At 52.1% G+C, this 115343-nt stretch carries 89 protein-coding genes (1 of these 89 only partly in view); 25 read left to right on the top strand and 64 right to left on the bottom strand.

Going from position 1 to position 115343, the window contains the following annotated elements; all coding sequences use genetic code 11:
* Nucleotides 1-152: 152 nt before the first annotated feature.
* The 8 genes from ACAN54_RS16180 to ACAN54_RS16145 all read right to left on the bottom strand — a co-directional run bounded on the left by ACAN54_RS16180 (nt 153) and on the right by ACAN54_RS16145 (nt 9312).
* Nucleotides 153-1628: a phytoene desaturase family protein gene (locus tag ACAN54_RS16180; protein ID WP_379157077.1), complete on the bottom strand. Its 1476-nt coding sequence runs from the start codon at nt 1626-1628 to the stop codon at nt 153-155.
* Entirely contained in the window at nt 1625-2782 is a 1158-nt protein-coding gene (locus tag ACAN54_RS16175) for a glycosyltransferase family 2 protein (protein ID WP_379157074.1), read from the bottom strand. The genes ACAN54_RS16180 and ACAN54_RS16175 overlap by 4 nt, the downstream gene beginning before the upstream one ends.
* Nucleotides 2779-3516, bottom strand: coding sequence for a lysophospholipid acyltransferase family protein (locus ACAN54_RS16170; RefSeq protein WP_379157071.1), 738 nt, complete (start codon nt 3514-3516; stop codon nt 2779-2781). Before ACAN54_RS16170 ends, ACAN54_RS16175 begins: the two co-directional genes overlap by 4 nt.
* Nucleotides 3485-4270 (bottom strand): carotenoid biosynthesis protein, encoded by a 786-nt coding sequence (locus tag ACAN54_RS16165; protein ID WP_379157067.1) that lies wholly within the window; start codon nt 4268-4270, stop codon nt 3485-3487. Before ACAN54_RS16165 ends, ACAN54_RS16170 begins: the two co-directional genes overlap by 32 nt.
* Nucleotides 4270-5130 carry a phytoene/squalene synthase family protein gene (locus ACAN54_RS16160; RefSeq protein WP_379157064.1) on the bottom strand — a complete coding sequence of 287 codons (861 nt, stop codon included), beginning with the start codon at nt 5128-5130 and terminating at the stop codon, nt 4270-4272. The genes ACAN54_RS16165 and ACAN54_RS16160 overlap by 1 nt, the downstream gene beginning before the upstream one ends.
* Nucleotides 5123-6643, bottom strand: coding sequence for a phytoene desaturase family protein (locus ACAN54_RS16155; RefSeq protein ID WP_379157061.1), 1521 nt, complete (start codon nt 6641-6643; stop codon nt 5123-5125). Before ACAN54_RS16155 ends, ACAN54_RS16160 begins: the two co-directional genes overlap by 8 nt.
* Entirely contained in the window at nt 6640-8187 is a 1548-nt protein-coding gene (locus ACAN54_RS16150) for a phytoene desaturase family protein (RefSeq protein WP_379157058.1), read from the bottom strand. Before ACAN54_RS16150 ends, ACAN54_RS16155 begins: the two co-directional genes overlap by 4 nt.
* A gap of 207 nt (nt 8188-8394) precedes the next feature.
* A complete protein-coding gene (locus ACAN54_RS16145) occupies nt 8395-9312 on the bottom strand; it encodes a MerR family transcriptional regulator (RefSeq protein ID WP_379157055.1) in 918 nt (305 codons plus the stop codon).
* Between the two features lie 210 nt (nt 9313-9522).
* Here ACAN54_RS16145 and ACAN54_RS16140 point away from each other — a divergent pair, with 210 nt between their 5' ends.
* Nucleotides 9523-11067, top strand: coding sequence for a phospholipase D family protein (locus ACAN54_RS16140; protein ID WP_379157052.1), 1545 nt, complete (start codon nt 9523-9525; stop codon nt 11065-11067).
* Between the two features lie 144 nt (nt 11068-11211).
* On the opposite strand, the gene cls is transcribed toward ACAN54_RS16140, so the two are convergent.
* Complete coding sequence (gene cls, locus ACAN54_RS16135; RefSeq protein ID WP_379157049.1) at nt 11212-12720, bottom strand: cardiolipin synthase; 1509 nt, start codon at nt 12718-12720, stop codon at nt 11212-11214.
* 235 nt (nt 12721-12955) lie between these two features.
* Here cls and ACAN54_RS16130 point away from each other — a divergent pair, with 235 nt between their 5' ends.
* Nucleotides 12956-13873, top strand: coding sequence for a TetR/AcrR family transcriptional regulator (locus tag ACAN54_RS16130; protein ID WP_379157046.1), 918 nt, complete (start codon nt 12956-12958; stop codon nt 13871-13873).
* A 111-nt stretch (nt 13874-13984) separates the two neighbouring features.
* Entirely contained in the window at nt 13985-17146 is a 3162-nt protein-coding gene (locus ACAN54_RS16125) for an efflux RND transporter permease subunit (protein ID WP_379157042.1), read from the top strand.
* Nucleotides 17147-17299: 153 nt separating this feature from the next.
* On the opposite strand, the gene ACAN54_RS16120 is transcribed toward ACAN54_RS16125, so the two are convergent.
* Nucleotides 17300-17995: a TorD/DmsD family molecular chaperone gene (locus ACAN54_RS16120; RefSeq protein WP_379157039.1), complete on the bottom strand. Its 696-nt coding sequence runs from the start codon at nt 17993-17995 to the stop codon at nt 17300-17302.
* 390 nt (nt 17996-18385) lie between these two features.
* On the opposite strand from ACAN54_RS16120, the gene moaA reads away from it, so the two are divergent.
* Complete coding sequence (moaA, locus tag ACAN54_RS16115) at nt 18386-19387, top strand: GTP 3',8-cyclase MoaA (RefSeq protein ID WP_379157036.1); 1002 nt, start codon at nt 18386-18388, stop codon at nt 19385-19387.
* Between the two features lie 85 nt (nt 19388-19472).
* Here moaA and ACAN54_RS16110 read toward each other — a convergent pair whose 3' ends face one another.
* From ACAN54_RS16110 to ACAN54_RS16100, 3 genes are all read right to left on the bottom strand, one after another.
* Nucleotides 19473-20774 (bottom strand): helix-turn-helix domain-containing protein, encoded by a 1302-nt coding sequence (locus ACAN54_RS16110; RefSeq protein ID WP_379157033.1) that lies wholly within the window; start codon nt 20772-20774, stop codon nt 19473-19475.
* A gap of 97 nt (nt 20775-20871) precedes the next feature.
* Nucleotides 20872-21051: an aspartyl-phosphate phosphatase Spo0E family protein gene (locus tag ACAN54_RS16105; RefSeq protein WP_379157030.1), complete on the bottom strand. Its 180-nt coding sequence runs from the start codon at nt 21049-21051 to the stop codon at nt 20872-20874.
* Nucleotides 21052-21648: 597 nt separating this feature from the next.
* On the bottom strand, nt 21649-25365 hold the full coding sequence (locus tag ACAN54_RS16100) for an immunoglobulin-like domain-containing protein (protein WP_379157027.1): 3717 nt from the start codon (nt 25363-25365) through the stop codon (nt 21649-21651).
* Nucleotides 25366-25573: 208 nt separating this feature from the next.
* Here ACAN54_RS16100 and ACAN54_RS16095 point away from each other — a divergent pair, with 208 nt between their 5' ends.
* Entirely contained in the window at nt 25574-26851 is a 1278-nt protein-coding gene (locus tag ACAN54_RS16095) for a BaiN/RdsA family NAD(P)/FAD-dependent oxidoreductase (protein WP_379157024.1), read from the top strand.
* Nucleotides 26852-26972: 121 nt separating this feature from the next.
* Here ACAN54_RS16095 and ACAN54_RS16090 read toward each other — a convergent pair whose 3' ends face one another.
* The 4 genes from ACAN54_RS16090 to mobA all read right to left on the bottom strand — a co-directional run bounded on the left by ACAN54_RS16090 (nt 26973) and on the right by mobA (nt 31216).
* Nucleotides 26973-28019 (bottom strand): sensor histidine kinase, encoded by a 1047-nt coding sequence (locus ACAN54_RS16090; RefSeq protein ID WP_379157021.1) that lies wholly within the window; start codon nt 28017-28019, stop codon nt 26973-26975.
* On the bottom strand, nt 28016-28696 hold the full coding sequence (locus ACAN54_RS16085; protein ID WP_379157018.1) for a response regulator transcription factor: 681 nt from the start codon (nt 28694-28696) through the stop codon (nt 28016-28018). The genes ACAN54_RS16090 and ACAN54_RS16085 overlap by 4 nt, the downstream gene beginning before the upstream one ends.
* Nucleotides 28626-30491 (bottom strand): ABC transporter ATP-binding protein, encoded by a 1866-nt coding sequence (locus tag ACAN54_RS16080; protein ID WP_379157015.1) that lies wholly within the window; start codon nt 30489-30491, stop codon nt 28626-28628. Before ACAN54_RS16080 ends, ACAN54_RS16085 begins: the two co-directional genes overlap by 71 nt.
* 104 nt (nt 30492-30595) lie before the next feature.
* The gene (gene mobA, locus ACAN54_RS16075; RefSeq protein ID WP_379157012.1) at nt 30596-31216 is read right to left on the bottom strand and encodes a molybdenum cofactor guanylyltransferase; all 621 of its coding nucleotides are present in this window, start codon (nt 31214-31216) and stop codon (nt 30596-30598) included.
* A 248-nt stretch (nt 31217-31464) separates the two neighbouring features.
* Between mobA and ACAN54_RS16070 the strand changes: the two genes are divergently transcribed.
* Nucleotides 31465-32685, top strand: a complete 1221-nt coding sequence (locus ACAN54_RS16070; protein ID WP_379157009.1) for an MFS transporter — start codon at nt 31465-31467, stop codon at nt 32683-32685.
* A 159-nt stretch (nt 32686-32844) separates the two neighbouring features.
* On the opposite strand, the gene ACAN54_RS16065 is transcribed toward ACAN54_RS16070, so the two are convergent.
* On the bottom strand, nt 32845-34545 hold the full coding sequence (locus tag ACAN54_RS16065; RefSeq protein ID WP_379157006.1) for a glutamine--tRNA ligase/YqeY domain fusion protein: 1701 nt from the start codon (nt 34543-34545) through the stop codon (nt 32845-32847).
* A 228-nt stretch (nt 34546-34773) separates the two neighbouring features.
* Between ACAN54_RS16065 and ACAN54_RS16060 the strand changes: the two genes are divergently transcribed.
* Together ACAN54_RS16060 and ACAN54_RS16055 are read left to right on the top strand one after the other, a co-directional pair.
* The gene (locus ACAN54_RS16060) at nt 34774-35019 is read left to right on the top strand and encodes a DUF2164 domain-containing protein (protein ID WP_379157003.1); all 246 of its coding nucleotides are present in this window, start codon (nt 34774-34776) and stop codon (nt 35017-35019) included.
* 27 nt (nt 35020-35046) lie between these two features.
* On the top strand, nt 35047-35595 hold the full coding sequence (locus ACAN54_RS16055) for a GNAT family N-acetyltransferase (RefSeq protein WP_379157000.1): 549 nt from the start codon (nt 35047-35049) through the stop codon (nt 35593-35595).
* Between the two features lie 123 nt (nt 35596-35718).
* Here the strand turns inward: ACAN54_RS16055 and ACAN54_RS16050 are convergent, their stop codons facing one another.
* The 5 genes from ACAN54_RS16050 to ACAN54_RS16030 all read right to left on the bottom strand — a co-directional run bounded on the left by ACAN54_RS16050 (nt 35719) and on the right by ACAN54_RS16030 (nt 41499).
* Nucleotides 35719-36363, bottom strand: a complete 645-nt coding sequence (locus ACAN54_RS16050; protein ID WP_379156997.1) for an MOSC domain-containing protein — start codon at nt 36361-36363, stop codon at nt 35719-35721.
* Complete coding sequence (locus ACAN54_RS16045; protein ID WP_379156994.1) at nt 36344-36874, bottom strand: GNAT family N-acetyltransferase; 531 nt, start codon at nt 36872-36874, stop codon at nt 36344-36346. The genes ACAN54_RS16050 and ACAN54_RS16045 overlap by 20 nt, the downstream gene beginning before the upstream one ends.
* 77 nt (nt 36875-36951) lie before the next feature.
* Complete coding sequence (locus ACAN54_RS16040; protein WP_379156991.1) at nt 36952-38163, bottom strand: MFS transporter; 1212 nt, start codon at nt 38161-38163, stop codon at nt 36952-36954.
* A gap of 128 nt (nt 38164-38291) precedes the next feature.
* Nucleotides 38292-40388: a molybdopterin-containing oxidoreductase family protein gene (locus ACAN54_RS16035; protein WP_379156988.1), complete on the bottom strand. Its 2097-nt coding sequence runs from the start codon at nt 40386-40388 to the stop codon at nt 38292-38294.
* A gap of 283 nt (nt 40389-40671) precedes the next feature.
* Nucleotides 40672-41499, bottom strand: coding sequence for a formate/nitrite transporter family protein (locus tag ACAN54_RS16030; protein ID WP_379156985.1), 828 nt, complete (start codon nt 41497-41499; stop codon nt 40672-40674).
* 288 nt (nt 41500-41787) lie between these two features.
* Between ACAN54_RS16030 and ACAN54_RS16025 the strand changes: the two genes are divergently transcribed.
* Nucleotides 41788-44277 carry an S-layer homology domain-containing protein gene (locus tag ACAN54_RS16025; protein ID WP_379156982.1) on the top strand — a complete coding sequence of 830 codons (2490 nt, stop codon included), beginning with the start codon at nt 41788-41790 and terminating at the stop codon, nt 44275-44277.
* Nucleotides 44278-44355: 78 nt separating this feature from the next.
* Here the strand turns inward: ACAN54_RS16025 and ACAN54_RS16020 are convergent, their stop codons facing one another.
* The 13 genes from ACAN54_RS16020 to ACAN54_RS15960 form a co-directional block, all read right to left on the bottom strand.
* Nucleotides 44356-45720 carry an FAD-dependent oxidoreductase gene (locus ACAN54_RS16020; protein ID WP_379156979.1) on the bottom strand — a complete coding sequence of 455 codons (1365 nt, stop codon included), beginning with the start codon at nt 45718-45720 and terminating at the stop codon, nt 44356-44358.
* Nucleotides 45721-46061: 341 nt separating this feature from the next.
* Nucleotides 46062-47702 carry a formate--tetrahydrofolate ligase gene (locus tag ACAN54_RS16015; RefSeq protein ID WP_379156976.1) on the bottom strand — a complete coding sequence of 547 codons (1641 nt, stop codon included), beginning with the start codon at nt 47700-47702 and terminating at the stop codon, nt 46062-46064.
* A 195-nt stretch (nt 47703-47897) separates the two neighbouring features.
* Entirely contained in the window at nt 47898-48374 is a 477-nt protein-coding gene (locus ACAN54_RS16010; protein WP_379156973.1) for a glutathione peroxidase, read from the bottom strand.
* A gap of 133 nt (nt 48375-48507) precedes the next feature.
* Nucleotides 48508-49515, bottom strand: coding sequence for an LLM class flavin-dependent oxidoreductase (locus ACAN54_RS16005; protein WP_379156970.1), 1008 nt, complete (start codon nt 49513-49515; stop codon nt 48508-48510).
* 176 nt (nt 49516-49691) lie between these two features.
* Nucleotides 49692-50027 carry a DUF3243 domain-containing protein gene (locus ACAN54_RS16000; protein ID WP_379156967.1) on the bottom strand — a complete coding sequence of 112 codons (336 nt, stop codon included), beginning with the start codon at nt 50025-50027 and terminating at the stop codon, nt 49692-49694.
* 235 nt (nt 50028-50262) lie between these two features.
* Entirely contained in the window at nt 50263-51234 is a 972-nt protein-coding gene (locus ACAN54_RS15995; protein ID WP_379156964.1) for a M15 family metallopeptidase, read from the bottom strand.
* Between the two features lie 218 nt (nt 51235-51452).
* Complete coding sequence (locus tag ACAN54_RS15990) at nt 51453-53381, bottom strand: DEAD/DEAH box helicase (RefSeq protein ID WP_379156961.1); 1929 nt, start codon at nt 53379-53381, stop codon at nt 51453-51455.
* 500 nt (nt 53382-53881) lie between these two features.
* Nucleotides 53882-55552, bottom strand: a complete 1671-nt coding sequence (locus ACAN54_RS15985) for an ABC1 kinase family protein (RefSeq protein ID WP_379156958.1) — start codon at nt 55550-55552, stop codon at nt 53882-53884.
* Nucleotides 55553-55900, bottom strand: coding sequence for a phasin family protein (locus tag ACAN54_RS15980; protein ID WP_379156955.1), 348 nt, complete (start codon nt 55898-55900; stop codon nt 55553-55555). It lies immediately after the preceding gene.
* A gap of 67 nt (nt 55901-55967) precedes the next feature.
* On the bottom strand, nt 55968-56630 hold the full coding sequence (locus ACAN54_RS15975) for a ThuA domain-containing protein (protein WP_379156952.1): 663 nt from the start codon (nt 56628-56630) through the stop codon (nt 55968-55970).
* 43 nt (nt 56631-56673) lie between these two features.
* Complete coding sequence (locus ACAN54_RS15970) at nt 56674-57486, bottom strand: uroporphyrinogen-III synthase (protein WP_379156949.1); 813 nt, start codon at nt 57484-57486, stop codon at nt 56674-56676.
* 90 nt (nt 57487-57576) lie between these two features.
* The gene (locus ACAN54_RS15965) at nt 57577-59568 is read right to left on the bottom strand and encodes a methyl-accepting chemotaxis protein (RefSeq protein WP_379156945.1); all 1992 of its coding nucleotides are present in this window, start codon (nt 59566-59568) and stop codon (nt 57577-57579) included.
* Nucleotides 59569-59802: 234 nt separating this feature from the next.
* The gene (locus tag ACAN54_RS15960) at nt 59803-60204 is read right to left on the bottom strand and encodes a Fur family transcriptional regulator (protein WP_379156942.1); all 402 of its coding nucleotides are present in this window, start codon (nt 60202-60204) and stop codon (nt 59803-59805) included.
* A gap of 204 nt (nt 60205-60408) precedes the next feature.
* On the opposite strand from ACAN54_RS15960, the gene ACAN54_RS15955 reads away from it, so the two are divergent.
* From ACAN54_RS15955 to ACAN54_RS15945, 3 genes are all read left to right on the top strand, one after another.
* Complete coding sequence (locus tag ACAN54_RS15955) at nt 60409-61965, top strand: FAD-dependent oxidoreductase (RefSeq protein ID WP_379156939.1); 1557 nt, start codon at nt 60409-60411, stop codon at nt 61963-61965.
* Between the two features lie 115 nt (nt 61966-62080).
* Nucleotides 62081-62800: a 3-ketoacyl-ACP reductase gene (locus tag ACAN54_RS15950; protein ID WP_379156936.1), complete on the top strand. Its 720-nt coding sequence runs from the start codon at nt 62081-62083 to the stop codon at nt 62798-62800.
* 33 nt (nt 62801-62833) lie between these two features.
* Nucleotides 62834-63145 (top strand): antibiotic biosynthesis monooxygenase, encoded by a 312-nt coding sequence (locus tag ACAN54_RS15945; RefSeq protein WP_379156933.1) that lies wholly within the window; start codon nt 62834-62836, stop codon nt 63143-63145.
* A gap of 238 nt (nt 63146-63383) precedes the next feature.
* On the opposite strand, the gene ACAN54_RS15940 is transcribed toward ACAN54_RS15945, so the two are convergent.
* From ACAN54_RS15940 to cidR, 7 genes are all read right to left on the bottom strand, one after another.
* Complete coding sequence (locus ACAN54_RS15940; RefSeq protein WP_379156930.1) at nt 63384-65609, bottom strand: MMPL family transporter; 2226 nt, start codon at nt 65607-65609, stop codon at nt 63384-63386.
* A gap of 302 nt (nt 65610-65911) precedes the next feature.
* On the bottom strand, nt 65912-67831 hold the full coding sequence (locus ACAN54_RS15935) for an ABC transporter ATP-binding protein (RefSeq protein ID WP_379156927.1): 1920 nt from the start codon (nt 67829-67831) through the stop codon (nt 65912-65914).
* The gene (locus ACAN54_RS15930) at nt 67828-69588 is read right to left on the bottom strand and encodes an ABC transporter ATP-binding protein (protein ID WP_379156924.1); all 1761 of its coding nucleotides are present in this window, start codon (nt 69586-69588) and stop codon (nt 67828-67830) included. The genes ACAN54_RS15935 and ACAN54_RS15930 overlap by 4 nt, the downstream gene beginning before the upstream one ends.
* Nucleotides 69581-70018 carry a MarR family winged helix-turn-helix transcriptional regulator gene (locus ACAN54_RS15925; protein ID WP_379156921.1) on the bottom strand — a complete coding sequence of 146 codons (438 nt, stop codon included), beginning with the start codon at nt 70016-70018 and terminating at the stop codon, nt 69581-69583. Before ACAN54_RS15925 ends, ACAN54_RS15930 begins: the two co-directional genes overlap by 8 nt.
* Before the next feature lie 362 nt (nt 70019-70380).
* Nucleotides 70381-71781, bottom strand: coding sequence for a DNA-binding protein (locus ACAN54_RS15920; protein ID WP_379156919.1), 1401 nt, complete (start codon nt 71779-71781; stop codon nt 70381-70383).
* Nucleotides 71782-71916: 135 nt separating this feature from the next.
* On the bottom strand, nt 71917-72201 hold the full coding sequence (locus ACAN54_RS15915; protein WP_379156916.1) for a Spo0E family sporulation regulatory protein-aspartic acid phosphatase: 285 nt from the start codon (nt 72199-72201) through the stop codon (nt 71917-71919).
* A gap of 109 nt (nt 72202-72310) precedes the next feature.
* Nucleotides 72311-73234, bottom strand: a complete 924-nt coding sequence (gene cidR / locus ACAN54_RS15910; protein WP_379156913.1) for a cidABC operon transcriptional activator CidR — start codon at nt 73232-73234, stop codon at nt 72311-72313.
* 154 nt (nt 73235-73388) lie between these two features.
* Between cidR and ACAN54_RS15905 the strand changes: the two genes are divergently transcribed.
* Nucleotides 73389-73760 (top strand): CidA/LrgA family protein, encoded by a 372-nt coding sequence (locus ACAN54_RS15905; protein WP_379156910.1) that lies wholly within the window; start codon nt 73389-73391, stop codon nt 73758-73760.
* Nucleotides 73760-74440 carry a CidB/LrgB family autolysis modulator gene (locus ACAN54_RS15900; protein ID WP_379157526.1) on the top strand — a complete coding sequence of 227 codons (681 nt, stop codon included), beginning with the start codon at nt 73760-73762 and terminating at the stop codon, nt 74438-74440. Before ACAN54_RS15905 ends, ACAN54_RS15900 begins: the two co-directional genes overlap by 1 nt.
* 66 nt (nt 74441-74506) lie before the next feature.
* Here the strand turns inward: ACAN54_RS15900 and ACAN54_RS15895 are convergent, their stop codons facing one another.
* Both ACAN54_RS15895 and ACAN54_RS15890 read right to left on the bottom strand, forming a co-directional pair.
* Nucleotides 74507-75475, bottom strand: coding sequence for a Gfo/Idh/MocA family protein (locus ACAN54_RS15895; protein ID WP_379156907.1), 969 nt, complete (start codon nt 75473-75475; stop codon nt 74507-74509).
* Between the two features lie 52 nt (nt 75476-75527).
* The gene (locus tag ACAN54_RS15890) at nt 75528-77831 is read right to left on the bottom strand and encodes a helicase C-terminal domain-containing protein (protein WP_379156904.1); all 2304 of its coding nucleotides are present in this window, start codon (nt 77829-77831) and stop codon (nt 75528-75530) included.
* 258 nt (nt 77832-78089) lie between these two features.
* Between ACAN54_RS15890 and ACAN54_RS15885 the strand changes: the two genes are divergently transcribed.
* Nucleotides 78090-79976 carry an LTA synthase family protein gene (locus ACAN54_RS15885; RefSeq protein ID WP_379156901.1) on the top strand — a complete coding sequence of 629 codons (1887 nt, stop codon included), beginning with the start codon at nt 78090-78092 and terminating at the stop codon, nt 79974-79976.
* A gap of 111 nt (nt 79977-80087) precedes the next feature.
* Here ACAN54_RS15885 and ACAN54_RS15880 read toward each other — a convergent pair whose 3' ends face one another.
* Nucleotides 80088-80519, bottom strand: coding sequence for a MarR family winged helix-turn-helix transcriptional regulator (locus ACAN54_RS15880; protein WP_379156898.1), 432 nt, complete (start codon nt 80517-80519; stop codon nt 80088-80090).
* Nucleotides 80520-80730: 211 nt separating this feature from the next.
* Between ACAN54_RS15880 and ACAN54_RS15875 the strand changes: the two genes are divergently transcribed.
* Entirely contained in the window at nt 80731-82425 is a 1695-nt protein-coding gene (locus tag ACAN54_RS15875; RefSeq protein WP_379156895.1) for a methyl-accepting chemotaxis protein, read from the top strand.
* A gap of 94 nt (nt 82426-82519) precedes the next feature.
* Here ACAN54_RS15875 and ACAN54_RS15870 read toward each other — a convergent pair whose 3' ends face one another.
* The 7 genes from ACAN54_RS15870 to ACAN54_RS15840 all read right to left on the bottom strand — a co-directional run bounded on the left by ACAN54_RS15870 (nt 82520) and on the right by ACAN54_RS15840 (nt 91149).
* Nucleotides 82520-84529: a bifunctional diguanylate cyclase/phosphodiesterase gene (locus ACAN54_RS15870; protein ID WP_379156892.1), complete on the bottom strand. Its 2010-nt coding sequence runs from the start codon at nt 84527-84529 to the stop codon at nt 82520-82522.
* Between the two features lie 161 nt (nt 84530-84690).
* A complete protein-coding gene (locus ACAN54_RS15865) occupies nt 84691-86346 on the bottom strand; it encodes a hypothetical protein (RefSeq protein ID WP_379156889.1) in 1656 nt (551 codons plus the stop codon).
* A complete protein-coding gene (locus ACAN54_RS15860; protein WP_379156886.1) occupies nt 86339-87139 on the bottom strand; it encodes an ABC transporter ATP-binding protein in 801 nt (266 codons plus the stop codon). The genes ACAN54_RS15865 and ACAN54_RS15860 overlap by 8 nt, the downstream gene beginning before the upstream one ends.
* A gap of 190 nt (nt 87140-87329) precedes the next feature.
* Entirely contained in the window at nt 87330-88343 is a 1014-nt protein-coding gene (locus tag ACAN54_RS15855) for a Gfo/Idh/MocA family protein (protein ID WP_379156883.1), read from the bottom strand.
* Nucleotides 88344-88436: 93 nt separating this feature from the next.
* Nucleotides 88437-89390 carry a 1,4-dihydroxy-2-naphthoate polyprenyltransferase gene (locus ACAN54_RS15850; protein ID WP_379156881.1) on the bottom strand — a complete coding sequence of 318 codons (954 nt, stop codon included), beginning with the start codon at nt 89388-89390 and terminating at the stop codon, nt 88437-88439.
* A gap of 33 nt (nt 89391-89423) precedes the next feature.
* Nucleotides 89424-90194 (bottom strand): DUF6081 family protein, encoded by a 771-nt coding sequence (locus ACAN54_RS15845; RefSeq protein ID WP_379156878.1) that lies wholly within the window; start codon nt 90192-90194, stop codon nt 89424-89426.
* Between the two features lie 37 nt (nt 90195-90231).
* Nucleotides 90232-91149, bottom strand: a complete 918-nt coding sequence (locus ACAN54_RS15840; RefSeq protein ID WP_379156875.1) for a prenyltransferase — start codon at nt 91147-91149, stop codon at nt 90232-90234.
* A 174-nt stretch (nt 91150-91323) separates the two neighbouring features.
* On the opposite strand from ACAN54_RS15840, the gene ACAN54_RS15835 reads away from it, so the two are divergent.
* From ACAN54_RS15835 to ACAN54_RS15805, 7 genes are all read left to right on the top strand, one after another.
* Nucleotides 91324-93720: an EAL domain-containing protein gene (locus tag ACAN54_RS15835; RefSeq protein ID WP_379156872.1), complete on the top strand. Its 2397-nt coding sequence runs from the start codon at nt 91324-91326 to the stop codon at nt 93718-93720.
* Between the two features lie 81 nt (nt 93721-93801).
* Nucleotides 93802-94425, top strand: coding sequence for an acetate uptake transporter (locus tag ACAN54_RS15830; protein WP_379156869.1), 624 nt, complete (start codon nt 93802-93804; stop codon nt 94423-94425).
* Between the two features lie 254 nt (nt 94426-94679).
* Entirely contained in the window at nt 94680-96824 is a 2145-nt protein-coding gene (locus ACAN54_RS15825; RefSeq protein WP_379156866.1) for a bifunctional diguanylate cyclase/phosphodiesterase, read from the top strand.
* Between the two features lie 91 nt (nt 96825-96915).
* Complete coding sequence (locus ACAN54_RS15820; RefSeq protein WP_379156863.1) at nt 96916-97239, top strand: hypothetical protein; 324 nt, start codon at nt 96916-96918, stop codon at nt 97237-97239.
* Between the two features lie 41 nt (nt 97240-97280).
* The gene (locus ACAN54_RS15815; RefSeq protein ID WP_379156859.1) at nt 97281-98162 is read left to right on the top strand and encodes a helix-turn-helix transcriptional regulator; all 882 of its coding nucleotides are present in this window, start codon (nt 97281-97283) and stop codon (nt 98160-98162) included.
* A 129-nt stretch (nt 98163-98291) separates the two neighbouring features.
* Entirely contained in the window at nt 98292-98768 is a 477-nt protein-coding gene (locus tag ACAN54_RS15810) for a DsrE/DsrF/DrsH-like family protein (protein WP_379156856.1), read from the top strand.
* 94 nt (nt 98769-98862) lie between these two features.
* Nucleotides 98863-100374 (top strand): aminotransferase class V-fold PLP-dependent enzyme, encoded by a 1512-nt coding sequence (locus ACAN54_RS15805; RefSeq protein WP_379156853.1) that lies wholly within the window; start codon nt 98863-98865, stop codon nt 100372-100374.
* On the opposite strand, the gene ACAN54_RS15800 is transcribed toward ACAN54_RS15805, so the two are convergent.
* From ACAN54_RS15800 to ACAN54_RS15780, 5 genes are all read right to left on the bottom strand, one after another.
* Nucleotides 100360-101004, bottom strand: a complete 645-nt coding sequence (locus ACAN54_RS15800) for a TVP38/TMEM64 family protein (protein ID WP_379156850.1) — start codon at nt 101002-101004, stop codon at nt 100360-100362. The genes ACAN54_RS15805 and ACAN54_RS15800 overlap by 15 nt on opposite strands.
* Nucleotides 101005-101165: 161 nt before the next feature.
* Nucleotides 101166-101405 (bottom strand): hypothetical protein, encoded by a 240-nt coding sequence (locus ACAN54_RS15795; RefSeq protein ID WP_379156847.1) that lies wholly within the window; start codon nt 101403-101405, stop codon nt 101166-101168.
* The gene (gene hydA / locus ACAN54_RS15790; RefSeq protein WP_379156844.1) at nt 101406-102833 is read right to left on the bottom strand and encodes a dihydropyrimidinase; all 1428 of its coding nucleotides are present in this window, start codon (nt 102831-102833) and stop codon (nt 101406-101408) included.
* Between the two features lie 2 nt (nt 102834-102835).
* On the bottom strand, nt 102836-104125 hold the full coding sequence (gene preA, locus ACAN54_RS15785) for an NAD-dependent dihydropyrimidine dehydrogenase subunit PreA (RefSeq protein WP_379156841.1): 1290 nt from the start codon (nt 104123-104125) through the stop codon (nt 102836-102838).
* Nucleotides 104126-104193: 68 nt separating this feature from the next.
* Nucleotides 104194-105585, bottom strand: coding sequence for an NAD(P)-dependent oxidoreductase (locus ACAN54_RS15780; protein ID WP_379156838.1), 1392 nt, complete (start codon nt 105583-105585; stop codon nt 104194-104196).
* Between the two features lie 331 nt (nt 105586-105916).
* Between ACAN54_RS15780 and ACAN54_RS15775 the strand changes: the two genes are divergently transcribed.
* Entirely contained in the window at nt 105917-107605 is a 1689-nt protein-coding gene (locus ACAN54_RS15775) for a PucR family transcriptional regulator (protein ID WP_379156835.1), read from the top strand.
* Here the strand turns inward: ACAN54_RS15775 and ACAN54_RS15770 are convergent.
* From ACAN54_RS15770 to ACAN54_RS15745, 6 genes are all read right to left on the bottom strand, one after another.
* A complete protein-coding gene (locus ACAN54_RS15770; RefSeq protein ID WP_379156832.1) occupies nt 107571-108938 on the bottom strand; it encodes an aspartate aminotransferase family protein in 1368 nt (455 codons plus the stop codon). The genes ACAN54_RS15775 and ACAN54_RS15770 overlap by 35 nt on opposite strands.
* 34 nt (nt 108939-108972) lie before the next feature.
* Entirely contained in the window at nt 108973-110436 is a 1464-nt protein-coding gene (locus ACAN54_RS15765; protein ID WP_379156829.1) for a CoA-acylating methylmalonate-semialdehyde dehydrogenase, read from the bottom strand.
* Between the two features lie 93 nt (nt 110437-110529).
* Nucleotides 110530-111636: an ABC transporter substrate-binding protein gene (locus ACAN54_RS15760; RefSeq protein ID WP_379156826.1), complete on the bottom strand. Its 1107-nt coding sequence runs from the start codon at nt 111634-111636 to the stop codon at nt 110530-110532.
* 145 nt (nt 111637-111781) lie between these two features.
* A complete protein-coding gene (locus ACAN54_RS15755) occupies nt 111782-112684 on the bottom strand; it encodes an ABC transporter permease (protein WP_379156823.1) in 903 nt (300 codons plus the stop codon).
* Nucleotides 112684-113496: an ABC transporter permease gene (locus ACAN54_RS15750; RefSeq protein ID WP_379156820.1), complete on the bottom strand. Its 813-nt coding sequence runs from the start codon at nt 113494-113496 to the stop codon at nt 112684-112686. Before ACAN54_RS15750 ends, ACAN54_RS15755 begins: the two co-directional genes overlap by 1 nt.
* A gap of 2 nt (nt 113497-113498) precedes the next feature.
* Complete coding sequence (locus ACAN54_RS15745) at nt 113499-114281, bottom strand: ABC transporter ATP-binding protein (protein ID WP_379156817.1); 783 nt, start codon at nt 114279-114281, stop codon at nt 113499-113501.
* Between the two features lie 348 nt (nt 114282-114629).
* Here ACAN54_RS15745 and ACAN54_RS15740 point away from each other — a divergent pair, with 348 nt between their 5' ends.
* Nucleotides 114630-115343, top strand: the beginning of a protein-coding gene (locus ACAN54_RS15740; protein WP_379156814.1) for a histidine kinase N-terminal 7TM domain-containing diguanylate cyclase. It continues 879 nt past the right edge of the window; only the first 714 of its 1593 coding nucleotides appear in the window; the start codon lies at nt 114630-114632; its stop codon lies off the right edge, out of view.

Here is a 115343-nt window from a genome sequence, read left to right as displayed (position 1 = left end):
ATCCCCCGTTTCTAGCGATCTATAATCTGCAGGGAGATACTGTCCCCCATGAGATTTTCCATGTACTGGACGCCTGCCAGCAAGCTTCATTATAGCATATCCCTATTCTACATCCATGCTCGCCTGCTGAATCATTAGCGTAGCACCTTAATCTAAGTATGATCGGCAATGTATTCGCCAACCAGCCTTCCGGATAAGGAGACCACTGGAGTTCCTCCGCCAGGATGCGTTGTGCCGCCTACATACCACAGCCCTTGGATATCCTGGGAGCGGTTCCCCGGACGAAAAAACGTCTGGCGGACGGAATTCGAGGAAATTCCATAGATCGCTCCACGGTGCGCCAGCGTGTCGTCTGCGATATTTTGCGGGGTATAGCGCTTCAGGACTTCAGCCTGAGCAATCCCATCGATGCCATGATCAGCAAGCACTTCAAGCACACGTTCGCCGTAGGATTCGGTATCCCGGCTCCAGTCTGTCGCAGTGCTCAAATATGGCGCATTCGCCAAAATAAACAAATTGCTCCCTCCCTCAGGCGCCATATCCTGTTCGGAATATCCCGAATGACAGATGTAGACTGTGGGCTCCTGCGGGGGCCGCTTGCGAATAAAGATATCCTTGAATTCAGGCTCATACTGTTCCGGAAAAAATACGGTATGATGCAGCAGGCCTGTATATTTGCGCCTGACCCCTGCAAGGGTAACCAGGCCCGATAAAGAAGGCTCATAAGCGGAGATTCTGCGGTCGCTCATTCGCGGCCGGGTCTCCCGGGGAAGCAGCATCCGGTTAATGCTCAGCACATCACCTCCGGCGATAACCGTATGGGCCTGATAGAAGCCTTTTGACGTCTCCACCCCTTCGACCCGGCCGTTCACCACAGAAATCTGTGTTACCTCCGTTCCGGTAATCACCCGCACGCCCAGCCCTTGTGCCAAAGAGACGAGGCCTTCGACCAGCTTATAGGTCCCTCCGCGGACCCCAAAGACCCCTCCCTGACTCTCGACATGTCCAAGCATGGCAAAGATTGCGGGAGACTTGTACGGGGATGAACCCACATAAGTCGCATAACGACCCATCATCGCAAGGGTATGGGGATGCCGGAAATAGCGTTGCAGCAAGGACTGAAGACTAAGAAAAGGCCTCACCCGCAGCAGATCGCGCACCAGAGCCGGAGATATTTTATCTTTCCAGGAGAGCAGCAGCCTGTTCAGGAACTGCTTCTCGCTGAGTCTGTACAGAAGTGCAGCTTCAGCCATGAACGCTGGATAACGCGCAGCGTCCCCGGGACTAAAGGCTGCAAGCTGTGCCTGCATATATTCACTATCCCGGGAGAAGTCCACAACCGTACCATCTGCGAACACATTGCGTGTACGCGGTTCGAGTTCATATAGCTGCACATAATCTTCCATCCTGGCACCCGCCAGTTCGTACAGTGAACGGAACACATGAGGCATTGTAATGGTGCTGGGCCCACGATCAAAGGTATAACCCGCTTCCTCAATACGCTGCAGCTTCCCCCCCGGATGGGCCTGACGTTCCAGTACCGTCACATCCCAGCCTTTGGCAGCCAGGGTGACTGCGGACGACAACCCGCCGAAGCCGGCCCCAATAATCACTGCCTTCTGTTTCATCGGTACCGCCTTCCTTTCCACTCGTAGCCTTGTGAGGAGCGGCTGCCCCTCCAGGAGCCCAGCGCAATCGCAGCCAGACTCAAGATACTGCCCGGCATCCAGAGACAGAGCCAGATGGGCTGTCTGCCTGAAGCATCACTGGTCCTCTTAATTGCAGCACCTGCCAAATAGGACAGAAGAGACCAGAACGCCGCTGTTTCAAGACCGTTAAGTATGCTGTAGACAGCCATTCCTACTGGTACTACATACAGCAGCATATACAAAGCAAGCATGAGCAGCAGGAGTAAGGGATTACGGCCAAGACCGGCATAAATATTCTTACGGTAGCCCTTCCAGACTTCAGCCGCCTGATGATACATCCGCATGTCAGCCACAGCTGTAATATCTACCAGAGCCACTGGCTCCCGTATCTGCTTCACCGCCCGGGCCAAGGCCATATCATCCACAAGCTCCCTGCGGATGGCCTCATGCCCTCCGCAGCGGAGGTAGCTGCCACGGTGGATCAGCATGAAGCCTCCGTGCGCCGCTACGAAGCGTGGATCGTTCGATCCCCGGACGAGAGGAACTGGCAAATGCGAGATAATCGTAAAGCCCATAAGGGGTACAACCAGACGCTCCAGCCAAGTGCCGGTAACCTGCCGGGGAAACCCGGTAATCAGACCCGCACCCTGAATTTGGACAGCAGACACAGCGGCTCTAAGCGCACCCGGCTGCAGTCGCACGTCCGCATCCAGAAACAGGAGCCATTCCCCTGACGCAGCTTCGCTCAGCTGTGCACAAGCATGGGTTTTGCCTACCCAGCCCTCAGGCAGCTCACGGCCTGCGAGTACCCGGACCTGCCCCCGTCCGGCTGCAGCGGCAAGCTTCCCCGTTCCATCGGTGGAACGGTCGTCCAGCACCAGAATCTCAAGCTCCACACCGGCATCCTCACAGGACAGTACGGACGCAAGGCAGGCTGAAATATTAACCGCTTCGTCACGGGCGGGAATCAGGATAGACAGCCGTTTGAGAGGCTGATCGGACACTGACACAGAAGGAGCAGAAGGCTTCTTCCGCTGCCGGTCTCCAAGTATGGGAAGCTGCGCTGCATTCCATAGCGCAAAGATTAACTGCAGCAGCAAAATCGTAAAAAGAAATTGCAGAAAAAAGTTCATCGGCTAACCCTGCCGCGCATAGCATCCAGCCATTCGTTGGTCGATCTTCCCTGCTTCATCAGCGGACGGAACTGCTTGGGCATATGCCCCTTATGTTCAAAAATAAGCTGTCTGTGAGTATCCAGCTGTGTCTGGAGAATCGTTGCCAGCATGCCGGAGATGCGGCTTCGGTCCATATCCGCCCAAGGATGCTTAAGCGGTGCGCCGGCAAGAAGTGTCGCATCCGGCTTGGAATGCCGGAACAAGCCATGAAAGAGAGTGACGGGAACCACGGCAGCCTGCGGGCACATGCGCAAGATCAGTGCTGCCCCTTCCTTTAGGGTAAGCGGAGCACTGCTGAGCGGTAGAATCTCTCCCTCTGGATACATCCACACATTCCCCCCTGCATGAAGCAGACTCGCTGTATATCGTAATGAAGCTCTGAGATCGCCTGTATGGTCACGGTTAATCGAGTAAGCCCCCAGCTTGCGGAAAAAAGCGTACTTGCGGAGCTGCTCCTCTTCCATCATGAAATAGTGGGAGCTGCCTTTCAGCTGTCCTACGGCATGATAGGCCAGCAGGCCATCCCACCAGGAGCTGTGATTCATAATATAGAGAATAGGTCGGCCTGCGGCAGCTTCGGGCTGAAGATCACCGGAGATGCCCAGGAAATGAAAATGCCGGCGAAGCAGATAAAGCGAATTATAGCGGTAGAATAATTGATTAAAGCTTCTGGATTTGGCGGCTTTCAGCATAGCGCAGCCCCCCTTCCGACAACGCGGCTCCTACTCCGGCAATCACTGCACATAACGGCAGCCCTTCACGCAGGCTGATCAATCCGAACAGGATCAGAATCGCCTGATAGAGCCGCGTCCCCCGCCGTGCGGCTGAACGGGATACATGAAGTTTCGGAAGACATAGGGACAGCAGGGCAGAGACGATAAGCCATCCGGCAAAATTGCTCCATGGCACATGATAAAAGTCTCCGCTACCCCCCCATTGCCAGAAATTACGCGCATGCGCGACTGGATCAAGCACCAAATCCAGCAATACGGTCCAAAAGCCGACTTGAACCGCTCTTACAGCCAGCAGCCGATATCCCTTTTGCCCAAAATCATGACTAATCAAAGCCGCATTGCAAATCACAGCGATCCAGGCAAATCCAAGCGTGACAGGTACACCGTAGATCAGCGGTCCGAGCGTATTGGTATATTCGTATTCACCGAACAAGCGCCCGGAGTGGACACCTATCCACTCCACGGTCATTCCACCCGTCCAGATCAGGCCGGCAGAGAGCCATATAGAATGCGCCTTCGGTTCATTCAGAAAAATGACTGACCGGTCGGACAGAAATAATGAGGTTTGTCCCTTTGCCAATAGATCAGCAGCATATAGAGCATACAGGATCAGAAAGATTCCACTGGAAAATTGCAGACTGTCAGGGATACTGAATAGGATGAGCAGCAGGGCACCAACGGCATACCACACCCAAAATACATATTTGATCATTAGTACGCCGCCGCTCTGCCCTTGTCGGCATACCGCGCAGCTGTGCGGTGGAACATTTGAAGCTTCGCCTCATCGCTGACATAGGCTCTGCGGCGGAAGACATCGTAGTCTGCGGCTTTAACATCATCCAGAATTGCTGCATAGAAGGCAGCCGCTAGTTCTACAGCCAACCCGCTTTCGGGCGGGTAGGTATCTACGTTTGCCAAGCCTTTTTCAAACCAGGCCAGTGCCTCTCTTCTTAGCTCATGAATCACAGCCACGAACTGTTCGTTCACCTCTCCGCGTTCCAGTTCCTGCTGCCGGTAACCATTCCTTCTCATAATATCAAGCGGTACATAACGCCTCCCGCGTCTTAAATCCTCGCCGACATCCCGGATAATATTGACAAGCTGCATCCCGATGCCAAGAGAAATTCCTGCGGCCTGTGCTTCTTCATTATGGTCATCCCGCAGGACCGGCAGCAGCATTTCTCCCACTGTGCCTGCTACCAGATAGCAGTAGGTTTCAAGCTGCTCCAGTGTTTCGTAATGAGTGAATGTAAGGTCCCGGGTTTGGCCTTCCATCTGCAGCAGAAACGGTTCCCGTTCCAGTTGCGGAAAGGTATCGAACAGCCATCGCAAAGCCGGCCAGATAAAATGTCCCTCCGCCTGCTCCAGGTTTTTGAAATAAGCGCGGAGCTCATGAATGGTATAAAGGGAGTCATCCGGTTCGTCTACACTGTCATCGATCATCCGGCAGAAAGCATAAATGACATGCACAGCCTCCCGGCGCGGACTGGGCAAGCCGTCAAAGGCCTTGTGAAACGAAGAGGAGCCCTTCTTCATGAGTTCCTCACATTGCTGCATAATTCTTTTATCCATGACCGCTCATCTCCTTCAAAAGTTCATTCACTGCCAGTCTCGCTCCCTGCATTACAATCGGTACCCCGCCACCCGGATGAACCGAGGCACCAGCGGCGTATAAGCCTCGTATCGAGTAGGGCTTCGCCTGCGGCCGGAACACACCGGATTGGCTCAGCACCGGAGCGATGCCAAAGCTTCCGCCGCCGAACATCCCTTCTTGCTCTGCTTGCGCCGGTGTGCGCAGCCTACGCCAGACGATGCTGGCAGACAGCCCCGGAAATCCTCTCTTCTCTGCATCCGCCAGCACCTTGTCAGCCAGCGGTCCGGCAATGCTATTCCAATCCAGCTCAGGCACAGCCGGAACCGGAACCAGGAAATAAAGCACACTCTCTCCCGGAGGTGCTACACTATCATCCAGCGCCACCGGATTGAATACATAATAGGAGGGGTGGTCTGAAATCCTTCCTTTATCGAACAATTCCCGAAGATTGTCATTCAGGCTGTCCGGCAGGAAAAACTGGTGGACCATGGCATCCGGCCAGCGTGTATTCACTCCGGCATAAATCAGCAGACAGCCCGAGGAGGGCTTGAATGCACCGCGGCGGATGGGCTTTGATGTTACCGCAGCAGCCTCTCCAGGAGGATCAGTGCGCCGTCCGGCCTGTTTGAACATCTGCTGCGGGAGCAGCTTTTCCAGATGCGGAAAATCACCGTTGTATAGTACTGCGTCATACTTGATGCTCTGGCCATGAACCATAACTCCCCGGCAGCGTCCGCCGCTTACTTCCAGCGCTTCTACCTCAGTACTCGTATGAATCACCACGCCCCGGCGTTCAAGCTCAAGAGCCATAATCTGCGGAAGCCGTCCATACCCGCCCTTCAGCATCCAGATCCCGAAGGCATGCTCGGCATACGGAAGCATCGTGTATATGCCCGGAGTACGGAAAGGTGCACCACCGATGTAAAGGCTTTGCAGTGAAAAGGCATCCTTAAGCTCTTCACTTTGGAAATACTGCCCGACTGCCGATCTTAGACTTTTATAGGCGCGAAGCCGGCCCATCAAAGACAGATTCCGAGGGCTGAAGAAATCTCTTCGCCGTGCAAACCCCTGCTCCAGAAAGGAGGCCTTGCCCTCAGGATATAGTACTGACATTTCCTTCATAAAACGGGTGAACCCCTTGCCTTCCCCAGGATATTGCCTGTCAATCTCTGCAGCCTGCGCTTCGGTTCCGTCAACCTTGGTCAGGGTGCGCCCGCTCTGGAAGTGGATCTGGTAGAGCGGATCACAGCGCAGCAGCTCCAGGCTTCCTTCCGGCAGACCTGCTTCTTTCATAATGCCGAGCAGCATCTCCGGCAGAAGTACAATTGTCGGGCCCCGGTCAATCCGGTAAGGCCCATTCTCTTCAAAGGCCACCCGCCCGCCCACCTGCGGGCCGCGCTCGTACACTACAACCTCTTGGCCCTGCTGGCTGAGCAGCAGGGCCGCGGTAAGCCCGCCGATCCCGCCGCCGACGACGGCAATCCGGCTCATAGCGGAACCCCCGTTCCGGCAGCGGCCGGAACAAAGGCGCTGCCGCGGGCAGCACGGTCGTGCTCCCGCAGCAGCCGGGCACTGATCTTAGCCGACTCAAAAATCGTCGGCAATCCGCTGCCCGGATGCGTACCGCCGCCGACCAGCCAGATACCGCCCACCTCCTGGAAGGTGTTGTGCGGGCGAAGGTACATCATCTGGCCCAGATTATGGGCCATGTTAAAGGTCGCGCCATTATATACATCCAGCTTATCCTGCCAGTCCTGCGGGGAGAAGAACAGACGCTCCTCTACCCGGCCTGACAAACCCGCGAGCTGAGGGATTTGTTGTAGCTGCTCCATCATTTGAGCCTCTACCGCAGCGCCCTCCTGCGCCCAGTCCACCCCGGCCGTAAGATTGGGAACGGGCATTAGTACATATAATGAAGACTTACCCGCCGGAGCCAAGGTTGGATCGATGACGGACGGGTTGTGAACATATATAGAAGCATCCTTGGACAACCGGCCCAGCTTCGTAATCTCCTCCACATTGCGCCGGTAGTCCTGCGCGAAATGAACGGAGTGATGAGCCAGATCCACTTCCCCGTCCACTCCAAGGTACAGCATCGCTGTGGAGCAGGAATAGCGCTTACGGGCGATTTTGGCGGGTGTATATCTTTTGAGGACTCCGGGTTCGAACAGTTTCGTCATGGCAGAGCCAAAATCAGCCCCGATCACCACATAATCCGCATCCACCCTGTCTCCGCTCTCCAGTTGAAGTCCTGCAGCATGGCCGTTCTTCACGATAATCTGCTTCACACCGGTGGAGGTATGGACACGCCCGCCGTGTTCCTGAACGATGTCTGCCATGGCCTGAAGCACACGGTTAATGCCGCCAATCGGATGATAGAGGCCATAACGGTGCTCCATATACGAGAGAATGGTGAACGTGCCAGGACATTCCCAGGGCGACATCCCAAGATATTTAGCCTGAAAAGTGAAGGCATACCGCAGCCGTTCATCATCAAAATAACGGGACAGCCGGTTATAGACATTGTCCGCGGCGTTCAGCTTGGGCAATGCCCGAAGCACATCCTTTTTGACATAATCACTCAGGGATTGAAATGGCCGTTGCAGCAGGGGGATTACCCTTTCAAGCTTCTCCCCTTCTTCGGACATAAAGCGGCGGTAACCCTCCCCATTCCCCGGAAACAAACGTTCAATCTGCTCTGCCGTATGCTCCTGATTCGTCGAAGGCGTAAAAACGGTATCTCCGAAATGCAGCGAATACAGCGGATCCAGTTCTTTTAAATCTATATAGGAGTGCAACGAACGCCCTGCGGAAGCAAACAGTTCCTCCAGCAAATGCGGCATCATCAAAAAAGTAGCACCACGGTCAAAACGGTACTCCCCGAGCCTCAGTTCTCCCGATCTGCCTCCAACATCATCCTGCTTCTCATACAGATCCACCTCATATCCTTCAGCGGCAAGCAGCATAGCGGCAGCCAGTCCTCCCGGACCTGCTCCGATCACCGCTACCTTGGCCGTTCGTTTTGCTCCGGTCATCTTCTTTTTCCTCCTCAAACAAACCTTATACAATAACTATACATATCTGATACAAATATCATACATACTTTAGACGGGGTTGTAAACACTACATATTTGCTTACCGTTCAAGTGTTGCAGAAGATTGTGGGCAAAGGCGGTGCCAACGCAAAAAAACCCTCCGAATCTCTGCAGATTCGAAAGGGCTCCCTATACCTGTTTTAACTTTTAGCGTCTGATCTCCAGCTTCATAAAAACTTCCTGAAACCACGTCTGCCAGTGCTCCGGCGATTCATTCATGACATATCGCGCCTCAGAGAATGGCGGAGCAGCCTCCTCATATCCCTTGCCACCCACCAGAAACTGAAGATCCGGAAAAGACCCCTTCAGTCGTCTCATCAGATCCTCTGCGGCTGCTACCCGCTCTTGGCCGGTTACCGACAGACAGATCAGCCCGACCCGGCTTTGCTTGTTCAGCATTTCCATAATGCCTTCCTCAGGCGTATTAGCCCCCAAGTAGATCACCTCTACTCCATTCTTACGCAGAAACAGCGCGAACAGCAGTAGTCCGATCTGATGATGTTCCCCGGACGGGCAAAATGCCAGCACCTTCGGATAATGGGCCTGTACAGGAAAGACATGAAAAAACTGATAAAAGCGGTTGGATATCATCTGTGTCATATAATGCTCCTGGGCCACAGTCGCCAGCCCCGCCTCCCAAGCATCGCCAACCCTGACCAGAATGGGTACCAGCACCTGATGAAACATCGCTTCATATCCATAGAGTGAAAAACCAAAATCAATCAGCGCGTTCGCCCGTTCCCCCTGAAATTCAAGCATTGCTGTGTAGATTTGATTTTTCATCTTTTCAAAAGCGTCACCCGGCATCCCCCCGGCCATAGCCGTATGCTCTTCCAGTTGCTTCTCTTTGCTTGCTCTAAGCAGCCGGACCGCGTGTGAGATATTGATTCCCTGCTTCTCGGTCTGCTCTTTCAGCCACCGCAGGTCTTCTATATTCTCCTGGCTGTACAGCCTGTAGCCGGATTCCGTCCGTTCGGGGATCACCGCTTTATATCTGCTCTCCCAGGCTCTCAGCGTAACGGAAGGAATATCCAGCATTTCGACGACCTGTTTGATCGAATACACGTTGCACCCCGCTCTCTTCCCTGACCCTCTAAATATTTGAATGCTCAAACCTTATACAAATTGTTTACACTCATTATACATACGCTACCCGTTTATGTCATCAGGCATTACATCTGCTTCAATTTACCTCTTCAGGTGTTAAATAGTTGAATACTATGCTGGAGCATACTTAGTACACAAGCTTACTCCGCAGCACACCAGGAGGAACCTATGAATTCAGACAACAACACCACTCCGTCCACACCACCGGATTCCACCAATGCCAATGGCCGGGACTTTTCTCCACATCACCACAAACATTCGCCCCGCCGCCGTCGCCGACCATGGATTCTATGGACGCTTGGACTTCTTATCCTCTGGCTGGCAGGAGTGATGATATACCAGACCCACAAACCTCTTCCTGCGGGGATTTCGTATGAGAGCCCCGTCTACAAAGTAGACCATGTGTCATTCTGGCATGACCTTACCTATCCGGACAGCAGCGGGAACAGTCAGCACGAGGAACAGATCTTACCCCGCATCCTGCAGATCATAGATGAATCCAGGGAGTTTCTGGTCATCGATCTGTTCCTGTTCAATAACTATACCCATAAGGATCAGAATTTCCCTGCGGTGAGCCAGGAGCTGGCCGACAAGCTCATCGCACAACAATCAGCCCACCCGGATATGGAGATCGTCTTCATTACGGATGAGGTCAACACCAATTACGGCTCTGCCGCGAATCCACTACTGGAAAAATTGAAAGCTGCCGGAATCAAGGTCATCCTTACTGATGTTGATCCGCTGCGTGATTCGACCCCCGCCTATTCGGCTGTATGGCGCACCTTCTTTCAATGGTTCGGCCAATCCGGTAAAGGCTGGATTCCTAACCTGATGGCAAACGAAGGCCCTGACATCACCGCCCGCTCCTATCTGAAACTGTTGAATGTAAAAGCCAATCACCGCAAGGTGGTGGTCAGCGAGAAGACTGCATTGATCTCTTCGGGTAATGTGCATGATGCCAGCGCCTATCATTCCAACATTGCCTTGGAAGTGCAAGGGCCTATCATCTCCGATATTCTGCATAGCGAGCAGGCGGCAGCCGACCTGTCTAACGCAGGGCCAATTCTCAGCAAAATGCCCGTATTCCCCGAGAAGAGTGCAGCCCGTTCCGGCGGTCCGCTGGAGATACGTTACTTGACCGAGGGCAAGATCTATAAATATGCACTCGAAGGCATCCGTTCTGCCGGCAAGGGCGATATACTCTGGATGGGCATGTTCTATCTGGCGGATGACCGGATTCTGGACGAACTGGTGAAGGCTTCCGCACGCGGAGCAGATATAAGGCTCCTGATGGACCCGAACCAGAATGCCTTCGGACGCGATAAAATCGGCATACCCAACCGGCCGGTCGCCCTGGATCTGAACAAGCGCACTAACGGGAAGATTGCTATCCGCTGGTACAACACAGGTACCGAACAATACCATACCAAGCTGATGTTCATAGCCAAAGCAAGCGGCCAGTCGGTAGTTCTGGGTGGCTCCACCAATTTCACCGCCCGCAACCTGGATGACTTCAATCTAGAGAATAATCTGTGGGTAGGCATGACGAAGGACCAGCCGCTGTATGCCGAAATGGAAAGCTATTTCAACCGGCTGTGGAGCAACGAAGACGCACAGTACAGCCTGCCGCTTGAAGAGTACCAAAGCGATGTGACCTGGCTCAAATACATCCTGTTCCGTATGCAGAAAAACCTGGGCTTCACTACTTTTTAAGTCCAGCAGCAGCATAATCCTCGCTGAGCATACAAAAGACCGCCGGACAACTGCAAGCGCAGCCTAGTCCGGCGGTCTTTTTAGTTAATATGTTGGATAGGCGGATTGCTCTGCCCTATGTGGTAGAGACTGCTTAAGTCCGGTCTACAGCAGCGGAGACATAAGTCTTGCTGCTGATTCCAGCAGCCGTTCCAAGAGCCGCTTGTTCATGAAGGTCTCATGCACAATCTGACGGGTGGACAGCAGGTCGCGTTCGAAATCCGCCACGATACGGGAGACGCTTTCCGTCTGCAGCAGCAGTGCATTGACCTCGAAGTTGAGATGGAAACTGCGCATGTCCATGTTGGCTGTTCCAATCGTGGCAATTTGACCATCCGTGATCAGCAGCTTGGAATGGATGAAGCCCTTCTCATATTCGTAAATCTTCACACCCGATTCCAGCAGCGCCGGAAAGTAGGAATGGGAGGCCAGGAAGGGAATCCACTTGTCCGGTTTGGCCGGGAACAGCAGCCGCACATCAAGCCCGGACATAGCAGCTACCCGTAGTGCCGTTAAGATATCCTCATCCGGGATAAAGTACGGGCTGGCAATCCATACTGATTTTTCCGCCGAGGTAATCATGGAAAAGAAAATATTCTTGAGGGCACGCCGCTCATTGTCCGGACCGCTGGCAATAATCTGCACCGCTCCATCCCCGGTCGTGAACCGCAGCTGCGGAGAGAGGTAGTCCTGCTCCAGGATTTTTTCGCCTGTTGTATGCATCCAGTCCTGCAGAAAAATAATCTGCATCGTCCGCACCGCTTCGCCCCTGATCAGCATATGGGTATCGCGCCAGAAGCCATAGGTCTTACTTCGGCTAAGGTATTCATCCCCCACATTCAACCCGCCCATAAAGCCGACATCTCCGTCAATCACCACGATTTTACGGTGGTTCCGGTAGTTGACCCTACTGGAAAAAAAGGACGTGGAATTACCGTAAGACGCAACCTGAACTCCGGCATCGCTTAATTCCTTAAGGAAGGCACGGGACAGCTGAATACTCCCCACCGCGTCATACATAAATCTGACGGTTACGCCGGCACGGGCTTTTTCAATCAGAATCTGCTGAATCCGCGTCCCGATATGGTCGGCCCGAAAAATATAATATTCCATATGAATGTGATGCTGTGCCTGACGGAGCTCCAGCAGCAGTGTGCCGAAAGTCTCCTCGCCATTGGTCAGAATGCGCGTTTCGGAGTTGAATGAAACCGGTGTCCGCGCGAGCCTCTGTGACAATCCCAGCAGCTTCTGGCGTGACGAATCAAAGATCGACCAGTCCTGATGCATACGCAGGGCGTCATTCTCAATCCGTTCGTAGGCCATCAAGTCCCGTTGGGCCTTTTTATCATATTTGCGCCGCTTGAACACATTCTGTCCGAAGAGAAAATACAAGATGAGTCCCACTACCGGAATCAAGGCCAGCAGCAGAATCCATGACATAGTTGTGGAGGGATTACGGTTCTCCATAAAGATACCGAGCGCGATGGAGATGACGGTCAACGTGGAGAATACGCTGACAATTGTACCGGCGGTATTACCCAGTACACCGAAGCCGAAGTAATAAAATGCCAATAAAGCTGCAATAATGACAAAAGCCTGCAATCCTCTTCTCATAGATAACCTACCTTCTCTGTCTGCCTTTCATCACTAAAATGACACATTTATATATTACATGAAGAACTCATTTCTTCCTACAGGTATTGGCTGCAAAATAGGAATTACAACAATAATGTAACCACTTGTGCGGCTCCTGCGTAGCTACATTTGTATTAGCATCACATATATACTATAATCGTTTTGACCTGGTAGTCAATTTCAGAACTCATTGGTCAGAGAGGAGCTAACATCCTTGTCAGCCGATAAAAATGCTATAAAAAAAGAACAAATTATTAAAACAGCCATGCAGCTATTCGCTGTAAAAGGTTCTTCCTCCACCTCGATGCAGGAGATTGCAGAGTTATGCGGGATATCCAAGGGCAGTCTCTACCTGGTGTTCAAATCTAAGGAAGAGCTGGAACGCAGCATTTATATATATTGCTTCCGTATGATCCACGACCCTCTGCAGCAGGAAGAGGACAGCGCAAGTCCCCCTCGCGAGAAGCTGCGCAACCAGATTGAAATTCTGCTTCTTCATGTGTATGAGCTGAGGGAATTTTTTCAGCGGCAATTTCAGGAACTGGCCGGAAAAGGCATACCGGGTGCGCCTGAATGGCTGCGCAAGATTAACGGCCCCCTGCTGAACTGGTCCCGGAGCAAGCTGGAGATTATGTACGGTAAAGAAATCATTCCTTATACAGGGGAGTTATTCTTACTGGGCCATGGGATTCTCCATTCCTATATCTGGGTTCTTTTCAACCATGAGTCCGCCGTTTCCATTCCGAGACTTGCCGATCATCTGGTGGATCTCTTGGATATTGTGGTCGCCGGTCTGCTCGCTGGACATCATGTTCCCTTGATCGCTCCCGTAGTTCTGGACAGCTGGATAGAGTATCAAGACGGCAGCAGCCCTCACCGAAATCCGCTGCAGCTGATCAAAGAAATGAAGGAGTTGCTCAATTCGGCCCAAGACATGGATCCGCAGAGCGTAGATGAAGCTATGGAATCGATAGCCATTCTGGAAGGTGAGATTCTCATGCCCCACCCCCGCAAAGCCATTCTCCAGGGAATGATGGGCAACCTACAGAGTTGTCCCGCTGTTCAACAGCAATTGGAGGATCTGAGAAAGCAGATTTTGCTTCAATCCCAGAACATATGCAATTTTCACTGAACAAATGGGTAGAGACAGCAGCAGAGAGAGAACAACGGATAGGAGTAACTGATACACATTAATACTGAGGTCTTCCCTACGGAAGGTCCGAGAGGAGCAGAAACGTAACTTATGAAAAGCTTAATTAATTTCTCGCTCAGAAACAAATTCGCCATTTGGCTTCTGACGATCATCATTGTATTCGCAGGTCTGTACAGCGGTCTGACCATGAAGCAGGAGACTCTGCCTAATATCAGTATTCCTTATCTCAGTATTACAACGATTTACCCGGGGGCTGCACCGGAAGGTGTGGTGAACGATGTCAGCAAACCGCTGGAGCAGAAGCTTCGCAATGTGGACGGTGTGAAGACACTGACTTCGAACTCGCTCGAGAATGCCTCCAGTATCACCATTGAATTTGATTACGGAACAAATCTGGATAACGCCACAGCGGCTGTGCGGGAGGCGCTGAATGAAGTCACCCTGCCGGAAAATGTGCAAAAACCGCAGATCTCCCGCTTCAGCCTGAGCTCCCTGCCGGTCATTTCACTCAGCTTGTCCGACAACAGCTCTGAGGATCTGGAAGGACTGACCCGTATCGCCGAGAACGACATCCGTCCAGCTCTGGAAGATATCGAAGGTGTAGCCTCCGTGCAGATTGCCGGACAATATGTGAAGGAAGTTACGCTCAAGTTCAACCAGGACAAGCTGAAGCAATACGGACTAACTGAAGATACGATCAAAGGGATTGTCCAAGGCTCTTCCCTGCGTGTGCCGCTTGGTCTCTTCACCATGGAAGATTCGCAAAAAGCAGTGGTAGTGGACGGGAATGTCACGACCGTTGATGATCTGAAAAATCTGAGTATTCCTGTTGTACCGTCTGGCGCAGCTTCGACTGGTGCAGGCGCAGCTCCAAGTGCTGGTGGAACCGTCCCTTCGGCTGGTGCCGCAGCAGGTACCGGTGCAGCTCCCGGAGCAGTTATGACTGGTCTGCCTACTGTCAAGCTGGGAGAACTGGCTTCTATTGAAGTTGTTGGCAAATCAGAGTCCATCTCCCGCACGAACGGCAAGGAATCCATCGGGATTCAGATTGTTAAAGCTAATGACGCCAATACAGTAGATGTAGTCAACGGCGTCAAGGATAAGACGGAAGAATTGAAGAAGCAGTTCAAGTCGATGAATCTCACCGTACTGCTGGATCAAGGGAAGCCGATTGAGGATTCCGTAAATACGATGCTGTCCAAGGCGGCCTTTGGCGCCCTGTTCGCCGTGCTGATTATCCTGCTGTTCCTGCGGAATATCCGCTCGACGATTATTTCTATCATCTCTATTCCGTTGTCGCTGCTCATTGCGATCCTCTGCCTGCGCCAGATGGACATTACGCTGAATATGATGACGCTTGGAGCGATGACGGTCGCCATAGGACGTGTTGTCGATGACTCGATCGTCGTCATAGAGAATATCTTCCGGCGGCTAACCCTCTCCGGGGAGAAGCTCCGCGGCCGTGAGTTAATAAGCGCGGCGACACGCGAAATGTTCGTGCCGATCATGTCTTCCACCATCGTAACGATCGCTGTATTCCTCCCGCTTGCTTTTGTCAGCGGTATGGTGGGCGAGCTCTTCCTGCCGTTTGCCCTTACGATGGTATTCGCTCTGCTCGCTTCGCTGGTAGTTGCTATTACCCTGGTGCCCGCACTGGCACACACACTATTCCGCAACGGCCTCAAGAAAGGCAAGAACAATCACGGCGCGAAGCCTGACAGAATGGCCGCCGGCTATACGAAGATTCTGAATTGGTCCCTCTCCCATAAGCTGATTACCTTCGGTGTTGCCGTTGTTCTCCTGGTAGGCAGCTTGTTCTTGATCAAACCTATCGGTGTCAGCTTCCTGCCTTCCCAGGAAGAGAAGAACGTTACCCTCACCTTCTCACCAAAAGCAGGACAGACGCTGGAAGACGTCAAGGAGCAAGGACTGAAAGCCGAGAAATATATATTGGCTCAAAAACATCTGGATAAAATGCAGTATTCCATCGGCGGCAGCAGCCCGTTTGGAATGGGCTCCGGGAATTCAGGTCTCTTCTATGTAACTTACGACAGTAATACTCCTGATTTCGATACGGTTAAAGAAAATCTGATTGAAGGTCTGACCAAAGAAGTTCCGAATGGTGTCTGGGGTGATTTGTCCGGGATGTCAGGCGGTGGCCTTGGAGGCAGTACGCTGACCGTGAACATTTTTGGCGACAGTCTGGATCAGCTTAAGCCGGTAGCCGACGAGATTGCCGGTATCGTGAAGGCCGACACTGACAACTTTAAAGACGGGGAGACCAGTCTCTCTGAAGCTTATGATCAATACACTATTGTCGCCGATCAGGCAAAACTTAGTTCGCTAGGCCTTACCGCCGGACAAATTGCTATGAAGCTCAGTCCTGCCGGTACCCGCCCTGTGCTGACAGAGGTAGCAATGGACGGCAAAAACTACAATGTCTACATTGAAACCGACAAAGATACGTATACTAGCATTAAAGAAATGGAAGAAGCTACACTGACTTCCCCGCTGGGTATTACAGTGCCGATTGGTGCGGTAGCCAAGATTGAGAACGGCACCTCGCCGGACTCTATTACCCGGGAAGACGGTAAAATGAAGGTGGATGTTACCGCCGAGATTATCGCGAATGATGTAAACAGCGCTTCTAACAGCGTCAAGGAAAAGATCGATGCCCTCGATCTGCCGGATGGCGTGACCGTCACCTTCGGCGGTGTAACCGAGCAGATTAATGATACGTTCGGACAGCTCGGTATTGCCATGGCAGCCGCTGTTGCCATTGTGTACTTCGTGCTGGTAGTTACGTTTGGCGGCGGTCTGGCACCGTTCGCGATCCTGTTCTCCCTGCCATTCACGATTATCGGTGCACTGGTTGCCCTGCTGCTGGCGGGAGAAACGCTGAACGTCTCTGCACTTATGGGCGCACTGATGCTCATCGGGATCGTCGTCACCAATGCGATTGTCTTGATCGACCGTGTAATTCACAAGGAAAAGGAAGGATTGTCTACGCGTCAAGCCTTGCTTGAAGCCGGATCTACCCGCCTGCGTCCGATTCTAATGACCGCACTCGCTACGATTGGCGCACTGCTGCCGCTCGTATCCGGCCTTGAGAACAGTGCAGGCATCATCTCCAAGGGCCTCGGTGTAACAGTTATCGGCGGTCTTGTCAGCTCCACCCTGCTGACACTGGTCGTTGTGCCGGTCGTGTATGAATTCCTGATGAAATTCCGCAGCAAAAAGGTATATGAATAAGGCTTAACAGATCAGTTACAATGCAAAGAGCACGGCGCCTTCCCTTAAGGAGAGGCGCCGTGCTCTTTATTTGCATGGATATGCTGCATTCCCTCAATAAAAAAAGACCGCCCTGACTCAGGGACGGTCTTATTCCTTGTCCGCAAACACCTTCTAAGCCATCGCCGACGCAGAGCTTTCGAGCGAAGTCTTCCAGGCCCGCAGCATTTGCAGATCCTGCGGCAGAAATTCCTCCAGCATATGGCTAAGGCCAAGATAGAGCGGACTATCTGTGGCTGCATTCAGGCGTTCACAGAACTGCGGTGTCCATCTCAGCAGATGTTCTTCGAGGAACTTCTCCTGGATCTCCAGCAGGTCCAGGGCACTATCAACCGAGAAGCTGTTGTACAGCATACGCTCATGCAGCACGGCCATGAATTCCAGCTCAATAGAGATATGATCATCAGCTTCGCCACCGCATTTCTTGAACACAATACCTGCAGAAGCATACACATCCGACAGCACGTTGCAGAATTCTTCCTCACGACCCAGCCCGGCTGCTTCGCGGGCCACAATTGTGCTGGACTCACGTTCATTCATTAGACGCATGTATTCACGGTTCTCCCGCTCGCAGATTTGCGGGAGCTCTGAAGGCTCCTGACTGCAAAGGTACCGTCTCAGTTCCCGTCCGCCCTCCGTCATCTCTGCTGCAACATTAATCCGGCGGTTGCGGATCCATTGGGCGACCAGAGAAAGACTAGGCTTTCGTCCATAAAAGTCCACTAAAAGTTGATATATTAATCCCCGGCTTTCCAGCCAACGAGTGAATGCCTCCGGTACGACAAGCGATGGAACAGTAGTTATAGTCATTTTGCAAATCCTCCCTATTGGTTTGCCGGGCGCTTATCGCCTATAGCATGCAAGGCGCGCGTTATCCGGTCTCCTGGCTGTGTTCTTCGCAAAAGTGAGTGGAATATGAACTAACAATACTTCCGCATGTAGATTATATCGGAATTGGGAAACGCTTTCCGTGAGCGTTTTATGACCATTCCCTTAAATTGTCGCACTTCTGTCATAATTGGGCTTTGCCATTTAGGCTTCCTCACCTATTATTTAGGTTGACTGTTGCAGTTCATCAACAATCCATTGTCACCCTCTTCCACTGTCCTATGCAGTATGTGCCACAGCCATGGCGCATTGACGGGGACGCCAACAAACTTTAAAATTTAAACTAAAATACAATGCTGAAGGGAGCACCCCATGGAACCGTTGACGGACCCTTTTGGACGATTGCATGATTATATGCGTATTTCGGTTACAGACCGCTGCAACCTGCGCTGTATTTATTGTATGCCTGCGGAAGGAATGCAATTCCAGCCCCAGGAAGAGATTATGAGTTATGAAGAAATTACCGCTGTGGTGGAGGCTCTTGCCCCGCTGGGGTTACGCAAAATCCGGCTTACCGGAGGTGAACCGCTGGTCCGCAAAGATTTGGAAAAGCTGGTCTCCATGATTGCCGCCATCCCGGGCATTGAAGATATATCTCTTACAACCAACGGCCTGATGCTTCCCGCCAAAGCCGCCCTGCTCAAGCAGGCGGGATTGTCACGAGTGAACATTAGCCTGGATTCACTGCAGCAGGACCGTTTCGCCATGATTACACGCGGCGGAGAGGTCGCCAAGGTTCTGAAAGGAATTGAGGCCGCCGAAGCGGCAGGACTCTCCCCGATTAAGCTCAATGTAGTGCTGATGAAAGGCATCAATGATGATGAGATCAAAGATTTCATCTCGCTGACCCTGAACAGCCCTCTCAATGTGCGGTTTATTGAGTATATGCCCATCGGCAGCGCAAGCGATGCCTGGCGTCAGACCTATCTGCCGCTGGAAACGGTAATTGAAGCCTGCAATGAAGCAGGCTGGGCCACAGAAGAAGCGGACATGCCGTCAGGCAATGGTCCTTCTCAGAACCGGCGGATCGTTGGAGCGCGCGGGACTTTTGGATTGATTCACCCGGTAAGCGAACATTTCTGCGACAATTGCAACCGGCTTCGCCTTACAGCTGACGGACACATTAAAGCCTGCCTTTACTGGGCAGACGAGTACAATGTACGCCCTCTGACCGGCGACCCCGCAGCCGTACAGGCCTTATTCCGCAAAGCCCTGGGTAACAAGCCGCATAATCACGAAATGGCGCTCGCCTTGGAACGCAAAACCCAAAGCCACACCCCAACCGCAAGACGCATGTCACAAATCGGCGGGTAGCGGCCAGCAAACATCAAATAACCGGCAGTGTATTCCTTCTCAGGATGACACTGCCGGTTATTCAGTAACGCGATAATTCACCATACTACATGTTTATCTCAAACCCCACCGATATGGTCCCTTTAATCACATTGCGTTCATGATCGACTTCGGCAGCAAAATCCACGCTGTGCATGGAAATGTCATGGCCCCCAAAGCGTCTGCGGGATAAATAATAGGTAGCCAGCTCACTGCGGAACCGTTCATGTTGATCATCAGTAACGTGCTTATCACGCTTAGTAAATATACCTGTGTACCTCCGGTAAGGAATATACGCTGAAAACCGCTTCAGGATGTGGTCAACATCCCAATGAAAGCGGTTTGCTGTCTCTACGATTTTATACAAAGCTGTAAAGATCTCATTCTCTCTTGTCGAAACATAATCAACATACTCCTCTAATACCTCCTGCTGTCCTTCCATCACACGATTTAGATAAGTATTGGCTGTTCCCCACTCCTTGAACTGGGTTACAATCCGATTCACTTCTTCGCCTTTCTCCTGTATCCAGCTCCCATCTGTGTAAAGGGGGACAAGCTCCAGAGCAGCCTTGTAATCTCCCCTCTCCTCGTAGGTGCAGGAACGCATAAGTTGAGCGTATAAAATGTAATAAAATAATGGTTTTTCTGATGTTTTTTTGTGGCTATGCTTATTGTCCGATCGACTGCGCAGCTTATATTGAAGGGAAGCAAGCCGGTGCAATTCCTGTGATAATTCCTCTGCCTTCTCCCAATTATGCAGCGAATAATGCACATTCACCAATTGTTGAATGGCATCCAGCTGATAGGCCTCATCCAGCCGGGTCACATAGTTCTCAAATAAAGTGGCGACTATCAGGTTACGCTGAGGATCATCACCCAAAGCCATTTGGAATAGACGATATTGACAAAGTGCCAGCCGCTCCGAGTGCTGGTATTTCTCGCTGACAGCCACATTCTCAAAGAGAATAGCAGCCGGCTGATGTAATTCCTGCTGGAATAGTTCTTCCGCAAGATCAAACAGCAGAGGTGCATAGAGGAGATTATCTAGCAGACTGCGCGCCAACCGCTCAATACAATCCAGACGACCAAGCTGAGCGGAACGCAGAATAAAAGGCCGAATCCGACGCCACGTAGGTGCCGAATGGTACAGACATTCTTCCACATATTTAGTGAAAAAGTAATCCTCCGCTAATCCCAGTGACCGGGTAATGCGTTCCAGATGGCTCATGGCCATCGATTGCTGACCTTTCATGATACGGCTGAGTGTTCCGGAATGGATCCCGCTGAGTAGAGCGAACCTGTTAATCGACAGGCCCTCCCGGGTTAAGTAGGCCCCTATCTCATCGCGGATTGTGACTGTATGCTCCAAGTCTATACCACCTTTATTTAGAACTATTATTCAACATATCTCCAGGACATCGCATCCCCTAATGACAAGGCCGGCAACTACAAGTAAATCAAATCGCTTAAGCGGGTGAACGGCTCTGTTTCATGTGAATAGAGCTATATTTGTTCAGCAGCTTGTCCAGTTCTACCGATTGCCGTAACACTTCAGGATGGCTAAAACCACCATACTGCATTTGCACCTGATGAAGCTTGCATCTTGCCCGCTCAATACGAATTCTAGTGAATACAGCATTATCCATATCAGTCGCGCCTCCACATGTAATATTTTAGGTAATTATGTAAAATTATTTATCTCCATCAATGTTGCATCGCCTTAATAATTTACCGCGGTGAAGAAGAGTGCTTTGACAAAAAAAACGTCCCCTGAACAGGAACGTCGTTGTTGAAGTATTTAGGTTTGTTCCTTATATTTTTTTATGAAAAAATAATCCTATTGCTACATGCATCATCGAATTTAATGGCATATATAATTCCATAAAATAGTATTTTGTTTTTATATATGTAATTCTATGTGTTAATATTCCATCGGTCAATAGGTCAGTTTAGTATAGAAAGTGAACAAAATAAAATATTTTAAAATTAAGGCAACTCAGTTGCCACTTTACAATGAAACAAGGATCCCCGCGTCAAAATGATCTGCACCATTGTACTCCCACGTACACCGCAATGCCCCAAATCAACAGAGCTGAACCAGTATTCAGCAGCCGGATCCATGGCATGAGTCTGCATTCTGAATATTCATACGAAAAAATCACGAAAACGCCGCCCCCCAAAACAAGGGGGGCGGCGCTATGGTGCTGCATTTTGACTACTTCACTTTGATCAACACTGCCCGATCAGATTGATATTGCTGCAAGCAGCTTAGAGACAGCTGCGGCGGCTTCTGCACGGGTGGCTGTCTTGTCCGGGCGGAAGGTGTTATCTTCGAAGCCCCTCAGAATGCCGGCATCCATTCCGGCCTTCACCGAGGCCTGCGCCCATGCCGGGATTGCTGATTGATCGGCAGGAAGCAGACTGTCTCCAGCAATCGATACTTCTATGGGGCTGGTCTTCAAGGCATTAGAGAGCATCACGGCCATTTCGGCGCGGGTGATCTTCTCCGAACCTCTGAATACGGATTTTCCTCCTGATGCATAACCTTTGAGGATCCCGGATTCTACTGCTGCCGCTACATCACCTGCAGCCCAGGCAGGAATATTGCTCTGGTCAGCGAATTCTGCCGCGCTGCCCGAAGGCTTCAGTCCCAGCGCTCTGGTGATAATCGAAGCGAACTGTGCTCTGGTGACCGGTTCATCCGGTCGGAAGCTCTGGTCCCCGAAACCTTTCATGACACCCATCCCGATCAGGCGGTCCGTATATTCTGTTGCCCAGTGGCTGCTCAAATCTGCGAGCACCAGGGGCTGATAATTCATTACAGCATAGGTCGCGAAGCGTCTGGTATTTGCGGTGATCGTCCCATCCGGGCTTTGGGTACCCCCAACATAAATCCAGTTGCCGCTCTGCTCATTGTAGTAATATACAGCCGGTTTATGGCCGGATGTGATCTGCCCCTGATCATAAGCAAGAGACAATGCCACCGGCTTGCTGAGCTTGCTTTCACCGCTTGCAGCGAAAGCCACCGCTGGGCTCAAGGACTGGAGCTGCCCGCTAGCCGGCGCTTCCTTAGCTGCCAAAGCTTTTAGTGTAAGCGTGGCATTTGCAGATAATGCCCCTGCCGGAACAGAGAAGCTCGCCACACCTTGAAGTAAGCCTGTACCGCCCAGCTGTGCCGGCACCTCAACCTTTACTTCTACAATAGGAGGCTTCTCCACAGTTGTTGCAGGCGGAGTTGCAACCGGACGGATCGGCGTGCTTCCACTGCTTCCAATACCGTCGCCATTGCCATTACCGGTGCTGGAAGATGCTGTGACTACTACCGTCCGAACCACTTCAAGGGCCGCATTACCCGCCAGATCACTGGCATTATAACGAAGCGTATAGATGCCCGGAGTCTGAGTATCTACAGTTCCGGTTACTTTTACCAGCCCCGCAATGCCCAGCTTGTCAGTAATCTCCGTACCCGGATCAACGAAGCCGGCCCCTTGGGTAAGGGTCAGCCTGCTGCTGCCTTTCAGGGAAATCACGGGCGCAGTCCGGTCAATATTTACAGCAAGCGGCAGTGAAGCTGTATTCCCCAATGTATCCACCGCTTGCAGCTCCAGCTGGTGCTTGCCTTCTGCTGTAAGCTTGATCGGCTGGCTTTGCTCATACGGCTGGCCTTCTCCACCATCCAGATGAACCTTAAAGGATACCCTACTGCCTGGCACATACACATTGGCATATACACTTACGGTAACATTTTGATTCGTCCAGGCACCGCTAAGATAGGCATGTCCATCCCCCGTTTGCAGAGTACCGCTGAGCGCGAGCGGAGTCACACTGGCATCACCGCTAAGATGAACTTCGAAAGTCTTTACTTCTGCTGCACTCCCGCGACGGATCGTTGCGGTCAGGGTAAGCTTCGTGTCCAGCTGTGGCCGAAAAGCAAGCTTCCCGTCATGGGTCATCAGCAGCGGACTAGAGCTCTCCCATGTGACACTTGTTCCCTGCTCCCCTGCTGCCGGCAGGTACAGATCGCTTGTCACAGCGCTTGTGTCTCCGAGCGTCAGCTTATCTTTTGCCAGCAGAACCGCTTCAGCATCCGTGTAATCTAGTGCCCGAATGACAAGATCGAACGTCTTGACTGTGCTCTCAGCACCACGGGTAACCGTCGCCGTCAGCAATACTGAAGCATCGGGCTGACCTGCCGCCGGACGGTTAATAAGGCCCTCTCCATTTTCAACGCGCAGTACATTGAGATTGCGGCTCTCCCACTTCACCAGCGCGCCATGCTCTCCCTCAGCAGGAAGCTTCAAATCAGCAGTCACAGCCGATATATTTCCCAGATCCAGTGCCGCTTCGGTATCCTCCACTGCCTGCTTGTCACTATACGGCGCTACATTCACGAAGATCGGATTGGAATAGAACCACAGATCCTGATAGTTGCGCTTGTTGATCTCGGCGAACCGGACTGCGTTGTCCACGGTAAGGTTTTTCGCATCCAGCAGAGGTTCTCCGTTACTTGTCTCACCGGGAACATTGACGCCAAGGTTCGTGCCTCTCAAGCGGTAATACCGGTTCTTGTCCGCCGTGCCAAGCTTGTATGTAATGACGTTATAGCCCTCCGCATCCGTCGTCCAGTCCTTGCTTGTAAAGCGGGCCACAACCTTAGTACTGTCATTCGTCGCTTTGTTATACTCCGGTGTGCCAGGTACAGCCTTGCCGCTTACTTCACCGGAGATCAGATCCACATGATCCACCTGAACGGGATCGCCGTTGTTGTTTTTGCCGGGGCTTTTAAATCGGATCGTCAGCTCCAGGTTATCTCCCTCGGTTATTTCAAGTTCACCGCCGGTTTCTTCCTTCTTCCCGTCTGCAGCCAGTTCGAAATCCAGAGCGTTGATCAGATCGCCGAACACGGAGAATGATTTGCCTGAACGCATGCCGTCAACCACGGCCTGGATATCAGTGCCGTCCACCCACGTATAGTTCCTGGAGTATTCTCCCGGCCAGTAGCCGCTGGAATATTTATTGTCACGGCTTGTTTTGAAATGGAAATCGGAGTTGGCAAAATTCCAGAATCTGCGGCCCTCGCCGAGAAGTGCATCCCAGAAACCTCCAACCTTGGCAACCTTCACATCCGTGCCCCCGTAGACATCAACAGTCTCACCGCGGTCCGGTGCCATCTGATTACCGAGCATCCCTTCCAGTCCGAAAACAACATGCGGATCAATATTGTTGAAGTCACGCACATCAGCAATTTTGATCTCTGCGCTGCTGCCATTTTTCCGTGAAGGGTGGTTAATCAGGAGGTAGCTCTCGGGGTAATGGTCACTCAGCCACTGAATCCCGGTCCGGGTATCCGCTTTGGTGGAATAAGCCCGGCTGTCTGCTGCACTCCACGCTGCCACATCCGCCGCGCTGAACAGCTTCGCATCACGGTTCGTAAATAAATATTCAAATTGGTTAATGGCCTTCAATGCCGCCTCTGAGCCGGGATTGTCCGTAACAAGGCCGACAGCCGCGTGGTCGTACTGTGGCATATCCCATTCAAATCCGGAGAAAATGATCTTACCCGCGTATTTGCCCCCCGCCTGCAGCTGCTTAATAATCGGCGTCTGATAGGCTGCTATGCCTTGGGACATTGGGATCGAACCGCCAGGCAGGGCAATGCCCTCATCATCCCGGTCGGATACACGCAGATGATCTGCCAGAAACAGCCAATCCAGTCCATTCTTATCAAAAGCATTGTCCAGCACATCCTTAAGGGATTCCTGGGCATCATTGGATTCATAGGTATGGGCATGGTATTCGCCTGACATCCATTTCCCTGTACTTGCGGTAGCCGCAGATCCCTGCGGGGTTAAGGCTGCTGCAGACGAACCGTAGGCCGTTGGTATGGCCAAGCTTTGCCATAAAAGTGCCGCAGCTATGGATGTGGACAGACAAAAGCGGATATTCCTTTTCTTCAACATGTGTTCCTCCAATATTCTTAAAATTACGTGCAATCTGTATTAAGAATAGAGGGTGAATGTAAAGTGATGTCGAATTTTGTTGAACACTTTTGTAATCTCAAATCCCGTAAAGATTCACCGGCTCTCAGCACCTCCGGCCTTTTTCGAACTTTCGCTGCAGCGTTTTATGCTATGATGTAAAAAAACAACAGGAAAAGGAAGATGAACCTTGGATTATGAAGTAATTGTCGTCGGCGGGGGGTCGGCGGGACTGATGGCAGCCGCGGCCGCGGCCGAACACGGCGCGCGGGTACTGCTCCTCGAAAAAGGTGACAAACTCGGCCGCAAACTCGGCATTTCGGGGGGCGGACGCTGCAACGTGACCAACAACAAGGAGTATGATGAGCTGATCAAATGGATTCCCGGCAACGGCCGGTTTCTGTATAGCGCGCTGTCACAGTTCGGCAGCCGCGAGATTATCGATTTATTCGAGGGACTCGGTATCCGGCTGAAAGAAGAAGATAACGGGAGAATGTTTCCGGTCAGCGACAAAGCGAAGACTGTGGTCGACACGCTGGTCCGGCGGGTGCGTTCGCTCGGCGTGGAGATCCGCCTGAATACACCGGTAACACGCATACTGTACGAAGATAACCTTTGGACGGCCGGTATACAGCTGCCCTTCGGCGATACGATCAGCGCACCCTGCGTTATCGTAGCCGTCGGCGGCAAATCCGTGCCCAAGACCGGCTCGACCGGGGATGGCTACGGATGGGCGGAACAGGCGGGGCATGTGGTGACGAAGCTTTATCCGACCGAAGTTCCGCTGACCTCCGGCGCGGCCTTTATTCAGAGCAAGGAGCTGCAGGGGCTGTCGCTGCGCGAGATTGAGATGACGGTCTGGAGCGGCAAAGGCAAGAGGCTGGTAACGCATACCGGCGATATGCTGTTCACGCACTTCGGCCTGTCCGGCCCGGCGGCGCTGCGCTGCAGCCAGTACGTGGTCAAAGAACTCGATAAACAGGCCGGCGGTACAGTGCGGGTCACGATCGACCTGATGCCGGACCGCAGTGCGAGCGAGGTGTACCGGGAAACAATGCATCTGACGGCAGCAGACCCGAAGAAGGCGATCAAGAACGTGCTCAAGAGCTTGCTGCCGGAAAAGCTGATCCCGTTGTTACTTGTCCGGGCCGGGCTCGATGAAATGCTGACGCACGACAATATTCCGAAGGCCGGATGGACCGAATTGTCGGAGCTGATCAAGGCGTTTCCGGTTCCGGTAAACGGCACGCTATCGATCGAAGAAGCGTTCGTGACGGGCGGCGGCGTCAGTCTAAAAGAGATCAATCCGCGGACGATGGAATCCCTGATGAAGAAGCGCCTATATTTCTGCGGCGAAATTCTGGACATCCACGGTTACACCGGAGGCTACAATATTACGGCGGCGTTCTCGACCGGCCATGCGGCGGGAACAAGTGCCGCAGAGCAGGCACTGGCGCTGCGGGAGTAGACGGCAGTCAGCCCCGGCGGGTGCGCGGCGCTTCGCTGATTACGTATCGCGAACAGGTCTGCGATCCGCTGAAGATCAAGGACGCACCGGCTCTCCGGCGCTGCGCATGAACGGCAGATTACTATGACTGCATAGGCAAAACCACTACACAAGCCGTCCCCTCCCCGGGACGGCTTGTAATGGTTATGGTGCCACCGTGAAGATCCACGATTTTTTGAACCAGAGACAAACCTAGTCCGCTCCCGCCTCCGCTGGTGCTTCTGGCTTGATCCACCTTATAGAAACGCTCGAAGATGCGCGGCAGCTCCTCTTCGGCAATGCCGATGCCAGTGTCCCGAATCTCTACCTCTACCCGGTCCTCCAGTGCCTTCAGCCGGACAGTGATCAATCCGCCCTGTGGGGTGAATTTGATGCTGTTGTGCAGCAGGTTGGTCCATACCTGGCTCAGAAGATCTTTGACCGTTTCTACAGTGGCTTCCTCCAGCTCTGCCTCGACTTCGATGTCCTTACCCAGCCACTGCGGCTCACAGGCCAGAATCATCTCCTGGAGCTGCTTATCCAGCCGGTAGGCCTTGCGCTCGAACGGAAAGCTCTCCGCTTCGAGTACCGACAGCTTCAACAGATTGTCACTGAGTCCGGAGAGGCGGCTGCCTTCGGCTTCAATAATGTCAAGATAATGTGCCTTGCTCTCTGCACTCAGTTCTTCATCCCTCAGAGCCCGGGCGAAACCGCGGATAGAGGTGAGCGGGGACTGGATCTCATGAGAGACATTCGAGATGAAGTCCTGTCGCATCGTTTCCATCCGGTTCAGTTCGCTGGCCATTTCGTTGATGCCCTCGATAATGCTGCCAAACTGGCCATACTCCCTACTGTTCAGCTCCACATGAAAATCCCCTTTAGCGATTTGTCGGATCGCCGCAAGAATCGGCATAAAAAAAGCCCTTTCCCGTCCCTTCGTGGCAAATGCCACCAATCCCATCAGACCGAACATAATAAGCATCTGCAGGCCCATGATCAGCAGTTGATAGGTGTATGCGGACAACTCCCAGCCGAATTGATGCAGAATCAGTCCCGCCCCGAAATAACCTCCATTCCAGGTGACAAACAGCAGCGACAATAATCCAAGGATCTTTAAAATAATCCTGCAAACTTCCCAAAACCTGCTCATTTGACTTCACTCTCCAGGCGGTAGCCCAGACCACGGACCGTACGGATGGCAAAACCATAATCCTCCTTGGGAAAACGGTCACGTAAGCGGCCCACATGCACATCCAGCGTACGCTCATTTCCATCAAAGTCATAACCCCAGATTTCCTCAATCAGCCGGTCACGCGTCAGTGTCTGCCCCGGATAACTGGCCAGCTTGAACAACAGCTCAAACTCCTTCAGCGGCAGTGTAAAGCTCCCCTGATCCGCGGTTACCTCGTACGTTTTGCGGTTCATGCGCAAAGCGCCGACATTGACGCTCTGCGCGGCAGAAATCTGATATCGTTTGAGCAGCGCCTTAACCCGGGCAATCAGTACCGGAGGCTCGAACGGCTTGACCAGATAATCGTCGGTCCCCAGTTCGAAGCCTTTGACGATCTGCGAGGTTTCCCCTTTGGCCGTCAGCATTAGGATTGGGAATTCATAGCTTCTCCTAAGCTGCCGGCACAGTTCCCAGCCATCCATATTCGGCATCATGACATCAATAACCGCCAGATCCACACTGTTATCCTCAAGGACCTGCAGCGCCTCCATTCCATCAGAAGCACCGTACACCTCTTCCATACCTTCAGCCCTCAAGAAGACTTCCACCAATTCGCGGATGTGCGGATCGTCGTCCACTACCAGAATTTTGGCCATATTCTGCTGAGCCCTCCTCTTCTCCGCCGCCTGGAAGCTCCGGCGTATTCAGCTGCAGCTGCTGGTCGGCGAATTCCCGGTACAGCTCATGCTCTCTAAGCAGCTCCTCATGTGTTCCCCTGCCGGTAATCCGGCCCTTTTCCATAAAAATAATCTGATCTGCATTCACCACAGTGGCCAGCCGGTGGGCAATGACAATCGTCGTCCGCCCCTTCATCAGGTTGGACAAAGCTTTCTGCACCACCGCCTCCGACTGGCTGTCGAGACTGGAGGTAGCTTCGTCGAGCATCAGAATCTTAGGATCGCGCAGCAGCGCCCGGGCAATAGCAATCCGCTGGCGCTGACCTCCGGACAGCTTCACCCCGCGTTCTCCAACATCCGTATCATAACCCTGCGGCAGCTCGCTGATGAAGCCGTCGGCATAGGCCATTGCTGCCGCACGGCGCAGCTCATCCGCGCCAACCTCCCGGTTCAGGCCGTAAGCAAGATTGTCTGCGATTGTGCCTGAGAGCAGTGGACTTTCTTGAGACACATAGCCGATCAGTTTACGCCAGGAACGAAGGGAGAAGGTGGATACCGGCTTCGCTCCCAGCTTAATCACTCCGCTCTGCGGTTCATAGAACCGTTCCAATAGCGAGAAGAGAGTAGTTTTGCCACCACCGCTGGGTCCGACAATCGCCGTCACCTGTCCCGGCAGCATGGAGAAGCTCACTCCGCTGAGCACAGGTTCACCTGTTTGGTAGCCAAAGCTTAATTCATCGATCACGATAGGTTCTTCTGCACCCTTAGCTTCCTCTACCCCCTCATAAATCTCCTCATCAGCCTCCAGAGTCTCAATAATCCGTTCAGAGGCGCCTTTGGCTTTTTGAATCTGGGTGAAGAACTGGGTCAATTGGGTTAGCGGCATCACAATCTGAATCAAATACAGAATGAAGGCGACCAGTTCCCCTGCGGTCAGGACACCTGAAGACACCTGCATTCCGCCGTAACCGATAATCACTACCAGCAGCATCATGAATACGAAGGAGACGAGCGGGCTGATCATGGCACTGATTTTGCCCTCGCGGATCCCGAAGGACAGCAGGTTCATGATTCCGGTACGTCCCGCTTCATATTCTTTTTGTTCCGCTCCTGAGGATTTCACCAGCCGGATCTCTGACAACACAACGCTCAGTGTAGCGGTAAAGGAGGCTGTTTCGTCCTGGGTTCCCTTGGATATTTTGTACATCTGCCGTCCCAGCGGAACCAGAATCAGCGCGGACAACGGGAGTACTGTGAACAACACCAGTGTCATTTGCCAGTTCAGATAGAGCAGTACGACGATCGAGCCGACAATGGAGATCACCCCGGTGAACAGACTCGCCAAATGCTCCGAAATCAGCGACTTAATGATCCCGGTGTCGTTCGTCATCCGGCTGACACTTTCTCCGGTACGGTTATCGTTATAGTAGGCTACCGGAAGCACAAGAAACTTGCGCCACAGCCGATCCCGCAAGCCTGCCACCGTCTTCTGTCCGGCATAGTTCAGCAAGTAGATCGACACGCCTCCGGCAATCGTCTGGGCAATAAAAGCTCCCGCAATACCGGCAATCTGCAGCTTACTGATAGAAGCCAGTGAGAACCCGTCGACCAGGTTCTTGGTGAACATGGGAATCACAAGACCCACCAGAGTCGATATCATACTAAGTGCAACAGCAAGAATAAGCATTCCGTAGGAAGGCTTAGTACCCTGTAAAAGCTTCAAAAAAGATTTCAAGGACGCTCCCTTTTTCTTGTCAGGCCGATTATTATTCATAGAAATTCCCCTTTCCAGCGGATCCATGTCCAGGGACATCTGTAGTTTCTTCCGCCTTAATCATCACATTATCTCAGCTGTGTAAACTGAAGTTAAACCGCTGATTACTGTGCAGAGGAATCATCTGCTGGAAGCAATGCCAGCTCGAGGGCCGCTGCATAGTCCTCCGGTGTGTTCATGTTATAGAGCGGGGACGGTCTGAACGTATAGTCTTCTTCTTGAATATAGAGAACCTTCAGGTTATCCAGACATTCCATGACTTTGAGCCTCTGCTGGCTCAGTGCTTCTTCAAGAACCGGCAGTGCCCGCTTATGGAAAAGTCCCAGCAGCGGCTGCGCACGCCCGGATACGGAGACTGGAACCACTGCGTCTATCTGTTCTGTTTGGATAGATTCCATCATAACCCGCATAAATTTCGCTGAGGCAAACGGCAGATCACAGGCAGCCACCACATTCCATTCCGTAGACGAGCAGCTTAGTGCCGCATGAAGCCCAGCCAGCGGGCCGCAGCCCGGATACAAGTCCGTGACCTGGGGCAGCTGTAAGTAACGGTATTCCTCCCGTTCCTGCTCCCCGCAGGCAATGAGCGTGTTCCCGGCCACCTTGGACAGCTCCTCTGCGAGACGGGCAAGAATCGGCTTGCCTCCAAGCTCCAGCAGCGCCTTATCACGACCCATCCGTCTGGAATATCCCCCCGACAGCAAAATCCCCGTGAACTGAGGCATCTTTTTCCCCTCCCGGCTTACATATTAATTGCTTTCAGAAGTCATCGTATCAAACTTTACCGCGGGAGAACAGGAGACTTGCAGACTTCAAATGATTTCTCAGGCAGTGTCTTATTCCCGGCGGTAAGGAAATGTCTTCAAATGTTGGTTTGTATCCCTTTTCAACAAATGTTACAGTGGTAGAAGCAGCGTGTTGCAGGCTGTTATAAATACGTGCAAGGCATTTGGCAGGAAGGGAGTGCCCAATTTTGCGGGAGAACCTTGATAAGAAACTTTCCTTCACTTCATTGAAGTGGTTCAACTTCTTCTTGTATGGAACAGTCGTCCTCTTTACCAGCTTCTTTCCACTGTACCTTCAGGAGGTGGGGATGAACAAGCTGGAGATCGGGAGCTTAATGTCTGTCGGGGCGCTTGTCTCCATTATTGCTAATCCCTTCTGGGGTATCTGGACAGACCGGTATCAGAATATCCGCCGGATTGTGCTGCTGATGCTGACAGGGACGCTGGTGTTATCCCAGGTTGTGTTTCAGGCAAATACATATGAAATGATCTATGTCTCCATCCTGTTCTTTTATTTCTTCCAGGGTCCGCTGTTTGCTGAGAGCAACACGATGATTCTGAGCTATATTGACGGCACGAAGCACCGCTTCAGCTCTTTCCGGCTGTGGGGATCACTGGGGTGGGCGTTCACAGCCATTCTGGCCGGACCAGTGATCGATTGGGGGGGCGTATCCGTACTGTCCTATCTTTTCGCGGCGCTGCTCTGTGCAGCTATGATCTCTCTGATCGTCCTGCCGAGGCTCGATCATTCCATCGGCATTGCGCCGCTGCCATTTAAAGGGTTCCGCCAGATCTTTTATCATCCGTTTTTTCTGAGCTTCATCTTCTTCGGGATTCTGGTCTCGATTCCGAATACGATGAACAACACTTTCGTGTCTCTGTATATCACGGAGCTTGGAGGAAGCAAAACCATGATCGGGCTGGCCGTGTTCCTCTCCTCGATTCTGGAGGTGGCTGTTCTGCTGCTGTGCGACCGTTACCTCAAACGCAGCATTCCTGTACTGCTCGGCTGGCTCGCCCTGGTCAGCGCCCTGTTTGTCATTCGCTGGTGGCTGATGGCCGATGCGACTACACCGCTGCAAGTAGCTTTTATACAAATTCTGCATTGCGTTACGTTCGGCGGATTCTTCTATGTTGGCACCCGGCTGACCATGCTGCTGGTTCCGAAGCCTTATCGTTCCTCGGGACAAGCGCTGTATACCCTGACCTGGAGCGGCCTCTCTGGCATTATGGGCGGCATTCTCGGCGGCTGGATGTACCAGTATCTTGGTGCACAGAGCATGTATCAGACAGGCGTCTTTCTTACGCTGATCGGAACCCTGGGATTCGGCGCCATGTGGCTGCTTGTCAGCCGCGGCGGCTATCACCCTCACGGCAGGCATCCGGAAGAAGATCTGGAGGATATTTGAACCGGAGCTTTGATACACAAGACTTAGGTCCATTAAAAACAGAAAAGCAGCGGTCTTCCCGTCCAATGACTGGAAGATCGCTGCTTTATTTATTGGGGGGCTGCCTCTGTCTATAATGACTTCGGGCAGCCCTCTTGCGGCATTTCAGGGGATTCAGCCTTATTTGGCCGGCTGGAACGAGCTTTTAAGGGATACGATTAGATTAAATACCAGATGATCCGGTGAAGAATATTTGCTGTCCACATTGAAGTAACCATGACGGAAGAACTGGAACTTGTCCTGTGCAACGCTGTCCTTCAGCCCCGGCTCCACAAAACCATGGAGGATCTCCATAGATTTGGGGTTCAACTGATCCAGGAAGGTTGGTTCCGGTTTGTCCGCAGATGACTCCATACCTTCAACTTCAGCCTCCGGGTCGGCCTCCTCAGCGGAAATCAGCGGCTCATACAGGCGGAATTCTGCCGGTACAGCCTGGCTGGCATCCACCCAGTGCAGCGTTCCCTTAACTTTCCGGCCGGTGAAGCCGCTGCCGCTCTTGGTTTCAGGGTCGTACGTACAATGCAGTTCGACAACTTCACCGTTCTCATCCTTAATGAAATCCGTGCATTTGATGAAATAGGCATTCTTTAGGCGTACTTCATTGCCGGGGAACAGACGGAAATACTTGTTCGGCGGGTTCTCCATGAAGTCATCACGCTCAATGTAGATCTCACGGGAGAATGGAATCTGGCGGGTGCCCATGGCTTCATTCTCCACATTGTTCTCAATTTCGAACCATTCTGTCTGGTCTTCCGGATAGTTGGTGATAACTACCTTCAGCGGCCGCAGCACCGACATGGTCCGGGGAACCGTCAGCTTGAGATCCTCACGGATGAAATGCTCCAGCATCTGAAGGTCCACCAGGCCCTGGCTCTTGGAAATCCCCGTCTCATGCACAAAACTCCGAATTGCTTCCGGCGTATATCCACGGCGGCGGAGCCCGGAGATCGTCGGCATGCGCGGATCGTCCCAGCCGTCAACATGGCCTTCATCCACCAGCAGCTTCAGCTTGCGCTTGCTCGTGACTGTCTGGGCGAGATTGAGGCGCCCGAATTCATATTGATGCGGAGAAGCGGGCATCTCGCACTCGGCTACCACCCAATCATAGAACGGCCGTTGGTCCTCGAATTCCAGGGAGCAGAGGGAATGCGTCACATGCTCAATAGCATCCTCGAGCGGGTGCGCAAAGGTATACATCGGATAGATACACCATGTATCGCCCGTATTATGGTGATGGGTATGGGAAATCCGGTAGATGACCGGATCGCGCAGGTTGATGTTCGGTGAGGACATGTCGATTTTGGCACGCAGTACCTTTTCGCCATCCTTGAATTCACCTGCCCGCATACGGCGGAACAGATCCAGGTTCTCCTGGGTGCTGCGCTCCCGGTACGGGCTGTTCACTCCCGGTTCGGTCAGCGTACCGCGATGCTCACGGATTTGATCGGCGGTAAGGTCGTCCACGTAAGCTTTGCCTTTTTGAATCAGCAGCTCCGCTCTTTCGTACATTTCCCCGAAGTAATCCGAAGCAAAACGCAGCTCTTCCCATTCATAGCCGAGCCACTTCACATCTTCCTGAATGGAGTTCACGTATTCCGTATCTTCTTTGAGAGGATTGGTATCATCGAATCTCAGATGGGTCTTGCCGCCGAATTCATCAGCCAGGGTGAAGTTAATCCAGATTGCTTTGGCATGCCCGATATGTAAATATCCGTTCGGCTCCGGCGGAAAGCGGGTGACCACTTCCTTCACTTTTCCCGAGCTCAGATCTTCGGTAATGACATTCTTGATGAAATTGGAGGGTGTTCCACGGTTCTCCACAGTTATCAACCTTTCATTCTGTAATATTACTACTTCCTTGTATGAACATGTTTCCTACTAATATACCCGTTAACCGGGGAATGTTCAATAAAAGTCAAGAAGAAACGGCTGGGAGGTCCAGCCGCAGAGAACCAGCGGTTCAGGGCACTTTGACTTATTTCCCGGCTATGGAGTAGCATGGGGATTATAGGTATATGTATCTTATCACTGTTCGAGGAGGACTAATCCATGAAGCCAATTAAGCTGCCTAAAGAGCAGCGGGAGATCATTACAGAGAATATCCAGGCCTACTTTAAGGCGGAGCGCGGCGAGAACATCGGCCATCTGGCGGCGGACAGCCTGCTGGAATTCTTCCTTCAGGAGCTGGGACCGGCCATTTACAACGGGGCGCTGGGAGACTGCCGCACCCTGGTAGAACAGCGGATGCAATCGCTGGAGGATGACATTTACGCATTGGAATGGAAGAAACGCTAATCCTTGTGCCACAGAGGGGGCAGCTTCATGTTTAATTATGTCATTGATGAAGAGCTTATCCTGAAGTTGCTCTTGCCTGAGCATGCACGCCATATGTTTGCACAGGTAGAACGTTCGCGTACCCGGCTCAGACAATGGTTGCCTTGGGTAGACGGTGTGACAGAGCAGGCTCATTTGGAGACTTTTATCAAGAATTCCGTAAGACAGGGCAGCGAAAATGGCGGTTTCTCCGCCGGACTATGGGTCCGGGGTGAGCTGGCCGGGATCATCGGGTACCATGAGATTGACTGGCACAACCGCTCGGTCGGCATCGGCTACTGGCTCGGCGAAGGGTATGAAGGCAAAGGCTACATGACCAGCGCCTGCCGGGTCTTCGTGGATTACGCCCTGCTAGAAATGGATCTGAACCGCGTCGAAATCCGCTGCGCCACCGGCAACAGGTCAAGCCGGGCCATACCTGAGCGGCTGGGCTTTATATTCGAGGGCGTCATCCGCCAGGCCGAAAAGCTCCCGGGCGGCTATGTGAACCACGCTGTCTATGGCCTGCTGCGCAGTGAGTGGAAGCTGCTGGGATGAAAGATCTGAGCCATACAAATCCCCGGAGGACTTACTCCACCGGGGATTTAGCCTGACTATACACTTAATAGCCGCAATGAATCTGACCAGATGAAGTGTACAAAATACACTTAGCATCATTCGTTACTTTTCCTCCGCATCCAGCCAGCCCTGGAACTTCGCCCGCGTCACAGCAGACAGGGTTTTCAGCCGGGCAAGCTCCGTCAGGCCAGTCTTGTCCTTGCGTCCATGCTCCATCAGATAGAGCACCTGCTTGATAGGATAGCTACCCTCGCCGGTTTCTTTCTTGATGATTTTGTCGCCTGCGGCCACCGCACCCTCGCGCAGTACGCGGAAATAGAAGCCGCTGTATCCGGTATGCAGCACATGGGCCGGCATATCGGCCGGTCCATGTTTTTGCGCCAGCTTATAGCACGGAAAACGCGGCTGGCTAACCTGCAGCAGAGCTGAACCTATCTCGTACACATCCCCGATGCAGACTTCGGTCTCCAGCAGGCCGCTGGCTGTGATATTTTCACCAAAGGCCGAATACTCCAGATTCTTGCCAAGCCACCTCTCCCAATAGGCATAATGCTCAACGGGATACACGCACACTGCTTTGTCGGGGCCGCCGTGATTCACAAGATCCGCTTGTCCGTCTCCGTCGAACCCCTCAGAATGAAGCTGCACCCTGCCTGCTGCAGGCAGTTTATAAATCCCTGTTTCCAGCGGCTTGCCCCGGTAATCCACCGTCTTCGGCTTGCCTACATTAAGCGAGATGACTTCCATTCCTATTCCCTCCGATCAGTATGCAGCTCATAAAGACCTCATCCACATAACGTCCGCCGAGATAGAACTCTTCATGCAGCCGGCCTTCTTCCACAAACCCGCATTTGCGGTAGAATGCAAGCGCAGGCTCATTGCAAGACAGCACACGCAGACGCAATTTGCGGATTCCATTCTCCGCTGCGTGACTTTTGATCGCCTGTATCAGCTGGCTCCCAACACCCTGTCTCTGAAACCGGGGGTGAACGGCAATATTGACCTCACATACATGACGGTTGCTCTCCATGCCACTGGGGCAGCCAAAGCCGACATAACCGCACAATTCATCATCCTGCAGAGCTACCAGCTGCGAACCGGGCGGAGCATGCATCAGATAATCCTCGCGCGAGCGCCACATTAACGGTCCGGGTGTTGTGTCCTCGGTCCAGATCATATTATCAAGAACAATCAGCTCCCGGGCATCCTTGAATTCCGAGGGCCGGATCGTTAAAGCATCCCTGTTCAGTTGTTGCATCGCTTTACACTCCTTGCCTTACTCTAATCACCCGGAAATGGGCTACCCTATTCCTGTACGGATTCCCACTTGAGGAATTATGCTGTATTCCGTTCAAGTGTACGGGACATGCGGTTGATGTATGCATGGAATCCGAAGAACCCTACAGACAGAACAGCCATCCCGCAAGCCAGCCACCCCGTCGGTGCAAGCCCTCCGCTGTCAAACTGGACGCCCAGCAGATAAGGCCCGATCACTCTGCCGACCGCGCCAATTCCGCCACTGAGTCCCAGATAGAATGGGGCACTATGGCCGGAATGATCTGAAATGAACGAAGGCATCGCGGGAGAGATCAGCATCTCTCCAAGTGTGGCCAGCACCATCGCCAGCAGCAGGCCCGGGTAGCTTGGCATAAGCAGGATTACCGCATAGCCGGCCAGATAGAACACTGCGCTTGTTGTCATCTGTGCCGTAGAGGTTGCCGCGAACCAGCGTTTGATCAGGCTGACTAGCGGCTGGGCGGCAAAGATCAGAATTCCGTTCAGCGTCCACAGGAAGCCGTAGGTCTGCTTCGGCCAGCCTTCCGAGATAATGAACGGGGATACGCCGGCATTCCAGATCGAATTCCCGATCAGCAGAAACATTGAACCTATTGCCATGAACAGGTAAATCCGCGTGTGGCCCATGAGCCTCCAGCCGGATTGTTCTGTCTGTGATTGTCTTCTGAGATGCTGTTCATCAGGTGCTGCTGTTCCCACTCTGCGTAAATAAAAAAAGAAAAATACGGCAAACACCGCCGAGGTCACTCCGTTCAGCACGAAACTAAGCATATAGTTGCCCAGAAATCCGCTAAGTGACGTTCCGATGGCTACTCCTATATTATTGCAAACATAGATGATGTTAAACAGCTCCGAACGCTGCTCGGCAAAGCGGAATCCGACGAAGGCCTGGATTGCCGGCAGAGACAGGGAGTTGAACAATCCGAATAATCCCATCAAGATGATGAACAGATGCCAGTTGCTGCTTGCCGCAGGAATGGAGAATAAGGACAAGGCAGTCAGGGCAAGAGCCCCCACAATCAGGCGGTTAACACCGACTTTATGATAGAGTGAGCCACCCAGAAGCTGGCCGGCAATCCCGCCGAGCGCCTGAACAAGCAGCACGATACCGGCATCCTTCATGCTTCGGCCCAGCTCATCAAATACATACATGGTCACAAGCGGCCACATGAGCGCGCTGCCGGTTGCGTTGATCAAGCTGGCAATAAGAAATACTTTAACTTCCTTAGGATAACCTTGCAAAAATTTCATATTTTGTCTTTCATCCCCTGTAAACCTCATGTCATTAATTCATCCAGTATCATCCCAAAACAGGGTCAAGAGCAAGCATATGAACTAACGCTTTATCGCGTCACCCGGGCAAAACAATTTTACTCAAATTAAACAGATTCCTCTGCGGACTGCACTTCTTCTCTTCGCTTCACTTCAACGGTTGCTGAGAAAAAAGTGGCCCCATTGCCCATATCGCTCAGCCGGTCCGGTGTCAGTACGTTAACCCTCTGTCTGCGCCTTTTACCTTCCCACCAAAGCCCCTGGCTGATTACAGTGCCCGGAAGCATTTTGTCCGTTACCATTGCCCACAGCTCAATACTGCCCCGGCCGTTATACACGGTCAGTTCGTCACCGTCGGCAATGCCTCTTGCCACTGCATCTGCAGGATGAATCTGCAGCGTAGGCCGCTTCTCCATGCACTGGTGCTTCTCCACATTGGAGAAGGTGGAGTTCAGGAAATTATGGTTCGGCGGTGACACGAACATCAGAGGATACGCTGTCCCCGGCTGCGGCAGCCGTTGACCGTCATAGCCTTCCTTCAGCGGCATGTATGTTGGCAACGGAGGGAGCCCGGCAAGCTCCATAGCTTTGGAATAGAGCTCGATTTTGCCGGATGGTGTAGGTAGATGTTCCAAATAATCCGCCTGTGGAGACATATCCAGCTTCACGAACCGTTCCGCCTGAAGCCGCTCCAGCGTGACTCCGTTCATATACGGGTTGCGCGGATGATCGAGCGCCTGACGGATCATATCATATTCAGAATCGCTAAATGCCGCTGCATCAAAGCCCATCGCCCGTCCAAGCAGCGAGAACACTTCCATATTGCTTTTGCATTCACCCGGTGCATCCAGCACAGGCTCCTGGAGCTGCATATAGTGATGCCAGTATGAACCGTACAGATCCACATTCTCAAGTGTGGAGGTTGCAGGCAATATGATATCGGCATAAAGAGCTGTGTCAGTCATAAACAGATCATGTACGACTGTGAACAAATCCTCGCGGGCAAATCCCTTGCGTACTCGCTCCGCATCGGGAGCCACTACCACAGGATTGCAGCAGTAGACGAACATGCCCATGACTGGTTGCTCTTTCATCTCCAGCGCTTCGCCGATCCGGTTCATATTGATCGTGCGTGTCCCGCGGTTCGGACGCAGATCGGGACGCGTCAGCGCACGGGCGTTCGTTGCGGTGTAGCCCCCGTTCGACTTGATCGCTCCGCCCCCGGTCTTCAGCCAAGCACCTGTAAGGGCCGGCAGACAAGCAATCGTGCGCACATTCATACCGCCGTTATCATGGTGCTGCAGGCCATTGCCGATGTGGATATGCGATACCTTGGCTTCGCCGTACAGCCTGGCCAGCTTCTCGATATCTGCCGCCGCAATGCCAGTAATCTCTGCTACCCGCTCAGGCGGATAGGCAAGCACATGTTCTCGCAGCTCATGATGCCCGGTTGTATAGCGCTCCAAAAATGCTTCATCCGTCATCCCGTCCCTGAACAGGATATGCATCATCCCCAGGGCAAGGGCTGTATCCGTCCCGGGATACAGAGGCAGGAACCAGTCTGCCCACTGCGCCGTACGGTTGCGGTGCACATCGATTACAACCACCTTCGCCCCCCGCTTGCGCGCCTGTTCGGCATAGACGACCTGATGCATATTGGTACTTACAATATTGCCGCCCCAGACAATGATCAGATCCGCATGGACCGTATCCTCCGGACTCGTCCCGCCATTGAATCCCATCGTATATTTCCAGCCGGCCGTACCCGCTGCACTACAAATCCCCTGCTCCAGACGGCTTGCGCCCAGCGCATTAAAAAACCTCCGGTCCATCCCGTCCACGCTAAGCACCCCCATATTGCCATAAAAGCTGTACGGAAGAATGCTCTCCGGCCCATGAGAGGCCGACAATTCCTTGAAACGGCCGGCTATTTCGCCGATGGCCTCATCCCAGCTGATCGGTGTGAAAGAGCCGCTTCCTTTCGGCCCAGTACGACGCAGTGGCTGCAGCAGACGTTCGGGATGATGCACCCGCTCAGCCATATGCCGCACCTTGTTGCAGATCGCCCCTTTGGTCACCGGATGCTCGGGGTTGCCTTCCACTTTAATAATTTTGCCATTCTGCTTATGCACTAGCAGTCCGCATGTGTCAGGGCAATCCAGCGGACATACCGCCGGAAAAACCCCATCTCCGCTGTAACTCATGGGCGTAAGTCCTCCCTTATCGCTTGAATATGTATATTCTATAACCGCACTTCTTCCACGTAAAGAAAATAGGGAAAAACCAGCTGATTCGTTCCAATTGTGCCAGGGTAATAGAGCATATGAAACACTCCCTATGAATTCGCCGTGAGCCCGATTTCGTTCCCCCGAGTCGGAATTGCACGGCGAATTTTATATTGTCTGCATTTCAAAAAAAAAAGCACTCCCTCATAGATTGCAGGGAGTGTCTGTATAACCGTCCCGGCCCATGGGGTCCGGGAGTATTTTATGCGTGCTTCTTCACACCGGCAGCAGAAATGCCTTCTACGGATTGAACAGCTGCTGGCGCCTTACGCAAGTAAGCCATCCAGTAGGCCAAAGCGACGAAAATCGCACCACCTGTAAGGTTGCCTAACCAGACCGGGGCAAAATTGCCGAAATACTGGGACCAGGTGAAGTGACCTTCAAATATGGCAGCAGGAATAAGGAACATGTTAGCTACAACGTGCTGGAAGCCGATTGCCACAAACGCCATGGTCGGAAACCAGATCCCGAGGATTTTACCGCTGAAATTATCTGCTCCGTAAGAGAGCCATACCGCCAGCGCAACGAGCCAGTTACAACCGATACCTGATACAAAAGCCTGCAAGAAAGTGGCGTCAATCTTGTGTCCTGCCATATCTACCAGTTTATCCAGATACACACCATCTGCAGTGAGGCCGACAATGTGACCAAAGAAATAAGCGACGAACAAGGCACCAGCGAAATTGCTGATCGTAATCAGCACCAGATTCTTGAACATTTCCCATAACGAAATCTTCTTCGCCATAAAGGCCAGCGGCACCGCCATCATATTCCCGGTAAGCAGTTCCCCTCCGGCCAGCAGCACCAGGATTAGACCTACCGGGAACACGGAAGCTCCGATAAAAGTGGCAATAGAACCCCATTCCTTCGGTGCGCCTGCGATAACGCGAATATCCAGCAAAAATCCGAGCGCAATGAACGCTCCCCCCAAGAAGCCAAGAATAAGTACGGAACTGAGCGGATTATGTGCTTTCTTGATCCCGTTCTCTACCGTGACTTCGGCAATCCCCTGCGGTTTGTTATAAGCCATGATTCCTATCCCCTTCTAATTACTTAAAATTTGTTCCTTTATGCCATTGTAGCGTGTCAACAATCACATTTACGTGATGAATATCACTCTTGCAAAGACTAAGTGAAAGTTTTCACTGACATGTCAAATTTATAAGGACACCATTCTGATTCTCCTATGGAATCTTAAAAAACATATTTTTCTGTTCATCTTCGGGCAATCTTAATTATCGTTCCAATTGTACCGATATCTCAATTAAGGAGGTGATGCGCTGTTCTCAGAATAACTGAAAAAGACGCATACATAAGAATGAACAACTTGCGGCGTCTCATCTTGGCTCTGCTATGCCTGATCCTGCTCGGAGCTGTAGTATTTCCTCTACCCGCAAGAGCCGGGCACACTCCATTTGTGGATACAGAGCGAAGTTATGCTCATCAAGAAATTGATTACCTGTTCTATAGGGGGATCGTCGAGGGTTACGGAGATTCTATGTTCAGACCATTGAAACCCATTACCCTTGCTGAGATGAGCGCCTTGATGTCCAGGGGATTATCTCTTCCTGTTACTAACGGGGAGTACCCCTTAGCAGCGGAGAACGTACAGAAATGGGCACTCCCTTCCATACGTTCACTCTTATCCGCAGGTATCCTGAAGGACCAGACGATACGCGGAAGTAGTCTTATTACCCGCGAGAGCTTGGCGGTATGGTATGTACGGGCACTCGGACTATATGATCAGGTCCGGCAAACGGGTCATATGCCAACCTTTAAAGATGCATCTTCTATTTCGGAAGAGGCTCGGACAAGCGTCTGGGCGGCCCAAGAACTCCACCTATTCCAAGGTGATGAACAGCAACGGTTTAATCCGAAGGAATGGGTTGACCGCCAATGCGCCGCCAAAGTAACCACACAGGTGTACCTTTTGCTTAAGGACAGACAGCAGATACAAAATCTGCTTAAGCCTGGAAATGCAATACCGGGAGATCCATCACTGCAATTGCCACAGGAAACCGTAATTCCCAAAGCTACAGTTATGGAAAATAGAGACATTTCCGATCCGCAATATCCAGTTCATTCAGATGCGCCAACACCGGTTCCATCGGCTTCACCTGAATTGCCAACACCAGCTCCGTCTGCTTCACCTGAACCGCCATCACCGGCTCCGTCTGCTTCACCTGAACTGCAAACACCGGCTCCACCAGCGTTTAAAACAGTAGATTCTATACATGTGACTACCGATTCCATTGATGCTTCATTTAATGTATCGGTAGATAGTTGGAAGCTGGCTTATGTGACCGCGGATGTATATGGTACGGAGATCACACCGGATCTTTTGCCGCCAGACCTCAAAGTATCGATTACAGATGACTATTCCATTCTGGCACCTGACGGGACGATAGCAAGATTCTATAACATCCCGGGGCCGGGAACGGTCATCCACGGTCTGATCCGGCTCAGTTCCAACCTTGCTAATTTCAGCACTGCAAGCAACTTCGAGCTTAGGGTAAAACCGGCCGAGTACAACTCCACTTCATATTTCACGGTATCATTGCTGCTGGAAGATACGGGGGCCTCCGCTACAACCATAGCTGAGATGGAGACCATGCGGGATTCACTCGCAACCATTGACCCCAATCTGCGTGTAACCTGGGCAATGGACAGCCGGTTCGTATTCGATGAAACCCAGCGGCCCCAACTGCACAAAGTGCTTGAATATGTGGATCTTTATGGAGATGAGGTTGGGATCGCATCCGGTTATCCCAATAACATTTATAATCTGTCCCAATGGATTACAGAGATGAATTCGTGGCTGTACATGTACAGATATAATGCGCTTAATGCCCTGCATCAGGGTGGTACTAACGGAGATCCGTCAGTATGGCTGAGCATACCTGACAAGTATCGTCCCAAATCACTATCCACCTATGCCATCAATCCCGAGCAGGCTGCATGGCTAAAAGAAAACTTCCAGATTGATGCGTTCATGGGCTGGGCAGCCACACAGTATAACGTGGGACAAATGTCTGCAGACGGATCACCGTTGATGCCTTACTGGTCACACATCGATAATCCGATGGTGCCCGCGCAGGATGTGGCTACAAACAGTGGCAGTATATTTATGAATTCACTTAGCATTGATCCTATCGGCTCCCGCTACACCTCAGGAGCATCTAGATGGACACTGCATCCTGCAGATCCATTTGTAATGGAGATGACGGCAGTGCCCCAGCTGCATCTGGCTTCACAATATCTCAACAATCCTTTTCTTAACCTAAATACGGTCAATTACCTCTCACTGGTGATTGGTACGAATTGGGTGCTCAGAACACCCGGTCTGGATGTAACCTGGCAGGATTTCATCAGCAGATTCCCTAAAGACAATGGCGTAAAAATATTAGGCGTCCATGATCTGGCGGAAATCTACAAAACAAAAAGTGCCAACACGAATGATCAGTCTGAATTCACGCTGATGTTCCGGGGCTCAGGGTACACAACGGCCACTGGAGAGAATTCTCCAGCGGATCTGCAGTATTTATGGACAGAAACTGCAACAGAGCGTATCATTCTTGCCAAAAAAGACAGCGAACCTTCCTGGAGAATCATTGACTTCACGGACTACTTCAGGCTACCCGTCGCAAAACTACCGTATACGACCAATGGGATAGCAGATGATATCAGCTACATTACAGGGAGAAACTACAAATTGAATCCCTCGGCTCCGTTAACCCCACTTGAAATCGAACGGGTGCGAAGCCGGCTGGAAGCCCTGAAGTTCAAGGATGACATCAGCTACCAGTAGCCGGTAAGAGAGGCTAGACAACAAAACGCCCTGTTCAACCTTTTCCAGGTTGAACAGGGCGTTTTTCATTTTCTAAGCTTATACAGTCACTGTTTCTCTAACCGCCACATTCTTCGGCAACGCCTGAAGTCCGGCAGTATTCAAGAAATTCCAAGGTTTGTTGTAGTGCGGCTGGAAGAAGAAATCCATGAAGGCCAGCTGGTCAACGGTCATTTTATTCTGAATGCAGACCGATACGGTATTGATCGATTGCGTCAGATCCATCTTGGACATGATCTGTGCGCCGAGAATGCGGCGGGTCGAGCGGTCATAGACCACTTTTAGCTGCACCTGTTCGACAGTTGGCATGAACTCGGGACGATAGTTGTCAATCAGCAGTACACTCTCGGCATCCATACCTTCCGCTTTGGCTGCGTCTTCTGTCAGTCCGGTTCCGGCAATATTATCTTCATAAATCTTAATTCCCGAGGTTCCCTGTGTACCCATATAAGGGGTGGTCTGCGATACCAGGTTGCGGGCTACCAGCGTTCCCATGCGTACAGCATTGGTTGCGAGCGGAATATAAGCATGTTTGCCGGTTGGATTATAATGAATCGCGCAGCTGTCACCGGCGGCATAAATGTCCGGAAGGCTAGTCTGCATATAGTCATTAACGATAATCGCGCCATTCGGCAGCATATCCACTTTACCCTTTAGCAGCTCGGTATTCGGACGGAAGCCGATACACAGGATAACCAGGTCCGTCTCATGCTCGCCTTTGCTGGTGATCACTTTGGTCACTTTGCCATTCTCACCAACGAACGAACTAACCTTCTCGCCAAGCGCCAGGGTAATTCCGTGTTCCTCCAGCGATTTTTGGATCGGAGTGGTGAATTCTTCGTCCAGATATTTGCTCAGGATACGCTCTTCGCCGTCAATCAGCGTAACCTGCTTACCGTTCATTTGAAAAGCCTCCACCAGCTCGACTCCGATGTACCCGGCACCGACAACAGTAATTCTGTCTACCTGCTGTGCTCTTTCGATGATGGTGTTGGAATGATTGTAGTTCTTGGAGAGGAGAATACCGTCAAGCTCCATGCCTTCCAGCTTGGGAACAATCGGCCATGATCCGGTAGTCATGATCAGCTTGTCGTAGGTGTCATCGAATTCCTGTCCTGTCGCCAGATTACGGGCACGCAGCGTTTTGCGGTCTGTATCAATCTGAATGACTTCGTGACGCATGTTCGTCTTCACACCAAGCTCAGCCAGCTTTTCCGGTGACGAATAGAACAGGCCCTGCGGGTCTTTGATGACTCCCCCCACATAAAGCGCGATTCCGCATGACAGGAAAGAAATATTATCATTGCGTTCATACACGGTAATCTCGGCATCAGGGTAAAGCTGGGCGGTGTTTACGATTGCTGCGGTTCCGGCATGGGTACATCCTACGACTGCTACTTTCATGGTTTGTTCCTCCTCCAAATTGGGTCATTCATTTATTTTTTTGTTTGGATGTGATTTATTTCACTTTGTACACTGATTATATTGTGATTTTTCTCACATTACAAGTCCTTTTGTGATTTTTCTCACATTGTTCACATTTGATGCGGATAAATTCTGCGGTGCTTCTTCTGTACACCTGCATTAGTTTTCCCCCGAGCAGGCACATTATGTCTGCAGGGTAGCAGGAAGGACTAGGGAATCTCTTTGATACCGGAGGCCGGCAAGCTACGCAGCAAAGCCCCCGCACCTCTGCATAATCTGCAGTGATACGGGGGCTGAAGGTGAATCAGAATGAACCTGTTCTATACTAAACCGTTAATAACGCCATCTGTGGCTACCTGTATGCCTTCTGCCGCCGGTTTGGCCGGAAGTCCGGGCATAGTAACAATATTGCCGGTGATGACCACCGCAAAACCTGCTCCAAGCGACAGCGTAATATCGCGGACACCCATGGTGAAGCCTTGGGGTGCTCCCAGCAGTCTTGGCTGGTCCGAGAAAGAGTACGGATTCTTCGCCATACAAACCTGAAGCCGCTGAAGGCCGTGTTTCTCTATGAGGCTCAGGCTGCGTTTCGCCGCTGGTGAGAAGGCCACTTCGGCACCACGGTAGATTTCAGTAACGATTGTATTGATTTTGGCCGGGATATCCAGATTGTCGTCATACAAAGGAGCAAATGTCGATGCTTGACCTTCTCCCCGTTCCAGGAGCTTCTTAAGCTCCATGGCGAGTTCGATCCCTCCAGCACCGCCTTCTGCCCATACTTTTGAGATGGCTGCTGGTACACCCAGACGGCGGCAGGCCTCCAGCACATCGTTAATCTCTGAAGGGGCATCGCCCTCGAAGTGATTAAGCGCCACAAGGACTGGAACACCGAATTTACCCAAATTTTCAATATGCCGCTCCATGTTAGCAATACCGGAGAGCAACGCTGCCCGGTTCGTCGTGTAGAGCTCGTCTTTATGGACACCGCCGTTGTATTTCAGTGATTTCACCGTAACTACCAGCACAGCCGCAGCGGGCGTGAGTCCGGCTTGGCGGCATTTGATGTCCATGAACTTCTCTGCACCCAGATCCGCACCGAACCCTGCTTCGGTCACGACCACATCTCCCAGCTTCAGTGCATAACGGGTACCGATTACACTGCTGCAGCCGTGTGCGATATTGGCAAAGGGGCCACCGTGCACGATAACCGGCGTGCCTTCCAGCGTCTGTACCAGATTGGGCTTCACGGCTTCCTTCAGCAGCGCAGCCATGGCTTCCACTGCCCCGATATCATTAGCCGTCACCGGCTGCCCCGACTGATCATATCCGACCAGCATGCGGCTGAGCCGGTTTTTGAGATCGGCAAGATTGTCACACAGACACAGCACGGCCATAATCTCTGAGGCTGTCGTAATCTGAAATCCGCTCTCCCGCACTGGACCATTGCCATCGCCGAGGCCGGTGACAATGCTGCGAAGGCTGCGGTCATTCATATCCATAACGCGTTTCCAGACTATACGCTGGGGATCAAGTCCCAGCACATTGCCTTGGAAAATATGATTGTCAATCATGGCCGACAGCAGATTATGCGCCGAGGTTACCGCATGTATATCGCCTGTGAAATGCAGGTTGATCTCATCCGCGGGAACAATCTGCGCTTTACCTCCACCCGTGGCTCCGCCTTTCATGCCCAGACATGGACCAAGCGAGGGTTCACGCAGTGCAGCTACAGTCTTGATTCCCGCCGCATTCATTGCCTGGGACAGCCCGATCGTCGTTAGCGTTTTCCCTTCGCCTGCCGGGGTCGGATTCATCGCGGTGACCAGCACCAGCTTTCCGTCCGGCTTATGCTTAAGCACTTCCCAAAGGGATGGCGACAGCTTGCTCTTATATTTGCCGTACAGCTCCAAATGTTCCTCATCAATCCCTGCTGCCGATGCCACCTCAGTAATTAACTTCATGCCGTTATAAGACCCTCCTGCCGTTATTGTCCTGCATCATACTTCCCTTTATACAACTATCTATGATGTACCTATTCCTCTTCAAAGAATACAGTGTCTGTGAAAAGCGTCAAGGATAATTTTCATAAGCCGTAACTGCAAAAACCCCCTGAACACAGCAATTGCCGTCATTCAGGGGGTGAAAGAATCCGTAACTTAGAGCAAGGCTTCGATCTGTTCCTTCATGCTTTCGGGGGATTCCTTCGGCTCCACACGGGCTACCACATTGCCGCTGCGGTCCACGAGAAACTTAGTGAAGTTCCACTGGATGTCACTGCTCTCGCCATCTCCCGGCTGCTGGCCCTTCAAATACTGAAAGAGCAGACTGGCCTCCGGCCCGTTCACATCCACTTTGGCGAAAACAGGAAATGTGACGCCGTAATTCATCTGGCAGAACGCTTCCGCTTCTTCACTGGTTCCCGGCTCCTGCCCGGCAAATTGGTTACAGGGAAAACCTAATACCACTAACCCCCGGTCTCCATACTGCTCATAGAGCTTTTGCAAATCCCCGTATTGTGGTGTAAGTCCGCATTTGCTGGCCGTGTTGGCAATCAGCAGTACCTTACCTTCATAATCCTTGAAAGGGACTTCTGTACCCGATGGCTTCACTCCGGCAAAACTGTAAATGGACATTCTGCATCCTTCCCTTCATCCGTGGATTGATCAAACGGCTATGCACTGTACAGCCATCCTTCATCTTACCTTATGACCGGAGGAATACAAAATACAGATAGCGTGCCCGGACAAGACAATATTTCGCTACCCCTTACGTCTGGGACAATCCGCAGGCGCCGGCAATCAGCCGGAGAGACTTCAGTTTATCTTCATATCTGTGCATTGGCATGGCGAACATTATTTCCTCACAGCGGTATTCCTCCATAAGGGAAATAAACTTCTGCCGCACCTCCTCCGGCGATCCGAGGATTGTCCGCTTGCGGTTCTCCTCAATCCGAAAGCGGTCATACGGTGTATAGTTGTAGCTCAGTGCCGTTTCCACAGAAGGTATGCCTGTCGAGACATGGCCCTTTTCAAGCAGAACCACGGACAGGTCCATGCTGGCCGCCAGTCTATCCGCTTCTGCAGAAGTCTCAGCACAGACGGCAAACACCGATACTAGTGCCCGGGGAGCATGGGAAGCAGGAGACGGGTGAAAACAGGTCTGAAAAGTATGTACCGCCTCGCCGCCTCCGTCACTGTTAATGAACGCGGCATAGGCGAAACGGACGCCCATCTTCGCTGCAAGAGCTGCGCTGTCCCCGCTGGACCCGAGGAGCCAGAGCTCCGGCGCGGTACTGACCTCCGGACAGGCCTCCAGCCCGGCAAAGCGGTGTGTCTCATCCGCACCGCCGTACAGATAGCTGAGCAGATCCCTGATCTGCAATTCATAAAGCTCTGCGCCTCCTGTCCGGTTCTCCTGAAGCGCTCTTGCAGCAAGTGCTCCTCCTCCTGCGGCTCTGCCGAGTCCAAGATCGATTCGTCCTGGATATAGAGCTTCGAGCACACGGAAGTTCTCGGCAACCTTGTACGCGCTGTAATGGGGAAGCAGCACGGCTCCCGAACCAATACGGATATTTGAGGTGATTGCAGCCAGATGGGTCATCAGTATCTCGGGACTTGAACCAGCCAAACCGCGCGCGGCATGATGCTCGGACACCCAGAAGCGGTGATAGCCCAGCCGGTCAGCCTCCCGGGCAAGGCTTGCGGTCTGGGCGATAGCCTCGGCGGGTGTGCAGCCCTCAGAGACCGGGGATTGATCCAATATGCTTAATTTCATAGAATGTGCATCTCCAAGTCAGGGAATGGTTGACTTCCTCCATTATATCACCCCGTATCCCCGCCTTCTGCAGTATTTCCCGAACCCCATCCGGCAAAAATCCGCCCCGCTAACGGGACGGAAATCTTCCATACTTATGAATTAAAGTTCCAATGCCACAGCACGGGCCCATCCTCTTACCGGGCCAGCTTCACAAGCATGTGGGCCAGCCGGTGGCGTTCTTCCTTGGTCCCCACCTTCCACAGCTCCTGCAGCAGCTTCTCCTCACTGTTACGGGGTTCTTCATGTTTGGCCAGGTAGTCTGCGATTTTTTCCGCTGCCACCGCCAACTGCTCTTCACCCAGACCGATTTTCTGTGCCAGATGAATGCGTTTTCCTAAATAGGCCTTAAATTCCTCAAAATTGTTCAAGATGACCTCTTTTTGTTCGGGATCAATCCGGTCCAAGGCGTCATTCACTTTGCCCATCGTTACCATTCCGTCCTTGCTCACAACATGATTATGTTCAGACATTCAAAATCCCCCTTCCAGTGGAAATTTGATAGGTTTCCCACTACTTAACCAGGGGCCGGACAGATGAACCAAATAGACCTTATGAGCTTCCCCCGCTGAAATAAGTACATAATCCCGGCCTAAACGCATCTTCAAACGAACATTTCACACATGGTGATCCAGGCCTGGATGAGCAGATGCAAAAAAGCACTGCAACCCTTCCTCATTACGAAGAGCTGCAGTACTTAAAATGATCTTATTTTGACACCGGTACCGCGTCAAAATATTCTTCCAGCGTAATGCCTCTCTCTGCAATGGATACTGCGATTTCCTTGCCTACGTAACGGACATGCCAAGGCTCGTACATGTATCCTGTAATCGCCTGTTTGCCTTTGGGATAACGGATGATGAAGCCGTACTCCGCCGCATGGTCCGCAAGCCAATTAGCTTCCTTTGTTCCGGCAAAACAGCTTTCGGCGGCGCATTTGCCGTCAGTGCCGGACAGATCGATGGCCAAACCTGTCTGATGCTCACTGTGTCCAGGCACGGCACTGTAAGTACGGGCCTTCTCTTCGCCATCCCTGGCTACATAATTGTTGAACAGGCGGGTCTGCGTAGCTTCGGAACGGTATCCGGAAACCCCGGCCAGGTGTACGCCATCTTCCTTCGCTCCAGCGAACATCTTCTCCAGCGCGGTAGCCGCGGTCTGGCGCAGCATCCGCTTCTCAATCTTTTCCGAGAAAATAAACGGCACGTCCGGATAGACCAGATCGGCCGGTTTATAGCCCTCCGGAAGCTTGTACTGCTTATTAATGATTGCCTCCAGACTCTCCGGCTCGGCAGCCGTAAGCTCCGCTGCCGGACCGCCTGAGCCGGCGCTGCCGGTATCAGAAGGTTTATCGGTCGCGGTCGTTGTTGCGGTTGCGGTCGCTGTTGCAGTTGCCGCTGGTGAAGGCTCTGCACTTGGCTGATTGCCGGATGGGTCCGGCTTGTCCGCAGGTGCTGTAGAAGGCTCCGTCCCTGAGTTCACACCGGACTCCGGTATGTCAGAGGCTGTAGCCGAAGGCTCGGGGGCTGTGCTTGGCTGCGCTTGAAGTTCCTCACCCGTGCCGGCAGAGGCCCCCTCTTCCTGTGAAGCCGATGGCGAAGGTGAGGTATATTTACCGATTCCCCAGCCTACAGCAATGATGATGATAAGCAAAATAACGATTTTGGCGGTCTTAGACATATGCCGTGTTTCCTCCCACAAAGTTTATGAATGTTTCACCCGGTGCCATACATTAGAAACTCAACTCTATTATAGACAAGCATTGTATCCAAAATGTTTCAAAATCTTAAACGGACCTGCACAGGCCGGCAGACAGCCGAAAAAAAATGTTACCACAGCACGCCAGCCGTAGCTGACCGTCCTATGGTAACAAGTCTCAAAGCTGAAATCCAGCACCTTTATCTGGACGAACCGCGACCGCCGCGCGAGCCGCCAGAACCGTTGCCACGGCCACCGCGCGCCGAAGCATTCCCGCCGCTGCTGCGTCCGCCCGAGCCAAAGCCGCCTTTGGCGCCTTTGCCGCCCTTGGAACCACCGCGTGAGCCGCCGCCTTTGGCTGGCGCTGCTGCACTCCAGCCGCCGGCATCATTGCTGCGGGCTACGTTCGCTCTATGCTTAGGGCTGGCCTGAGCGCCGCCCGGGTTATACCCGCTGCCCGAGCCTGCCCCTTTGGAGGCTCCATAGCTGAAGCCTCCGGCTTCCGCACCACGTGCAACGTTGGTGCTGTAGCCGCTGCTTGGGCCGCCACCCGTACCGGCGGCCCCTCTGCCGCCGCGCGTGCCGGCGGCTTTCCCTCCGGCTGCTGAATCTGCAGCCGGGTTACTGCGGGCGTCGAAGCTGCCGTAGCCGCCGCCCGGTCTTGGCTTCGCCGCGCTTTTGCCGGCGGATTCACCGCCTTTTGGCGCAGCCGCGCCATAGGCGCTGCGCTTGCCGCCAGCCGCAGCGTCGCGGCTGCGACCTTCGGCAGGCGCGCCCCAGCCGCCTGCTTCCTTGCTACGGCCGCCCGCTTCCTTGCCGCGGCTGCCTGCCTCCTTGCCGCGGCCGCGTCCGCCCGGCCGTGCACCGGCTTCAGCGCGCGGTGCTCCGCCGCTGCGTCCCTGGCCGCGCCCGCTGCGTCCGCCGCGGGCTGCTTCCGGTGCGGCGTTCTGGCGTCCGCCGCGAGGCGAGCCGCCGCCAGCCTGCACGGAGGTGAATTCGCCTACGCCGAATTCATCCTTCTCGTACCGGCGGCGGTCCAGCCGCTGGGAAATGCCGTGCTCGATCAGGTCGAGCCCGGCGCGTTCGCGCGGCGAAGAGAACGTGATCGCCAGTCCCTTGCCGCCTGCGCGGCCGGTCCGGCCGATCCGGTGAATGTAGCTGTCCGCATCCAGCGGCAGATCGAAATTGAAGACATGCGTGATGCCCTCTACGTCCAGACCCCGGGCAGCCACGTCCGTAGCCACCAGAAGCTGAAGCTTGGCTTCGCGGAACCGCTTCATAACAGCTTCACGTTTGCCCTGAGACAAATCGCCGTGCAGCTCGTCGCAATCATAGCCTGCCGCCTGCAATGCTTCATTCAGCTTCGAGACCCGGCGCTTCGTCCGGCAGAAAATAATCGCCAGGTAAGGACGGTCCCGCTCGATCAGCGCAATCAGCGCTTCTTCCTTGTTGCGGTCAGAGCATTCCACGACCTGCTGGCGGATGTTGTCCAGCGGAATAGGTGAACCGCTTTTAATAATGATATCCAGCGGTTCTTTCATGTAATTGCTGGCCAGCCGCTTGATCGGATCCGGCATTGTCGCAGAGAACAGCATCGTCTGGCGGCGGTAAGGCACAGCCGTTATGATCGTCTCCACATCCTCCAGGAATCCCATATGCAGCATTTGGTCGGCTTCGTCCAGTACAAGCATTTTGACCCCGTTCAGATCGAGGGTTTCCCGGCGCATATGATCCAGCAATCTGCCCGGAGTCCCGATAATCAGATGTCTGCCGCCTTCCAGCTTGCGCAGCTGTTTCTCCACGTCCTGACCGCCGTAAACCGCCAGAATTTTCACACCGGTATGGCGTGCCAGCTTGCGCGCTTCCTCTGTAATCTGCAGTGCCAGTTCGCGTGTCGGCGCCATAATGAGCGCCTGCGGATACGCCTGCTCCACACGGATCTTGTCCATAATCGGCAGCAGGAAGGCCAAAGTCTTCCCTGTTCCCGTCTTGGCTCTTGCAATAACGTCCAGCCCCTGCACCAGCGGCGGAATCGCTTCTTCCTGCACCGGCGTTGGCTTCACGATACCTTGACCCTGAAGCAGACCGTTCAATACTTCAGATACTCCTAATTCTTTAAAACCCGCCATAGTCTCCACCTCACAATTTTCTTTAATGTTGTTCAATTCATATCACTATAGTCATCCATTTTCTGGAGTAATGTTAGCATGTTGCGGTTGCCGCCCGCGGCGTATAGCCACGTTTTCAAGCAGAAACGGCTTTGCCGTCCTGTAAGCGGACGGACCGTTTCGGCCGGAAATATAAGGATAATGTATAGCGTGTCTAAACATATAAATTCTTATATTTCAAACAAAAGCGGAAGAACCCCGTCACCGGAGCCCTTCCGTCTCACTAGCCGCCCTTTAGCCCTGCAGATATGCGGTCCAAGGTTCGGTTTCTGGGGCAGCAGCGATCCACCGGACGTTCAGACGGCATTCCATTTGCGTTCCATTACACTCTATACGGATAGCTTCTTATAGGAATAAGAAGTTAACTTATACATTGTACTTGATCCAGCAGGGTTTGTGTGCATCTGCTGAAGAATATTTATTCATTTTCAAGTTCATCTTATAGGGCCAGTCCCACACAGCTAGAATCTGCCTGACTTAAATATGGAATACAGCAGCCAAAGAATCATCAGTGCGGCTATTACGGACCCGATTTCGACAATGGGGAAATCCCAGAGCATAGAGGGCTCTCCGCGCAGCGAGGAAGCAACAATCAGACCCGCCATAATAATGCTGAAGGCAAGGAGCACAATGCTGAAGGACAAGCGGTTACCCACCCGGCTCAGCTTCTGCTCAATTCCCTTCAGCTCGGGCAGCCCGATCTCCACCTTCAGCTTGCCCTTGCTGATCAGGGCAGACAATTGTCTGGCCTGGGCAGGCAGCTCCACCAGACTTTCCGCAAGATCAGCTACACCGCTGAGAATCTTGCGCTGGAGCCTGCTGCCGCTGAACCGCTGTCTAACCAGCCGTCTCCCGAAAGGCTCTGCCATCTGCACGATGCTGAAGGCTGGATCAAGGTTGCCGACGACACCCTCCAGCGTCAGCATCGTCTTGCCCAGCATCGCCAGGTCCGGCGGAATGACCAGCCGGTGCTTACGGGCAATGCCAAAGAGTTCGTTCAGCGCTTTGCCGATGCTTACCTGATTGAATGGAATATCATAATAGGCCTCACGCAGCCGGTCCATGTCATCATGCAGCGCCATCCGGTCAGCCTCCTCGGGAATAACACCTAGCCGCAGAATGGCCCTAACCATAGAGTCCGTATTCTTCCGCATCAGAGCAATAACCAGAGCCGACAGATTGTCCTTCATTTCTTCACTGAGCCGTCCTACCATGCCAAAATCAATCAGTGCCAGCTTCCCGTCTTCCATCCTCATGACATTCCCTGGATGGGGATCCGCATGAAAAAAGCCATGAATAAAGATCTGGTTCAGCATCATTTCGACAAGCTGCTGGGCAAGTGCTTTCAGCTTCACGCCTTTCAGCAACAGCTTTTCACGGTGGTTCAGTGTGATACCCTCAACATACTCCATAGTGAGTACACGGGTAGAACTATAATCCCAATAAATCGCCGGGATGTAGACCGGATCCTGGTCGGCGAGCTGACTTGCAATCCGTTCCGCATTGCGTCCTTCCTGACCATAATCCAGTTCGGCCAGCAAGGCCCGGGAGAATTCCTCGACCATCCGGGTAAGTCCATATTGCCTAGCCCAGTCCATTCTTCTCTCGGCCAGGGCACTGAGATCCTGAAGAATCTCCAGATCCCTTGTCATGGTCCTCATGACCCCGGGACGCTGTATCTTGACCGCTACACTCTGTCCTCCATGCAGGACAGCCCGGTGCACCTGACCGATGGAAGCTGCAGCGAGCGGGGCATTCTCAAAATAACTGAATATTTCATCAATGGACTGATCCAGCTCTTGCTCCAAAATATTACGCGCTGTTTCCGCCGAGAAGGGAGGGACACTGTCCTGAAGCTTCACCAGTTCCTGAATAATGGAATCGGGCAGCAGATCAGAGCGGGTGCTTGCCAATTGGCCCAGCTTTACAAAGGTTGGCCCCAAATCCTCCAGCACCCGGCGAATCCGCTCTCCGAGCGTCAGACTCTCGTGAACCTCCTGGGTAATCATCCGGCGCGGGAGAGATAGCAGATGGTAAAGGCCGAGCTCCTCCACCATATAGCCGAAGCCATGACGCATCAGCGCCATGGCAATAGACCGGTACCGTCCGGCATGTCTTATGCGTACCGCCATTTAATCCGTACGCGTTCCCGGCAATATCTCGCCAGGGGAAGAAGTGCCCTCCAGCTCGGCGACACGGCGTTCCAGGACTGCAATCCGTGCCTCCAGCCCGGCAACGTCACTCTGCACAGGGATCTTGAGGTCCTTCAGCACACGCTCAACCTGTTCATGAACCGCAGACTTGAACATTCCGCGCTCTTCCTCGCCCCGCTCTACGAGACGGTCGACCAGGGCCTTCGATTCGGACGGCGCAAGCTCGCCCCGCTTCACCAGCTCTTCAACTACCTTCTCTACCTTTTCCTTGCTGACAATGGTGAGGCCTACTCCTAAAGAGATTGCTTTCTTGAACAAATCACTCATGGCACTTTCCTCCCAAAGATTCCAGTTATGGATAAAGTATACCCTTTAGCGGGCTATTTCACAAAATTCAGGGCTGCTGAAGCCTGTTTGCAGGTTCATTAACGGGAATCCGCGCTGCCCAGGTGGCTGCCCGGAGGATCAGCTGGCGGATTGCAGGATGGGTGAAGGAAGGCTCATGATGCCCGGGCATCAGAAAAACTACCCGCCCAAGTCCAAAGCTATGGCACCAGGCCGCAGGCCGCATTTCACCTTCCGCTTCATATTCGAGCAATATAGTCTTATCTGTAAACGGATCGAAATCGAAGGTGTATGGCTCCTCATCGAGCTGGAAATCTTCAATACCCTCGGTAATATCATGCTCCAGCACTTTGAAGTTCAGCGGAGCATAAGGCGGATGCCCGGTAAATCTGCCGCCGATCAGCTGTGCCAGCTCATTGCGCTTGGCCAGTGAAATACCTGTATGCAGAACGATCAGTCCGCCGCCGCCGCTCACATAGCTCAGCAGACCGGCAGTCTGCTGTGGAGATACCGTCTCATTCCATAATTCATTATATGCGATGCATAGATCATAACCGGCCAGATGCTCGCTGAGCAGCAGCTTTTTATTCTCCGAACACTGAACAATCAGCAGATCATTCAGAATATCACTAACTTGTTTATCCACACCCTGCAGCGGATGGAAACGGGGATGGGTATAGTCACCCAACAGCAGACATTTTCTCTTGTCCATAGGGGGCCTCCTCCTTCTTTCTGTATCTGTAGTTGTCTTATTATTAGCGTTGTCCTGCGATGTATTTACCAAGCTCCACAAACATGCTGCCCATCCGTTCATGCTCAGGCATCACAATTCGCGTTATTCCCTCTTCTTTCAGGGATTCCGAGGTAATCCGGCCTACAGAAACAGCCAGTACCTTGTCTTCAAAAGCCCGCACGAGCTCCGGCAGCTTGCCCTGCTCTCTGGCATACCCGGCCAGAAAACGGAATTGCGGAGCGCTAGTGAAGGCTACAGCGTCAACTCTTCCTGTAGTAATATCGTCAAATAGAAGGGCGAGCGCCCCCGGCTCAGGCGGTGTATGGCGATAAGGCTCTACCTGAAGAACAGAGGCTCCTGCATCCTTCAACCAGGCCACCAGATGAGGGGCTGGATCACCATGCAGCTGGAGTACAACTCGTTTGCCATTCAGATCCCAGTCTTCGAGACCCCGGATTACTCCAGCAGTACTACCGTCATCATCGCGTACTTCAGGCTGGAGTCCCCGCTTCTTCAGCGCATTAACGGTCTTGTAGCCCCTTGCCGCTATCGGTGCTGCGGAGAGAACCTCAAGGAAGCGATCCTCTAGCTTCATTTGCGCTGCCATATCAAACAGAGCTTCTAGTCCCATCCCTGTCGTTAGAATAGCCAGATCCGGCGGATGGTCGGTCCAGGCTGTGATTCCCTCCCGCAGCGCCTCATCATCCAGAAACACGGTACCTTGTGCAGGCCGGTGTAATGCGGTGCCGCCCATATTCTGCACCAGCTTGGCCATTTCTTCAGCCTTACGCGGACCCGCAAGGGCCACGGTAATCCCCTGCAATTGCTCTCCCATATCCCTTTCCCCCTCATAAGCCCACACATTATTGCTTATCAGTATACTTGGAAAGGGTAGAAAAAGAAAAGATGCAAAGCTATTCTAAGCTTACGGTTTTGTAGAATACAGCTTAAAACGTCCCACGAGCTTCTGCAATTCCTCCGCCAGATGACTAAGATCAGCCGATGAAGACGCGATCTCCTCCACCGAAGCTAACTGCTCCTCGGCAGCTGCAGAAATCGTCTCTGTATTGCCGGCTGCCTCCTGGGAGATCTCTTGGATCTCACTAATGGCTGCCTGCATGCTGACAGCTTCTGCTGTAAGCGTGTCAACGGCTCCTTCCATGGCTTCAATCTTCTCTGCCGCTCCCTTAACCGCTCTGCGGATGCGGGAAAAGGAACGCCCTGTTGAATCCACCGCCAGAATCCCCTCCGACACCTTGCTGCGGGCATCCTCTACCGTCACCGTTGCCTGCTGCATCTCTGTATTAATGGAAGAAATCTGCTCTGCAATCCGCTGCGCCGACTGCTCCGATTCCTCGGCCAGCTTGCGGACCTCGGATGCCACAACGGCGAAGCCTCTGCCCTGCTCACCGGCCCGGGCCGCTTCTATAGAAGCATTGAGTGCAAGTAGATTGGTCTGGCGTGCAATGCCGGTAATCACACCGACAATCCCGTCAATCTGGCCGGTACGGTCATTCAGCTTGTCGATCACACCGCTAAGCGCCTCCACCGTTTCATGAATGCCGTTAATTTTGTCTACCACGCTTATTACGGAGTCATTCCCCTCTGCTGCAGACAGCGAGGTTTTATCCATCATCGCCGATACCTGCTCCATGAACCCGGAGATTTGTGCCACTTCGTTTGCGGTTGCAGCTGTACTCTCTGTTCCTTTATGCACACTATTCACCTGACGCTCTGTACCTGCTGCTACTTCCTGAATCGCTATCGTTACATGCTCAATGGCCTTCGTTGTCTGTTCTGCTCCGGCAGTCAGCTCTTCCGCGGAGGCAGATACATTGTCAGTCATCTCCTGCACACTGATAATCATCTCGCGCAGATTTACCACCATGGAACGGAAGTTATTCGCCAGAAGGCCGATTTCATCTCTATGAAAGTCTCCAATATCCTCCGAAAGGTCGCCTTGGGCAATGATCTCCGTTGCTTTGCGCAGACGAATCAGCGGCTTCAGGATGGAGGATACATTGAAATAGATGAGCACCATTGCGAGCAGCACCGAGATAGAGATTACGATCAGAGCCTTATCACGAATCCCGCTCGTGGCAGCAGTGACCTCATTTTTGCTGATGGTACCTCCGATTCTCCAGCCTGTCAGTTCGTTGACCTGATAGGTCATCTTTTTGGGAGCGTCCTTGTAGGTATAATCAAATGAACCGCCCTCCCCTTCAAACATCACCTTCACAAAATCCAGCGAGGATTCCTTCCCGATAGCTTCTGTGGGATGTACGAGAAACTTTTTGCTGCTGTCGATAATGAAAATGTAGCCTTGCTGCCCGACCTTAATATTGGTCAGATCCGCTAATTCGGCCAGGTTGAGGTTCAGCGTCATAACCCCTCCCCCGTCTTCAAGCATTGCAGAAACCGCCACTGCCGTTTCATTATTAACTGTCAGGAAAGCCGGTGAAATCACAGCTCCCTTGCCGTGCTTCAGCGCATTGACATAAGCATTTTCCGTTCGCGGATCATAGTCTTGCGGAAAATTGGTGTCGGCGGCATGCACCATCTTTGCCCGGCTGGTTGCAACATAAATATCCAGTACATCTGGATGAAGGACTACATACTCTTTCAATCTGTCTTTAATCGCAGCGCTTTTGTCTTGAGACAGTTCTCCATTTAGATCTGCGGAAGAAATCTGCTTGGAAAAATACTCAATATCATTTATTTTGGATTGAATATTTGCGTTAACGATCTCATTCACCACCGCCACACTTTCCGTGGCATTGTCTATAAGCTGGCCTTCCACTTTGCTGCTGGCCGAATCATAGGTTTGCCAACCTATAATAATGCTTGGCACCAGAAGGACAAGCAGATATGTGATAATCAGCTTCATACGGATTGTAAAACGGGACTTGATTTTCATATGCTTGCTCACACTCTCTCTCTTTTAGTTCTTAAGTACGACTTTTGCTTCAACTTAATATATAATTATATATCGGCCCATTAAACCCTTTTTTCTTTGCCAACTCTTCAGTATTATCATACTTATTTGTAGAATTTTCATATAAACGCAACAAAAAGACCGTTTCATGAAAACGGTCTTTTCTTATATATGCATTTCATTTTCCGGGACTGTTTCTTAATTCAAATCCTCAGTTCAAGGCCGTTTGACCTTTTTGCTACTGCAGGATGGGCATACGCCTCCAAACACCATATGTGCATGGGTAATCGAATATCCCGTCTCCTCACTTACCTCGCCAATCCACTCCTGCGGAACCTGGGTCATAACCTCATCCACGGCTCCGCATACCTCGCAGAGGATATGCTGGTGATCATCGAGCCGGGCATCATATCGGCTGGCGGCTTCGCCCAGCTTCAGTTCGCGGATCATCTGTTTGTCCGACAGATAGCGCAAAGAGTTATATACGGTTCCATAGGCGAGATTGTGGCCCTGCTCCACCAGCCGATTCATTACTTCTGCAGCGGTAGGGTGATCATGTGAACTCCGGACAATATCATACACGGCTTGACGCTGGGAGGTCAGATTCAGGGTTTTCATCTTTATCATCCTCTAGTTTATTTTTAGATCAAGTATAAATCCAGCAGGTACCATAGTCAATCCGAAAAGGGCAGCAGGCAGAAATCCCCCACGAAGTACCATTAGTCCTCCAGCTTCTCTTTCCGGGTTTCTTTTGGCGGGAGTGTGGTAATAAATGAGATGAGTCTTATAGTGATGTAGGAAATGAATATGGAGGAGAATAAGATGAACAGTACACCCCAGTTCTCACAGAGTCTTCCGCAATTCCCGCAATCGTTCTGGAGAGCCAGCAGTGAGATCCCTTCCTTTCCACGACTGGCTGAAAATCATGATACAGATGTCGCCATTGTCGGCGGCGGAATTACCGGGATTACAACGGCCTATCTGCTGACCCAAGCAGGGTATAAGGTGACGCTGCTGGAAGCAGGTGAACTCTTTGCTGGCACTACGGGTTTTACCACAGCCAAAATCACTGCACAGCACGGACTGATCTATCACGATCTGGTCAAGGACTTTGGGGAAGAAGCGGCCCGGCTCTATTTCCAGTCCAACAGCGAGGCCTTGGAATGGATGAGACAGACGGCGGAAGAACAGCAATTGTCTTGCGGCCTTACACCGGAAGCAGCTTACCTCTATGCAGATAAAGACGATGAGAAAACGCTGAAGCAACTGGAGGCCGAGTACGAGGCTTATCGCAAGATTGGAATTCCAGGCGAGTGGCAGGAGCATATTTCGCTTCCCCTGATGGTCGATGGTGCCCTCAAGCTACCGGGACAAGCTCGCTTTCATCCGCTCCACTACCTTAAGGGACTGCTGGACGTTATTGTGGATAAAGGCGGGATCATCTATGAGCATACAATGATTGGTGAGCAAGTGGACAAAAACGGCGGCATGCTTACACTGCATACGGAAGGCGGGAAGCATGCAATCCACTGCAGACATGCCGTGTCCGCTTCCCACTTTCCTTTTTATGACGGCGGAGCCCTATATTTCTCACGTCTGCATGCGGAACGTTCCTACTGTCTGGCTGTTGATCCGGAAACCGATTATGAGGGGGGAATGTATTTAAGCGCAGGAACCCCGGCCCGCTCGCTGCGTGCAGTGGAATGGAATGGCAAAAAACTCGTCATTGTCGGCGGTGACAGTCACAAAACCGGACAGGGCATCTGCACATTCGGCCACTATGAGAATCTGGAGAAATTCGCCGGGGAACTATTGGGCATTCGGGGTATTCCCTTCCGTTGGTCGACCCAGGACCTTGTCACTCTGGACCGTGTACCTTATATCGGCAAAACCGCCGAGGATGAGGAAATCTATATCGCCACCGGCTTCCGTAAATGGGGTATGACCACCGGGACGCTGGCAGCACACCTGATTGCGGACGGTATTCAGAAGCGCAGCAATCGATATACAGAACTATATACCCCTTCGCGCTTCAAAGCCCGGCCTTCGATCAAGAATTTCATTGTCCAGAACGCCAATGTCGCTAAGGAACTAGTCGCCGGCAAGGTAGAAATTGTGCACAAGAAGACACAGGATCTGAAGGCGGATCAAGGCGCAGTCGTCTTTCATGACGGGAAGCGCGTCGGGGCCTACCGTGATCCTGAAGGGCATCTGCATCTGGTGGACAGGACCTGCACCCATATGGGCTGTGAAACCGAGTGGAACGAGGGGGAACGCTCCTGGGACTGCCCTTGCCACGGTTCCCGCTTCTCTTATGAAGGAGAGGTGCTGGAAGGTCCGGCTACCCTTCCGCTCAACAGGCTGGAAGCTGAAGAATAAGCTGCAGCCTCTCCCCCTCCTGCCTGCGGCGTGATTCTCCTTTCGCGCTCGGGTATAATGGGAGCTGAATAGCTGTCTCATTAATAAGTATCGCAAAGGAGCGTGACGTTAGGTTATGGATTTGAGAGGAAAAAGTATTGTCATTACAGGCGCCGGCAAAGGGATCGGCAAAGCTCTGGCTATGGCACTGGCCAAAGAAGGTGCAAATCTGGGTCTGATCTCCAGAACTGCGGCTGATCTGGAGGCGCTGAAGTCAGCACTGACCGAAGTGTATGATGTAAAGGTAAGCATTGCAGTGGCAGACATCGCTGTCCGTGAGGAAGCGGAACGGGCTGTAGTTGCCCTGCAGAATGACCTTGGCGCGTTCGATGCGCTAATCAACAATGCCGGAATCGCCAAGTTCGGAACTTTATTGGAGATGGACCCTGCAGATTGGGAACGTCATATGCAGATCAACCTTTTCGGCAGTTACTATGTAACCCGGGCAGCTCTGCCTGCCATGATTGAGCGCAGCAGCGGCAATATCATTAACATCTCCTCCACAGCCGGAGAACGCGGTTTTGCTACCGGCTCAGCCTACTGTGCCTCCAAGTTCGCACTCATGGGCATGACTGAATCGCTGGCACAGGAAGTGCGTAAGCACAACATCCGTGTGGTTGCACTCACTCCAAGCACCGTTAATACCGGCCTGGCGGAGAATGCCGGCCTGAAGATCGGCGACGAGGACCGGATGATGCAGCCTGAGGATGTGGCCGAGCTTACGCTGGCCGCCTTGAAGCTGCCCGACCGCGTCTTCCTGAAAACTGCAGGATTATGGACTACTAATCCTCAATAAACGAGAGACACAGCCTATGAAGGAGGACTGGACATGATCGTAGTAACGAATACCATTCAGGTAAAAGAAGGCCACGGAGATGGCCTGGCCAGCCGTTTTGGCCAAACCAATGGCGTACAGGACATGCCTGGTTTCATCCGTCTGGAGGTATGGCAAGGCGCTCCCAAGGACGGCGTGGAAGAACTGAAAATATGTACTACTTGGGAGGATGAGGACGCCCTCAAGGGCTGGACCTCCAGCCCGGCCTTCCGTGAGTCCCACCGCGGCGCCGGCAAGAACGAGAATATTATCGCAGCCTCGCTCGACAAATACGAGTTGCTGTTCAGCCGTACGCCGGGTGAGTAGGCCTACGGACGATGCTAGGAGCGCGGGCATGCTGCTCAAGGCGCAGTAGCATCCGGCGGCACGCCCAACAACGGCATTTCTGCCGTTGTTGGCTTTCCACTAATTAAAAAGGGATGCCCAGTTGACCTATAATGGCCCAACTAGGCATCCCTATTTTGCATCCAATAGTATGGGAAACTACGGGAGACTCCTTACCTAAGGCTCTCCAATACCATTCCCATTGTGATACTGCTCCTTATCAATCTTCACTCACAGACAGAGCCCGATCCAGCTCCTTATGTTTGCCCGGCCAGAAGGACCAGCGGCCCAAGAGTACAGTAATCGCTGGCACCAGGAACGGACGGACTACAAAGGTATCCAGCAGTACCCCAATGGCGGTGATGATGCCGAACTGCACCAGTACTTGAATTGGCAGGCTGGCAAGTACGGCAAAGGTTCCGGCCAGAATGAGCCCGGCGGAGGTGATAACCGATCCGGTCTCATTAACGCCTTCGGCGATGGCTTGCTTCAGCGGCATTACCTTACGCTTTTTCCAGATGTTCGAGATCATGAAAATGTTATAGTCCTCGCCCAGCGCAACCAGGAACACGAAGGAATATAGCGGGATCGAACCCTGGATGGCGTCTGCCCCCATAACATAATGAATAATAATCCAGCCCAGCCCAAGCGCAGAGAAGAAAGACAGGATTACAGTGGCCACCAGATAAACCGTCGCTACCAAAGACCGCAGATAGATTAACAGCAGGATGGTGATCATCCCGATGACAACAGGAATAATCAGATCGGTATCCCGCTCGCCAATTTCCTTAGTATCGTATTGCGTAGCTGTCTGCCCGCTGATCCATACACTATCCCCGGCATTGTCCAGACCGGATTCAGTCAGGGCCTGCTGTGTGGATGCCTGCAGCGCAGGGATATGATTCATGGTTTCCAGGGAATACGGATTGCTCTTGAATTCAATATCATAGCCGAGAATATTCTTGTTGACTGCCCCTTGCTGCGGATCGGACACCTTATCGATATACGAAATGCCGCTAAGGACAACTTTGATATCCTCTCCGTTCACCTTACCCTGTGTATCAATCATCAGCTTGGCCGGAGCCAGCTCACCAGGGGAGAACTGCTTGCCGATCAGGTCAAAGCCTTGGCGCGATTCCATGTCCTTCGGAAAGGACGAGAGAATATCATAAGTAAACTTGATCCCGCTGGAAAAAGAGGCGAGTACGCCCAGAAGGACCACTGTTATGCCAACAATCGCCCATGGACGGGAAATGACGAGGTCACCGATCCCTCTTTTGCGTGTTGGATTGGGCTGCGGCGCCGGTTTGCCTTTGGCTTTGGCCCGGGCGGCTTCCATCTGCGGAGTACGCGGAATGAACGGGAAGAAGGAGGCCCGGCCAAAAATAGCCAGAAGAGCAGGCACCAGCGTCAGGCTCGCAATCCCCATAATCAGAATGGAGACGCTGAACGGAACCGCAAACCGGTGGTACGCACCGTATTTGGCCAGCAGCAGTGCAAACAGCGCAAGCACCACGGTAAATCCGCTCATGGCAATGGCACCGGAAGAATGGGTGATCGCACGTAGCAGCGCATGACCCTTATGTTCTTCAACCTTCAGCATCTGACGGAACCGGGAAATCAGGAACAGGCAATAGTCTGTACCCGCACCGAACAGCAGTACAGTCATTATGGAGATCGCCTGGGAATCTACGGTGATCCAGCCCTCCTGGGCCATTTTACCGAGCACTGGACTGGTAACTCCATAAGCAAAGCCCACCGCTATTAACGGGATCAAAGCCAGAATCGGCGAACGGTAAATCAGTAGCAGGAAGACTAGCACTAGCACAACTGTTGCGATCAACAAGGAGACGTCGGCGTTCTGAAACAGTCCTGTAGCATCAACAGAAATCCCTACCGGCCCGGTTACCCGAAGGCTGAGATCCTTACTGTCTGTCGTCGCCTTGACAGGATCGCCGCCTGTTTCTGTGGATATAATCTTTTTCAATTCCGTTAAAGCTTCACCGAGCTGATCACTGTCAGCCGTCTTATCAAACAGGACAGGTGTGACCAGTGTGCTGCCATCCTCGGATAACGAAGCCTTCAGCGCCTGCGGCGGCAGCTGCCCCAGTGGCGGAACATAGTTCTGATGTTCCAACGGCTGCTGCTCAAGCTTGCTGTAGACAGCAGTGATATGTACCAGATCCTCCTCGGACATTCCGCCTTCCCTATGCCATACAAGTAAAGCAGGAACGCCGCTGCCAGTCGGGAACTCCCGTTCTGCTACCACAGACGCACGCACCGATTGCGAGTTCTCAGGCAGGTTCGATACATTGTTCAGCTCCTGTGAGTTCACAGAAGGCCATAACATGGTGAGCGCTCCTATGACCGCAATCCAGACAATAAGAGTGATCCATTTAGTCTTGCTGCCTGCCACCCATTTTCCGTAGCCTGACATTCCTTTCATCCTCTCTTCGTACCCATCGATTTCAAAATGAACCGCGGGTCATTTTTATATCCTTATCATATATACCCTCAAAATTTTAATCAAACCTTTTTTTTTCAAAAGATCATACCATCCATATATATACAGCCTATATTCTTTATACTTTACCGATTGCCCTGTGCTGAATCACCTGTATTGTGCCATTTGTGTGCATAGCAAAAAACTCCCCATTCACAGCAAGGCTTAGCCTGCCGGAACAGAGGAGCTTTTCACGCGGCAACCGCCGCAACATAAGATATTACCTGCGTATATTAGAGTGCTGCTTAGCCTACATCCGGCAGACCTTCATCGGAAAACTGGCTGTTATACAGATCGGCGTAGAACCCGCCTGCTTCCAGCAGCTCCACATGAGTACCTTTTTCAATAACACTGCCGTGATTCATCACAAGGATCAGATCGGCGTCACGGATGGTGGACAGACGGTGGGCGATAACAAAGCTCGTTCTGCCTTTCATCAGCGTATTCATTGCTTTCTGAATTTGCACTTCGGTCCGTGTATCGACGCTGCTTGTCGCTTCATCAAGAATCAGGATGGAAGGATCGGCCAAAATTGCCCGGGCAATGGTCAGCAGCTGCTTCTGCCCCTGAGAGATATTAGACGCTTCTTCGTTCAGGATGGTGTTATAACCCAGCGGCAGCGTGCGGATAAAGTGATCTGCATGCGCGGCCTTGGCAGCCCGCACCACATCGGCCTCCGTAGCCCCTTCGCGTCCATATGCGATATTCTCGCTGATGGTCCCGTTGAACAGCCATGTATCCTGAAGCACCATACCGAATTTGCTGCGCAGCTCACTGCGCTTCATATTGGTAATATTGACACCGTCAATGATGATCTCTCCGCCGCTGATTTCATAGAACCGCATGAGCAGGTTAATTAGCGTGGTTTTGCCGGCACCGGTAGGTCCTACAATAGCAATGGTCTGTCCGGGACTGACCTCAATATTCATATCCTCAATAAGAATTGCATCTTCTTTGTAGCCAAATTTCACGTGACGGAATTCAACCGAACCCTCTTCTGCATCCACAGGACGTTTCGCCAGGGAGGTAGTGACTTCTGGAATTTCCTCTTCTTCATCCAAAAGCTCAAATACACGTTCTGCGGAAGCAATGGTAGATTGGATAATGTTAGCAATGTTAGCCGTTTGGGTAACCGGCATGGTGAACTGGCGCGAATATTGGATAAAAGCCTGAATATCTCCGACATCGATGACTTTCTTGGTGACAAAAATACCGCCGACTACACAGACCAGCACATAACCCAAATTCCCGATGAACATCATCAGCGGCATGATAATACCGGAGATGAACTGTGCCCGCCAGCCGGAGTCATAGAGCGAGTCATTGATTTTATTAAATTCCCCCAGCGAGTGCTTCTCGCGGCCAAAAGCCTTGACGATGCGGTGACCGGTGTACATTTCCTCCACATGCCCGTTCAGCTGGCCTAAAGATTTCTGCTGGCCGATGAAGTAGGTCTGTGAACGTTTGCTGATGCCCATGATAACTACAAAACTCAGCGGTAAGGTGATTATGGTGATCAGGGTAAGCCAAGGACTGATAGTCAGCATCATGATAATGACCCCGATAATCGTCACGATAGCCGTAATAAGCTGCGTCAAGCTCTGCTGCAGGGTAGTGCTGATATTGTCCACGTCATTAGTCGCGCGGCTCAGAATTTCCCCGTGGGTCCTGGAATCAAAATATTTCAGCGGCAAACGTTCGAGCTTGCTGTTGATCTGCTCACGCATATCAAAAACAACCTTTTGCGCCACACCGGACATCACATACTGCTGTACATAGCTGAACAATGCGCTGAACAGGTACAGGCCGGCCAGAATAATCAGAATATCATTAATATAGCCAAAATCAATCTCAGCACCCGGCACGCCCATCATCTTGCCATAAGCGCCTTCGAACAGTTTGGTCGTTGCTTTACCCATTATCTTAGGACTGAAAATACTGAATACCGTACTTGCAATAGCCATAACAAATACGATAATGAGCTGCATCTGCCGCGGCCGGAGATAGCGGATCAGACGGCGCAGCGTCCCTTTAAAATCCTTGGCCTTTTCAGGGGGAAGCCCCATGCCTGGGCCACCCGGGCCACCATGACCGCGCCCGCCACCAAAACCGCCTTGCCGGCGCGGAGCCGAAGCTGCCTTACTCTGTGTGTTCTCTTCACTCATGCTATTTCCTCCTCTGACAGCTGCGAGGATACAATCTCGCGGTACACTTCACTATTGTCCATCAGCTCCCGGTGTGTGCCCATACCGGCAATCTGGCCATCATCAAGCACAATGATCCGGTCGGCATCCATGACCGTGCTGACCCGCTGGGCTACAATCACAACAGTCGACTCTGTAGTCTCGCCTTTGAGCGCGGCCCGCAGCTTGGCATCGGTCTTGAAGTCAAGCGCAGAGAAGCTGTCATCGAACAGATAAATCTCAGGTTTTCTTACCAGAGCACGCGCAATCGAAAGACGCTGCTTCTGGCCGCCGGAGACGTTGCCGCCACCTTGGGATATTTCCGATTGGAAGCCGTCTTTCATGGCAGAGATGAAATCGAAAGCCTGGGCCACCTTGGACGCATGGATGATTTCTTCGTCCGTAGCGTCTTCTTTGCCGTAGCGGATATTCTCATTAATAGAACCCGTGAACAGTACTGCCTTTTGCGGGATATAGCCAATCTTGCTCCGCAGTTCCTCTTGTGTCATCTCGCGTACATCCACTCCATCCACCCGTACTGCACCTGTGTCAACATCGTAGAAACGCGGGATGAGGCTGAGCAGGGTGGATTTTCCTGAACCTGTACCGCCGATAATCGCCGTAATCTCACCGGGCTTCGCACTGAAGCTGATACCTGAGAGTGCTGGCTGTTCAGCGCCCGGATAGGAGAACGACACGTTATCGAACTCTACAAAACCATGCATGCCATCACGGCCGTCCTGGCGAGTCGCTGTAGCCGTGGTTTGAAGCTGGCCGGCGGTTGGATCTGTAATTTCAGGCTGCATATCCAGCACCTCGTTGATACGTAGCGCGGAAGCAGATGCGCGGGGAATCAGCACGAACATCATGGATACCATGATCAGGGAGAACATGATCTGCATCGCATATTGAATAAAGGCCATAAGCGACCCGACCTGCAAATCTCCGTCGCCGATCCGGATGCCGCCGTAATACAGAATGGCAATCATCGAGAAGTTCATGACAATCATCATCAGCGGCATCAGACCTGCCATGATTTTATTCACTTTGATAGCCGTATCCGTGAGATCCTTGTTGGCTTCCGTGAAGCGTTCGTTCTCATGATTGATCCGGTTGAAGGAACGGATAACGCGGATACCGGTCAGATGCTCGCGCAGCACACGGTTCAATTTGTCCAGCTTGACCTGAATCTGTTTGAACAGCGGCAGACCCTTCATCCCTATGAAGAGAATCGCACCCACCAGCAGCGGAATGACGACCACAAAAATCAGGGACAGCTTGGCATCCTCCGATACGGCCATGATGATCCCGCCGATCATCATCATCGGTGCACCGATCATCATGCGGAGCATCATTGTAAGTACGGTTTGTACTTGTGTAATATCATTGGTAGTACGTGTAATCAGCGATGCTGTTCCCAGCTTGTCAAATTCATGCAGAGTGAAATTCTCCACATGATTGAACATCCGTGAACGGGTATTCTTGCCGAATCCGGCGGCGACTCTAGCTGACAGATAACTGGCTATGATCGAGCATATAGCTCCGCCAGCGGCAACGAGGAGCATGAAACCGCCGATTCTCCAAATATAGCTGCGGTCCCCGTGTACAATCCCTTTGTCTACAATATCGCTCATCAGGGTAGGGAGATACAGATCACCCATCGATTGCAGGAATACAAGAATCAGCACGGCTGCGATAGCCAGCTTAAAGGGCTTCAATTGTTTCATTAATTTAATCAAGTTTCTCATCTCCGTTCATTTGTAACCGGTCCAAATTGGGCGGCGGATTGTCCTGGACGAATTGGCGCACCTTCATCAGCAGCTCCGCCAATTGGTTACTCTCATCTTCGCCGAGGTACTCCACCAGGTGGTTGAGCGTCTCGTTCATATGATCTTTTGCCCTGCAGGTAATCCTTTTACCCTGCTCGGTCAGCTTGATCCGTACGACTCTCCTATCGGTTGCATCCGGCATTCGTTCCACCATTTGCTTGGCCTCAAGACTGTTAATCAGCTGTGTGACAGTTGGAGGAGTGAGTCCCAAGAACCGGCTGATTTCGGAAACCTTCAATCCTTCGGCATCTTCATGCGATCTTTTGGCTATACATATTAATAAAGTCATCTCACTTGGCTTATGGCCCTCTACCGTGTGCTGCCAATGTGTCTTACGCAACTGCCGGAGTGCGGCAAAAAGCTTGTGCGCGACTGGATTTTCAGAATTTATCCCAATGCTTCCACCTCACATTTAATTAGGTAACAAAATTATTAAACACAATACTAATTAGGTTACCTAATTATATTTTCGGTTCAGCACTTTGTCAATTCATGAATGCGTTATCAATTATTACGGAATAAAGAACGCTGCTATGAACACCACAGACATACAAAAAAACCGCCAGAATGGCGGCTTTTTGTATACCTGTTTGTCTAGCTTGTAATGGGTCTTAATAACCCATTCCGTGCTCCATTGTTGTAAATGATCCACCGGTTGATCCCGATGTTTCATTAGAAACTCCTGGTCCGATCAATATAAAGCTAAATAATGCCAGAACGCTGAATGCTGTTAACAGTGTTTTCTTCATTTTTTCTCAGCTCCCTTATGGTTTCACCATACTTTTTCTGTTGCTGTTCCGTAGCATAGTTCCTGTACGTCTCAAATAAAGTAACACAATCAATCACGTTGCCTGCACCATTCAGCCGAATGGCCAAATGAAGAGACTGAAGAATAGTCTCTACTCCTTGAGTATACAGCCCACGATCCAGAAGGTACATTGAAATCTGGTAACGCAGGCGATATAAGCGGTCAATATTAATAGGGTCCATAAATTGCTCAAAACGCACCATTTCACGGGAAAACTGCGCAAGCACTTTATCGACAGAGAAACCATAACGGTTAGCAGCCTCAACAATAACTACAAGTCCAGGCAAAATCTCACCCGGGTGATTAGCCAAGAAGGCTGTATATGCCGGAAGAGCGGCTTTATTTCCAATCAGCATCTCCAGCGTAAAGCTGTTGGCTACTGCGAAAAGGCTGAAGTCTTTAACAACTTCCCGTCCCTCATCATCCAAAACTTCAAACCAGCTCAGGTCGGCGTATCCGGCGGTGTACTTTTTCGCTTCCTCGTATTTACCCTGTTTGGTAAGTGCGGTCGCCTTTGCCAGATAACCATGACCGTAGTATAAGACCAAGGGACGTTCTAAATTCAATTCTTCCTCACGCCGCTTTAACTTCTTCCGAAGTTGTTCCCTATAAATCCCGTTGGCCAGCGCCCGCAATTCGTCGGCGTACTTCTCTACGTCCTTCCACTTATGGAGTGTGAAACAGACGTTAGCCAGCTTCAGCAGTCCATCGAGCTGCATATTCTCCGGAAGCCGCCCCCGATAAGGCTCGAAGGTAATGACCGCACGCAGTTGTTCCTCTTTATCCACTACCGATTCTAGCGACTTGAATATACGATATTGGCAAATAGCCATACGTTCGGAATAGCTATCCAGCTCGTTATCTACGATAATCCGGTAAAAAACCAGTGATTCCTGAATCTTCTCGTTAACATACAGCTTCTCAGCCACGGAGTACAGGATATCCAGCGGCCTCGGGTACTCCATAATCCGGTTCAGGACATCTTCAACACAATGCATTTTGCCGATTTCTGCACAGCGGATCAAAAAGGGTTCAACTCTTCTTCGAGAAATCCGTTCCTCAATAAAGCATTCATCCACATAGAGCGGATACAGCCAGCCTTCAGGAAATCCGAAAGCTCTGGTGACCGCGTCCAGTTGCCCCAGTGACATCGGTTTGGGCGGATTACCGTGCAGAATCGCACTGAGACTTCCGCGGTTCAGACCGGAAACCTTGGCAAACGAAGCAAGATTATGGCCCGAGCGGGACAGATGCTTCTCTATTTCGGAGCGTATGGTCTTCAATTTCGCCTCCACCCGGCACCTCCTCCGTCAATTTCAAGATGAAGCTTCTATTAATTGACATTATAGGTGAAGCTTATAGAAAGCACAACAAAATGACCCCAACAAAATGGGGCCATTCACTTTAGTCAGCTTTTTACCGGAGACAAGCTATTGCTGCAACGCTGCTTTGTTACGTATTCTCGGGCTGTTGGTGTTGTTTCCGAAGGTGGACCCAGCGTTCTTGCGGCTGCGTAGACTCTCCATCATTTTGTTCTGGGCCAGTACAATATACCCGTCCAGCCGTTGGCTGAGCTCCAGGACTGTGCGGTCACTGAGACTACGCTCCTGTGCAACCTCGAGCAATTCACACCTAAGACTCTCTATAGTAATAAACAACTCATCTTCTCTATACTCTTTTCCATACTCAGCTGGAGAATTCTGGTAAAGGTTCACAGTTACTCACCTTCTCTCTATCAACTTCTCCCTTATCATAATTCATGATGCCAAAAAACATATTTTGAAAAAAAAGAAAAATATGTCGATCATCACACAAATGAAATGTTCAAAGTTCAGAACGTCCGGACTCCCCGGGCGGAAGATAGCGCTCTCCCAGGACACCCATGGCAAAATGAATCCATTCGCGTGCCGCAAAGGACAAATAACGGTCTCGCCGCCAGATCATGCCCAGTTGCCAGGGAATCACAGGCTCCGTCAGAGGAACCACTGAAATCCTTGTGCGGTCCATGTCCCGGCAAATGGTCTCCGGCAGCAGAGCAATGCCCATTCCCGCTTCCACCATCCGGCTGATCAAATCCCATTGTGAGCTCTCGTAGACAACCTTTGGCTGAAAGCCCACCTTTACGCACTCCGTAATAATCCGGTCATGCAGCGCGAAATCCTCCCGGAACAGCACAAATTCCTCATCAGCCAGTTCCCGGAGCTGCACGGAGGCAGCCCCAGCCAGGCGGTGGCCTGCAGCCACTAAGAGCTCCAGCTTCTCCTCCACGAAGGTGAAACAGTGGAATATCGCTGTATTCACCGGCAGAACAATCGCACCGATATCCAGCAGCCCGGTCTCCACATCATCCTCTACCTTTTTGGCACCATCCTCATGCAGGCGGATGGTGACATCCGGGTAGCGGCGGTGAAATTCCCCGATAACTGCCGGGAAGAAGCTTGCACCCACCATGGGCGGCAGACCGATCCGGATATGTCCCTTCTTCAGATTGCGCAGACTATCCAGCTCCGATGACAGGTTCTCGAACGATTCCACAATATTCTGGGCTTTAGCCAGCAGGATCTCTCCAGCATCTGTCAGACGAATGCTTTTTCCTTCACGGTAAAAGAGATCCGCTCCTAGCTCGAGCTCCATCCCCCGGATCATTTTGCTAATGGTAGGCTGGGAGATGTACAGCGATTCTGCCGCTTTGGAGAAGCTGTTCAACCTGGCCACCTGGACGAAATACTGCAGTTGCCGGATATCCATATTTTATCGCCTCCATGTATAGACAAAAGGAATGTCACGTATTCATTCTATTCATTTTACCTATGAAAGAAAAGGATGTAAACTTTCAGTAACAAGAAAAACATTCGCTGTCCTCTGCAAGAGGCGGATGTCGTTTTGAAAGGAGCGAAGCCTTATGAAAAAGCTCGGTATAGGCTTGCTGCAGATAGCCGGACTCACCTTATTTTCAATGATGGTCAATTCCCTCACCCCATATCTCCATATTCCCATTCCCGGAAGCATCATCGGCATGATCCTTTTGTTCGCGCTGCTGGAATCCGGTATGATCCGTCTGAACTGGGTAGAAGTTGGCGCTTCCTGGCTGCTTGCCGAATTGCTGCTGTTCTTTATCCCTTCGGCAATAGGAGTAATGAATTATTCGAAACTGCTCGAAGCAGACGGCCTTCAAGTACTGGCAGTTGTGCTAGTCGGCACCTTTGCCGTAATGGCCAGCTCAGGGTTGCTGACGGGTGCAATATTTAAAGTAAAGGAGCGTAGAGGCTCATGATGACTGGACTGTTCCTGCTTGCACTGACTGTCGCTGTGTACCTGCTGGCAAAGCGGATCTACGCTTCCAGCAGCAAAATGTATGCTTCCCCGCTCATCATTACGCCACTGCTGATTATCAGCTTCCTGCTGATGACGGGAATTCCCTATGAATCCTACAATGCGGGAGGCAAATGGCTTACGGATCTGCTGCAGCCGGCAACCGTCGCCTTTGCAATCCCTCTTCATAAAAATTTCAAGGTACTCAAAAAGCACGCCGCCGAGATTGCGGCAGGCGTGCTGTCAGGAACGGTTATGGCCGTGCTCTCCTCGATGCTGCTGGCCAAATGGCTGCATCTAAGCGGCGATCTGGCCACCAGTCTGGTACCTCGTTCGGTGACTACACCGATCGCCATGAGTATCTCGCAAAGCATCGGCGGCGTTCCCAGTATTACGGCAGTCTTCGTGATTCTGACCGGTGTACTGGGTACACTGATGGGGCCTTCTGTCCTTCGCCTCTTCCGCATTGACAACGAAATAGCGCGCGGTGTATCGCTGGGAACCGCCGCGCACGGTACGGGCACCTCCAAGGCTTTCGAGCTGAGTTCGCTGACCGGCACCATCTCCAGTATCGCGATGATTCTGACGGCGCTGTTCTCTATAGGACTTGCGCCTGCTCTCCTCGCGGTTTTCCTCCACTAGGCCGCCCCGGCTTGGGCCACAAGACCTGACCACTCTACAGAGTGGTCAGGTCTCTTTTTTGTACATTTACAGCTTCACCGGCCGTCCGCTCTGCGCTGATTCATACGCTGCACATGTCACCTTCAGCGTCTTGTACCCGTCTTCGTAATCGCTGAGAATACGCGACCGGTCGCCGGTCCGGACGGCATGCAGAAAGGCTTCGCTCTCCAAGGCATAAGGGTTACCTGAATTGGCATACTCCTTGCTGTCGCCGCTGCGGACTTCAAGCAGACGATCCGGATTCCAATCAAGCATTCCATTGTCATTATAGAAGCTAAGTCCTATCCGGCCTACTTCACCCGGCAACACACAGGTATTCGAGATATTTGCAACAATCCCATTGTCCAGCTTAAGCGATACCGTGCCGACATCCGCTACTGTCACGCCCTCATGCTGCTCATGCATGATGCGGTTACCGAACATGCCATAGACCTCCGTCACCTCTCCGCCCAGGTAGCGAAGCAGATCGACGATGTGGGTGGTCTGCTCGGTAAATTGCCCGCCGGATTGCTCCTGATTGCGCCACCAGGCTACTCCGGGCATGCCGCCCATCCATTGCCCGACAATCATCCCCACCTTGTCACCGCTGAGGGATTGCTTCAGACGTGCAATATTCTCCTGATAACGGAAATGGTATCCAACCGAAGTCAAGAGTCCATGCTCCTTAATATCCTGCAGCAGGCTTGCCGGAATCTCTGTACTTGAGCCCAGAGGCTTCTCCACGAAAAAAGGGATATCCCTGCGGATCAGGGCCCGCTCTATCGTTCCATGAGACTGCGGAGGCACACAGATATAAACCGCGTCCAGCTTGTGTGCGTCCAGCATTTCTGTAATTTCCCCATATCCTTCAGCACTGTAGGCTTGAGCCATCTCTTCGCCTTTTTGCTTAGTACTGCCGCAGATCGCCTGGAGCTTTACGTCCTCCATTCCCGCCAGCAAGTCCGCATGCACCTTGGAGAACCAGCCTGTTCCTACAATTCCTATATGAAGTGTCATCAGTTTACCTCCTGAAATTTTGGATGAATGCCTTTTCATAGATTATACCCGTTTAGACCTGGATAGTATAATCCCTCCACTCCTCAGGCAGCAGGTCCGCATAAGGCTGCTGCAGAAAACGGTCATCCGCCAGCACGATAATCCCGCTGTCACTCTCACTTCGGATCAGCCGTCCGCCTGCCTGCTGCACCTTGCACATGCCTGGATAGACATACGCATAGTCAAACCCGTTCTTGCCTTGGGACTGGAAGTAACCGCGCAGTAAATTACGCTCCAGCCCCACCTGCGGCAACCCGACACCGACAATCATCACACCGTTCAGGCGGTCTCCCGGCAAATCGACCCCCTCCGAGAATATCCCGCCAAGCACCGCGAAGCCAAGCAGTGTATCCGGGTTGTCCGGACGGAAAGAAGAGAGGAACCCCTCCCTCGCCTGCTCACTCATCCCGCTGCCCTGCACCAGGGTCGTGATCTCAGGGTACTTGTCCGTGAATACCTCGAAGACGTTCTGCAAGTAAGCATAGGAAGGAAAAAACACAAGGTAGTTCCCCTTTCTTGCCACCATTCCCCGTAACGCATCACTTAGCGGCACCAGGGAACGGGGTCGGTCATGATAGCGGGTGGATACCGGAAGCACTGACACTTCCCACTGTTCTTGATGAAACGGGGAAGCCACTCTCAAGCTGTAATCCCCCTCCGCCGAACCAATCATGTCCCGGTAATAGGACATAGGCGAGAGTGTTGCAGAGAAGAGAACCTGACTACGAAAGCCTTTTGCCATCTGCTGCAGCAGATGTGAGGGGTCCAGATTGAACAGCTTCAGGAATACATCACCGCGCCTTACCTCGGCGTAAGTGATATATCGTTCATCATAGGTCTTGAAGGTGCGCAGCATGCCCTGAACTGCATAATAAGTGTCGAGCAGACCACCTTCCTCTTCATCCTGCTCGGTGAGGAGCAGAGAGGATGGACTCAGTAGCTCCAGTTCCGCTTCAGCGGCAAAAGCCTCCAGCAGCACGGGCAGTTCCTCAGGATATTCTGCCCATTGTCCGCCTCCCTCTTCATTGAAGCTTTTGCGCAGCGCAATGAAGAAACCATTCACCGCCTTGGATGCGGCCCCAAGCTTGCGGTTTACCGTCTTATACTGCCGCTGCAGGCTCAGAAACGGCGCCTTGGTTAGCGAAGCAGAGAACATTTCCCTGCCCCGGTCGACGAGATTATGAGCCTCATCCACCAGCAGCAGCGTCTTCTTCTTCCGATCCTCCGGCAGCCGCTTCAGGCTGATCCGGGGATCATAGATATAGTTGTAATCGCAAATGACCATATCACAGGCATAAGCCGCATCCAGTGAGAACTCAAACGGACACACCTTATGTCTACGAGCATATCCGGCGATAATCTCCTGTGTCATCAGGGTTTCATGCTCCAGCATATCCAGCAGCGCTGCATTCACCCGGTCATAATACCCCTCGGCAAAAGGGCAGCCCTCCTGCCCGCATTCCTCCTGGAAGCAAGCTTTCTCCTTGGCCGTCAGCGTAATTGCATGCAGATGAAGACCGCTGGATACCAACAGCAGGACTGCTTCCTGCGCTGCAAACCGGGTCACCGTCTTGGCAGTCAAATAGAAGAGCGACGAGACGATCCCCTCGCCCATTGCTTTTACCGCCGGGAAGAGGGTTGACATTGTTTTTCCGATGCCTGTGGGTGCCTGGGCGAACAGATTTACACCCTCAACAGCCGTCTTATATACTGCGGCAGCGAAATTCCGCTGACCCTGACGATAGTCCGGGAAGGGAAAGGACAAGCTCCGGATACTCTCATCTCTCCGTGCCCCATGGCGTATCCTCAGTTTCGCATAGGGTGCATACCGGGCTATCGTGTCAGCAGCAAAAGCTTCAAGTTCTTCACGGGTGGCCTTTCTGTACAGGCTGATCTGTTCATCACTGCCCCTAAGAACATAGGTGAGCTTCACTTCAATAGAAGGAAGTTCCTGCTCAAGTACAATCATATAGGCATACATTAGCGCCTGCGCCCAATGGACTTCCCTCCCCTCATGGGTGGAATCCAGAGGTCCGGCTATGGATTTGATCTCCTCTACAATCAGGCTCCCATCTTCTCCGGCCAACAGACCGTCACAGCGTCCATCAATAATGAATAGAAGGTCCTCATAAGGAATCTCCGTCTTGAGGTAGACCTCTTTGCGGTCTCCTTCTTTATATTGCTTCTGAATTTGCTGGTGAATACGCGTACCCTCAGCCATCGCAGCACCGCTCCTGAAACCCGGTTCCAGGCTGCCGCTACTGAAAGCATATTCCACCAGCGTTCTTACCGACAGAAATACCTCTGGACCTTCCATGTACCTTCCTCCTTCACTCCTAACGGGGCCTTTTTTTTGCAAAAGAGGCCATTTCCGTCCTTTTCCCCCGGTATACCGTCATTAATAGTTAATATTCCCGGCTTCACAAGGGAGCGTTTCAAATTACACTTTACCATGCGGTTATACGGCATTTCTTATTTTTGACAATCGTCGGCCTGCGCTGCATAATTAGGTCTATTGATAATGGAATTCATTTGTCTTACGCTGCTTCCTCCTAGCCGGGAATGAGTGTTTATTATGCAGAAAGAAGGCGAAGCTGTGTCATCCCAAAATATGAAACGATGGCTGATCAAACCATTCGTATTTTTTTCCATCCTTTTTATCCTGAAGAGTTTTCTCGCCTGGGGCGTAATCTTTGGAGATTTGGTCCCCTGGAAAACACTCTTAACAGAAATTCCGTTTGTATGGGCTCTTTTTGCCCTGATTGAACGTTTCGCTTCCAAACGGAAGCTTGGCTATTATATGACGGTCAATCTTCTTGTCACCGCTATCTTTTTTGCCGCCATTATGTACTTCAAATATTACGGTGTTATCGTTACTTACCATGCGGCGGAGCAGGTTAATCAGGTTACCGCTGTACGCAACAGCGTATTCTCGCTCATGGATCCGTATTATCTGCTGATCTTTGCCGACATCATCGTTCTGGGCTTCTATTTCTTTATTAACAAGAAGGGCCGGACCTACAAGAAGGATAACATTAATCACCGTAACGGAAAACTAACGCACAGTATTCTGTTTGCAGTCTCACTGGCCCTCTGCCTGTTCAATATCCTGCCCAACAAGGCCAGCATGAATGAGATCAAGAAGGCGCAGGAGATGGGCATTCTGAATTATGAGGCGTATACGATTTTTGCCAAAGACAGACCTGAGCTCGTGAATGCCAGTGAAATCACCCAGGATGCGATCAACAAGCTGAAGGGAATCGACACTGCTGCAGCTTCACCGTTTCAAGGCATAGCCAAAGGCAAGAATCTCATTATTATTCAACTGGAATCGTTCCAGAGCTTTCTGCTTGGGCTTAAGGTAGACGGACAAGAGATTACACCGAACCTGAACCGTCTGATGGAGAATAGCCTGTATTTCCCTAACTTCTATCAAATGGTCGGACAAGGGAATACCTCGGATGCCGAATTTGTAGTGAACTCTTCCTTCTATATTCCGCCGCAGGGTGCGGCGACTATGGCTTATGTTGACAAAGAGCTGCCCAGCCTTCCACGCCTGCTGCAGAATAGCGGCTATCAGAACGCAACCTTCCATACCAACGATGTGGAGTTCTGGAACCGCGGTGAGCTATACAGTGCACTCGGGTGGGAACACTATTACGACCATAAGTTCTTCGGGGATGAGGACACCTTCTTCTTCGGGCCTTCTGACGAGACACTCTACCGCAAGACCTCAGATAAGCTGAAGGAAATGGATGCAGACACCCAGCCTTTCTACGCACAGGTCATTTCGATGTCCGCCCATCATCCGTTCACGATTCCTGAGGAAAAGTACAAGATGAAGCTGCCGGAACGCTATGAAGGCACGTTCGTCGGAGATTATGTCCGGGCCCAGAATTATGCAGACTATGCTTTTGGACAGTTTGTGGATGAGCTTAAGGCAAATGGTGTATGGGATAACAGCCTGATCATGGTCTATGGAGATCACATGGGATTGCCGATCTACTCACTGGATCATGATGACAAGGAGTTAATGACAGAAATTTACGGTCATGATTATGAATATGCGGATATGCTCAATATCCCTCTTATTGTCCATGATGAGGGGACGATTCAGCCGCAAACACTAGATCATGTTGGCGGTGAAGTGGATATCATGCCAACCGCTGCCAGTCTGCTGGGCGTATCCATGGACGATAATATTCACTTCGGCCAGGACATGACAAGCCAGTCTTACAACCTGCTGCCGCAGCGTTATTATCTGCCTACCGGATCCTTTATCGCCAGCTCCGGTCTGCTGATCCCCGGCAACAGCTTTGAGGATAATACACAGTTCACTCTGGCTTCAGGAAACAAATCGCCTGCCGGAACAGAAGATGAGTACAACCGTGCGCTGCGCCTGCGCCAGCTCTCGGACAGCTATGTCATGCAGCTCCCGGACAAAGTAAAGTCTGCAGAATAATATAATGCTGTAAAAGCCGTGCCCCGGAAATCCGGAGCACGGCTTTTTTTTGACATTATAGAGGTCGGCGATATTTTGTTATCGGGAGCGGTATTGTCTGCCCTACTGAGGTCAGCGTTCCTGCTGTTCCAGCATCAGATAATAGTCAGCAAAATTCTGCAGCTCCTCCGGCTTCAATATGGATAAGTGTTCGCTTAGCAGCAGTAAGGAGCGGTATCTCGCTTCCTCCAGCAGTTTTTCCCCCTTGGCTGTGAGGGTGACAATGACGGCTCTGCGGTCTTGTTCATCCTGATCGCGAACACTAAGGCCCAGCAGCTCCAGACGATCCAGCATTACGGTAACCGCACTGGACTTGACCTCCATTTTGTCCGCAAGCTGGATCACCCGGGCATTCTGCTCCTGGGCAATCATACGAAGCAGGCCAAATTGCGGTACGGTAAGTCCGATTTCTTTGTGCAAAGACATTTGTGATGTGATTTTCCGTTGTACCTTCCACATGGATAATCCCAACCGTTCTACCAGCGGATCGATGGGTTGTGACATTCCTTTCAGCTCCAGTCCGTTTGTCCTTGTTCCAGCGTAACATTATTACAGACCATGGTTCAATGTTTTTATATGTGATATTTCTTACATTATTCGTCATTTTCCGACACAAAAAATACAATATTTTCTTATACCTCTAATAAGCTATAATCGTAGAAGCAATACAGCGCTATTGCTGAAAACATTAGAAACAGGGTTGGTGATAGAAATAATGAAGCTGGCAACAAAATTAACCTGGATGATGCTTATTGTGTTGCTTCTGGTTGGGTCCTCCATTGGATTCTTTGGTTACCGTGCGGCTTTTCATCAGGTGGACGAGGCTGCTGGAATCGAATTGGTGGGCTGTGCCAACATCACAACTGGCCTGATTGATCCCGCAGACATTGCGGCACTTGTTGGTGGAGATAACAGCAAAGTGGCTGCTATTGAAGATCGGATCGGCTGGATTGTGGCACACAAGCCTATCTTTAAAGAAGCATTCATCCTTTCACTGGACGGTAAGATCCTCGCCGCCGATGCCAGCTTGAAGAAAAGAGGCTACAAAGCCGGTGATCCCTTCTATTTTTCAGAAGAGGATAAAGCCATGATTACTACCATGAAGCATTCCGCATACTCCACTGTTTATACATACCAGGGCACATCGCTCAAAACCGGATATGGCCCGATTTATCAGGATCATGACCCCAGCAAGCCTATTATTGCGCTAATGGCGATCAATTTTGACGGCCCTTTAATCCAGGAACGGACCATGGACATTATTGTTCAGCCTTTTATTATCGGCGCATCCATTCTGATCGTAGCTATACTTGCCGCTTATCTGTTGATCCGCCGCATGGTCAGCCCGCTCACCAAGCTGTCGGGTTCCGTGAATACTATTGCACGAGGCGACCTTACCCACGAACCACTGCTTTTCAAGAGCAAAGATGAAATCGGGACACTGGCCCGCAACTTCAATGATATGACACTAAGCCTGCGTGAGCTGATCACCCAGGTAAATGATACCTCCATGCAGGTTGCCTCTTCGTCCCAGGAGCTGTCCGCCAGCGCCCAGGAGACGAACCGCGCAGGGGAACACAGTGTGAATGTTACTATTGAGCTTGCCGACGGGGCGAATTCCCAATTGAAGGAACTGGAAGGCAGCTACAAAGCAGTACAGGATATGTCCCGCTTCATCGCGGAGATCGCCGACAATGCCGACAGTGCTATGGATACTGCTGCGAGTAACGCCCTCAAAGCCCGCATGGGCCGGCAGTCCATTGACTCCACAACCACACAGATAGGTATAATGAGCGGAAGCATTCAAGATCTTTCCGACATTATCACTACACTGGGCAGCCATTCCAAGGAGATTGAGAACATTGTTGGCACGATCGCCAGCATCGCCGAAGAAACCAACCTGCTCGCACTGAATGCGGCCATAGAAGCCGCCCGGGCCGGAGAAGAGGGCCGGGGCTTCGCTATTGTCGCCGGCTCCGTCCGCAAGCTGGCTGAACGCTCCGCCAACTCTGCGGCACAAATCGGGGAGCTGGTTAACCTGATTATTGGCCAGATGGACAATGCAGGTGAAACCATGAAACGCTCTACGGAAGAGATGCTGCAAGGGAAAGAGCTCATTGCCTCTGCGGGGCAGTCTTTCTCCGAGATCGAAACCTCAGTCTCCGACATGTCTTCCCAAAGCCAGCAGATTTCAGCGACTGTCCGCGAGCTTGGAATCCTCTCTGGCGGGCTGGTAGAAGCGATTCAGAATATTGTCAGTATCTCTAATCATACGGCTGCAGGTGCCGAGACCCTCTCCGCCTCTTCCCAGGAGCAGCTTGCAGCGATGGAGGAAGTAGAATCCTCTGCTGCTTTCCTCTCTTCACTGGCGGAGAAGCTTCAGGATCTGGTAGAGAAATTCAAAATCTAGGTGAATTCTCAATTTGTATAAGCAAAAAGCGCAGAGCTCCGATGAGGTTCTTCGCTTTTTGCTGCCTTAGGCAGGTTATTCCTTATGTATTTCATTATGCCGTGTTCTCAATGAACCATTGGCCCAGCTCGCTTACAGGCATCGGTCTCCCGTAATAAAAGCCCTGCATCACCCGGCAGCCCAGGGATTGCAGCAATTCAATCTGCTCTGGCGTTTCCACGCCCTCCGCCACAACCTCCATGTTGAGATTGCTGGCGATGGCAATGATATTACTGATGATCGCCTTCTTGGAATGCATCTTACTCTTGCGGATGAATACCTGGTCAATCTTCAGTGTATTCACTGGGATTTCATCCAGATTGCCCAGAGAAGAGAAGCCGGTTCCAAAGTCATCCAGTGATACACGAACCCCTAGATTCCGCAGCTTGGAGAGTTGGGCTACCGTCTCTTCCATATTGTTCATTGCAATCGATTCGGTAATCTCCAGTTCCAAGAAGTGAGGTTCCAGACCGGCGCGCACCAGCGCTTCCTCAACCACTTCGTACAGGGAGCCGCCTTCGAACATCCGGGCCGACATGTTAATGGAGACGGCAACACTCGCCACCTTCGCTCTGTGCCAGAGCATATTCTGACTACATACATCATGTAGCATCCAATACGTAATGGGTACGATCAGTCCAGTCTCCTCAGCAATCGGAATGAATTCGGCAGGTGAAATAATGCCATGTTCCGGGTGTCTCCAGCGCAGCAGCGCCTCCAGACCAACGGTTACATTCAGAAGAGAATCCCATTTGGGCTGATACACGACCATAAATTCCGAACGGGCCAGCGCCTTACGCAGATCCTTCTCCAGCGACATCCTGCGGAGCTGATTGCGGTTCATTTCCTGATCGAATATGCTGAACTTATTCTTGCCGGAATCCTTGGAAGTATAGAGTGCGGTGTCAGCAGCCTTCATCAGGGCTGAGCGGTCAGTCCCATGGGCAGGAGCCATACTGATCCCTACACTTGCTGTTACGTACAACTCATTCCCCTCAATACTGTAGGCCTTCTTCAATTCCTGCAGGATATGGTGTGCGTCCTCCTGGGCATCCTCAGTAGTGCAGACCGGAATAGCAATCAGAAATTCATCTCCTCCCAGCCGGAAAACCTTGCCCTTCGTACCAATTACGCATTGTAATCTCTTCGCAACCTCCTGAAGCAGCATATCGCCAATATCATGTCCCAAGGTATCGTTAATGGACTTAAAGCGGTCCAAATCGACAAAAAACACAGCACCAGAGTGTCCGCCAAAAAATTCATTCTTGAAGTACCGTTCCAGCCCATGACGGTTCGGCAGCCCGGTCAATGGATCATGATAAGCCATGCGTTCCAGCCCGTGCCGGTCCAGAAGAACCGCGCCGCCGGATACACCAAGCATAAAAAAGGTGACAAGCGAAACTCCGGTCAGCAGAATGATATTCATCTCCTCAAAAAAAGGTTGCGTACCAAGCTGGCTGTATTCCTCCAAATGACTGGCCTGCAGGCTGATGTAATGCATCCCCGTAACCGCAGTCCCTATGAACAGTGACGAGTACAGCTTCCAGCGGCTGAAACCGGGATAGTCTTTGAACCTGCGAAAGAGGTACACCCCAGCATACGAGGCTAAACAGGCAACGGCAACCGAAAGCACTTGAGCAGGTATCTCATACAGAATTCTCGCCTCCATCTTCATGGAGGACATGCCCACATAATGCATAGCGGAAATCCCGCTACCGAGAATCAAGCCGCTTAGAAGCAAACGTCCTTTTCTCTGGCGGGGCATAGTAGCCATCCATAGGGATACATAACAGGCAAACATACTGATGAACAGCGACACAACAGCTACGCCACCTTGATAGCTAACCTCGAGTGGCAGTGGGCTAGCCATCATCCCTACAAAGTGTATGGCCCAGATTCCGCTGCCAAGCACGCAAGCTCCGGAGAGCAGCCACAACCGCCTTACGTTTCCCGACGTACGGGAAGCCTGTGATATCAAATTTAGCGCCGAATAGGCTGCAGAAGCAGCTAGCGTAAAAGATAGCAAAACAATCCATAGGTTATATTGGATTCCCATTTGATCCATAGTCGACCTCTTCATCTGTTTAATTATCATCGCCGCCGCAGGTAATCCCTGTAAGTTAACTTTAGCTGTATTCTACCTTGTATTTGATACACTGTCTAAGTAAATACTGGAACTCTGACTTGTCGAATGCCGGCAGCAAATGTCCATCTTACGTATCCGAATCATGCGCCAATGGTCGGAACCTGTCCCGCATGCGAATCTTCCCGCGGAAAGGCTGCGCGCCAAACCCACACATTTGCAGCTGCCAGAATTACCAAATAGATGTACACCCCAGGCGCGAACAGGGTGAACACATAATGAAGGCCTGCCAGTCCCATTAGGATAAAGATCAGTACAAATCCACTCACCGAGAAGTCCTTCTGCTTAGCCGCCTCGTATTTCTCCGAGAATGGCAGCGCCTGCGGCAGCACCCGGAAGCATATGATTGCAAATAACGGCAATGCCAGCATGACATCGGCCAGATCCGGAAGAATCCGTGCACCGAACAGCCAGAGGAATACAGCCGCTTCCAGAACAAATAGTGGAAGCATAAGCCGCAGCAGCGCTGCCTTGAGCATCCCACGGTACACGGGAGCCGTTTCGGGCAGCGGAATCGTTCTGTAAATCCAGGCTCCCTTGTAACTGGCTGAATAGCGGAGCATTTGTACTACAGTCAGCAACAGCAGGGCACTGAGATAGATGAACAAATAGGCCTTAGATTCTGTGCGCACCGTCGAATCACTGCTCCACACCTGGTTGAATATGAAGATAAAAGGGAGCACCAGCGATAACCCGACAGTCGGGTATACCTTCAGCTTGAAATCCCGTTCATTCCTCATCATAGACCATGTGAACCGGAAGAACATCGCCTCTGCCTTATCCCTACATACAAGTTCCGACACCAGGCGGGGATAACGGCCACTGTCTCTGCCGGCAGCCCCCTGCTCCGCCAGCTTCTGCAGGCTCCGCTCAAACAGCGGCATCAGCCGGATATATGCAGCAAGCAGCAGCAACGGGATCATGACAGCCAGCACTGCGAGCACGATAAACTCTGTCCCCCTACTACCGCCCACCAGCACCTCAAACGGGGCAGCGAACCACACAGGTGCAATGAAATACTGCCACCATGCAGGCTGGAAGGATGCTGTCAGATCCGTCATATTGAACAGACGCGGAACCAGCTGATACCCTATCACAACCCCTACGGATAACATGATTTGTATATAGTTGATAATATCCTTGAGTTTCTCCCCATCAAAGACCCTCATAATCAGCAAGTAGAGCAGGGCGGTAAACACGAGAATAAAACCATCCATCAGCAGAATTCCCGCTGCATAGATCAGGAAGAACAATATTCCCTGCTTGAACAAAGCCACCACAAGCGAGGGTGCCGTTAGGGTTAGCGTCAGCGTAACCAAATAAATCAGAATATGGAGACTCTTAGCCATGTTCAGAGTCCTTCGGTCCACCGGCTTGGAGAACAGAATGTTCTTGTCCCGTAAATCCAGCATTACTGAAGAGAAGTCAGAGATCAGAGTAGTCGTGATCATGAACATGACCACAGCAAACAGGACGCTCATTGTCAGCATGTAGTTGCTGTCCGGAATCACGAATAGAATCAGCATAAGTCCGAGCAATAAGTAGATCCACTGCACCCGTAGCGGAGATCCCTCGGTTCCCTGGCCACCCTTCTGTGTTCCCAGCACTGTCGGTGTCCGCCTTCCGTCCATGGTCAGCTTCACTTGCAGAATACTGCGGAGCATATCATAATCCACGCCAGCCCTCTTGAAGATGCCCTGCAGCCGGTCAAGCAGCTTCAGCACCTTGAAATCATTCATGCGGAGCACCTTCTCCAAGCACAGCCACAAACTCGCCGGCGATATCCCGGTACTTATCGAATCCTGTCAGCTGATTAAAGATATCCTCAAGCGATCCCTCCCTGCTCTGCTCCTGAAGCTGTGCGAAGGTTCCATCCGCTACAATGTCCCCGCCATTGATCAGAATGATCCGGCTGCTGATTTTCTCCACAACATCCATGATATGCGAAGAATAAAAGATTGTTTTGCCCTGAGCTGCAAGCGAAGCGAAGATCTCTTTCACGACCATGACACTGTTCGCATCAAGACCGCTAAGCGGTTCGTCGAGAAAGAGAATATCGGGATCATGCAGCATACTTGAGATCAGCAGCACCTTCTGCTTCATCCCCTTAGAATAGGAAGCAATCCGCATATCGTAGGCCTTATCCAGATTGAGCAGGCCCATCAGCCGTTCCGCCTTGGCATCGGCTTCATTCCGCTTCATACCGTACAGCTCCCCAATGAATGTTAGATACTCCCGGGCTGTCAGGCTGTCATAGAGCTCAGCAATCTCGGGCACATAGCCAATTCTCCGCTTGTAGGCGATATCTCCATCCGCAATATCCCTGCCAAAAATCCGCACCGTACCCGTATAGCCTTCCACCAGACCCAGCATGATTTTTACCGTGGTACTCTTGCCTGCCCCATTTGGGCCGATATAGCCGATAATCTGTCCCCTGTAGACTTCGAGGTCGATCCCCCTCAGTACCATCCGGTCGCTGTAATTCATCCATAATCCTGATATCGAAATCACCGGCTCCTCTGTAAGTCCCATAACCTGCTCCTCCTTCAAGAATACGCTGTATAATTCCAAATTTATGTAATTGCCAATATAAATCCTATTCTATCAAATTTCAGACCGTTCACCTATAAGGAATTGCAACAAGAACACTTGATAAAAAAAAGAACGGCCAGCGGCCGCTCCCTTCAGCATTCGATATGTCATCTTCACCTGAATATTACAATTATGCCCTATTCCGATCCTGCTTCAGACTGATTCTCTCCCGCTGACGGGCGGACGCCAGGCACGTCTCAATAAGCATCATATTCTGCACCGGGTCCCCGGAGGCAAACATTGGCTCCGCCCCAAAGACGGCGGCGGCAAAATCATCAGCCTGCCGGACATACGGATTGGCGCCCGTTGCCCGGGCACGCCGGACTTCCCCTCCGGAGTATACAAAAAATTCAGCATCGTCAAATCTGGCATTGAAGGGCATCGGAATCTCGATCCGCCCGTCCGTCCCCAGGACCTCCAGCAGCTGCCGGTTGTAGGCCCACATGCCGCAGTCGAAGATCAGACTGACACCGCCTGGGAACTCGACCAGCCCGGAAGCCATCATATCCACATGGTCATGCTCAGGGGAAAAGATCGCTTGTACCGTAGCCGCCTCCGGCTCCGCACCGAATAACAGCCGTGCCGCACTGAGCGGATAGCAGCCGACATCGTACAAGGAACCACCGCCCCACGCCGATTTGAAACGGATATTAGTGGTGTCTTCAGCATCGTTATATGTAAACGTCCCGCGGATGGACCGAAGCTCACCGATTTCACCGCTGGCGATAACCTCCCGCACCTCGGCAATCCGCGGATGATGCCGGTACATATAGGCTTCAGCCAAATGCACCTCTGCCTTCCGGCAGGCCTCCACCATCTCCGCCGCCTCCTGGCTATTCAGGGCAATGGGCTTCTCGCAGAGCACATGTTTGCCTGCTTCTGCCGCGCGGATCACCCATTCCCGGTGAAGATGGTTCGGGAGCGGAATATATACCGCATCCACGTTCGGATCGGCTAATAGCTCCTCATAACTCCCGTATGCCTGCGCCACGCCAAATTCATTGGCGACGGCGCTGCTTTTGTCCAGACCCCGGCTAGCCACCGCCTGAATAACGCCTGTCTCCGATTCCTGGATGGCCGGCATAACCGAACCTGTCGCAATTTGGGCACAGCCCATGATTCCCCAGCGCAGCTTTTGTGTCATCGTGCACACCTTCCCTTGTCATAGATTTCCTGCCTGTCCTTAATGAAAACAATAGCATAGAATCCGGCATATCTCTATTTATGGAAACGGCAATTATAGCATCACATTCAGCAGAACAGCCATACCCAGCACCACGATACGGGCCAAGCTCATCAGCACAAAATTTTTGACAGATAGAATGAAGGTGGTAGCCTTCTCCTGCTTGCGGGTGAATTCCGCAATATTCCGCCGCAGCGGAATCAGTGTCAGCAAGAGCAGCGCCACCAGCACAGGGTTCACTCCAAGCAGCAGCAGCACGACAAGGTCTGCATACGAGACATAATACAGCAGCTTAAACAGCAGGAGCGCGTTACTGCGTCCGATATACACAGGCAGTGTGTACCGCCGGTTATCTATGTCATCCTCTATGTCACAGATATTGTTGGCCAACATAATTCCGGCAATCCCGAGAATCGCCGGTATGGAGAACCAGAAGAGATACAACACCTCAAGCATGTTAACATGCAGACTGACCCAGCCTTCGGAGAACAAAAGCGTTACCACACTTTGATCCGAGTGAATATAGGCCGAGATGAAAATGATCACAAAACCCATAAATAACCCGGAGAACAATTCGCCCAGCGGCATCCGTGAGATCGGTATCGGACCGAATGAGTACAGAATGCCGATCAGGAAGGACAAGCCTCCCAGCAGAAATACCAGCAGCCCGGTCTCGGCAACCAGCGCAATTCCGCCGCCCACCGCAAGCACCAGCAGCACAGCAATGGTAATAACGACCGTACTCTCTTTCAGCTTGTGGCGAACAATAGCATTATGCGTTTCATAGCCGTAGCCATGCGTTTTGGCTGCCTTTTTAAAATCATAATAATTGTTGATTGCCGTTGTCGCCATATCAAAACTCAGCAGGGACACCAGCATCAGCACAAAGCGAAGAACATAGAAATCCTCAAAACGGTACAGGGCATACAAGGTCCCCAGCATAAAAGGCAGCATGCTCGCCACCTTCGTGGGCAGCTCAACAAATCGCAAGAAACTTTTTACATTCACGGCCATACATCCTTATCTGTCAAATAAGCGCGGTTATGCTCCGGTAGTGGTAATCGTAACCGGGGACCATTCAGCAATCACTGTCTGTCCATGCGCGGACACGCTGCCTTCGGGCGTCAGATCCTTTTCCGTCATGATTCCCAAGGCAACGGTAAAGCCGTTCAATTTGATCGGCACGTGCTCTCGGCGCACTTCCCTGCCGTTCACATAGAATAACGCCTCATCCTTGCCGCGGTGGTATGAGATCTTGTAAGTGTTGAATTCACGTGGTTTAAAGTCGGTATCCTCTGCAAAAATGCAGAAATACTTGGTTCCTCCAGTATCGGGAACCTGAACACCCGGGAAAGGCAGGATGCCGTAGACACTGGCATATTGATCATTCCCGGCAAAAAAGTCCAGCGCGGCCCCTGTTGTGAAATCAAGGAGATTCAGCGAAACATAGCCGTCATAGAGGTCGCCTGGCGCGGTACCCTGTGTACGGGCGCGGATCTGAAGTTCAAAGCTGATCTCCCCATCCTCCGGTACCTTCACCGGCTCTGCAGAATAATACATATGCTTCGCATTGTCGAGAATCTGCACCTGATTATTCTGACGGCTCAACTGTGCACGCACATACAAATACCCATTGCGTACAATCACTACAGCCTCCGGCTCGCGGTAAGCCCAGAAAGAACCGTCTGGCAGGGTGAAGCCGCCTGTCTTCCAGACCTTGCCCTCTGACAGAATCGTATGGAAATCTCCGAGTACAGTCTGCTGGCTTACAGCTTCTGAAGTATTCTCATTGACGGGTATGTTGTTGTCCATAAGTTCACTCTCTTTCTATATATAGTGGCTGCAGAAGTTAGATCAGCCCTTGGATAAGCAGAGCCACAATCATAATTGCTCCACAGCGTACAGATGCCTTCAGCGACGCGCCCATCAGCGGCAGATAGGCTGCTGAGGCATTTTCCGGTTGCAGACTACGATAGACATGCATCGGTGCAATGGCAGTCAAGAGCGCCAGCAGGGCGTATACAGGCAGCACACCCAGCAGAACACAAATGATCAGCGATACATAGGAGGTATAGAGCAGAACATGCGAGAAGACCAGTGCCCGGCGTTCTCCCCACACGACAACCAGGGTCCGTTTGCCTGCCTGTTCATCCGCTCTCCAGTGCAGAAAGTGATGATTGAACAGCAGCAGGGTAGTGAGCAGTCCGACTGGCATCGACAGCAGCGCCGCCTTCAGGCAGAATTCGCCGGTCTGCACAAAATAAGCACCCATTACAGGCATCAGTCCAAAAGAGAGAAAAATAGCCAGTTCGCTATATCCCTTGCCGCGATAGCCAAAACGCAGCGGCGGAGCAACATAAAAATATGCGATTAACGCTCCGCCCGCCACAAACCATAGGATCTCCCAGCCGCTGTAAACGCTGAGCACCGCTCCACAGAGCACAGCAAGCGCAAGCAACCCCCATGTCAGATAGGTGAAGACCCGTTCGGACAGCACACCTCCCGACAGAAATCCCGAGTTGGTCGTGATCACCCCTGGTGTATTCAGCGCCTCCGTATCCGTTCCGTTGCGGAAATCCCATATATCATTCACCATGTTGGAGAACAAGTGGGCCGCAGCAGCTCCGATAATCGTGACAACAAATAAAAACGGGTGAAAATCCCCCTCCCATACATATGCCCCGACAGTACCCAAGACAACCGGTATTAACATAACGGGGATAACTTCAAACCGTGAAGCCTTCTTAAATAGAGTCCATTTATTCATACAGAGGCTTTATCTCCTTCTATTATTAATTAATAATAATTATCGTTAGACTATTATACATCAAAATTCGACATATCGGGCAGAAAATCGCTGCAAAATATTCCCTTATCGTGGTACAATATTTGTTATAGTACTTATTTCCTATTGATCTGAAATACTTTAAAGGGGAGCATCATGAAGCTACGCAAAAAAATTGTAATCTTTACTTTTGTTGTTGCCTTGCTTGCCTTAGGGGTTACTTACCTGCTTCTGCACCTCACCATGCTAAACCGTTTCGAGAAGCTGGATGAAGCCGCCCTAAAGGATAGCCTGGCGGATACACTATCCTCTTATCAGGAGGAACTGCTTGATATGAAGACCAGTATGCTGAATTATTCACTCCGGGATGAGACTTATGGATTTGCAGAGTCGGGCCGCACGCCCGAAGGTTCCATTGCCGCAAATGACGCTATTATCCGCAGTATCTTCAATAGGACTACCTATGAAGTCAATCACTTCGATATGATTGCCCTGCTGGACAAATCGGGACAGCCTCTATATGGCGGTACATATGATTCGAACTTCAGGAGTATTTCCCCATTGACACCGGAGTTCCATACCCTTTTCAGATTGATGAACAGCCGGCTGCCGGCCCTTTCCGGTCCAAATGATAGTCAATCCGGAATTGTGATTCTGGATAAGGGTCCGATGCTGGTTACCCTCACACCCATTGTCAACAGCCTCAAAGATCAACCGGTAATCGGAACAGCCATTGCAGGAAGAATGCTTAATCAGGAGGAGATTACCCATATCCGGGCTGACGGTTCCTCCAGTATTCAAATGACAAGAGTGACCTCAGGAATGCTCGCACAAAGTGGAGGAAAGAAACTCTGGATGAGTCCGGTATCCAGCAGCATGATGTCGGTTCATACCATCGTAGACGATCTGTTTGGTAATCCGGGCATGGTCATTACACTACATCAATCCCGCAGGATCTATGAGAGCGGCCAGGACTCCGTCTACAGCTTCCGGCTGTTCTTCTTTTTGATAACTATCCTTATCTGCATAGGAAGCATGGCCTTCGTGAACCGCTCCATTCTGGGAAGAATGTCCTCATTAATTACTAATATCCGCGCTATCGGCAACAGTAAGGACTTATCCATTCGGATCCCCAGTACCGGAAAAGATGAATTCAGCGACGTAGAGCATGCGTTCAACCGGATGATTGATTCTCTGGAGCAGGCACAAGATGATCTCCGCCATCAATCGATGCTTGATCCGCTAACCCAGTTACCCAACCGTGCGCTCTTTTTCGCGAAGCTTAACGCTGCGATTGACGCCATGAAAGGCAGCAGCCGTCAGATAGCCCTCGTCTTTATCGATCTGGACCATTTCAAGACCGTGAATGATACGCTTGGCCATGATTTCGGCGACACCATGCTCAAAGAAACGGCCTTCCGGATTACGCAGGTTGTCGGCCAGCATGATGTGGTGTCACGCCTAGGCGGCGATGAATTCACTATACTCCTCTCAGACATCCCCGATTCCGTCTCCATATGCGACCGGCTGTCGAGTATTCAAGAGATTCTTTCCATGCCGCATCATATCCAAGGGCATCTCCTCTACAATACAGCAAGCATTGGTGTCAGTATCTATCCTCAAAACGGGGAGGACGCCGACTATCTGGTGAAGCAGGCCGATCTGGCGATGCTCCATGTCAAAGAGACGGGAAGAAACAATATTCTCCAATACTCCGAAGACCTGGAAGAGAGTATCCGGCGTAAAAAGGTATTGTCCCAGCTGCTGTTGTCTGCTGCCGCTAATGATGAATTCGAGGTGCATTACCAGCCAATTCTTAATAGTAGGGATCTACAGGTGCATAAAGTGGAAGCCCTGCTGCGCTGGACAACCCCGTCCCATGGGGCCATTTCTCCCGCAGAGTTCATCCCGCTCGCAGAAACCAGCGGCTCCATTGTCAGTATCGGGGGCTGGGTGCTGCGGCAGGTCTGCGCCGATGTGCAGAAGTTTCGGGAGCAAGGCCTGTTCCTAACAGCTGCAGTTAACATTTCAGCGGTCCAGCTGATGCAGCCCGGACTGCTGGATCTGCTCCTGGATCTGCTTCATGAATTCGGGCTGCCCCCTTCCTGCCTGGAGCTTGAAATCACAGAGAGTGTACTCGTCTCCGGCGACAGCATCTTCCAGTCCCTACAGCAGCTTAGAGCAAATGGATTCCGCATTTCGCTTGATGACTTCGGCACCGGATTCTCGTCGTTGAGCTATCTGCGGCGGTTCCCTGTCGATGTGATCAAAATTGACCGTTCGTTTGTCTCCGAGATGACCCCGGACCCACAGGGGGATGTGCTTGTTAAAGCCATTATCGAGCTGAGCCACAATCTTGGCCTGTGCGTGGTGTCCGAAGGCATTGAGCATCCGGGGCAGTTCCAAATGCTGCGAAGCCTGGGGAGTGACGAGCTTCAGGGCTACTATATCAGCAAGCCTGTTAAGGCTGGGGATATCCCTGCTTTTTTGTTACAGGAAAATTCAGAAAATGAACAGTTCCTTTATAGGCAAGTTTCAGACGATATGATATGATAGGCAAGCTGATAACAGCACCCGCTTTTGGGTGCTGTTATCCTATGCGAACACTTATGAAAATTGGAGGCATTTATTGTTATGTCAGCGCAATCGCCAAACACTCAATCCGTCAAAATCATCACCGCCGACCCTAGCGCCATCGGCCTGTTCGGATTAGCTATCGTTACCCTGGTCGCTTCTTCACAAAAGCTCGAAATTACAACAGGTCTCAGCTACTGTATCCCATGGGCAATCTTCCTCGGAGCCTTCGCCCAGCTGTTCGCATCCATTCAGGATGCTAAGCACAACAACACCTTTGGCATGACTGCCTTTGGAGCTTATGCGTTCTTCTGGTTCGGCATGGCCGCAAGCTGGCTGATCAAGCTCGGGGTATTTGGAACAGTTCTGGCGGAAGGTATTGATCCCAAACAGCTCGGATTTGTTTTTCTAGGATATCTGGTGTTCACACTATTTATGACGCTTGGCGCAGTAGAAGCAAACCGCGTTCTGCTCATCATCTTTGTGTTAATTGATTTCCTGTTCCTCGGCCTGACGATGGATTCCTTCGGGGTCGCTGCTGAATTCTTCCATAAGGTAGCTGCCTGCTCGGAGCTGGCTATCGGCGTTGTATCCCTTTACGGCTGCGGGGCATCAGTGCTTAACGCTCATTTCGGACGCACTTTCCTGCCAATCGGAGCTCCGTTTGGAATCTTCAAAAAATAGATTTTTAACCGCAACGGATAAATACAATCTGCTCTGATGCAGAACGTGTTTATCCGTTTTAATTTTGCCGGAATCCTGTAACCTTCCCCCTTGCACAAAGATGATAAAGATGACATGCTATAGAGACACCTACGACATATATCGACATTTTTCCTGCGGTGCTGGAACCGGCGAAGCCTCTTATACTGGACGGCTTAGTCCCTTTTACTTGTAACAAATGTAATGTTGAATTTTTTCGATATCGGAGGCACTCTATGGCTTTCATTAATAAAAAGCCTTTAACGATCATCCTCGGCTTCTTAGTCGTGCTTCAGCTCTCTCTGTTCTATTACTATTCTTTATCATTAGACCGGGAATATCGGGCAGAAAAAGCCGACCTCTCCTCACAAGCAGTCATGCTATTATCGAACCTTGAAGAGCGAGTCTCGATTGTCAAAGGCGTCAGTTCCTTTATTCAAACGGTCGGCTTTGATGCTGATCCAACCCTGATTAACCAATATCTAGTCACCGCATACCGCAACAATTCAAACAACGTTATGAATATCATGATCGCTCCGGACGGCCTCATCCGCTATTTATATCCTCTACCCGGCAATACAGCGATTCTGGGCAAGAGCCTGCTGCTCGATTCAGCACTCTCCTCACCCGGGATGATACAAGAAACGATACGTTCCCGCGGCATTACAATAGACGGACCACGGACACTGGCCCAGGGTGGCTACGGTATGGTGATCAGACAAGCTATCTATAAAGACAGCTCCTTTGCCGGCATCGTCTCCGTGACCTTGAAGATTGATAACATTGTGGAGCAGCTTCCGCTGAAGGATACCCAAATTTCTGTCACCGCAGACAACCATAGCTTTCTGTTCGGCAATCCTTCCCATACGGAAGGAGGACAGCTTACAGTTCCGGTTACTCTCTATAATCAGCATTGGCTCATGAGCATCCCCTTGCCCACACAGAAGAAATGGGAGGTGCTGCGCAGTGTGCTCTGGATTGATATCGCCTTCTTGCTTGTCATAGCATTTATTCTCTATATCTTCTGGCACCAAAACCGTTTCAACCGCGACCTGGAACGTATCGTCAACATACGTACACGGGATCTGCGGGTGTCCAAACGTCTGTATGAGAAGCTTGCGCACTACGATAGTCTGACTGAAATACCCAACCGCCGTTATTTCATGGACGAATTCGAACGCCTGCTGCAGTCGGCAGAGCTGACCCAGACTTATACACTGTTCTTTTTCGATCTCAACCGCTTCAAAGAAATCAATGATACACTGGGTCACTCCACCGGAGACCAGGTAATCAGGACGCTTGCCAACCGGCTGAAAAGCGACAAGCTGCCCTTCAAATTGTTCGCGCGGACCGGCGGTGACGAATTCGTCATGATCTTCTCCGACCTTTCCCGGGAGGATATTCACGTCATAGCCGGTCAGATCAGCGAGCTGATCTCGGAGACGCTGCTTATTTCCGGTGCGTATTTGAGCTTATCGACCAGTATAGGTATATCCCTGTATCCGGAGCATTCGCTGAACAAGGATGATCTGCTCAAATTCGCAGACATGTCAATGTATCAGGCCAAACTTCAGGAAGATGCGAACTACTTTATCTTTGATTGGGAACTGCGTGAGAAGCTGGAGCAGAAGACGATGATCGCCAAGTATCTGCATACCGCCCTGGAGCGTGAAGAGTTCGTGCTTCATTATCAGCCGCAGATCAACGCCGTTACTGGTAAAATGATCGGCCTGGAGGCACTGATCCGCTGGAATCATCCGGAGAAAGGATTAATTGGGCCAGGGACCTTCATTGCAGCCGTGGAAGAAGCCGGACTGATGATTCAGCTTACAGACTGGGTGCTCCGCGAAGTGTGCCGCCAGCTCTGTGAATGGAGAGTGATGGGGCTCCCGCTGCTTCGGACCTCCATCAATATCTCCAACAGCTGGTTCTACAACCGCAACCTGATCGAGAATCTGCTTGCCGTTCTTGACCAATATGGATTGGAGACGAGTGTGCTGGAGTTCGAGATTACGGAGAGTACGGCTCTCCTCGAAGAGCATTATCCGCTGCTGCAGCAGATGCGGGATCACGGCATCGTGGTCTCGATCGACGACTTCGGGACCAAGTATTCTTCGCTGAACTACCTGAAGCATTTTCCCGTGAACAAAATCAAGATCGACCGCACCTTCATCACCGGCATCGGCGTCAGTTCGATTGATGAGACGATTATCAAGTCCATTGTATTCGTTGCCTCGCAGCTTGGTTATGACCTGATTGCCGAGGGCGTGGAGACACAGGAGCAGCTTGAATTCCTCATTAAGCATAACTGCCCGCATATTCAGGGCTTCTTTTTCTACCCGCCGCTGCCTCCCGAAGATATTCATAAAGTTGCTTCATAAGCTTTAGCCAGTATAATAAAAGAACCGGCTGTGCCGTCCTTCAACGGACGGTAACAGCCTGATGTTAAACCGAAAGGAATTTGAGAAACATATGAATACGCTAACAACCCCAGAATGGATTGCAACCCTTGCTTTCGCGCTGATTCTTGCCTTAATCGCATTTCGCGTGATCCGCGGCATGCCAACAATGGCTGGAGATATTACCGCTTTCCGTAAAAGAACTTTGGTCTGGACTCAAGTCGCGCTTGTACTGACAGTGCTCCAGCTCAACTTCAAAGCAGGGGACTGGCGTTTTGGGATCATCCTCGGTCTCATTGTGCTGTTCACCGGCAGTATTTGGCTGGCCGCCCGCCGTTACGACTTGCGCCACCCCAAGAATATAGAATCTGCAGAACAGGATTCAAGCGCGGAATAGCCTGAGCATTCTCAAGTTCACATTCTATAGGGAGGGATTCTGTGACACACAAAAACAGCCACGGGGTCTACGGCTTCCGCTTCAATGAGCCGGACCGTCTGCCGCTCTGCAATCTCTTTGCAGTCGGACATGAGATCGTGACAGATTCTTCCTATCACTGGAATGGCATGAGCCGTACGGATGGCCCGCTGCTGCTGTTCCAATATACCGTAGAAGGACAAGGAATGTTCGAGACAGAGCTGGGGACCCACCGCATCGGCCCCGGGCGGGCGTTCCTCACTGAAATCCCCGGCAGCCACCGTTATTACCATCCGGGTGATTCGGTGCCATGGGAGTTTTATTTCCTGCTCTTCAGGCCGCAGCCTCTTCTCCCGCTATGGGAAGACATTAAGTCCAAGCTCGGAGAGGCGCCGGCCATTGTCCCGGGCAGCAGGCCAATCCGTATCCTGCGCGATATTGCCCGTGAAGCCCATTCGGGAAGAATCTCAGATCCCTACATTGCCTCCTCCCTGCTGCATCAATTCATGATGGAGCTCGGCAGACTCTCTTTGGGCGGACCACGGGATGCAGTGGAATGGCCTGCTGCTATTCGGGATTCTGTCCAATTCATCGAAACCCACTACAGCTCCATGATCGGCCAGGAGCAGCTAGCCGAGCAAATGGGACTCTCCAAATTCCACCTGCTGCGTACATTCAGCAAATATGTCGGCCTGACCCCCAATGAATACTTGAACCGGACCCGGATTGAACGCGCTGTAGAACTCCTGAGCACCACCGACTGGAGCATTGAGACCATTGCATCCCAGGTTGGATATTCCAGCGGCAGCTATTTCATCAAGGTGTTTCAAAAGCTGACTGGCCAGACGCCAGGCTCGTTCCGTTCGGGAAGCGGCGGGTTGAATTACAGCCGCCTCTTTTTCTAAACGGAGCTCTATCCCTCCAAATAGAACGTGGTTAAGGCATAACTGCGGACAACCTGTGACCGGAAGCATACTTCTTCCCTCCACAACCATACTAATGACATCTTGGGTGTCTATGGAGGGATAAGAGGAATGGGTAAACGAATGAACCTGCTGATGTTCAGCGGGGAGTATGACAAGGCAATGGCGGCGCTGATTCTAGCCAATACCGCCCGGGATATCGACGTCGAAGTCACGATGTTCTTCACGTTCTGGGGATTGTTCCTGGTACGGGATCCGGACAAAATGACACTGGAGGATAAAACGATTTACGAAAAGCTCATGGATGTGATTACCCCGAAAGGGCCGGAGCAGCTTCCGCTCTCGCGGATGAATTTCAGTGGCCTCGGGAAGATGATGCTGGAAGAAATGATCGAGGATCAGGGGGCGCCGAAGCTGATTCATTTTTTGAAGGGAGCCCGCCACAAGAACATCAAGTTCTACGCCTGCAAGCTCTCTGTTGAAATTATGGGCTTCAAGCCGGAGGAGCTCCTGCCTGAGGTTGAGATTATAGATGCCGCCACTTATCTGAAGGACGCGCTTGAAAGTGATATGCAGCTGTTCATCTAGCCCGACTCTTACGGTCGGGTTCTGGGCTTTAACCTATTTCTATAAACGGGCATATACTGGGCCATAAAGATATCATTGGCTGGAGGGATTGTCCGTGCTGAGTATCCACCGCACCACTATAGCAGAGGAGCCCGCTTCCTTGCAGGAGCATTTCGCAGCTTTTCGTGAGCATACTATTGGGAGCAGGCATGTGATTTCAACGCCCTATGGCCGGCAGCCGCTGCTCTATGCTGATTGGACAGCCAGCGGAAGGCTGTATGAACCCATAGAGCGTAAAATCCAGGAGAGCTTCGGACCCTACGTGAGCAACCCCCATACGGAATCCAATACTACCGGGCTGACAATGACCGAGGCTTATAATGAAGCGCGGAGAATCATCAGGGACCATGTGAACGCAGGGCCCTGTGATGCTCTGCTTTTCTGCGGAAACGGCACTACAGGTGCAGTAAATAAACTGATGAGGCTGATGGGCCTGAAACTTCCCGAGTGGCTGCAGGGAGAGTATGTGTGCCCCTCTGAGGATCGTCCGGTCATCTTTGTCAGTCACATGGAGCATCACTCCAATCTGCTGCCCTGGCAGGAAGGCATCGGTGATGTCATCACTGTCCCTGCCGGATCAGATGGAACGGTTGACCTGCATCAGCTGGAGCATCTGCTGATGCTCTACCGGAACCGCCGCTTCAAGATTGGCTCCTTCACGGCCTGCTCCAACGTCACTGGAATCCTGACTCCTTATCACAAGCTCGCCGCGGCGATGCACCGCCACGGCGGAGTCTGTTTTGTTGATTTTGCCGCCAGCGCTCCATATATCCCCATCAATATGCATCCTGACGATCCGCTCGAGCGGCTGGATGCTGTTTTTTTCTCACCCCATAAATTTCTGGGCGGTCCCGGAACAGGCGGAGTACTGGTCTTCGATGCAGATTTAAAGAGAGGACGGCAGCCGGATGAACCCGGCGGGGGAACCGTGATCTGGGTCGATGCCTGGGGAGGGCGCCGCTATATCCATACGGTCGAGATCGGTGAAGACAGCGGGACTCCGGGGTTCCTGCAGGCCTTCCGTACAGCGCTGTGCCTGAAGCTGAAGGATGCCATGAACGGAGCTGGCGGATTCATGATGAAGAGAGAGCAGCAGCTGTGCAGCAGACTGCTCTCCGGACTCGAAACAATCCCGGGCTGCACGATCCTTGCAGGAGAACATAAGCAGCGCCACGGCATCGTATCCTTCAATTTACAGGAGATTCATTATAATCTTGTGGTCAGATTGTTGAATGACCGGTTTGGCATTCAGGCACGCGGAGGCTGCTCTTGCGCTGGACCTTACGGTCATCATCTGCTGGGTCTTGACCGGGAACACTCCCGTGAATTTATCCAGGCTATTTATGCTGGCGACCAATCCCTCAAGCCTGGTTGGGTCCGCCTCTCCCTTCACCCTATTATGACTGACAGTGAGGTGGAGCGAATGATAAGCGCCATCCGAAGCATCACCTGCAACATCGGGGTATGGCGGCAGGATTACCGTTATAACCGCACTACTAACAGCTGGCTTCATCTTTCCGAAGAAGACGGAGCCAGAGCTCCCGTCCGGGATTTATTCGTGTTGTAGCGATTCATCTGCAGGAAGAATCTCCTCACCCACCCGCGCGGCCCGGGCGAACCGGGCCTCAATAGCCTTAACCCCCCAGAGCGAGCCCCCAATAAAGAGCAGTACATAGAGAATTTCCCCGGGATTCCGGATGAACCGTTCCATGTCATTCCCAATATAAGTGACAGCGAATACCATAATGGCTTTGCCTGCACACAGCGCAATCAGATACGAGCGCAGCCGCATCTGAGCCAGTCCGGCCGCCATATTGATTACAACAAACGGTCCGACCGGGAAGAGGCTGAGCAGAAAAACATAGCTGAAGCCGCTGTTGCGGACCCAGGTCATGCTCTTCGCCACTTTGGGCCGCAGCGCCCACTTCCGCAAGTAGGGGTGGGAGGCGATTTTACGGATAATCAGGAATGTAGTTACACAGCCCGCAACCAGTCCGAGCCAGGAATACAAAAAGCCCAGCCACAGCCCGTACACTGCCCCATTGAGCCCGACGATTGCAATCGTCGGCAACGGCGGCACGAAAGATTTCATAAAAGTGAGACCTACTCCCGGAAGAGGCCCCAGGGACCGGTATTGCTCCAATAGCTGCCGAAGACGCTCCTCCGTAAGCCAGGACATTATATCTAAAGAAAACATTGGATTTCAGCTCTCCTCATCCATAGTTGAAATTGCTTAACATTGAGCCTCAATTATACAATACTTTTCGCTGGATGCGGTGTCTTGACGCACAACGGATGAACACGCGGACAACCAAAAGGCTGTGATCCCAAGATCACAGCCTTAACGTTTATGACAACTTACATATGCGTTTCTATGGAGACTACTGGTTTCGTTCCGGCAAAAAGCAGTGTCGTCACATGCTTGCGCGCATCGGCTGTGAGCAGCAGCAGCTCTAGAGAGCTTTTAGCCGAATCGCTGCTGGTGAACTTCACTTTCGCCCCATCCAGATCTTCATGGATACCGGTTATGGAGTAACCCTGTTGTAGCAGTGCATCAACCTCCTGCCGTTCTTTGTCGAACTCGGCATATGCAGACATTCAGACCACTCCTCCGCTGATTTCGGCTTGGGCGGGATGCGGTGCTTCCGCTTCGAACCGTTTGCGGTGCAGGTATTTGCCTGACCCGGCCTTGCCAACAAACTGCTTGTCACGGATAACGAATTCACCCCGGCTGAGCACGGAGACAGGTTCACCCTTGACCTCTATGCCTTCAAAGGGATTATAATCCACGTTCATATGATGGGTCCCAGCAGAAAGGGTTCTTTCTACTGAAGGGTCGAATATAACGAGATCTGCATCACTGCCTACAGCAATGGTGCCTTTCTGCGGGAACAGCCCAAACAGCTTGGCGCTCGATGTTGAGATTATATCCACAAATTTATTAAGAGAAATGCGGCCTTTCTGTACACCTTCGGAGTATAGCACGCTGAACCGGTCTTCAATGGTTGGTCCGCCGTTCGGAATCTTCGAAAAGTCGCCCAGACCCAGATCCTTCTGTCCCTTGAAGTTAAATGAGCACTGGTCGGAGCCGATCGTCTGCAGCGTACCGCTCCAGAGCGCATCCCACAGCACCTCCTGGTTCCACGCTTCGCGCAGCGGCGGGGACCAGACATACTTGGCCCCCTCGAAATCCGGCTTCTCCAGTGCCGTCTGATCGAGTACGAGATACTGTGGACAAGTCTCACCGTAGACACGCAGCCCTTTACGGCGGGCTTCAGCGATCTTCCAGGCCGCTTCAGCACAGGTAACATGCACCACATAGAGCTGCGAATCGGTCAGCTCTGTCAGCGAAGCGGCCCGGCCGGTAGCTTCCCCCTCCAGCTCCGGAGGCCGGGTCAAGGCGTGATAGATCGGGTCGGTGTTACCGGCGGCCAAGGCCTGCTCCACCAGATATTCAATCACGTCGCCATTCTCGGCATGGACCATGACCAGTGCACCTTCCCGCTTGGCAGCCTGCAGCGTCTTGTACAGCACGCCGTCATCGGCCTGGAAGGTATTCTTGTAAGCCATGAACACCTTCAGCGAGGTGATGCCTTCCTTCTCAATAATCTGCGGCAGTTCGCCGAGCACGGCATCGTTCAGCTCGGAGACCATCAGATGAAAGCTGTAGTCAATGACAGCCTTATCCACCGATTTGCGGTGCCAGGTGTCTACAGCCTGCTGCAGCGGCTGGCCTTTGGTGGTCAGGCAGAAGTCAATGACCGTTGTCGTCCCCCCGTAAGCGGCGGCAATGGTTCCGGTCTCGAAGTCGTCGGCGGTTACCGTGCCGCCAAAGGGCATATCCAGATGGGTATGGGGATCGATGCCCCCCGGAAATACATAATGGCCGGAAGCGTCGATGATCTCCGCACCTGGTGCTTCCAGATTCAGACCAATTCCGGTGATAATCCCGTCTTCCACCAGGATATCTGCCTTATAGGTGTCGGCTGCGGTAACTATAATACCGTTTTTGATGATCTTCTTCATCCTTATACCACCTCCGCTTCCGAATATGCGCCGTTCAAGCCGCTGATCACTTTATTCCGCTGATTCCAGGTCATTGGCGCTGCTCCGCTGTCCAGAGCGACCATATCAATCGCACCGTCTGCCGGACAGACAATCGAACACAGATTGCAGCCTACACAGTCTTCCTCACGCACCTGCAGAATCGCCTTGCCCTCGGCATTCGTCAGCATATCGATACATTGATGCGAGGCATCCTCGCAGGCAATATGGCATTTATTGCAGTTGATACAGTTCTCTTCATTAATCCGGGCCACAACTTTGTAATTCAGGTCCAGATCGCCCCAGTTGGAGTACTTCGGCACCGACTTGCCGATCAGCTCCGTGACCGAAGCAAGGCCTTTGTCATCCAGATAATTGTTCAGACCGTCGATCATCTCCTCGACAATCCGGAACCCGTGATGCATTACTGCCGTGCACACCTGGATGCCCGTTGACCCCATTAGCATGAATTCGACTACATCCTGCCAGGTGGAGATGCCGCCGATCCCGGAGATCGGCACACCTACACCGCGGTCGCGGGCACATTCTGCGACCATGCTTAGGGCTATCGGCTTCACAGCCGGACCGCAATAACCGCCGTGTGCACCTTGGCCGCCCACATTCGGAATCGTATTCCAGCTATGGATGTCCACGCCGGCCAGGCTGTTGATCGTATTAATCAGACTGATCGCATCCGTGCCGCCCTTGACCGCGTGGCGGGCTACAACCGTAATGTCGGTAATGTTCGGCGTCAGCTTCACTATGACAGGTGTTGTCGCTACTTCCTTCACCCAGGTCGTCTGGGCTTGCACCAGATCAGGCTGCTGGCCCGAAGCCGCACCCATTCCGCGTTCAGCCATGCCGTGCGGACAGCCAAAGTTAAGCTCCAGCCCGTCTACACCGACAGCTTCAACCCGCTTGACGATTTCATGCCACTTCTCCTGCTTGGGTTCCACCATCAGGGAGGCGATAATCGCATGATTCGGAAATCTTTTCTTCGTTTCGTAGATTTCCTTCAGGTTCACCTCAAGAGGACGGTCTGTAATCAGCTCAATATTATTAAACCCCGCTACGCGCTGCCCGTTAAAGTGTACCGCTGCAAAACGGGACGAGGTGTTAATAACCGGCTCTCCGAGCGTCTTCCACACGGCGCCTCCCCAGCCTGCTTCAAAGGCACGCTGTACCTGATAACCGGTGTTGGTGGGCGGTGCAGAGGCCAGCCAGAATGGATTGGGTGACTTGATTCCTGCAAGATCAATACTCAAATCTGCCATTAATGTTCCCTCCCTGTCATGTAAGTCAGGCAAAACATCCAGCCTTGTATTCGCACAGCAACCCCAATTTATACAGCAGAGCCAACCACGCTATCCTGCAGGCCCGACATTTGCTTCATAATGGCATAAGCGGCATCCTTCCCCTGCTGGGCAGCGGAGACTACCATCGCTTCACCTTTGCCCGAGCCGAAGACGATATCCCCGGCGGCATAGATCTGCGGATCGGAGGTCCGTCCGGTATGCTCATCTATCTTCACAACGCCCCACTCATGGGCAAGGCCCAGCGCTTCTATCAGATCCACCCGCCGTTTCTGCCCGATCGCCACCACAACCGCATCCACCGGCATGAGGAATTCAGAGCCTTCTACAGGCATCGGCGTCAGACGCCCATCCTTGCCGGTCTCACCGGTCAACTTCATTTGTACACACTCCAGAGCGGTCACATTGCCCAGTTCATCCCCGATGATCCGCTTAGGCAGGGTCAGCCAACTGAATTCCACGCCTTCCTGCTTGGCGAATTCATATTCAAAATCATAAGCCGTCATCTCCGCCAGCGTCCGGCGGTAGACCATCTTCACATTCGCGGCGCCCAGCCGCACCGAGCAGGTAGCTGCATCTATCGCCGTGTTGCCTGCACCAATGACGGCAACCCGCTGGCCCATTAGCTCCAGTGTCGGTATGCCCGTCTTCGTGCTTTCCACCAGTTCTATAGCATCGTAGACCCCGGAAAGCTTTTCTCCTTCAATACCGAGCGGCGGAACATAACCCATCCCCGCAGCCAGCACGATGGCATCATACCCGGCCTTCAGTTCTTCCACTGAGACATCCACGCCCACTTTCACTCCTGTACGGATCTCAACGCCCAGCTTCTCGACCTGCTCTACTTCCCACAGCGATATGGACTGCGGCAGCCGGAACGAGACAATTCCGTGGGTATCCAGTCCGCCGGCAAGCTCCTTCGCTTCATAGATCACCACACCATAACCTTCACGCGCAAGCTCCCTGGCTGCAGACAACCCGGCCGGACCGCCGCCGATCACCGCGACTCTTTTGCCATTCGGGACGCCTGCCTTAAATAATTCAGCCTTAGTGTTAATCGCCCAATCGGTGGCATAACGCTGCAGCAGCCCGATCTGAATCGGCGCAGAAGCGTCATTCAGTACACAAGCGCCTTCACACAGTTCTTCCGTTGGACAGACACGCGCACAGCTGGCACCAACCGGATTGGCGTCCATGATGGTCTGAGCCGAACCCTTCAGATTGTCTGTGGCAATACGTTTAATGAAAGAGGGAATATTAATGCTGGTCGGGCAGGCCTTGATGCACGGGGCATCGTAACAATACAGGCAACGGTTGGATTCTTCGATTGCGCCTTTGCGGGTAAGACCAGGTTCAGCCTCGGCGAAATTGCGCATGAACATATCAGGCGTGAATGTGTATAACGGAGAAGTGTGCTCCATCCGTATCCCTCCTTCTGTATGAGTGGCTCGGCATTTACATCATGTTTGTGTTATATAATATAACATTATTACGGGTATTGCCTTAATATTTTGCTTACTTCTCAAGATTATTGTAGTAAAATGAACAATAAACCTGACTTCACTTTTCTTTTTTATCGCAATAAGTAAACTATCCTTACATGCTATATTGAAACTATATTGAATTCCATTTTTCGTTACATTAGACAGATTGTCTAATTTCAAAAGTGTATTTTTTACCTGTAAGAATAAGCCGAGAGTAGAACCACACGAGTCAGGGCAACGGTTCATACATCAAGCGAGGGGGAAATTTATGGATTGGGAGCTTGTATTTACAATTCGGGATGCACTCAAAAGACCGCTGTTCGCGGAAGCGGAAATCGTCGGCGGAAGAACAGGCCTAAGCCGTGCCATCCGCTGGGTGCATGTGCTGGAGAGCGCGAGCTTTGAAAGTCTGATCCACGGGGAAGAGATGATTCTGACCACCGGCATAGGGGCAAGCGCCGATCTGCCCGCTTCCTTATCCTTTATGCAGAATCTGATCGATAAGAACGCAGCCTGCTTATGCATTGAGCTTGGGGTTTATTTCAACAGCATTCCGCAGGAAATGATTGATCTCGCCAACCAGCATGACTTCCCGCTGATTATTTTCACCCGTACTGTACGCTTTGTAGATATCACCCTTGACCTGCATTCCCTCATTATCAACCGCCATCACCGCATGCTTCAGGAGCTCGAGAGTATCTCCCGTGAGTTCCACCGTCTGACGCTGACTTCTCAAGGTACACTCAAGGTTCTGCAATTATTATGCAAAAGCACCCGCACGCAAATTGTATATATGCAGCCGCAAGGGAAACCCTTGTTCTTCCCGGCGCTTTCGCCCGAGGATCAAGCCCCGCTCCTGCGCTTCTTCGAAGCCTTCGGCGAAGAGATGGAAGGTGTGCAGCCGGATGCCGCCCCGTATATACGCGACTACGGCCACAAGACCATTGCCCTGAAGCCGGTAGGCGCGCTCGACCAGACCTGGGCTTATATTCTGATGGTCTGTAATCATAAGCCGCAGGAATTCGATTGTCTGCTGCTTGACTCTGCTTCGCTCTCGATTGCACAGGAGCTGCTGCGCACACGATATATGGAGGAACGCAAGCTGTTCTCGGAGAATCTGTGGGTAGATGAGCTGATTGGCGGACGGACCCAGGATGACAACCGGCTTAAAGGACTTGTGGGTCCAGACTTCAATGTCGTGAATGAGCTACCGTACCGTGTATGCCTGATCGAAATTGAGAATCCCCGTGACGTGAAATGGAACAGCTCGGAGAACGACTGGGAGTCGATTACCTTTCACCTGTCGCTCATCCTGCGTTCCATCTTCGAGAAATATTCCCTGCGCCCGCTGATTACACTGAAGAATAACCGCCTCACCGTCATCGCCCTCGACATCCAGTCCAAGCTGCCCGGCAAACTGCGGCTGCAGCAGGCACTGGATGCACTGCAGCATATCCGTTCCGACGAGAAGCTGAAGGATCTGCAGCTTGTAATCGGAGTCAGTAAGTCCCAACGGGGCCTGAAACACGCCTATGCCGGTTACCAGGAAGCCGTGCAGGCACTGTCTCTGTATTCTTGTTATCAGAAGTCTATACTGTTCTATGAAGAGCTCGGCGTCTTCCAGCTGCTGCTGAGCCTGAATGACGGCAAGACCCTGGAGAACTTCATCCGCAGCTATCTCGGACCGCTGATTGACCATGATATCGCCAAAGGAAGCGAGCTCCTGCTGACCCTGCGTGTCTACCTCGACCACGATGGTTCCAAGCAGATCGCCGCCCGGAATTTATTCATCGTCAGACAATCCCTTTACTACCGGCTGGACAAAATCACCGAGCTGCTGGGCGAAGATTTCATGCTTCCGGAGAACCGCATCTCCATACAGGTTGCCCTGCGTGCCTATCAGCTGCTGTATCCCGAAAAATTCACTCTGCCCAGCTCCCGTTCAGTACAGATTTAACGGTGCCAATGATGAACTGGATATCCTCATCGGTGGAGGAGAGCGGCGGTGCAAGGGTAAGCACATTATTGAAGCCCGCTACTGTATCGCCGTTCTTGCCGATGATCAGGCCCTTCGCTTTACATGCAGCGATAATCCCTTTAACGACAGCCAGATCGGCAGATTGCTTGGTGACCTTATCCGCCACCAATTCAATACCGATAATGAGTCCGAAGCTGCGGATATCTCCTACGAGCTTGTGGTCCAGCAGCTCAGCGAACGCTGCAGTGAGCCTCTTGCCCAGAATATCCGCGCGCTCCACCAGGTTTTCCTGTTCCAGGATTTCCAGATTGCGCAGAGCAAGCGCACAGGCTGCCGGATTGCCGCCAAAAGTGTTCACATGGCGGAAATGCCCATAGTCGTCGCTGTTGTCCTTGAAGGCCTCATAGATATCCTTGCGGACGGCCGTTGCCGACAGCGGCAGGTACGCACTAGTCAAGCCTTTCGCCATGGTGATCATATCCGGCTTCATACCAAAATTCTGATGCCCGAATTTGCGGCCGGAACGTCCAAAGCCGCAGATCACCTCGTCAATAATCAGCAGGACTCCGTGCTTGCGGCAAATCTCCTGAACCCGGTCCAGATAGACCTGATGCGGCACAATGACGCCGCCGCCGGTAATGACCGGCTCCATAATCACCGCCGCTATCGTCTCCACACCTTCCCAGACGATCGTATCCTCAATGGCCTGCGCACTCTGAAGATTGAATTCTTCCACCGTCATACCGGCCGGACGGCGGTAGCTGTCCGGCGGAGCCACATGCAGAAACCCGCCGCTCAGCGGTTCGTATTTATATTTCCGCTGCGCCTGACCGGTAGCCGAGAGCGCACCAAGCGAGCTGCCATGATAGCCCCGGTAGCGGGCGATGAACTTATGGCGGTAATGCTGGCCGATCTGCTGCTGGTATTGGCGGGCTATTTTGAAAGCTGCTTCATTGGCCTCTGACCCGCTGTTGGAGAAGAAAATAACATAGTCGCCTTCGAGCCATTCATTCAGCTTCTCGGCTAAGGCGATTGCCGGCATATGGCTCTGGGTGAGCGGGAAATACGGGAGACTTAAGAGCTGATGATAGGCAGCCTCTGCCAATTCCTTACGTCCATAGCCGACATTCACACACCACAGGCCGGACATGCCGTCCAGTAATGTGTTGCCGTCGATATCCGTCACCCACGAGCCGCTCGCTGATGCGGCGATCATCGGCGGATTCTTTTCATTGTAAGGGGTAATATTATGCCATAAATACTGCTGATCCTTCTGGATCGCCAGCTCGCTATCGTTCCCCAGGCTTTGCATGACACACTCTCTCCTCTCAACATTCCATAATAGTTTAATAACGCGCGGTAACCATTTTCTTGCGGGTATAGAACTCTACGCCATCCCTGCCGTTCGCATGCAGATCTCCATAAAAGGATTTCTTGTACCCCGAGAAAGGAAAAAAGGCCATCGGCGCAGGCACGCCCAGGTTAACCCCCAGCATTCCCGCATCAATCTCTTCCCGGAATTCCCGGATCGCCTTGGCGCTGTCCGTATAAATGCAGGCCCCGTTGGCAAAAGGGGACCGATTCGTCACCGCTATGGCTTCGGCCAGATTTTTGACCCGCACCACAGCCAGCAGCGGCGCAAATATTTCATCCTGCCAGATCGTCATACCCGGCTGCACACGGTCGAAAATGGTCGGGCCGATGAAATACCCTGCTCCGCCTGCCGCACTATCCAGTCTGCCGTCGCGTACCAGCTCCGCCTGTTCTTTAACCCCCGTGTCGATATATGCAATCGTACGCTCCTTGTTGGACTGGCGAATCACCGGGCCAAGGAACACGCCCTCGTCCTTGCCGTTGCCGATCTTAAGGCTATCCGCAGCCTCCTTCAGGCGGCTTACCAGCTCATCTGCGATCCTCTCATGCACAACGACTACCGAGCAGGCCATACAACGTTCACCCGCTGAGCCGAAGGCGGCGGAAGTGATGTTTTTGACTGCGTTGTCAAGATCGGCGTCGGGCAACACGATGGAATGGTTCTTAGCTCCGGCCAGGGCCTGTACCCGCTTACCGAACGAGGTTCCGTGCTTATAGACATACTCTGCAACCGGCTGGGAGCCTACAAAGGATATGGCTTTGACCTCTTCATGCTCGAGCAGGCCGTTCACCACCTCATGTGCCCCGTGTACCACATTCAGCACCCCTGGCGGAAAACCCGCTTCTTCGAACAGCTCTGCCAGCCTGTTCACCAGCAGCGGCGTGCGTTCGGAGGGCTTCAGAACAAAGGTGTTGCCGCAGGCAACCGCCAGCGGGAACATCCAGCAAGGCACCATCATCGGGAAGTTGAATGGTGCGATCCCGCCAACTACCCCAAGCGGGTAACGGTACATGCCCGACTCAACGCCAGTAGCAATATCCGGCAGCTGACTGCCCATCATCAGTGTAGGAATGCCAGCGGCAAATTCCACACATTCAATGCCGCGCTGCACTTCCCCGAGCGCTTCCTCCAGGCTTTTGCCGTTCTCCAGCGTGATCAGTCCAGCCAGTTCGTTCCAGTGCTGTACCAGCAGCTGCTGGTACTGGAACAAATAGCGGGCCCGGCGCGGTACGGCAACCCTTTTCCAGGAGGAATACGCCTCTGCCGCCGCCTTCACCGCATCATCCAGCTCCTGCCGACTAGAGATCGGCACATACGCAATGACCTCGCCGGTCGCCGGATTGAACACCTCTTCCTGCTGTCCGGAGGAAGACTCCACCCAGACGCCATTCACGTAGTTCTTTACTTTCTCCGTTTGCCTTACAAGCAGAGACATTATCTGCACCTCTTTCCCTCTTCCGGGCTGCTGATTATAATAGATGACCGCCCCATCCGGCGGTCATCTATTATGAATATAAGTGTACCTTTGTTATTTTGCCGCCATCTCCACAATTTCGTTCGTATAGGCCTCATCCACCTTGGGTGCTGTCTTGATCACGCCGAACTTAAGGGCAATATCTGCCGTCTGCTGGAACGCCGCCGCATCGGTATAACCCATTTTGGATGCGTCGAAGCCTTCCGGCTGAATCAGCTTGGCCACCTCGGTCATCATCGTCAGCTGATGCTCGCGGGTGGTGCTGCCTTCCTCAGCCAGCTTCATCACACTGTCCACCGCCGCTTCCGGGTCAGCAATCGCGTCCTTCCAGCCTTTCAGGGATGCACGGACAAACTTGGCCGCTGTTTCCTTATTGGCTTCAAGCCATTCCTTGTTGGCAAAAAGATTGTCTTCCAGCATAGCCACACCTTCATCATTCATATCGATTACATTCAGATCCTCCGCCTTGATCCCTGATTCCAGCACGACCTGATATTCGTTATAGGTCATGGCCGAAGCCGCGTCGATCTCGCCGCCGAGGAACTGGTCCATCGTGAAGCCCTGCTTCGTAAAGTTCAGATCCTTATTCGAATCCAGCTTATATTTATCGAAGAGTGCCAGAATCTCAAACTCGTTGCCGCCCATCCAGTTGCCGACCTTCTTGCCTTTCAGGTCAGCAGGTCCGCTAATGCCTGCGTCCTTCTTGGATACCAGCACCAGGCCGCTCTTCTGGAAGATCTGCGCGATCTGTACCAGCGGCATCTCCTGCTCCTGGCTGGTCAGAAGACTGGCCACCCAGTCCACGCCGATATCCGCTGATCCACCTGCAACCTGCTGCTCCGGCACAATGTCCGGGCCGCCGGGTAGGATTTCAACTTTCAGCCCTTCTTCAGCATAATAGCCTTTGTCCTGGGCCAGGAAGTAACCGGCGAATTGCGCCTGCGGCACCCATTTCAGCTGCAGCTTGACAGTGACTGGATCTGCAGCCGGCTCTGTAGTTGCCGCTGCTTCTGGCGAAGCGGAAGCCTCTGTTCCGGCCGCCCCTTCAGCCGCCGGAGCAGCATTATTATTCTTGTTCCCACACCCTACCAGCAAAGAGATCATCAGAATGAATGCTACTACCAACACTCCGCCACGAAACTTGCCCTTCTTCCCGTTCATCAATATAACTCCCCCTACCCGTTTGAGTTTTCCTTTCGGCTGAAGCCACAGCATGGTTACCATCGTAATGCTCTATGCACACGGTACTCCGTAGGGGTTCTCTGTCTCCCTCTTCGCAGAAACCGGATGTAACGAATTCAGGGTATTAGGAGCGCTGGGAGGAGTGCCACTTGATGAATACTTTCTCCAGCCGCTCTACAATCAGGTAAAAGAGGACTCCGGCAATGGCCGCCAGCACGATGCAGGACCAGCCTAGCGGCATTTTGGCCACTTTGATGGAGTTGGAGAGCAGGTAGCCTAGGCCCCGTGAGGAGAAGAAGAATTCCCCGACAATGGCTCCGATCATACTCGCAGTGGCATTGATCTTCAGCGCAGTGAATACATAAGGCAGACTGTTCTGGATCCGCAGGTAGCGAAATACTGCCGGTTTGCCGGCTGCATAGGAATGCATCAGATCCAGGGCAAGCGGATCTACCGCCGCCATTCCCTTGTAGGCATTAATAGCCATCGCCGCCATCGTCGTCGCTGTAACAATCGCGGCCCGGGACCCGATGCCGTCCCCGAACCACAGGTTCATGATGGGAGCGAGTGCCACGATGGGCACAGCGTTCAGCGCCGCCACCAAGGTCAGGCTCCCTCCGCCCCAGCGGGGCCAGGCAGTTGCGGCCAGGGCGATCAGAAAGCCGCAGGCTGAACCGATCAGCATTCCCACCACTGCCTCGGTCAGCGTATAGCCGGTATAGGAGAGCAGCAGACTGAGATTATCCCGCAGTGCTTCCGCAATGGCCGAGGGTAGAGGCAGTTGATATTTTTTGAGATCAAAGAGCCTGTGGAAGACCTGATACTCCCATAACAGCAGAAACAGCACACCGGCTAGCAGGGGCAGAATCACGCCAGGGTTCAGCCATTTGGTTGGTCGCCGGGGGCTATGCTGTTTTCCAGGTTCCGTTGAAATACGGTTGTTAGTTGAAGTAATTGGAGCAGGTGATGCTTCTTTACCTGATGAAGCAATGAAAGTTGCATCCCGTACAGTAGTATTGTTCTCCATCAGCGGCTGCCCCCTTTCGGACGGAATTCCGGCTGCCATGGGGCTACCAGGCGTTCCACCAGACTCATCAGCCAATAGCTGGCCATCCCGAGAAGAGCGCCGACAAGCACCGTAGACCAGAACATATACGTATGGGAAGGTCCATAATAGAGATTGCGGAGCATAATAACGCCAATTCCGTGCTGTGCACCCATGAGTTCCACGAGGATCGCTCCGGTTACGGCTAGCGGAGCGGCGATCTTGAGGCCGCTGAAGAGGCCCGGCAACGCAGCCGGAAAACGCAGCTTCCAGTACACTGCCCAGGGCTTCGCGGCATAGGAGTGCATAAGCTCTACTGCCGGGAGATCCACACTCCGCAGTCCGCGAAGCATATTCAGTGCGACGGGAAAAAAGGTGATATAACCGGAGATGATAATCCGCGACACCTGTTCGTCGCGCACAATGCCATAGATGATCGGGGCCAGGCCCAGAATCGGAATCATCTGCGAAGCCACCGCATAAGGGAACGCGAGCTGTTCAATGGTTTTCGAGAGACTCATCAGCACCGCGAGGATTACTCCGGCCGCTGCGCCAATCAGAAATCCGACACCTGCATTACCGAAGGTGGCCCCCCCTTCTTTCAAAAGCGTGCCGCTATACTTCCACAAGGTGGACGCCACCTCATGAACGTAAGGCAGCTTGGATTGGGCTAGCGGCGTCTTCGCCACATTCAGCAGCCACCAGGAGACCGCCTCCCAGGCCACCAGCAGGCCGAAGATCCAGACGAACAGCGGCAGCACGCGGTCCCGCATAAACGTACTGTTCCCCTTCATCCCTACACCCCTTCGAAGCTGTCGCGGATGCGGGCGATCAGTTCAAAAAACTCCGGACTGTTCCTCATCTCCGCCGTGCGCGGGCGAGGCAGCGGTATATCCACAATAGCGGATAACCTTCCCGGATGCGGAGATAGCACGAACACACGGTCCGAGAGAAAAATCGACTCAGGAATGCTGTGGGTTACGAAAACAATGGTGCTCTGCACTTTGCTCCAGACGGATAGAAGTTCCTCATTCAGACGCTCGCGGGTGAATTCATCCAGTGCGGAGAACGGTTCATCCATCAGCAGGATTTCCGGTTCCATCGACAGCGCTCTGGCGATGGCTACCCGTTGCTGCATCCCTCCGCTTAGCTGCCACGGATATTTGTCTGCGAAGCCCTGCAGGCCTACGAGATCCAGCAGCTCCAGCGCCTTGTCTTCACGTATGGATTTCTTCACGCCCATCAGTTCCAGCGGCAGAGTAATATTATGCTTCACCTTTCGCCAGTCATAAAGGACCGGACTTTGGAAGACAATGCCGTATTTTTGCGCCAGACGGGCTTCACGGGCACTCTTACCGGCTACCGTAATGTCTCCGCGGGTTGGTGTCATAAGATCTGCCATCAGTCTCAGCAGGGTGGTTTTGCCGCATCCGGATGGGCCGAGCAGAGAAACAAACTCCCCTTTGGCGATATCCAGGCTCACTTGATGCAGCGCAAGCACATCGACTGTTTCTGTCTGATAACGCATCTCGACGTTTTGCATCTGTATTTCAGGAATTCTTGTTGCGACTAATGACATTCCCAGCTCCCCCTTCGCTCCTGATTCGGATTTCATTTCTTTTTATGTCATATAAAATAACGCATTATTCCCAATATCAAGCTATTATCTCTTATCGATGTAGTATTAACTAACATGTTACACTTTGCTCCGGTTACTCTCATTAGACAAAGAGTCAAATAGCATCTGCAAAATTCCGTCACTTTGTCTAGCTGGCGCCTATTTATTATTAAAAATTGCGACTTTTTCCGATACAATAGGTATATATCATCATGTATACACCGTGATGCTATCTCACTATATCTTTCATTAATCAGGAGACAATCCGCCTATGCTTATAGCTAATATTCATACATGGAGGTCTGCACGATGGGATCCATGATTTCCAATTATATTGTGATTGTTGCGATCTCCGGTGTGCTGAACGTGCTGCTGGCTGTTTTTGCCTACTATAAAAGAACAGATTTCGCAGGAACCCGCGCGTTTATCCTCAGCTCTTTCACTTCAGCAGTCTATATCTTCGGCTTCGCCTTGGAACTGTCAGGCCAGAGCATGCCGGAAATCAGCTTCTGGATCAGGGTCGAGTATCTTGGGCTGCCCTTTATTGCTCCCTCCAGCCTGATTATGATTATGTATTTCGTAGGACTGGAGCGGTTGATCCGCAAAGGACTGGTTACCGTGCTCTATGCCATCCCCTTCATCTCGGTATTGCTCGTATGGACTAACGATTATCATCATTTGTTCTATCAGTCGATGCATTTCCGGGAGGGTGCCCCCTCACCGCTGATCGATATCGTTATGGGACCCTGGTATATTGTTCAGGGCAGTCTGACTTTTGGCTGTATGCTTGCGGGCATGTGCCTGATTCTCTGGCAATGGAACCGGATGAAGCGCGTCTACCTTAGGCAGCTGTCCATTATCTTCGTCGGGCAATTCCTCCCGGCTCTGGGGGCTTTCCTGTATTTAGTGAATGCGACCCCTTATGGGATGGACCCCGTTCCGGTGATTATGAGCGTAACCTCAACCCTCTACATTTGGGCTATCCTTTCCAGAGGCATGCTGACTGCTGCCCCTATTGCCCGT

Source organism: Paenibacillus diazotrophicus, from assembly GCF_042610465.1.
This window is presented reverse-complemented; position numbering and strand designations above follow the sequence as displayed.

Bases quoted from the DNA above. Each gene is read 5' to 3' on its own strand.
- ACAN54_RS16035 (WP_379156988.1), bottom strand. From the start codon at position 40,388: ATGAGTTACAGCGGAGATGGGGTTTTTCCGGCGGTATGTCCGCTGGAT.
- ACAN54_RS15820 (WP_379156863.1), top strand. From the start codon at position 96,916: ATGAATACGCTAACAACCCCAGAATGGATTGCAACCCTTGCTTTCGCG.
- ACAN54_RS15965 (WP_379156945.1), bottom strand. From the start codon at position 59,568: ATGAAAATCAAGTCCCGTTTTACAATCCGTATGAAGCTGATTATCACA.
- ACAN54_RS15755 (WP_379156823.1), bottom strand. From the start codon at position 112,684: ATGGAGAACAATACTACTGTACGGGATGCAACTTTCATTGCTTCATCA.
- ACAN54_RS16175 (WP_379157074.1), bottom strand. From the start codon at position 2,782: ATGAACTTTTTTCTGCAATTTCTTTTTACGATTTTGCTGCTGCAGTTA.
- moaA (WP_379157036.1), top strand. From the start codon at position 18,386: ATGGAACCGTTGACGGACCCTTTTGGACGATTGCATGATTATATGCGT.
- ACAN54_RS15940 (WP_379156930.1), bottom strand. From the start codon at position 65,609: ATGAAAGGAATGTCAGGCTACGGAAAATGGGTGGCAGGCAGCAAGACT.
- ACAN54_RS15750 (WP_379156820.1), bottom strand. From the start codon at position 113,496: ATGAAGGGGAACAGTACGTTTATGCGGGACCGCGTGCTGCCGCTGTTC.
- ACAN54_RS16030 (WP_379156985.1), bottom strand. From the start codon at position 41,499: ATGGCTTATAACAAACCGCAGGGGATTGCCGAAGTCACGGTAGAGAAC.
- ACAN54_RS16140 (WP_379157052.1), top strand. From the start codon at position 9,523: ATGAATTCAGACAACAACACCACTCCGTCCACACCACCGGATTCCACC.
- ACAN54_RS16025 (WP_379156982.1), top strand. From the start codon at position 41,788: ATGAACAACTTGCGGCGTCTCATCTTGGCTCTGCTATGCCTGATCCTG.
- ACAN54_RS15875 (WP_379156895.1), top strand. From the start codon at position 80,731: ATGAAGCTGGCAACAAAATTAACCTGGATGATGCTTATTGTGTTGCTT.
- ACAN54_RS15985 (WP_379156958.1), bottom strand. From the start codon at position 55,552: ATGGCGGTACGCATAAGACATGCCGGACGGTACCGGTCTATTGCCATG.
- ACAN54_RS16085 (WP_379157018.1), bottom strand. From the start codon at position 28,696: ATGGCCAAAATTCTGGTAGTGGACGACGATCCGCACATCCGCGAATTG.
- ACAN54_RS15795 (WP_379156847.1), bottom strand. From the start codon at position 101,405: ATGTCTGCATATGCCGAGTTCGACAAAGAACGGCAGGAGGTTGATGCA.
- ACAN54_RS16165 (WP_379157067.1), bottom strand. From the start codon at position 4,270: ATGATCAAATATGTATTTTGGGTGTGGTATGCCGTTGGTGCCCTGCTG.
- ACAN54_RS16045 (WP_379156994.1), bottom strand. From the start codon at position 36,874: ATGCAACAACTGAACAGGGATGCTTTAACGATCCGGCCCTCGGAATTC.
- ACAN54_RS16090 (WP_379157021.1), bottom strand. From the start codon at position 28,019: ATGAGCAGGTTTTGGGAAGTTTGCAGGATTATTTTAAAGATCCTTGGA.
- ACAN54_RS15855 (WP_379156883.1), bottom strand. From the start codon at position 88,343: ATGACACAAAAGCTGCGCTGGGGAATCATGGGCTGTGCCCAAATTGCG.
- ACAN54_RS15935 (WP_379156927.1), bottom strand. From the start codon at position 67,831: ATGAGTGAAGAGAACACACAGAGTAAGGCAGCTTCGGCTCCGCGCCGG.
- ACAN54_RS15995 (WP_379156964.1), bottom strand. From the start codon at position 51,234: ATGTCTAAGACCGCCAAAATCGTTATTTTGCTTATCATCATCATTGCT.
- ACAN54_RS15900 (WP_379157526.1), top strand. From the start codon at position 73,760: ATGACTGGACTGTTCCTGCTTGCACTGACTGTCGCTGTGTACCTGCTG.
- ACAN54_RS15760 (WP_379156826.1), bottom strand. From the start codon at position 111,636: ATGAACGGGAAGAAGGGCAAGTTTCGTGGCGGAGTGTTGGTAGTAGCA.
- ACAN54_RS15765 (WP_379156829.1), bottom strand. From the start codon at position 110,436: ATGTCTCTGCTTGTAAGGCAAACGGAGAAAGTAAAGAACTACGTGAAT.
- ACAN54_RS16055 (WP_379157000.1), top strand. From the start codon at position 35,047: ATGTTTAATTATGTCATTGATGAAGAGCTTATCCTGAAGTTGCTCTTG.
- ACAN54_RS15835 (WP_379156872.1), top strand. From the start codon at position 91,324: ATGAAGCTACGCAAAAAAATTGTAATCTTTACTTTTGTTGTTGCCTTG.
- ACAN54_RS16150 (WP_379157058.1), bottom strand. From the start codon at position 8,187: ATGACCGGAGCAAAACGAACGGCCAAGGTAGCGGTGATCGGAGCAGGT.
- ACAN54_RS15840 (WP_379156875.1), bottom strand. From the start codon at position 91,149: ATGAATAAATGGACTCTATTTAAGAAGGCTTCACGGTTTGAAGTTATC.
- ACAN54_RS16050 (WP_379156997.1), bottom strand. From the start codon at position 36,363: ATGGAAGTCATCTCGCTTAATGTAGGCAAGCCGAAGACGGTGGATTAC.
- ACAN54_RS15950 (WP_379156936.1), top strand. From the start codon at position 62,081: ATGGATTTGAGAGGAAAAAGTATTGTCATTACAGGCGCCGGCAAAGGG.
- ACAN54_RS15780 (WP_379156838.1), bottom strand. From the start codon at position 105,585: ATGGAGCACACTTCTCCGTTATACACATTCACGCCTGATATGTTCATG.
- ACAN54_RS15960 (WP_379156942.1), bottom strand. From the start codon at position 60,204: ATGAAAACCCTGAATCTGACCTCCCAGCGTCAAGCCGTGTATGATATT.
- ACAN54_RS15975 (WP_379156952.1), bottom strand. From the start codon at position 56,630: ATGGACAAGAGAAAATGTCTGCTGTTGGGTGACTATACCCATCCCCGT.
- ACAN54_RS16100 (WP_379157027.1), bottom strand. From the start codon at position 25,365: ATGTTGAAGAAAAGGAATATCCGCTTTTGTCTGTCCACATCCATAGCT.
- ACAN54_RS16160 (WP_379157064.1), bottom strand. From the start codon at position 5,130: ATGGATAAAAGAATTATGCAGCAATGTGAGGAACTCATGAAGAAGGGC.
- ACAN54_RS15895 (WP_379156907.1), bottom strand. From the start codon at position 75,475: ATGACACTTCATATAGGAATTGTAGGAACAGGCTGGTTCTCCAAGGTG.
- ACAN54_RS16105 (WP_379157030.1), bottom strand. From the start codon at position 21,051: ATGGATAATGCTGTATTCACTAGAATTCGTATTGAGCGGGCAAGATGC.
- ACAN54_RS16020 (WP_379156979.1), bottom strand. From the start codon at position 45,720: ATGAAAGTAGCAGTCGTAGGATGTACCCATGCCGGAACCGCAGCAATC.
- ACAN54_RS15885 (WP_379156901.1), top strand. From the start codon at position 78,090: ATGCAGAAAGAAGGCGAAGCTGTGTCATCCCAAAATATGAAACGATGG.
- ACAN54_RS15890 (WP_379156904.1), bottom strand. From the start codon at position 77,831: ATGGAAGGTCCAGAGGTATTTCTGTCGGTAAGAACGCTGGTGGAATAT.
- ACAN54_RS16120 (WP_379157039.1), bottom strand. From the start codon at position 17,995: ATGACTATAACTACTGTTCCATCGCTTGTCGTACCGGAGGCATTCACT.
- ACAN54_RS16010 (WP_379156973.1), bottom strand. From the start codon at position 48,374: ATGTCCATTTACAGTTTTGCCGGAGTGAAGCCATCGGGTACAGAAGTC.
- ACAN54_RS15945 (WP_379156933.1), top strand. From the start codon at position 62,834: ATGATCGTAGTAACGAATACCATTCAGGTAAAAGAAGGCCACGGAGAT.
- cls (WP_379157049.1), bottom strand. From the start codon at position 12,720: ATGAGAAGAGGATTGCAGGCTTTTGTCATTATTGCAGCTTTATTGGCA.
- ACAN54_RS15770 (WP_379156832.1), bottom strand. From the start codon at position 108,938: ATGCAAAGCCTGGGGAACGATAGCGAGCTGGCGATCCAGAAGGATCAG.
- ACAN54_RS16125 (WP_379157042.1), top strand. From the start codon at position 13,985: ATGAAAAGCTTAATTAATTTCTCGCTCAGAAACAAATTCGCCATTTGG.
- ACAN54_RS16170 (WP_379157071.1), bottom strand. From the start codon at position 3,516: ATGCTGAAAGCCGCCAAATCCAGAAGCTTTAATCAATTATTCTACCGC.
- hydA (WP_379156844.1), bottom strand. From the start codon at position 102,833: ATGAAGAAGATCATCAAAAACGGTATTATAGTTACCGCAGCCGACACC.
- ACAN54_RS15980 (WP_379156955.1), bottom strand. From the start codon at position 55,900: ATGAGTGATTTGTTCAAGAAAGCAATCTCTTTAGGAGTAGGCCTCACC.
- ACAN54_RS15775 (WP_379156835.1), top strand. From the start codon at position 105,917: ATGGATTGGGAGCTTGTATTTACAATTCGGGATGCACTCAAAAGACCG.
- ACAN54_RS16080 (WP_379157015.1), bottom strand. From the start codon at position 30,491: ATGAATAATAATCGGCCTGACAAGAAAAAGGGAGCGTCCTTGAAATCT.
- cidR (WP_379156913.1), bottom strand. From the start codon at position 73,234: ATGGATATCCGGCAACTGCAGTATTTCGTCCAGGTGGCCAGGTTGAAC.
- ACAN54_RS15970 (WP_379156949.1), bottom strand. From the start codon at position 57,486: ATGGGAGAGCAATTGCAGGGGATTACCGTGGCCCTTGCGGGTCCGCGT.
- ACAN54_RS15990 (WP_379156961.1), bottom strand. From the start codon at position 53,381: ATGGCGGGTTTTAAAGAATTAGGAGTATCTGAAGTATTGAACGGTCTG.
- ACAN54_RS15800 (WP_379156850.1), bottom strand. From the start codon at position 101,004: ATGTTTTCTTTAGATATAATGTCCTGGCTTACGGAGGAGCGTCTTCGG.
- ACAN54_RS16040 (WP_379156991.1), bottom strand. From the start codon at position 38,163: ATGAAATTTTTGCAAGGTTATCCTAAGGAAGTTAAAGTATTTCTTATT.
- ACAN54_RS16155 (WP_379157061.1), bottom strand. From the start codon at position 6,643: ATGAGCCGGATTGCCGTCGTCGGCGGCGGGATCGGCGGGCTTACCGCG.
- ACAN54_RS15825 (WP_379156866.1), top strand. From the start codon at position 94,680: ATGGCTTTCATTAATAAAAAGCCTTTAACGATCATCCTCGGCTTCTTA.
- mobA (WP_379157012.1), bottom strand. From the start codon at position 31,216: ATGCCTCAGTTCACGGGGATTTTGCTGTCGGGGGGATATTCCAGACGG.
- ACAN54_RS15845 (WP_379156878.1), bottom strand. From the start codon at position 90,194: ATGGACAACAACATACCCGTCAATGAGAATACTTCAGAAGCTGTAAGC.
- ACAN54_RS15955 (WP_379156939.1), top strand. From the start codon at position 60,409: ATGAACAGTACACCCCAGTTCTCACAGAGTCTTCCGCAATTCCCGCAA.
- ACAN54_RS15860 (WP_379156886.1), bottom strand. From the start codon at position 87,139: ATGGGACTTACAGAGGAGCCGGTGATTTCGATATCAGGATTATGGATG.
- ACAN54_RS16180 (WP_379157077.1), bottom strand. From the start codon at position 1,628: ATGAAACAGAAGGCAGTGATTATTGGGGCCGGCTTCGGCGGGTTGTCG.
- ACAN54_RS16015 (WP_379156976.1), bottom strand. From the start codon at position 47,702: ATGAAGTTAATTACTGAGGTGGCATCGGCAGCAGGGATTGATGAGGAA.
- ACAN54_RS15810 (WP_379156856.1), top strand. From the start codon at position 98,292: ATGGGTAAACGAATGAACCTGCTGATGTTCAGCGGGGAGTATGACAAG.
- ACAN54_RS15880 (WP_379156898.1), bottom strand. From the start codon at position 80,519: ATGTCACAACCCATCGATCCGCTGGTAGAACGGTTGGGATTATCCATG.
- ACAN54_RS15745 (WP_379156817.1), bottom strand. From the start codon at position 114,281: ATGTCATTAGTCGCAACAAGAATTCCTGAAATACAGATGCAAAACGTC.
- ACAN54_RS16060 (WP_379157003.1), top strand. From the start codon at position 34,774: ATGAAGCCAATTAAGCTGCCTAAAGAGCAGCGGGAGATCATTACAGAG.
- ACAN54_RS16000 (WP_379156967.1), bottom strand. From the start codon at position 50,027: ATGTCTGAACATAATCATGTTGTGAGCAAGGACGGAATGGTAACGATG.
- ACAN54_RS15870 (WP_379156892.1), bottom strand. From the start codon at position 84,529: ATGGATCAAATGGGAATCCAATATAACCTATGGATTGTTTTGCTATCT.
- ACAN54_RS15865 (WP_379156889.1), bottom strand. From the start codon at position 86,346: ATGAATGATTTCAAGGTGCTGAAGCTGCTTGACCGGCTGCAGGGCATC.
- ACAN54_RS16005 (WP_379156970.1), bottom strand. From the start codon at position 49,515: ATGAAATTAAGCATATTGGATCAATCCCCGGTCTCTGAGGGCTGCACA.
- ACAN54_RS15830 (WP_379156869.1), top strand. From the start codon at position 93,802: ATGTCAGCGCAATCGCCAAACACTCAATCCGTCAAAATCATCACCGCC.
- preA (WP_379156841.1), bottom strand. From the start codon at position 104,125: ATGGCAGATTTGAGTATTGATCTTGCAGGAATCAAGTCACCCAATCCA.
- ACAN54_RS15905 (WP_379156910.1), top strand. From the start codon at position 73,389: ATGAAAAAGCTCGGTATAGGCTTGCTGCAGATAGCCGGACTCACCTTA.